This is a genomic window from Micromonospora sp. NPDC049801 (assembly GCF_040656575.1).
GTDB lineage: Bacteria > Actinomycetota > Actinomycetes > Mycobacteriales > Micromonosporaceae > Micromonospora.
The window spans coordinates 1-112,546 of record NZ_JBFAMS010000012.1 but is presented as its reverse complement, the minus strand read 5'-3'; the positions used below and the strand labels follow the sequence as shown (position 1 = coordinate 112,546).

Sequence of the window (112,546 nt, the reverse complement as noted above, 5' to 3'; positions counted from 1 at the left end):
GGCCGGGAGCTGGAGGTCATCGACCTCCGCACGCTGTCCCCGCTGGACCTGGGCGCGGTCTACGAGTCGGTGAAGCGCACCGGCCGCGCGGTCGTGGTGCACGAGGCGCCGTCCAACATCGGGCTGGGCGCCGAACTGGCCGCCCGCATCACCGAGGAGTGCTTCTACTCCCTGGAGTCGCCCGTGCTGCGGGTGACCGGCTTCGACACCCCCTACCCGGCGGCCCGGGTGGAGGAGGAGTACCTGCCCGACCTCGACCGGGTGCTCGACGCCGTCGACCGCACCTTCGGCTGGTGAGCGACATGTCCCGGATCAAGACGTTCAACCTGCCCGACCTGGGCGAAGGGCTGACCGAGGGCGAGATCCTGGCCTGGCTGGTCAAGGTCGGCGACACCATCGAGCTGAACCAACCGATCGTCGAGGTCGAGACGGCCAAGGCGGCGGTGGAGATCCCGGCGAAGTGGGCCGGACAGGTGCAGGCCATCCACCACCCCGAGGGCACCACGGTCGAGGTCGGTACGCCGATCATCGCGATCGACACCGACCCGGGAGCGGGTCCACTGGACGTCCCGTCCACCACGGCCACGCCCACCGGTGACCTGCCCACTCCGTCGGCGGCGTCGCTGGCGGCCGTGGAGGTGGCCCCCGCCGAGGGCATGGTCGAGCCCGGCCTCATCGGCGGCGCCGCCCCGGGCGGCCGCACGGCGGTCCTGGTCGGCTACGGCCCCCGTACGACCAGCGCGAAGCGTCGCCCCCGCAAGAACGGCGTCCCAGCGCAGGCCGCGACCCCCGCGACCCCCGCTGGGGTCGATCATGGAATTGTGGTGGGTGACAAAGCCATCCCAACTCCCGCAAGTACGACACCACGAGTCCATGATCGACGCGACGGGGCGGGGTCCGGCGGGGCGGGCGTTTTGGCGAAGCCGCCGGTTCGGAAGCTTGCCAAGGATCTTGGGGTTGATCTGCGGGCGGTGGTCGGGTCCGGGCCGTTGGGCTCGATCACGCGGGAGGACGTACAGCAGGCGTCTCGCGGGGCCGTGGCGGCCGAGTCGGTCGCGACCACCTCGACCACGACGAGCGCCGCGAGCTTCGGCGCGGATCGTGAGCAGCGCATCCCGGTCAAGGGGGTCCGCAAGCTCACCGCCGAGAACATGTCCCGCTCGGCGTTCACCGCCCCGCACGTGACGGAGTTCCTGACCGTCGACGTGACGCGGGCGATGCGGGCGCTGGAGCGCCTGCGGGGCCGGCGCGAGTGGCGCGACGTACGGGTCTCGCCTCTGCTGCTGGTGGCGAAGGCCGTGCTGCTGGCCGTCAAGCGTCACCCCATGGTCAATTCGACCTGGGCGGGTGACGAGATCGTGGTCAAGGAGTACGTCAACCTCGGTATCGCGGCGGCCACCGAACGCGGCCTGATCGTGCCCAACGTCAAGGACGCCGGTCGGCTCTCGCTGCGCGAGTTGGCGGACGCGCTGAACGGCCTGGTGCAGACGGCGAAGTCCGGCCGCACCTCACCCGCCGACATGTCCGGCGGCACCCTGACCATCACCAACGTCGGGGTGTTCGGCGTGGACACCGGAACGCCGATCCTGCCGCCGGGTGAGTCGGCGATCCTCGCCTTCGGCGCGGTGCGGGAGATGCCCTGGGTGCACAAGGGCAAAGTCAAGGTTCGCCAGGTGACCACCCTGGGGTTGAGCTTCGACCACCGGATCATCGACGGTGAGCTGGGCTCGAAGTTCCTGCGCGACATCGGCGACTTCCTCGCCGACCCTGAGGCGGCGCTGCTCGCCTGGACCTGACGGTTCGAGACGCCAGCCACGGCCGGTGTGCCACGGGTTAACGCCCGGCACACCGGCCGTGTCCGTTGGGCGAAGGAACCGTCGGCGGCGAGCCCTGTTGACCTTTGATTGTTAGGCAGGTGTCTCAGCTCACCTAATAATCGATGGAAGTTGGCCGGCTTCTGCGGTTGAATAGACACATCAGGGGCCGACAACCGAATAGCCAGGGGGACCCAGCAATGAGCAGCATGATCGAGCGAATCCGCAACCACCGCGACGCCAACCGCCGCGCCCGTGCCATCGAGCACGCGTTGCGCTCGGCGAACTCGCCGGCCGTTCGCGAGGAGCTTCTCGTCATCGCCCAGCGTCACATGAGCTGACGCTCCACAACTTTCCTCACCTCCTCCAGATCGATGGCCCACCCGGCCCACCGGGTGGGCCATCGGCGTTCCGCAGGTGCGTCACACCGGGACGCCCGCACGTGACACCGGGATTCCGCACCGCCGCAGCGCCCGGTACGGTGGGCTTCGGTCGCCGCCCGCCGGCCCGGCCGACGCCGAGCCGATAGAAGCTGCTCGACACCACCCGGCGACGGGCAGTGACGACCGGTGCTCCTTTGGACGCCCCAAGGGGCCACCGGATACGGTGCGGGGAGCCGGCACGGCGGTACGCCGGTGACGCCGGCAGCCATGCCGAGGAGACCGATCGGCACCGGCGGCCGACATGTGATGGAGGAGGCGCACCCATGACGTCCGAGGGCCCGCACCGTCCCGGCCAGGAGCCGGACGAGGTGTCACCGGGCGCCGGCGGACCGGCGCCGTACGGCGACCGCCCGGCGCAGCCGGACAACGGCAGCAACGCCGCCGGCCCCGACCTGGGCTGGGCACCACCCCCGCCGCCCGCGCGACCGAACCCGTCCTGGGCGACCCAGGTGGAGCAGCAACCGAACCCCGCATGGGGCGCTGCCGCCGCGCCGCAGCCCAGCGATCCGGCACAGCCCGCCTGGGCCGCCGGAGGCCCTCCGGAGCCGGCCCCGACCGCCCAGTGGACTCCCGCGCAGCAGGCCTGGACGCCACCCGAGCAGCCGGCCCCCGCCTGGCCCGCCGCCTCGGCCGAGCAGCAGCCCGACTGGGCGCAGACCCAACCGGCCGCGCGTGGCGCCGCCCAGGTGCCTCCGGCCACCGCCGCCTGGCCCGCCCAGGACGACCCGTCCCGCTCCGGCGGATGGGCCGGCGGGGCGGCCCCGGTCAGCCCGTCAGCCCCCCAGTGGCACGCCGAGCCGGCGCAGCACGCCGGCCGCGCTGGCGTACCCGCGCAGCAGGACGACCCGTCGGGATCGGGCGGATGGCCCGTCGGGGCCGCCGCCGCCCGGGAAGACCAGCCCGTGTGGACGCCGGCCGAGCAGCCGCCCCAGACCTGGGGCCAACCGGCCGGGCAGGCCGAAGAGGCATCCCCTGGTTGGGCGCCGGCCGGAGCGCGCGGCGCGGCCCAGGTCCCGGCCGGTACCTGGCCCGCGCAGGACGACGCCCCGCAGCCCACCGCCTGGGGTGCGGCAGAGAGCCGTCCGCAGCAGCCGGACTGGGTGCTTCCGTCCCAGGACCAGCCCGTCGAGCATCCGGAACCGACCGCATGGCCCCAAGCCGAGCAGGCCGGCCCCGCGTCCGCCCGGGCCAGCGTCAGCGTGCCCGGCAACGACGCGACGCCCGGCTGGGCCGCCGCCGGCCCGGACAACCAGGCGCCGGCCGCTCCCGGCGTCGCCCAGGCCGAGCCGTGGTCAGCGGGCGAGGTGTGGGGCCGCGCCGAGGCGGAGGCCTCCGCACAGGCCCGCGGCGGTTGGGACGCCGACCGGGGCGACGAGCCGCCGGTGTACCAGCCCGCGCCCGCACCCGGCATCTCACCCGCCAACGCCGTGCCGCTGCCACCGCAGGAGCAGCGCGTACCGGGTGCGAGCCTCGCCGCCGCCCCACCGGCCGACTACGTGCCCCCGACGCCGTTCGCCGCGCTCCCCGAGCAGCCGGCGTACCCCGAGCGGGACACCCCGGACGTGCAGCACGACGCCGAGCCGGTCGGTTGGGGCCGGGGCGAGGAGGCCTCGCCGGGTGCCGCCCTCGTGCCCGCTCCGCGTACGTCGCCGGAGTCCGGGGCGGGCCGCGCGGTCGTACCGGCGGCGGACGCCGAACCGGCCGCGGGCGCGGCGGGCCGTGCCTCGGCGAGCGCCTCGGTGCCGCTGGCCAGCCGCGTGATGCCCCCGGCCGACCAGGCGATGCGGCCGGCCAGCGCGGCCGCGCCCCAACCCCGGGTGTACGGCCGTCCGTCCCGGCCCGAGGAGGACGAGCCGCAGCAGGCGGGTCCCGAGGCGTTCCAGGCCAACCCGAGCCCCGAGCACCCGGGCACGCCCGAATGGCAGCAGGACGCCGACCGCCCCAGCGCCCCCGACTGGCAGCAGGCACCCGAGCGTCCGGCCGTACCGGACTGGCAGCAGGACGCCGGCCGTCCCAGCGTGCCCGACTGGCCGCAGGCGCCCGAGCGCCAGAGCCCGCCGGACTGGCAGAACGGGCCGGAACGGCAGGGCTTCCCCGGATGGGGCGAGGAAGCGCCGTCCGCGCCGAACGGTTTCGGTGAGCCGCCCGCGGCGGCCGCAGCCGCGCCGCCGGCCTTCCCGCCCGGTGTGCCGTCCTTCGTCGACACGCCGGGCAACAACCGGCCGATGAACGGGGTACGGCCGCAGTCCGGCGGCGAGCGTCCGGACGACCGATTCGGACCGGGCGCGCCGGCCGCCGGCACCGCCACGGTGAACGGCGCTGCGGGCTTCGGACCAGCCGTCGAGCAGCCGCCGGGGGCGCAGTTCCCGGCCTTCCCGCCGCCGCAGCCCACACCGTCCTGGGGCCAGGAGGCCAGCCAATCGGACCAGGGCCGGTTCGACTCGTTCAAGCCGGACGCGGACGAGCCCAAGGTGGAACCGCCCACGCCGAAGGTGCGCAACGGGCGGGTCCTGGCCGCGGTGCTGATCGCCGCCGTGCTCATCCTGGCGGTGCCGCTCGGCCTGCTCATGTTGCTCGGCAAGTTCGGTGGCGGGAACGACACGCCAGCCTTCGACCCGGCGGTCGGCACCTGCGTCAAGCAGGTCGGCCAGGGCGCCTCCGAGGTGAACTGCGCCGAGGCGGGCGCGTTCACGATCGTCTCCAAGGTGGATGCGAAGGACAAGTGCGCCGACCCGGCGCAGCCCCACGTGGTGCTACCCGGCGAGGGCACCAACCGGGTGCTCTGCCTCAAGCCGGCCACCAAGTAGGACCGACGACGGCGGGGCCACGGGCGACCGTGGCCCCGCCGCTTCGCGTCCGGGTGGTCCCGGCGCGTGATGTCGTCCGGGTCACGACGGCCGCACCGATGCCGCGTGGCAGGCTGGCAGGCATGGGAACGACAGCGCGCGTACGGGCCCCCGAGCTTCGGGGCCGGCAGTGGCTCAACACCGGCGGCAAGGATCTGACTCTCCAGGACCTGCGTGGCAAGATCGTTCTTGCCGACTTCTGGACCTTCTGCTGCATCAACTGCCTGCACGTGCTGGACGAGCTTCGGCCGCTTGAGGAGAAGTACGGCGACGTGCTCGTCGTGATCGGCGTGCACTCGCCGAAGTTCGAGCACGAGAAGGACGCCGACGCGCTGGTCGCCGCCGTCGAACGGTACGGGGTGCACCACCCCGTACTCGATGATCCTGAGCTGGACATGTGGCAGCAGTACGCGGCCCGCGCCTGGCCGACCCTGTCGGTGATCGACCCCGAGGGGTACGTGGTGGCCACCATGGCCGGCGAGGGTCACGCCGAAGGGCTGGCCCGGCTGATCGATGAGCTGATCGCCACCCACGAGGCGAAGGGCACCCTGCACCGGGGCGACGGGCCGTACGTTCCTCCGCCGGCGCCGGAGACGGCGCTGCGCTTCCCGGGCAAGGCGGTGCTGCTGCCGGACGGCAACCTGCTGGTCTCCGACTCGGCGCGGCACTCGCTGGTCGAGGTGGCCCCGGACGGCGAGACGCCGGTACGCCGGATCGGCTCGGGCGAGCGGGGTCGGGCCGACGGGCCGGTCGGCTCGGCGACCTTCTCCGAGCCGCAGGGCCTGTGCCTGCTGCCCACGCACGTCGCCGAGGTGGCCGGTTACGACCTGGTGGTCGCCGACACCGTCAACCACCTCCTGCGCGGCGTACGGCTGGAGTCCGGCGAGGTGGTCACCGTCGCCGGCAGCGGCCGGCAGTGGCGTGCCGCGGTCGACGACCACGCCCACGACGCGCTCGCCGTGGACCTCTCCTCCCCGTGGGACCTGGCCTGGTACGACGACAAGCTGATCATCGCGATGGCGGGTATCCACCAGCTCTGGTGGTTCGACCCGATCAAGCGGACCGCCGGCATGTACGCGGGCACCACCGTGGAGGCGCTGCGGGACGGGCCGCTGCCCGAGGCGTGGATGGCGCAGCCGTCGGGGCTGTCCGTCTCGGCCGACGGCGTCCGGCTCTGGGTGGCCGACAGCGAGACCAGCGCCGTCCGGTACGTCGAGAACGGGGTGCTGGGCACCGCCGTCGGCCAGGGTCTGTTCGACTTCGGGCACGTGGACGGGCCGGCCGAGTCGGCGCTGCTGCAACACCCGCTGGGCGTGTGCGCGTTGCCGGACGGCTCGGTGCTGATCGCGGACACCTACAACGGCGCGGTGCGCCGCTTCGACCCGGCCAGCAACCAGGTCTCCACGGTGGCGGACGGGTTGGCCGAGCCGAGCGACCTGGTGCTCACCCCGTCCGGTGAGGTGCTGGTGGTGGAGTCCGCCGCGCACCGACTGACCCGGCTCGCTCCGGGCGCCCTGTCGGCGGCGGGCGCGAGCACGGTGGACGGCCCTCGGCACCGCACCGAGCGCAAGCCGACCGACGTGGCGGCCGGCGAGGTCACCCTGGACATCGTCTTCACCCCCGCCCCGGGCCAGAAGCTGGACGAGACGTACGGGCCGTCCACCCGTCTGGTCGTCTCGGCGTCCCCGCCGGAGCTGCTGCTCGACGGCGGCGGTACGGGCACCGAACTGTCCCGCCGGCTGGTGCTCAACGGCGAGGTCACCGGCGGGGTGCTCCAGGTGACCGCGCAGGCGGCGACCTGCGACGCGGACGTCGAGCACGCGGCCTGCCACCTGACCCGGCAGGACTGGGGGGTCCCGGTCCGCGTGGTCGACGGCGCCGCGACCCGGCTGCCCCTGGTGCTGCGCGGCCTCGACGCGTAAGTGAAAGGAAGGGCCCCTTGTTATACAAAATCCGATAACAAGGGGCCCTTCCTTTCACGCGAACGGGGTGAGTGTCACGCCGGCGTCGATCAGGCTGGCGCGTACGAGCTCGGTGGCGGACACCGCGCCCGGAGTGTCGCCGTGGACGCAGATCGACTCGACCGGGCAGGGGATCACGGTGCCGTCCACCGCCACGACGGTCCGTTCGGTGGCCATCCGTACCGCCCGGGTGGCCACCTCCTCCGGGTCGCTGATCAGCGCGCCGGGCGCGCCGCGCGGCACCAGCGACCCGTTGGGCAGGTAGCCGCGGTCGGCGAAGGCTTCGGCGACCACCGGTAGGCCCGCGCCGACGGCGAGTTGGGCGAGCGTGGAGCCGGGCAGACAGAGCACGGGCAGGTCGGGGTTGTGGTCGCTGACGGCGGCGACCACGGCCGCCGCCTGGGACTCGTCGGTGGCGGCGGCGTGGTACAGCGCGCCGTGTGGCTTGAGGTAGCGCACCCGGGTCCGGAAGATCCGGCAGAACGCGTCCAGCGCCCCCAACTGGTAGGTGATCTCGTCGCGCAGCTCGGCGAAGTCGTACGCGATCCGTCGCCGACCGAAGCCGGCCAGGTCGCGGTAGCCGACCTGCGCGCCCACCGCTACCCCGTGCCGTACCGCGCCCTCGCAGACCCGTCGCATCGTGGACGGGTCGCCACCGTGGAAGCCGCAGGCCACGTTGGCGCTGGTCACCAGGGCCAGCAGGGCGTCGTCGTCGCCGAGCCGCCAGATGCCGAATCCTTCGCCCAGGTCAGCGTTGAGGTCCATGAAATCTGACGGTAGTACCTGGGCGGGCCTGCGCGAGCGGGGTCACGTCGGTGACCACCCCGATGACCGGATAACCGCCGGTGGTCGGATGGTCCGCGAGGAAGATCAGGGGTTGGCCGTCCGCTGGCACCTGCACCGCGCCGAGCACGATGCCCTCGCTGGGCAGTTCGCCGGCCACCGCGCGGGGCAGCGGCGCGCCGGCGAGCCGCGCGCCGACCCGGTTGCTGACCGGGCTCACGGTGTACGCGCTGCCGAACAGCCGGTCGAGCGCGGTCGGGGTGAACCAGTCGTCACGGGGGCCGAGGCGTACGCCCAGGCGCAGTTCCGGCGCGGGAGTCGCACCGATGGTCACGTCCACCGGTGCGGGCTCGCCGGTCGGTACGCCGAGCGGCAGCCGGTCACCGTCGCGCAGTGGGGCCGGGCCGAGCCCGGCGAGGGTGTCGGTGGCGCGGCTGCCCAGCACCGCCGGCACGTCGATGCCCCCGGCCACGGCCAGCCAGCTCCGTACGCCCTGACGGGCCGGGCCGACGCGCAGCACCGTACCGGCGGGCAGGCTGAGCGGGCGTCCGGTGTCGCCCGCCCGGTCCCCGGCCTGGACGGTCACCTGCGCGCCGGTGATGGCCACGGTGGTGGCGCGGGTCAGCCGCAGCGCGCAGCCGGTCAGGGTGATCTCCAGGCCGGCGGCCTCCTCGGCGTTGCCGACCAGCCGGTTGGCGAGCCGCAGCGCGGCCGGGTCGAGAGCGCCGGAGCGGGGTACGCCGAGGTGCGCCCAGCCGGGCCGGCCGAGGTCCTGCACGGTGGTGAGCGCCCCGGCGCGCAGCACCTCGATCTCGGCGGGACCTGTCACGCCGTCACCATCCGTACGCGGGTGCCGGGACCAAGCCGGGCGGGCGGGTCGCTGTCGACGTCGAAGAGGGTCAGGTCGGTCCGGCCGACCAGCAGCCAACCGCCGGGGGACGCGCTGGGATAGATCCCGGCGTACGGGCCGGCCAGGGCGACCGAGCCGGCCGGTACCCGTGGGCGTGGGGTGGGCAGCCGGGGCAACGCCAGCTCGGCGGGGAGCCCGGTCAGGTAGGGAAAGCCGGGGGCGAACCCGCAGAAGGCCACCCGAAACGGCGTGCCGGTGAGGCGACGCCGCACCGCTGGCACGTCGACGCCCCAGTGCTCGGCGACGACCGACAGGTCCGGCCCGTCGAACAGGACCGGAACGACGACCTCCGCGCCTGTCCCGTGCGTCGATCTTGCAGTTTCTGCTGTCGACATGACCCGATCAGGCCGTTCTGTCGGGACAGAAAGTGCAAGATCGGCGGGGTGGGCGCGGGCGGCTTCGCGCGCTGCCGTGGTGACTTCGGGTGCCCAGCGGGACAGCAGGGTGGCGGTCGCGGTGGGGTTTGGTAGCCCGTCCAGTAGGACCGTGGTGGCCGCGGGAACGATCTCCACTGCGGCCAGGTCCCCGCGTTCGCGGCGCTGCCACAACTCGGCCCGCCACGCCTCGACCAGGTGAGCCGCAGGCAGGCCGGCAAGTGCGCCGAACTCGATCAGAAGGGCGTGCGCCCCGACGGGCCGAATCCGCATCGCCCCATCTTCACCGACAGGTGTCGTTTCCATCCCTCGCGATCTTGCACTTTCTGTGGCGACAAATGGAGCTGCCCACTCATTTCAACCACCGAAACCGCAAGATCGGCGCGTGCCACGCGTCACCGGTTGGACTACTTGAAAGTAACCTACGGTGCCGTAACCTGAGGGCGTGAGCACCTCCGCCCCGCTTCGCCTGAAGCCGGTCGACATCGGTAAGCCCCGGATGCGCGGCTGGCTACACACGTACGCGTTCTTCGTCGCGCTGGTCGCCGGCATCGTGCTCTGCTCGATCGCCGCCAGCCGCCCGGGCTGGGCGCCCCTCGTGAGCTGCGCCATCTACAGCCTGACGGTCTGCGGGCTGTTCGGCACCAGCGCCCTCTACCACCGTCGAGTGTGGTCGGAGCGCGGCTACCAGGTGATGCGCCGGATGGACCACTGCATGATCTTCGTGTTCATCGCCGGCACGTACACCCCGCTCTGCACCATGCTGCTCTCGACCCGGCAGGCCACCATCATGCTGGCCCTGGTCTGGGGTGGGGCTCTCGGCGGCGTGGCGCTGAAGCTCGTCTGGCCGCACGCGCCGCGCTGGGTGTCCGCGCCGCTCTACCTGGCGCTCGGCTGGGTCGCGGTCGCCATGCTGCCGGACATCCTGCACGGCGGCGGTGTCACGGCGTTGGTGCTGCTGATCGTCGGTGGTGCCATCTACAGCGTCGGCGCGGTGTTCTACGCGTTGCGCCGGCCCAACCCGTGGCCGACGGTCTTCGGCCACCACGAGTTCTTCCACGCGTGCACGCTGGTGGCCGCGCTGTGCCACCACGTCGCGATCTACTTCGCGCTGTTCGCCTGAGCTACCGCAGCCGCAGACGCGAGCCGGGGCCCCGCCACGCTGCGGGGCCCCGGCTGACGCGGTTGCGGGTCAGACCGGACGGCCCGGCCGACGAACCTCGCGGTACTCCCGCATGACCTGGTCGTCCTGGACCGGCACCACCCGGTCGACCACCACGTCCTCGCGGACCGGCGCGGCGACCACGGTACGACGGCGGCCGTTCCAGAAGTAGAGGGTGACGAGCAGGCCGGCGACACCGGCGAGCATCAACACCCAGCCGACCACGGACAGGTTCAGCCACCCGAGGTCGGCCTCCACGGCGAATGCGAAGATCGCGCCCAGCGCGATCAGGAAGATGCTGCCACCAATGCCCATGTCTCGCTCCTCGGCTCTAACCTGGCGTACGACCCGCCGCGGCCGTTGGTAGGGGGTGCGGCATCCGTGGACTTACCCCGGCAGGGAGATCGCCAATCGGGCAAGCTGGGGGCATGACGGACAGCCCCGCCGAGGCGCGGACACTGGTGTTGCTCCGGCACGCGAAGGCCGAGCCGGGCAGCGAGGGTACGGACGACGCCCAGCGCCCGTTGAGCGCCCGCGGGGAGGCCGACGCGGCGGCGGCCGGCGCGTGGTTGGCCCACCACGACCTGCTGCCCGACGTGGTGATCTGCTCGACCGCCCTGCGGACCCGGCAGACCTGGCACGGCGTGGCCATGGGAATGACGGGTTCGCCCCCGGAGGGCGGGCCGGCCGGTCCCCGCCCGAGCGTGCGTTACGAGCCCGGCGCGTACGACGCCCACCCCGAGGAGCTGTTGTCGCTGGCCCGGACGGCCGATCCGGCGGCTCGGGTGGTGCTGTTGATCGCCCACGATCCGGGCGTCTCGCTGCTCTCCGCGTTTCTCGACCCGGAGACGGCGGACGAGGAGGGGCTGCGGACCGCCGAACTGGCAGTGCACCGCAGCGCGGCCACCTGGACCCAGTGGGACCGGGGTGGAGCGCCGATCGCCCAGCGGCACACGGCACGCGGCTGAGCCACCCGCCGTTCGGCGGATGGCTCAGGCGTACGCGCTCAGGGGGTCAGGACGGTGGCGCGGTCGGCGGCGGCGGGTCCGGCGGCGGAGGCATCATCGCCGTGGGATGGGACAGCCGGTTCTCCTCCACGATGAGGGTCCGGGCCCGTTTGCGCCGGTCCTGCCAGAACCAGAGGGTGGTCAGGAGCACGGCGAGCCCGGCCAGGATGAACACCCAGCCGACCGCGCGCAGGTCGATCCACCAGACGTTGGCCCGGATCGCGAAGGTCATGATCGCGCCGAGCGCGATGAGAAAGATGCCGCTTCCTACACCCATGTGCGCTGCACTCCCCCGTGCGGTGGCTCTGGGCGTTCCCGTGGTCGAGGCGGGTTACCCGCCACGGCAGCGGCATACCCGACCGCGCCCGGCCAACACGCGCCGCGCGTCGTACCGCTCGGCTGGTGGCCCTCGGAGACGGCGACGGCCGGCGGGGCGCGTGGGCCCCACCGGCCGTCACCGAGGGTGCCGGGTGGTGCGACCCGGAACCGCTCACGCGTGCCGTGGCGCGGTCAGAAGGCCTCCTCCGGGAGGTCCATGATGTCGAGGTCGGTGCCCTCGATGATGCGCCGGTCGGCGCCGATTCGCGGCAGCACCTCCCGGGCGAAGAACCGGGCGGCGGCCACCTTGCCGGTGTAGAACGCCTTGTCGGTGGCGGACACCTCGCCGGCGAGGGCCTTGAGCGCGACGTCGGCCTGCTTCTGCAGCAGCCAACCGACGACCAGGTCACCGATCGCCAGCAGGAACCGCCGGCTGCTCAGGCCGACCTTGTAGAGCGCGCGGGGGTCGCCAGCCTGCGCCTCACCCAGCCAGCCGGTCAGCACACCGAGGATGTTCTGGATCTCGGCGAGCGCCTTGCCGAGCGCCTGCCGCTCCTCCTTGAGCTGGCCGTTGCCCGCCTCGGTGGAGATGAACTCCTGGATCTCGCCGGACACCGCCAGCAGCGCCTTGCCGTTGTCCCGGACGATCTTGCGGAAAATCAGGTCGAGGCTCTGGATGGCGGTGGTGCCCTCGTACAGGGTGTCGATCTTGGCGTCCCGGACGTACTGCTCCAGCGGATAGTCCGCAAGGAAGCCGGAGCCACCGAAGGTCTGCAGGGACTCGTGGCCGAGCAACTCGTACGCCCGCTCCGAACCGACGCCCTTCACCAGCGGCAGCAGCAGGTCGTTGACCCGCTTGGCCAGCTTGGTGGCCTTCTCGTCGCCGGCCGCCTCGGCGAGCGCGACCTTGTCCTGCCAGGTGGCGGTGTAGAGGACCAGGGCCCGCAGACCCTCGGCGTACGACTTCTGCAGCAGCAGCGAGCGCCGCACGTCCGGGTGGTGGGTGATGGTGACCCGAGGGGCGGTCTTGTCGGCCTGCTGGACCAGGTCGGCGCCCTGCACCCGGTTCTTCGCGTACTCCAGGGCGTTCAGGTAGCCCGTGGAGAGCGTGGCGATCGCCTTGGTGCCGACCATCATCCGGGCGTACTCGATGATCATGAACATCTGCCGGATGCCGTCGTGCTTGTCGCCCAGCAGCCAGCCCTTGGCCGGGACGCCGTGCTCGCCGAAGGTCATCTCGCAGGTGTTGGAGACCTTCAGACCCATCTTGTGCTCGACGTTCGTGGCGTAGACGCCGTTGCGCTCGCCCAGCTCGCCGGTGGTCTCGTCGAAGTGGAACTTGGGCACGACGAACAGGGACAGGCCCTTGGTGCCGGGGCCGCCGACGCCCTCCACACCGACCGGGCGGGCCAGCACGTAGTGCACGATGTTGTCGCTCAGGTCGTGCTCGCCCGAGGTGATGAAACGCTTCACGCCCTCGATGTGCCAGCTGCCGTCGGGCTGCTGGATCGCCCGCGTACGACCCGCGCCCACGTCCGAGCCGGCGTCCGGCTCGGTGAGCACCATCGTGGAGCCCCACTGCTTGTCGATGAAGAGCTTGGCCCAGCCCTTCTGCCGCTCGGTCCCCTCGACGTGCAGCACGTGCGCGAAGGAGGGGCCGGAGGAGTACATCCAGACCGGCGCGTTCGCTCCGAGCACCAGCTCGGCGAGGGCCCACCAGAGGGCACGCGGGGCGTTGGTGCCACCCAGCGCCGGCGGCAGGTCCAGCCGCCAGAACTCCGAGTCCATGAACGCCTGGTACGACTTCTTGAACGACTCCGGCAGCGGCGCGGTGTGCGTGGCCGGGTCGAAGACCGGTGGGTTGCGGTCGCTGTCCGGGTAGCTGGCGGCCAGGTCCTCGCGGGCCAGGCGGTCCACCTCGGCGAGGAAGCTCCGGGCCGTGTCGGTGTCCAGTTCCGAGTACGGCTCCTGGCCGAACGACCGGTCCGCCCCGAAGACCTCGAACAGGTTGAACTCGAGGTCCCGAAGGTTGCTCTTGTAGTGGGTCATGCTCGCTGGCCCCGCTTCCGGACAGGTGTTACCGATCAGTAACCCCGACTGTATTACTCGTGGGTAGGCAGCGACAACCCGATCAGTAGAGTGACGGCGATTACACAGTCGCCGCGCTCAGCTCTCGGCGGCGCCGACTTCCCAGCTCGGCACGGCCGACGTGACCCCGGTGCGGGAACCGACGTACTCCATGAGGACCAGCGCGATGTCGTCGTCCAGGCGGCCGTGCACCCACTCGACGAGGGCGGTCTCGAGCGACGCGAGCCCGTCGGCGACCGTGCCGTGTCCGAGCAACCGCCACGCCCGGTCGGCGGTGGGGAAGAACTCGCCGTCCCGCCGGGCCTCACCGAGACCGTCGGTGAACAACAACAGCCGGTCGCCCGGCTCCAGACGCTCCACCCGGGGCCGGACCGCCGGCATGAACCCGAGCGGCGGCGCGGGCGCCGGCGGCTCCAACGGGATCACCGCGCCCCGGCGCAGCAGCAGCGGAGAGGGGTGGCCGCAGTTGACGATCGTCAGCGTCCCGCCCCGCTCCTCGACCAGCGCGGCCGTCACGAAATCCTCGTCGCCGACGTTGCGGGCCACCGCGCGGTCCAGGTCGGCGACCACGGCACGCAGGTCGGCCCGCTCGTAGGCCACGTGCCGGTACGAACCCAGGACGATGCTGGCCAGGCGGACCGCGTCCAGACCCTTGCCACGTACGTCACCGATGATCATGCGGACCCCGTACGGGGTGTCGATCGCCTCGTACAGGTCCCCGCCGATCTCGGCGGTGGCGGTGGAGGAGATGTAGCGGCCGGCCACCGAGAGCATGCCGACCTGCGGTCCGAGTGGCCGCAGCACGGCCTGCTGGGCCACCGACGCGAGCTTGGTCAGCTCGGCGATCTGCTCCGCCTGGCGCTGTCGTACCCAGGCCACCGCCACGGCCAGCCCGCTCGCGATCCCGACCGCCACCATGTTGACCGAGGTCACCAACATCATCCTCGGGTCGGTCGCCGCGAAGGCGATCCCGATCACGGTCGCCACGGCGCCCACGCCCAGCACCACCCGCCAGGCCGCCAGCGCGGCGGCCAGGATCGGGGCGGCGGCCAGGAGCGCGACATAGTGGGCCCGGCGGCCGTCGGCCAGTTCCAGCACCGAGACGATCGCGAGCAGGACGACGGCCGCGCCGATGCCGGCGCGGGATCCGGGGCTCAGCGGGCTACGGCCCGACTGGAGGAGTCGCGTGGGTACGAGGGACAGCATGCCTGATCGACGTGAACCGGTGAATGAACCTGGCCCGTCGTCCGAGGATGTTCTGTCCGCCCGGCCCACGCTGGCGGCCGGATCGGCGTTCTCGAATACGCTCAGCCGAGAACCTCGTAGCGAACGGTGAGCGCTCCGACGTCGACCGAGGCGATGGTCGCGAAGGCGGCCAGGGACAGGTCGAGGCAGCGACCGTCGATGAACGGCCCACGGTCGTTGATCCGCACGACGACGGACTTGCCGTTGCTCGGGTTGGTCACCCGGACCTTGGTGTTGAACGGCAGGGTCTTGTGCGCCGCGGTCAACTCGTTCGGGTTGAACGACTCACCGTTGGCCGTCAGCTGCCCGTCGGAGTAGAAGGACGCGCCACACGATCCGCTCTCCAGGACCTTCGCCGCCGCCGTGGTCTTCTTGGCCTTGGGGCTCGGCTTCGGCGACGCGGTGCGGGCCTTGCCCCGGGAGGCGGCCTGCGGCGATCGGCTGGCGGACGGGCTCGCCGTCACGCTGGGTGTCGCGGTGGCACTGGCGCTCGGCGAGACGCTCGGGGAGGCGGGGGTGAGACTGGCGGCGGTGGTGGGGGTGAAGTCCAGCGCCGCCTGCCCCGACTGGCCGGAGCCCGACGTGAGCTGGACGGCGCCGACGGTACCGCCGACGGCCAGGGCGACGCCGACCGCCGCGGTGGCCGCGATGCCCGCCGGGGAGGAGAAGATGCGGGTACGGGAGTGCCTACCTGCCACCGGCCCGGTCCTTTCGTCGATTGAACAAACCGGGTCGGACCGTAACGAGAGAAGCACTTCCGAAGTCAACGTGATCATGGTGGTATGCCAGTATTTGCCCCAGTAGCTATAGCCGATCATCCGAGGCGGGGTGGGTCGAGCGGCCCAGGTGCGGACGCGCCGAGCGCCCGTGCCGCACGATGGACGGATGCCCACCGAGCTGACCGGACGTCTGGCCGACCTGTTCCGCTGGATCGACCCCGGCCCGGACGTCAGCCACCTGGTCAGCGACATCTCCGGCTGGTGGCGCGACCCGACGGTCCTGGCCGAGCTGGGCCCCGCCCTGGTCGCCCCGTACCGGAAGGCCCGACCGACGGTGGTGCTCGCCCCGGCGGTCACCGGCCTGTTGCTCGGACCGCTGGCCGCGACCGCCCTCGGGGTCGGCTTCGTGGCCGCGCACAAACCCGGCGACGGCAGGTTGCCGGCCGGCCCGCTCACCTGGGCGCAGAGCCCGCCCGACTACCGGGGCCGGCAGGTCGACCTGGCCGTCCGGGAGCGACACCTCGGCCCCGAAGACCGGGTGCTCGTGGTGGACGACTGGGTACGCACCGGCGCCCAGATCCGCGCCCTCTACGACATCTGCGCCTTGCGCGGCGCACAGGTCCTCGGGGCGGCCGTGGTGGCCGTGGACTGCCCGCCGGAGACCGCCGCCGCGCTGCGGATCACCGGCCTGATCAGCGGTGAAGAGTTGCCGGGTTGACCTGAAGCGCACTTCACCTTCGACGATCGACGCATGAGCGACGGAATCCTCGACGAGGCGTACGAACGGCTGCACCACACCGGTCCCGAGTTCGAGGGCTGGCTCTCCAACCACGGCCCGATGGCCGTCGAGGCGCTGGCCCGGCACGGACACGAGCGACAGGTGCACCGCTGGCTGGACGACTACCTCACCCGACTGGACGAGCTGCCGCGCGGGCTGCGTCCGATCGACGACTGGCGGGCGGCGCTGGGCGACGCGAAGCGGACCGGCGACTGGCTGGCGTACTTCGACCGGCAGTTGCGCGAGGCGCCGTGGCGGGACGTGCTCGGCACCTGGTGGCCCCGACTGCTGCCCGGCATCGCCGCGGGCGCCACCCACGGGGTGATCCGGGTCGGGCACGCGGTACGCGCCCTGCACCTGTACGGGGCGAACCCGCCCCGGCTCACCGAACTGGGCCAGGCCCTCGGCTACTGGGCGGCCCGTTGGCAGCAGGTGCCCGGCGCCGACCGGCTGCTCAGCTCGGTCCCGTCGGGCCACCCGGGCACCGCTGAGCCGGACGTGGTCGCCGCGCTGGCCGGGCTGCCCCGCATCGACGACCGGACCGGGGGCATCCGCGAGCGGTTGGGGCGGCTGGTGAGCGTACCCCGGTGGGAACCGGCGCTCACGGCGCTGCGCCCCGCGCGGACGCCGGCTGAGGCGGAGCGCGGGCTCCACACGCTCGTGTACCGCGCCGGTCTCGACTACCTGCGCTTCGGGCACGCCGAGCCGGTCATGCTGGTGCACGCCGTGACGGCGCCGACCGCCGTGCTGCGTACCCTGCCGGCACTCGACCGGGGGCTCTGGGCGCCGAGCTTCGCCGCGGCCTGGGCCGCGACGGCGGCCGTGACCTCGGTGTACGCCTCGAGCGACGCGGTGAAGCCGCCGTCGGTGACCGCCGGGACCCCGGAGGAGGTCTTCGCCCGGGCGGTCCGGCACGGCGACGAGCACGTGGTCAAGCTGGCCGACGCGGTCCTCGATGCCCACGCGGCCACCGGTGACCAGCGGTTGCTCGACGCCGCCGGCTACGCCGTGCAGTTGATCTGAGCCGCGCGGGGCGGATTACGGCGGCGCGTCCGGCCGCGCTGGCCTAGCCTCGGCAGGATGTGGCCTCGGATCGGTGACCTACGCACGCTCGCCCTCGGCACGCCGGGCGAGCTGCGGACGACCCTGAACACGTTGGTGCTGGCCGGAGTGAAGACCGCGACCGCCGGACGGCTGGCCGAGTACGCGCAGGAGGGCGAGGAGCTGGAGCAGGTCGGCGAACGGTTGGCGCTCGTCGACGACGACGACGCGTTGGCCGGCATGGTCGAGATCACCGGTGTCGACGTGGTCCGCTTCGGCGACGTGCCCTGGGAGTTCGCCCGCGCCGAGGGCGAGGGCGACCGCTCGATCGAGGAGTGGCGGACGGGGCACGCCGCCTACTGGGCGCGGCTCGGCACCCCCGTCGACGACGACACCCCGATCGTCTGCCTGCGCCTGCGGCTGGTCTCCGGCGGCGAGGGCGGCGTAGCCACCGGAGACCTGGGCACCTGAGCCGGCGCTATCCGCGCAGCTCGGGCAGCAGTCGGGTCGCCACGTCGACCAGGACGGCCTCGTCGCCGGCGTACCAACTGCTGGCGCGCGGCCAGTGCGTCACCACGTCGGTGAAGCCCAGCTCCGCGGCCCGACCGACCTGGTCGGCGAAGAACTGCGCGCTGGTCAGCGAGAACACCGGCGCGGAGTCCAGCAGGAGGTAACGGTCCAGCGTCACCGGGTCGCGGCCGGCCTCGGTGAGCGTCCGGTCCATCCGCTCGGACAGCGTCGAGACGCTGGTCCACCAGCTCGCCAGGTCGTTGTCGTCGCCGGTGCCGGTGGTCACCCACCCCTGCCCGAAGCGGGCCACCAGCCGCATCGAGCGCGGCCCGTTGGCGGCCACCACGAACGGCACCCGGGGCTGCTGCACGCAGCCGGGGTTGTTGCGGGCGTCCACCGCGGCGAACCAGTCACCCCGCCAGGTGGTGCCGTCCTCGCGCAGGATCAGGTCGAGTAGTTCGGTGAACTCGGCGAACCGGTCGACCCGCTGGCGCGGCGGCAGCGTCTCGCCACCCAGCACCACCGAGTCGAACCCGATCCCGCCCGCACCGAGACCGAGCAGCAGTCGACCGCCCGACACGTCGTCCACCGTGGTGATCTGACGGACGAACGCGGCCGGATGGCGGAAGTTCGGCGACGCCACGAGCGTGCCCAGTCGAATCCGGGACGTCACGGTGGCGGCGGCGGTCAGCGTGCTCATGGAGTCGAACCACGGGCCGTCGACCAGGTCCCGCCAGCCCAGGTGGTCGTACGTCCACGCGTGGTCGAAGCCCCACTCTTCGGCCTGCCGCCAGCGGTGCTGCGCCTGGCTCCAGCGCTGGTCCGGCAGGATCACGATGCCAATCCGCATGATCGCCAGCCTACCGGGACTCTAATGTGATCCAGGTCACAGGTAACCCCCGTAGGGGCGTCCTGCTCGGCTCCGACCTCGTTGCGAGCAGGCACCCGAGGGGTGCCGCCCGAGCAGAGGAACGAACGCATGACGAAGGTGACCGCACAGTTGTCCGTCTCGGTCGACGGGTTCTACGCCGGCCCGCAGTTCGACGGCGACGGCGACTGGATCGACTCGGCCGAGGCCGCCGGCTTCTTCCGGATCACCCGCTGGGCCACCGAAGCGGCGGCCTGGCGCGAACGACAGGGCTTCGCCGGCGGCGAGCGGGACGCCAACTCCGACGTGATGGCCGAGACGTTCGAGGCGGCCGGCGCGTACGTCATGGGTCGGCGGATGGCCGACGGCGGCGAGGTGCCGTGGGGCGAGGAGCCGCCGTTCCGCGCACCGGTCTTCGTCGTCACCCACCGACCCCGCGAAACCCTGCTGCGCGGCGGTGGCACGAGCTTCACCTACGTGACCGACGGAGTGGCCAGCGCGGTCGAGCAGGCGCGCGCCGTGGCCGGCGGCAAGAACGTCGCCGTGGCCGGCGGCGGCGGCCTCGTACGACAGGTACTCAAGGCCGGCCTGCTCGACGAGTTGGAGCTGCACGTCGTACCGGTCGTGCTCGGCACCGGCCTGCGGCTCCTCGACGCCGACCTCGACCTCGGTGACAAGGAGGCGATCGAGCTGACGCCCACCCGGGTCATCCACACGCCGCAGGTCACCCACATCCGGTACGTCGTGGACGGTCGCGCCCCGCTCGTGCTCGACGACCGGGGTCGCGGCGGCGGACCGACGGCGACCACCAACTGACATCGGGGAGTTCCCATGCCACAGCTACTGCGGGTGCAGTGCTTCAACGTCTCACGTGACGGGTTCGGCACCGGGGAGGGGCAGAGCCTGGAACGGCCCTTCGGCCACGCCGACCCCACCGCGCTGTTCTCCTGGCGTGCCGCCACCGCCAGCTTCGTCTACCGCACCGAGCCCGGCGGAACCCGCGGCCTGGACGACTACCTGACCCGCGACGCCGAGCACAACATCGGCGCGGAGATCATGGGCCGCAACAAGTTCGGCCCCCAGCGTGGGCCCTGGGAGAACCACGAGTGGCAGGGTTGGTGGGGAGACAACCCGCCGTTCCACACGCCGGTCTTCGTGCTCACCCACCACGTACGGCCGTCGTTCACCCTCGCCGACACCACGTTCCACTTCCTCGACGCCAGCCCGGCCGAGGCGCTGGCCCGAGCGAAAGAAGCGGCCGACGGTCGGGACGTACGCCTCGGCGGCGGGGTGGCGACCATCCGCGCGTTCCTCGACGCCGACCTGGTCGACACGATGCACATCGCCGTCGCCCCCGTCGACCTGCACCGGGGCGAACGGCTGTGGGACAGCCACACCGACCTGCTCGACCGCTTCCACCTGGACACGGTGCCCAGCCCCAGCGGCGTCACCCACCTGCTGTTCTGGCGGCGGTGACGCAGCGCGAACTTCTCGAACCCGGCGAGCCAGCGGAAGGTGAAGAGGCTCAGCATGCCTTCCCCAAGGCGCACGCCGGCAACGTCACGAACGAGGGTTCGAGATGCCTTTGCCGGACGGGGTCGATCGGTCTCGTCGTACCGACAGTTCCCCGTCGAGGGCTGACGGTGTCCTCGACTCCTGTCGAGCTGCCCCAGATGTGGGGCTGAGCCAGGGCGGGCCAGGCCAGGCCGGGGCGGGCCAGGCCAGGCCGGGGCGGGCCAGGCCAGGCCGGGGCGGGCCAGGCCAGGCCAGGGCGGGCCAGGCCAGGCCAGGGCAGGGCAGGGCAGGGCAGGGCAGGGCATGGTGGAGACGACCGCCGATCCGGTAAATTGACATACATTGATTGATACGGTCCGCTGACGGCGCCCGTATCCCCCGGCTCACCCAGGAGGACCCTCTTGCGTACGCTCCTGACCCTCGCCGCGGCCGCCGTCTGCGCCGCCGGTGCACTGGCCGTCCCCGCAGCGGCGGCGCAGGCCGATCCGGCCGGCACCGCCCCGGCCGGCGCGACCGTCCCGGCCGACGGCTGCGCCGGTACCGTCCAGCTCCAGTCGCTCACCTTCGACCCGCCGCGGGGGGCTCCGGGCCAGGCCATCACCGCCACGGCCCTCGGGCAGAACTGCACCGCCCAACAGAAACAGTTCTCCACGGTGATCTACGCCCGGTTCGTCGGCTCCACCCCCGGCCTCCCCACCGGCTGCCGGGCCCTCGACCCGCTGCCTGGCCGGGCGGTCACCGTCGATCCGGGCGCGACCTTCAGCTGGAGCATGGGTTACCTGGTGTCCCCCGGCTGTACGGCCACCGGCCTGGAGGTCACGGCCCGGGTCGGGGACGACGCCACCGGCACCCTGCTCACCCGGACCGACACGGTGCCGATCGGCCCGCCGCAGGCGGCGCCCTGCACCGTGAGCTACCGCACCGGGAGCGAGTGGCCGGGAGGCTTCACCGCCCAGATCACCATCATGAACACCAGCACCGCGCCGATCAACGGTTGGACGCTCAGCTTCACCTTCCGCGGTGACCAGCACATCGCCCAGTCCTGGTCCGCCACCGCCCAGCAGAGCGGTGCCACCGTCACGGCCCGGAACCTCAGCTACAACCCCCTGGTGACGCCGGGCGCCTCGGTGGTCTTCGGCGTCCTGGGCACCTGGCAGGCCAGCGACGCGGTGCCGATCGCGTTCACGCTCAACAACGTCAACTGCGCCACCGGGTAGCCCGCGCACCGGACCGCGGGGCATCTGGGCGCCCAGGTGCCCCGGGGGTCACCTGCGGCATACCGGCAACACGCTCGCGTCGCGGGCACCCGGGGCGAGCCTGCGCGACGTCATGGCGCGGATGGGGCACGACAGCCCGCGTGCCGCGCTGATGGCCCATCCCTGTTTCAGCATGACCTAGAACCACGGAAGCCCTGGCGGGACATCTGTCCTGACCAGGGCTTCCGTACGTGGAGCGGGTGACGGGAATCGAACCCGCACTGTCAGCTTGGGAAGCTGATGTTCTGCCATTGAACTACACCCGCGGGCGGCACCACTGTACCCGAGTCGTCGCAGCCATGCACCCAACCACCCCCACGCGCCGACCGCCCCCGCTCCTGCCCGAAGAAGTTTCCAGACGGCAACATATGACCGTTCTCAAATGCATCGATGAGTTGTAACGTCGGCCACACGTTCCCAGCCACGGCGTGACACACCCCCTGCCGCGCCGCCAGAAAGAGGTGGGCCCATGGGACTCCGTCCCAACCTGCTGACCCGGCGTGTCGCCGGTGTCGCGTCGACAACTCTCGCGCTGCTGCTCAGCACCGCTGCGGTGGGCGTCGTTCCGGCCGCTTCGGCCTTCTCCTCAGCACCGGGTGGCGCCTGCGCGCAGCCGGTCGACAGCCACGCCAACGCCCGGGCGAAGCCCGGCGCGGGGGCCCTGCACGAGCCGAACGAGCTGACCGCCAAGCAGGTCCGCGAGCGGGACGCCGACCTCGCGGCGGCGCTGCGCGAGCGGGCCAACTACCGGGCCGGCGCCGGCGCCACGACGCTGGCCGCTACGGTCACCATCCCGGTGGTGGTGCACGTGATCCAGGAAAACAGCACTCGGGCCGGCGGAAACATCCCCGACTCGATGATCACCTCGCAGATCAGCGTGCTGAACCAGGCCTACGCGGGTGGGACCGGCGGCGCGGCCACCGCGTTCGCCTTCCGACTCGACTCGATCAACCGGGTGACGAACCCGTCCTGGTATCCCATCGTCGACGGCTCGTCGGCGGAGCGGTCGATGAAGTCGTCGCTGCGGGTGGGCGGCAAGAACACGCTCAACATCTACCTCGGCGAGTTGAGCGACGACCTGTTGGGCTGGGCGACCTTCCCGCAGCGCAGGCTCAGCAGCATGGATGGCGTGGTCGTGCTGAACGAGTCGCTGCCGGGCGGCACCGCCACCAACTACAACCAGGGCGACACCGGCACCCACGAGGTCGGCCACTGGCTGAACCTCTACCACACCTTCCAGGGTGGCTGCGGCGGCTCAGGTGACGGCGTCAGCGACACCCCGGCCGAGGCGTCGCCCGCGTACGAGTGCCCGACCGGCCGGAACACCTGCTCGGCGGCCGGCCTGGACCCGATCACCAACTTCATGGACTACACCTACGACTCGTGCATGTACCAGTTCACCGCGGGTCAGGCGAGCCGCATGCTGACCGCGTGGAACGCGTACCGCGCGGCCTAGCTCCACGCGTACACCAGGTGCCGGCTCCGTCACGACGGAGCCGGCACCGGCGTATCTGCCCCCAGGGCCGTGGTCAGGCGGCCGTGCACTGGACGTCGCGGCTGCGGCGGGTCGGGCGCGTCTGCGGTACGGCCGCGGGCGCGGCCGCCGCGGGCGGGGTCTGCGGATCGAGCCAGACCTGGACGGCCGGACGCCCCACGGCGATGCCCAGGCCGTGCTGGTCACGACGGGTCAGCATCGCCACGTCGACGGTGAACTCGAACAGCCGCCAGTCGGCCCGCGGCTCGGCCCGAGCGCTCTGCGCCAGCCGGGCCACCCGGACCGGATCGGTGACCGGCCAGGCGTGACCCGCCACGTACGCCTCGTCGTCGCTCTCCTCCGGAGGGAACGAATGCAGCGCGTATCGGCCGTCCCGTTCGAGGTCCCGGCGCTTCGGCGAGTCGATGATGAAGCAGAACAGACCCTCGTCGGTGATGACCGGGGAGACCGGATGGACCCGGGGCCCACCGTCGGCACGGACCGTGGCCAGATAGCCGAAGCCCGGCCCGTACTGCTGCAGGAGAACGCGGATGCCGTCGGCGAGGCGGGGCTCGTCGACGGCGAAATCGGACCAGGAAGCCATGCGAGCATTCTATCGAACAAATGTACGAGGAGCGACCTCGACACGCTGGTCACCGCCCACCTCGCTATGGTGGTCCGATGCTGCTCTCCGACCGTGACCTGGTCTCCGAGATCAAGGCCGGCACGCTGGGCCTGGAGCCGTTCGAGCCCACCCTGGTCCAACCCTCCAGCATCGACGTACGACTCGACCGGCTGTTCCGGGTCTTCAACAACCATCTCTACACCCACATCGACCCGGCCATGCAGCAGGACGACCTGACCTCGGTGGTCGAGGTGCCCGACGGCGAGCCGTTCGTGCTGCACCCGGGAGAGTTCGTGCTCGCCTCGACGCTGGAGGTGATCTCGCTCGGCGACCAGCTCGCCGGCCGACTGGAGGGGAAGAGCTCGCTGGGCCGCCTCGGCCTGCTCACCCACTCAACCGCCGGGTTCATCGACCCGGGCTTCTCCGGGCACGTCACGCTGGAGCTGTCCAACGTGGCGAACCTGCCGATCACCCTCTGGCCGGGCATGAAGATTGGTCAGCTCTGCATCTTCCGACTCTCGTCGCCCGCCGAACACCCGTACGGCTCGGTGGTCTACGGCTCGCGTTACCAGGGTCAGCGAGGCCCGACGCCCAGTCGCTCCTGGCAGAACTGGCGTGCCTGGCCGACGCGCTGATCCGCCCTTGCGATGTAAGGAAGGGCCCCCTTCTATACCTGAGGCGTTAGAAGGGGGCCCTTCCTTACACCTCAGCCGGGGCGACCGTAGCTGTGGATGGGCCCGTCGTCGACCTTCTTCATCTTGACGGGCACACCGGCCTGGGAGGCGTGCACCACCCAGCCGTCGCCGACGTACATCCCGACGTGGTGGATGTCGCTGTAGTAGAAGACCAGGTCACCGGGGCGCAGGTCGCCCTTGCTGACGTTCTTGGTCACCCGGCTCTGCGCGGCGGCGTTGTGCGGCAGCGACACACCGGCCTTCGCCCAGGCGGCCAGCATCAGCCCGGAGCAGTCGTACGAGTTCGGACCCTCGGCGCCCCACACGTACGGCTTGCCGATCTGGGCGCAGGCGAACTTGACCGCGATGCCGGCACCGCCACCCGGGTAGCTGGCCGGGCAGGGCGCGGGACGCAGCGAACCGCCGCCGCCGTTGCCGTACACCTTGAGGCGCAGCTTCTGTAGCCGGTCGATCTCCTCGTTGATCTGCTTCTTCTTCGCCGCCAACTGGGCCTCGGTGCGGGTCAGCTGGACCACCATCTCGTCCAGCGGCGCCTTCTGCCGGGCCAGCTCGTTGCGCAGGTCGGCGACCTGGCGGACGTCCTCCTGCTGGTTGTGGGCGAAGCGGTCGAGCATTTCGAGCTGACCGACCATCTCACTGGGCGACCGGCTGCCGAGCATCGTGTTGACGGTCGACAGGTTTTCACCCATGTACGCGCGGACGGCCAGCGCGCTGACCTTGTCCATCGCGGCGTCGACCTGGCGCTCCAGCGGCGCGATGCGGGCGGCGAGCGTGTCGGCCTGCTTGCGCTTGAAGGCCAGGTCGGCTCGGGTGGCGTTGTGCCGCTCGATGATCGGTTCGAGCTTGTTCCAGTCGTCGTCGATCTGCCGTTCGATCTCGGCGACGGACGGGTCGGCGTGGGCCACCGTGGCGCTACCGGTCAGGACGACGGCGACGCCGACCAGGGCGGCGAGGGCGGTGGTGAAGCGGGACCAGCGTGGACGCGGCACGGTCGACGTCGGGTCGGCCGGGGCCGACCGTCCGGACGACGGCCGCGGGGCTTGGAGGGCCACCGGGTTCCGTACTCCTTCTTCCTGACCGCCTACCGGGTTAGCTGACGGGTTCGGGCGGGAAGTGGGCGCCCTACCGCAGGAACTGCGGATTCACCCCGAGGAACCTGGGTCCCCGGCTCGCTCGCGAGCGACTCGGCGGTGTCGGTCCGTTACCGCCCGGGGTGGGCAGACCTGCTACCGGGCCGACGAATGACCAGAGTAGAGACGGCCGTTACCGATCCGCAACCCGTGCGGCCGTGACACTCCGTACCGATTGCGGCGGGCCATCGAGCGGACGTGAAGATTTCCTTCCGTACGTTTCGAAACATGGAAAGGTATTGACGTGGGCTCCCGAGCAGGACGAAGGTGACGGCACCGACACCAGTTCACATGTAGGGGGTTCGATGAAACGTCCGACCCTGCTCGCCGTCGCGCTCGTCACCGCCACGGCGGCCGTGCCGCTGTCCGCCGGCCCGGCCACCGCGGCCCCCGCCGCCGACCGCCAGCAGCAGTACGCCGCCGCGGCGACCGAGTACGGCGTACCCATCGACGTACTACTCGGCGTCTCCTACCTGGAGTCCCGCTGGGACAGCAATGCCGGCACGCCGAGCACCAGCGGCGGCTACGGCCCGATGCACCTGACCGACGCCCGGCACGTGACCGCCCTGCCCCGGGGCGGTCACCACGACGCCCCGGGAGAGGATCCGCGCGGCGACGAGTCCCGTCGTCCTCTCGCACCGGCGCCCGCCACCGGCAACGCGCCGCCCAGCGCCGCGCTGCAGACCGTGGACGCCGCCGCCGCGCTCACCGGCGCCACCGCCGAGGCGCTGCGCACCGACCCGACGACGAACCTCCGGGGTGGGGCGGCGCTGCTGGCCGCGTACCAACGGGAGGTCGGCGCCCCGGTCGGAGTCGGCACCGACCCGGGCACCTGGTACGGCGCGGTGGCCCGCTATGCCGGCGCGGACAGCGCCGATGCCGCGGCGGCCTTCGCCGACGAGGTCTTCACCACGATCGGCGCGGGCGAGACGCGGGTGACCGACGACGGCCAGCGGGTCACGCTGCCGGCCCGGGCGGTACGACCCGAGCGGTCCTGGCTGGACCGACTGGGGCTGCGGCGACTCGCCCGCCCGGACGGGTTGGAGTGCCCGAGCACCGTGTCCTGTGAGTGGATCCCGGCACCCTACGCGGCGTTCGGCGACGGCGACTACGGCAACCACGACCTGTCCGACCGGCCCGCCCGGCAGAAGATCGAGTACATCGTCATCCACGACACCGAGGCGAGTTGGGCGACCACCCTGCAACTCGTCCAGGACCCAACCTACGTGAGCTGGCACTACTCGCTGCGCTCGGTGGACGGGCACATCGCCCAGCACGTCCGCACCAAGGACGTCGCCTGGCACGCCGGCAACTGGTACGTCAACGCCAAGTCGATCGGGCTGGAACACGAGGGCTTCGCCGCGCAGGGCACCTGGTACACGGAGGCGATGTACCGCACGTCGGCGAAGCTCGTGCGGCACCTCGCGCTGCGGCTGGGCATCCCGCTGGACCGCCAGCACATCATCGGCCACGACAACGTGCCCGGCACCACGGCGGCGACGGTCCGCGGGATGCACTGGGACCCGGGGCCGTACTGGGACTGGACGCACTACTTCGACCTGCTGCACGCCCCTCGGCTGGACACCGGCACCCCGGCCACCGGGCTGGTCCGGATCGACCCCGACTACGCGACAAACCAGCCGGCGTTCACCGGATGCGTCACCCCGGGGGCACCGTGCGCGCCCCGCGGTTCCTCGTCGGTGGTGCTACGCACCGCGCCGGCTCCGGACGCGCCACTGGTCAACGACATCGCGCTGCGCCCCGACGGCACCCCGAACACGATGGACGTGTCGGACCACGGTGCCCGCGCGTCCGCCGGCCAGACGTACGCGCTGGCCGGTCGACAGGGCGACTGGACGGCCATCTGGTACCTCGGGCAGCGGGCGTGGTTCCACAACCCCGCGTCCGCGCCGACGGCCACCTGGACGGTCGGCATGGTGGTCACCCCGAAGCCCGGCCGGGCCACGATCCCCGTCTACGGGCGGGCGTACCCGGAGCAGGCGGCCTACCCGGCCGGCGTGCCGTACCAGGCGATCTCACCGTTGCAGTACACCCTCGCCGCCGGCCAGCGGTACGCCGTCGGCGCGGTGCTGCCCGGCGAGTACTACCGGGCCAGCACGTTCGACGGCTCCTCGCCCGGCGACTGGACGGTGATCCGGGGCCAGAACCGGTACGCGCAGATCCAGTTCGGCCACCGCGTCATGTACGTCGACCTCGCCGACGTGCAGTTGCTGCCGTCCCCGGTGGGCGCACCCCGCTGAGGAACCACGACGGCCCCCGGTCGAGGTGACCGGGGGCCGTCGTCGTGCGTGCTGGGGATCAGCCAGGTCGGCGGAACCCGGCGACCGGCATGGTGTTGATGCTGGACACCTGCACCGGTTTACCGGCGCGTGGCGCGTGCACCATCTGGTTGTTGCCCAGATACAGCCCGACATGACTCAGGCCCGAGTAGAAGAAGACCAGGTCACCGGCACGGGCGTCGGCGCGCGAGACGGCCTTGCCCTCGTTCCACTGATCACCCGTGTGGTGGGTGAGGTAGATCCCGGCCGACTTGTAGGCGTACTGGGTCAGGCCCGAGCAGTCGAACGAGTTCGGGCCGGTGGCGCCCCAGACGTACGGATCGCCGACCTGCTGGCAGGCGGTCTTGATCGCCTTCTGCGCCGCCACAGAGACCACGCCGTTGATGGTCGGGCAGCCGGCGGTCTTGACCGTGGTCTTGGGCATCGACGCTTCGAGCTTCTTGATCTCGGCGTCGATCTGCTTCTTCTTGGCCGCCAGCTCGCTCTGCTGCTTGGTCTGGGTGGCGATCAGCGCGTCCAGCTTCTGCTTCTCGCCGTCGTACTTGGCCCGGACGGCGAGCACACCCTCAACCTGCTTGCGCTCCTGGGAGGCGAGCCGGTCGAGGAGGGTGAGCTGCTCGGTGAGCGTGTCCGGCTTGGCGCTGACCAGCAGCGCGCCGATCTCCTGCGAGGGGCCCGACATGTAGTAACGGGAAGCGAGGTCGCCGACCCGGTTGAGTGCCAGCTCGCTCTGCAGGGCCAGCGGCTCGATCTTCTTCTGAAGCTCGGACGACTTCTTGCGGTTGACGGCGAGTTGCGCCCGCACCTTGTTGTACTTCTCGATCGTGGGCTCCAACTCCTCCCACTTCTTGTCGATCTGCGCCTCGATCTCGTCGACCGTCGGCTCGGCCTGCGCCGGCACGGCGATCATGCCGGCACCGACCGCGGCGGCGGCGACCAGCACGATCAGGCGACGTGCGACCCGGCGCAGACCACGCGGTCGAACGGGCGACCCTGGTGCGTGACGATGAGGGGGCATGGTTGCCACCGGCACCGACTCCTTTGCAACCGACCGCCGGGCGCCTCGCGTGAGGGAAGGGCCGAGGCAGACGACCCACAGCGGTCGGTGCACCACATTAGGGAAGCGCCGGACCGAATTCAAGGCGAGCCGAGTCACCGTCACTGTCGCGCAACCACTTGCACACCAAGGGTGTTGGTCAATTAACCAACGATTGCGGTCAATACATCATCGAGCGTCACCACACCGAGAGGTCGGCGCCCGTCACTGACCAGCACCATGTGCCGCCGTTCCCTGCGCATGGCCAGCAGCAGATCGGCGAGCGTACGGTCCGGCGGGACCACCGCCAACGGCCGGTAAACCGCCTCCGGCACGGGAGCGCGGCGGCCCTGCCCGGCGTACCCGAGCACGTCCTTGACGTGCACGAAGCCCAGCACCCGCCGGGTGGACCGCTGCACCACCGGAAACCGGGACCGGCCGGTACGGGTCGCCAGCACCTCCAGCGACGCCGGTGAGACGTCCTCGGCGACCGTCGTCACCGTCGACCACGGTTGCAGGGCGTCCGCCGCGGTACGGGTGTGCAGGGCCAGAGCGCCGGTGATGCGGGCGTGCTCCTCGGCGTCGAGCAGCCCCTCCGTACGCGCCTGCGACACCAGGCCCGCCAACTCCTCGGCCGTGAACACCGTCTTCACGGCCTCCGTCGCCTCGATCCGCCAGAGGGCCAGCACCCGGCGGGCCGCCCACTTCATCGCCAGCAGCAGCGGCTTGGTGGCCACGCAGAACGCCAGCATGGCCGGGCCCAGCCAGAGCGCGGAGACCTCCGGACCGGCCAGCGTGATGTTCTTGGGCACCATCTCGCCGACCACCGTGTGCAGGAAGACGACGACACCGAGCGCGAGCACGAACGCCACCGGATGCACCGCGCGCTCGGGCAGACCGACGGCGTGGAACGGCGACTCGAGCAGATGGGCCAACGCCGGCTCGGCGATCGCGCCGAGGCCCAGCGAACAGACCGTGATGCCGAGCTGCGCGCCGGCGATCATCAGCGGGATCTGGTTCATCGCCGACAACGCCCAGCGGGCCCGCTTCGAACCGGCTGCCAACGGCTCGATCACCGTCCGACGGGACGCGATCAGCGCGAACTCGCTACCCACGAAGAAGCCGTTGCCGAGCAGCAGCAGCACGGCCACCAGCAGCTCAGTCATCGGCGTCCGGCTCCGCCGGTCGCAGCACCCGGACCTGCTCGATCCGGTGCCGCTCCACCTCCACCACGGTGAACTCCCAGCCGTCGGCGTCGACCGTCTCGCCGGGCAGCGGAATGTGCCCGAGCCGTGCCAGCAGGAACCCGGCCAGCGTCTCGTACGGCCCCTCGGGCAGCCGGAAGCCTGTCTGCTCGACCAACTCGTCGGAGCGCAGCACCCCGTCGACCAGCACCGTGCGCTCGCCGCCCGGAACGGTCAGCTCGAACGGCTCGACATCGTCCACGCTGGCCGGGTCGAACTCGTCGGCGATCTCGCCCACCAACTCCTCGACCAGGTCCTCGATCGTCACCACGCCATCGGTGCCGCCGTACTCGTCGACGACGATCGCCAGGTCGGCCCCGGCCGCCTTCAACGCCGCCAGCACGCCGTCCAGGTCCAGGCTCTCCGGCACGTACACCGGCTCACGGGCCACCGCTGCCACCACCGTCGACGCCCGCGCGGCCAGCGGCACGCCCAGCGCGTCCGGCACGCCCGCCACGCCGGTGACGAGGTCGAGGGTCTCCTCGTACACGGGGAAGCGGGTCCGTCCCGTCCGCCGGGACTCCTCCAGCAGCTCGGCCACCGTCGCGGTGGCCCGTAGCGCGACCACGTCGACCCGCGGGGTCATCGCCTCGGCCGCCCGCTTGTCGCCGAACCGGATGGTGCGCCGCAGCAGCATCGCCGTGTCCGGCGGCAGCGCGCCCGCGCGGGCCGAGATGGCCGCCAGCAGCCCGAGTTCCTCCGGCGAGCGGGCGCTGGCCAGCTCCTCCTGCGGCTCCACGCCGAGCGCACGGACCAGCCGGTTCGCCGAACCGTTCAAGCCCCGGATCAACCAGCCGAACGTCCGGGAGAAGGTGTGCATCGGCCCGGCGGTGGCCAGCGCGGCGGGCATCGGCCGGGCCAGCGCCGCGTTCTTGGGCACCAGCTCACCGAAGAGCATGGACAGGAGCGTCGCCAGGGCCAGCGCCAGGAACGGGGTGAAGCGCTCGGTGCTCTCCCCGGCCACGGGACGCAGCAGCGGGGTGAAGATCCGGGCCAGCGCCGGTTCGGCCAGGTAGCCGGTGAGCAGGGCGGTGATGGTGATCCCGAGCTGCGCCCCGGAGAGCTGGAAGGACAGCTCGCGCAGCGCGGTGCGTACCGTCCGGGCGGCCTCGTCGCCGGCGGCGGCCCGCCGGTCGATCTCCGCGCGGTCGACCGTGACCAGGGCGAACTCGGCCGCGACGAAGAACGCGTTGCCGGCGGTCAGCGCAACGAACCCGACCAGCGGCAGCAGCGTCATCAAGAGCAGGCCGTCGATGTCCCCTCACCTCGGCGAGATTCTTGCACGGCGGCGACGGCCCCTGCGGGCCGCCGCCACCGATGTTCGGAACCGAGGGGTACGCCTCAGCCGGCGACCGGCGTCGACTCCTTGTCGCCGCCGCGCGGCTGCTCGGGCTTGACCGAGCGCAGCAGGACGCTCGCCACGTCGATGACCTCGACCTGCTCGCCGGCACCCTTGCCGTTGACGCCGTCGTTGAGCATGGTCGAGCAGAACGGGCAACCGACGGCTACCGTCTTCGCCCCGGTGGCCATGGCCTCCTCGACCCGGTCCACGTTGATCCGCTTGCCGATCTTCTCTTCCATCCACATCCGGGCGCCGCCGGCGCCGCAGCAGAAGGAGCGCTCGCTGTTGCGCGGCATCTCGGTCAGCTCGCCCTGGATCGAGTCGCCCAGCACCTCACGCGGGGCGGCGAAGACCCGGTTGTGCCGGCCCAGGTAGCAGGGGTCGTGGTAGGTGACACCGCCGTCGACGGGCTGTACGGGGGTCAGCTTGCCGGTGGAGACCAGGTGGGCCAGCAGTTGGGTGTGGTGGACCACCTCGAACTCGCCGCCGAGCTGGCCGTACTCGTTGCCGAGCGTGTTGAAGCAGTGCGGGCAGGTGGCGACGATCTTGCGCTTGGTCTTCTCGCGGCCCTCGAACGCCTCGTTCAGCGTCTCGACGTTCTGCTGGGCGAGCATCTGGAAGACGAACTCGTTGCCGATCCGGCGGGCCGGGTCGCCGGAGCACGTCTCGCCCTCGCCGAGGATCGCGAAGCTCACGCCGGCCTCGTTGAGCAGGGTGGCGACCGCGCGGGTGGTCTTCTTGGCCCGGTCCTCGAACGCGCCGGCGCAGCCGACCCAGAAGAGGTACTCGAAGTCGTCCACCTCGCCGACCCGGGGCACCTCGAAGTCGAGGCCCTTGGTCCAGTCTTCGCGGGTGTTCTGCGGCGCACCCCACGGGTTGCCCTTGTTCTCCAGGTTGCGCAGCATCACGCCGGCCTCGGAGGGGAAGCTCGACTCGATGAGCACCTGGTAGCGCCGCATGTCGACGATGTGGTCCACGTGCTCGATGTCCACCGGGCACTGCTCGACGCAGGCGCCACAGGTGGTGCAGGACCAGAGGACGTCCGGGTCGATGACCCCACCCTCCTCGGCCGTGCCGATCAGCGGCTTGTCACCCTCGGCGAGCGACAGCACGTCCAGGTGCGCGAGCTGCGCCTGGGTGGCCTTCTCCTCGCCGGTGAGGTCCTTGCCGCCGCCGGCCAGCAGGTAGGGCGCCTTCGCGTACGCGTGGTCGCGCAGGCTGAGCACGAGCAGCTTCGGCGACAGCGGCTTGCCGGTGTTCCAGGCGGGGCACTGCGACTGACAGCGGCCGCACTCCGTGCAGGTGCTGAAGTCCAGCAGGCCCTTCCAGGTGAACTGCTCGACCTGGGCGACGCCGAACTGGTCCTTCTCCGGGTCGGCCTCCTCGAAGTCGAGCGGCTTGCCCTGACTGGTCATCGGACGCAGCGGACCCAGCCCGGAGCCGGCCGGCTTCTCCGGGTCGCGCTTGAAGAAGATGTTGGGGAACGCCAGGAAGCGGTGCCAGGCGACGCCCATGGTGACGTTCAGCGAGATGACGATCAGCCAGGTCATCGAGATGACGATCTTGATGAGCGCGGCGACGCTCGCCCCGTCCGACCAGTCCGGGAGGATCGCGCCGACCGCGTGGCTGACCGGGGTCGCCCAGACCGGGTACTCGAAGTGGTCGGTGGCGACCTTGAAGCCCCGGATCACCAGGCCGAAGATCAGGACCAGCAGCACGACCCACTCGACGAAGTAGCCCTGCCACATGGTCGAGCCGGTGAAGCGGGAGCGACCGCCGGGCCGGTTCGGCCGGTTTCGCAGCCGGATCGCCATCAGCACCAGGATGCCGACCAACCCCAGCACGGTGATGATCTCGGTAGCCAGCCCGAAGACGGTCCAGTGCCCGACGATCGGCAGGCCACCGGTCGGCGTGACGACCTCGAAGTACGCCTCGAGCACCAGCAGCGACAGCACGATGAAGCCGACCATCACGAACCAGTGGGCGGCGCCCACCACACCCCACTTGAGCATCCGGGTGTGGCCGGCGGTCTCCACCAGCATCTTCCTGGTGCGGGCGCCCTTGTCGGCGAACCGCTCCGGAGCGGGTTGCCCCAGCCGGATCACGGCCGTCATCTTCATGACCGCGCGCACCGCCAGCCACACCGCCACGGCGGTGATGCCAGCCGCGAGGATCGTGGTGACGATCTGGACGCTGCCCATCGAGTTGGCCTCCCCGGTCTGCTGCTCGTCGAGCGGTTCAGCAACCGGGGCCGGGACAGGCGTAGGACAGCGTCGCGCCGCCGCCGCACCTGCGACCGGACCGGTCGATGACCTCGCTCCGCTCGGTCATGCAGTGCAGCCTACGCGCAAGGTTACCCAGCAGTAACGTGAGTCATCTCGCAGTAGGCCACGCCGCCTGCGGACACCATAGGGTGCCCGGCCCGGTCGTGCCGGGCAGGGGGATGGCGGGTGACGGAGATCCTGCGGTCCGGTGGTGGATCGCGCGGTGCGGCGGCGGCCCGACCGGGCTCAGCGCCAGCGGGAGAGCAGCACCAGCGACGCGACCATCGCGCCGAAGCCGACCGCCAGGTTCCAGTACTGCCACGAGGCGACCGGGTACTCCTGCTCGGAGAGGTAGTAGACGACAAGCCAGCCGATGCCCGCGACGATCAGAGCGACCGCGGTGATCGGCAGCCACACCGGGCTAGGCTTGCGCGACGCCGCCGTCGTCGTCGGACGGACGTCCGTCGGCGGGGTGTACACCTTCTTCTTGCGGACCTGAGACTTGGGCACGGCGCTCTCCAGAGGGGGTGACAACCTCGTCCGGCCTGACAACCGGACGCGGAGGCGACGGTTCATGGCCAATAATGTTCGACAGCTAGCGTAGTCCCGAACGGCCGCCTGGACCACGAATGGGGTCAGGCAGGTACATGGAGTGACCGAAAAGGGCGGGACTGTTCGTATCGCGGCCCAGTCGTCACGAACCGATCCCCGACACTCGGAAGGAACGCTCGGTGGAGTACACATCCGGCGCCGCCTCCTGGCAGAAGGTCCTCCGACGGGCCGTCGCCGGGCTGCTGCCCCGGCGGCCACGCCAACGGCGACCGGGCTGGTCGATCGGGGTGCCCCTGATCGCCGCCGCGGCGGGACTGCTCTTCACCACCACCGCGACCACCGCCGGCGGCACCGCCCTCCGGGAGGACCGGCGGCCCCAGCTCAACCAGCTCATCGAGGAGCGGCAGCAGCAGGTCACGGCGAGCGAGCGCCGCGCCGCCACCCTGCGCGGCGAGGTCGAGCAACGCACCAACACGCTGGCCGACTCGGACGCCCCGATCAAGGCCCAGCAGAACCGAGCCCAACGCAGCCTCGCGGCGGCCGGGTTCACTCCCGTCACGGGCACGGCCGTCACGGTCGAGCTGAACGACGCGCCCCAGCACAACGACGAGGCCCACTCCGACGCCACCAACGACGACCTGGTCGTGCACCAGGGCGACGTGCAGGCGGTGGTCAACGCGCTCTGGGCGGGTGGTGCGGAGGCCATGTCAATCATGAACGTCCGCGTGCTCGCAACCAGCGCGGTACGCTGCGTCGGTAACACCCTGCTGCTTCATGGTCGGGTGTACTCCCCACCGTTCAAGATCGTAGCAATCGGCGATCCCGCTGCCCTCCAGCAGGCCCTCGCCAGCTCTGAGGGAGTCCGGTTGTTCAAGGACGCAGTCGACGACTACCAACTCGGCTACAAGGAGTCCGTCTCCACGGTGACCGTCCCGGCCTTCGAGGACTCGACCGCCCTGCGCTCGGCGACGGTGCCCAAGTGAGCGGCCCCGACGAGCGCCGCGACGGCCGACACCGGGACCAGGCCGACGAGCCGACGGCCTTCCTGCCGAAGGTCAACCGGCCCGAGCCGGGTCGCGCCGAGCCGCCTGCGGGCCCGGTGGAATCCTCCCCGGGCCAGGCCGAGTCCACCGGAGGTCGACCCGAGTCGTCGCCGTCCCGGCCCGACCCGACTCCGGGGCGGACGCCGACCGGCAACTGGCCCGATCCCGTGCTGCCCAGCCGGTCACGGCCGACGGGCCCACCCGCCGCCTTCGAGGCACCGAGCGCCGGACGGCCTGACCCGCAGGGCAGCCCCGACCGCCCGACGCCGACCGCGCCGCCGCGCTGGCCGGGTAACGCGGCACCGCGCGCCGAGTCCGGGCCTCCCCTCGCCGCCACTCCCAGCCAACCGAGCGCACCGGCCCCACCGGGGCCGGTCCGGCCGACAGCCCAGGGCACCGACCCCACACACGCGCCGACCCCGCCCGGTAACGCCCCGGGTGTCTCCACACCCCCGAGCACGCCCACACCACCGAGCGCCTCCCCGCCCCCCGGTGTCCCTTCAGCAGGCGGCAATGCGCCGACCGCGTTCATTCCGAAGGTCACCCCCGGGTCCACGCGGACGGCAAGCGCCTCGGGCGCCCCGGTTTCCCCGGCCGCCCCCGGCGGCACCGCCGACCCGAACGCCACCGCGCTCATCCCCACCGTGACCGCCAGGCCGACACCCCGGCCTCCGTCCATCGACACGACGGCGCTGATGGGTGCGGTTCCCCGTACGCCGGCTCCGGAGGGGTCGGCCGGCGAGGGCGACAGCGCCGCCGAGCCGCCGCGGCCGCGTCGGGGGGAGCGGGTCGTCCAACTCCGGCCGCACCAGACCGGCGAGGGCTACAAGAGCGTCTACTCGGAGCTGACCCGTCCGTCCATCGCCTCCCGGCTCCGGACCGGCATCCGGGCCACCGGCGAAGTCCTGATCACCTTCGGCCTGGTGGTGCTCCTCTTCGCCGGCTACGAGGTGTGGGGCAAGTCCGCCGTCGTGGACGCCCACCAGAACGACCTCAGCAGCCAACTCGCACGAGAGTGGGGCCCGACCGACGACCCGACGGTCGTCCCGTCGAAGGCCCCGAGCGCCAAGCCGTCCCCGCCGGTGCGGGGCAAGCCGATCGCCGGCCTCTACATCCCCAAGCTCGACAAGAACTGGGTGGTGGTCGAGGGCGTCACCCAGGACGACATCCGCTACGCGCCGGGCCACTACCCGACCAGCGCGCTGCCCGGCCAGGTCGGCAACTTCTCCGTCGCCGGCCACCGGAACCGGGCCACCTTCTGGCGGCTGGACGAGTTGCACGACGGCGACGCGATCGTGGTCGAGAGCAAGACCGACTGGTACGTCTACCGGGTGGCACAGACCCGCATCGTCAAGCCGACGCAGGTCGAGGTGGTGGCGCCCGTGCCCGGCGAGCCGAACAAGAAGCCGACCAAGCGGATGCTCACCCTGACCACCTGCAACCCCAAGTGGGACAACTACCAGCGCCTGATCATCCACGCGGAGTTGGACCGGACCCAGCCCAAGTCGGCGGGTCGCCCGACCGAGCTGGGAGGCTGACCCGGTGTACGCGTTCATCTGGCGCAAGCTCCCGTTCGGGCTGGCCGGCAAGCTCGTCGGTTCGGTGCTGCTCGCGACCGCCACGGTGGCCCTGCTCTGGTATGTGGCCTTCCCGTGGGCCGAGCCCCTGCTGCCCTTCGACGACGTCCAGGTCACCCAGGACTCCGGCGTTCCCGGCGAGCCGAGCGACGGCGATGCGGTGACCGGCGACACGCCGACCGACGACGAGCACGACCTGCCGTACGACACGGAACGGAACAACCCCGAGCCGACCCCTTCGAGCAGGTGACGATGCGCGTCCTGGTGATCGACAACTACGACTCGTTCGTCTTCAACCTCGTGCAGTACCTGGGCCAGCTGGGCGTGGACTGCGACGTGCGCCGCAACGACGAGATCGACGTCGCCGACGTCGGCCGGCTGGGCGCGGCGGGCGTCCTGCTCTCACCCGGTCCGGGCAGTCCGGACCGCGCCGGCATCTGCCTGGACGTCATCCGGGAGTACGCGGGCAAGCTGCCGATCTTCGGCGTCTGCCTCGGTCACCAGGCCATCGGAGAGGCCTTCGGAGCGACCGTCACCCGGGCCCCCGAACTGCTGCACGGCAAGACCTCCGAGGTACGCCACCACTCCGTCGGCGTACTCGCCGGCCTGCCCGACCCGTTCACCGCCACCCGCTACCACTCGCTGGCCGTCCTGCCCGAGACGCTGCCGGACGAGCTGGAGGTCACCGGCTGGACCGGGTCCGGAGTGGTGATGGCGATGCGGCACCGGACGCTGCCCATCGAGGGTGTGCAGTTCCACCCGGAGTCGGTGCTCACCGAGGGCGGCCACCTGATGCTCGCCAACTGGCTGGCGAGCTGCGGTCACACCGAGGCGCTGGAGCGCGCGCCGGCGCTGGCCGCCGAGGTGGACGCCCGGCGGCTCGCCGCCTTCGCCACCACCTGAAAACGCCCGGTCAGCTCCGGAGGGCGTCCCGCACGGCCGGGCTCGCGGGTGACCGGACGGCGGGTGGCCGCTCCCGGAACGCGTCCCAGGCCGCCTTGCCGCTGGCCAGGTAGTCCCGGACCGCCTTACCGGCGAGCATCACGGAACCGCACCCGTCGCAGCGGGCGGCCACCCCGTCGACGTCGAGTCCGAGGTGCCGGCAGAGCGTCACCGCCCGGGACAGATGGTAGGACTGCGTCACGATCAGCGCGCGCTCGACGCCGTACACGTCCCGGGCGCGGACGCAGCTGTCGTACGTGTCCAGGCCGAACGGGTCCGCCACCACCCGTGCCGGGTCGACGCCGAGCCGCTCGGTCAGGTACGCGGTCATCACCGTCGGCTCATCGCCGGAGGTGCCGCCCCCGTCCCCGGACACCAACACCGCCCGCGCCCGACCGGTACGCACCAGCTCGGCGGCGGTCTCCAGACGGCCGGCGAGCCGGTCACCCGGTTGCCGTCCGTCCGCTGCCGCCGCCGTGCCGAGGACGATCACGACGTCGGCGGCGGGCGCCCCCGCCTCGTCGTGGGTGTGCCCGTGCGCGCCGATCGTCGTCCAGAGCCACGGGACGCTGCTCAGCGCCAGCACGACCACGCCCAGGACCGCCACGCGTCGCAGCCGCCGTCGCCAGCGACCCGCCGCCGGTGGGCGGTCGTCGACGGGTGTCCACAGGCCCGGCACCCGGATGCGGACGGCTATTCCCCGTCCATCCGGAACGGCGGGAAGATCGGCTGGCCCGTGCCGCCACCGCTGCCGGGCGTCGGCGTGCCGCTCGGCGTCGGCGTCGGCGACCCCGGGGGCGTGGGCGTCTCCTCGACCGGCTCCGGGATGCCGACCTCGATGGTCACCGTCTTGCCCTGGGCCAGCTCGGTGCCGCCCTTCGGGTTCTGCTTCTGAACCCGGCCGGCCTCGGCGGCCGGCACCTCGTCGCCTTCGCGGAAGCTGACCACGTAACCCGCCGCGCGGAGCTCGGCGGCGGCGTCGTCCTTCGTGGAGTTGACGACGTTCGGCACCTTGCTCACATTGCCGCGTGAGACCTCGACGGTCACCTTGGTGTCCTGGGCGACGGTGGACCCAGATGGCGGATTGACCTTGACGACAATGCCCTTCTGCGCGGGATTGTCGACGGCCTTCTCCTCCACGACCAAGCCCAACCTTTCGAGCTGGGGCTTCACGTTCTCGAACTGCGAGTTGACCAGGCCCGGGGGAATCGTGACGTCGGGTTTGCCGTCGCAGATCTGGACGGTCACCGTGCTCGCCTGCTTCAGCCGGGCGCCCGCCGCCGGGTCCTGCTTGGCGACGGTGCCCTTCGTGCAGTCGTTGGCCAGGACGGGATCGCCGACCACCGGGTTGAAGCCCGCGTTGCGGATCTCGGTGACCGCCACGTCGCGTGTCTTGCCGGCGAGCGTCGGCACCGCCTTCAGGTCCTTGTCCTGCTGCTGACTCCACAGCAGCGCGGCGACCAGGGCGATCACCGCGAGCACGCCGACCGCGCTGAACAGGGCGATCAGCCAGGAGGACGCCTTACGCTGACGCGGGTCGCCGACCCGGGCCGGGATCTGCCGGGTCTGCTGCCCGGTGGCGGCCGGCGGGTAGCCGGCGGCACCGCCGCCGGCCGGGGCCATCGCCACCGTCTCCGCCTCGCGCAGCACCGGAGTGGCCAGCACCGGTCGGCCGGCGGCGGCACGCAGCAGGTCGGCGCGCATCTCACCGGCACTCTGGTAGCGGTTCAGCGGGTTCTTCGACAGCGCCTTGAGCACGATCGCGTCGACCGCCGGAGTGACGTCCGGGTTGATGTCGCTCGGGGTCGGCGGAGTCTCCCGGACGTGCTGGTACGCGACGCTGACCGGGCTGTCACCCACGAACGGCGGGTGACCACAGACCAGCTCGAAGAGGACGCAGCCGGCCGCGTACACGTCGGAGCGGGCGTCCACGGCCTCACCGCGCGCCTGCTCCGGCGACAGGTACTGAGCCGTGCCGATGACCGCGCTGGTCTGCGTCATGGTGGTCGCGCCGCTGGCCAGTGCCCGGGCGATACCGAAGTCCATCACCTTGACCTGGCCGGTCTGGGTGAGCATGACGTTGCCCGGCTTGATGTCCCGGTGGATGATCCCGTGCCGGTGGCTGAACTCCAAGGCCGCGCACATGTCGGCGCAGATCTCCAGCGCACGGCGGGGCTGCAACCGGCCCTCGACGCCGAGGACCTCCTTCAACGTCCGTCCGTTGACGAACTCCATGACGATGAAGGGCAACGTCTCGCCGGTCGGGGCGGTCTCCTCGCCGGTGTCGTAGACCGCCACGATCGCCGGGTGGTTGAGCGACGCCGCGTTCTGCGCCTCCCGGCGGAAGCGCATCTGGAACGTCGCGTCCCGGGCGAGGTCGGTACGGAGCATCTTGATCGCGACGTCCCGACCGAGCCGGAGGTCGCGACCGCGATGCACCTCGGCCATGCCGCCGTAGCCGAGCAGCTCGCCGACCTGGTACCTGCCACCGAGCAGGCGGGCCTGCGCTGTCATCGCGTCTGTCGTCCTTCGCTCGTCGTCGTCCCGCCGTCACCCGGCCGGAGTCGTACCTCACGACGGTACGACGTCCGGGTCGCATCGTCGCGTCCGTCGAGCCGCAGCGCGCCGGACGTCACGGTTTGTGAAGTCGTCGCCCCGGACGTACCCGTCTGCGACGCCTTCCGCAGTTTGTAGGAAATCACGCCGGAGCAGAGCAGGACCAGTAAGGCCAGCAGGATGGCGACGAGCACCATCCCGGGTCGGGACCGGCTGGGCTCGGACGCCGCACCGGCCGGCCGGGCGTACGCCGGAGGGTGTTCCTGCCGGGTCTGTGCCGGCGGCACCGCCGCGGCGCCGCGCGGATAGCCGGCCTGGGCGACCGGCGGCCGGGCGTGCGGTACGGCCGGCGCGACCGCGGTCGGACGGGGTTGTTGGGCCGGCGTGACCGCGGTCGGTCGCTGCCCGACGGACGGCTGCCGGTGTGGCGCGCCCGGCGGGCGGAACTGCTGCGCCTGCGGCACCTGCGCCCGCCCGGGGGCGGCGGGCGAGGACGGCGCCCCGGAGATCGGCGCGGAGTGACCACCGGACCGGGCCTGCTGGGACAGCGCGGCCTTGAGCTGCCGGGCGACCGAGGCGAGGGCGGCGGCACTCGGCCAGCGGGCGGCCGGGTCCTTGGCCAACGCCCGCTCGACGACCGCCCGGACCTGCGGCGGGATGTCGTTGGGCAGTGGGCGGGGCGTCTCCCGGACGTGCCGCATGGCGATGTCGAGCGGGTTGTCCCCCTCGAACGGTCGCCGGCCGGCGAGGCACTGGTAGGCGACCACGCCGAGCGCGTACACGTCGGACGCCGGGGTGGCCACCTGCCCGGTGGCCTGCTCCGGCGAGATGTACGAGGCGGTGCCGAGCACCGAGCCGGCGGCGGTGAGCTGGCCGACGATGTCCGAGCGGGCGATGCCGAAGTCGGTCAGCACGAGCGTGCCGTTCGGCCGGACCAGCAGGTTGCCCGGCTTCACGTCGCGGTGCACGATGCCCTTCTCGTGCGCGGCGTGCAGGGCGTCCGCGGCCTGCGCGACGAGCGCCATGGTGCGGGCCGGGGTGAGCCGGCCGACCCGGCTGAGCGTGGAGGACAGGGCGTCGCCCTCGACGTACTCCATGACCAGGAACGCGATCTGCTGATCGTTGCCGAAGTCGTAGACGTCGACGACTCCGGGGTGGTTGATCGTGGCCATCGTCCGGGCCTCGCCCCGGAACCGCTCGGCGAAGTCCGGGTCGTCGAGCAACGCCGGGAGCAAGCTCTTCACCGCGACCGTCCGGCCGAGCACCTGGTCGGTGCCGCGCCAGACGTCGCCCATGCCGCCGCTTGCGATCCGCTCGTCGAGGCGGTAGCGGTTGCCGAGCTGGACGCCGGGGCTGAGCATGTCAGCGGCCCCCCGGGTCGGCGATGGCGGCCCGCATGATCTGGCCACCGATCCGGGCCGCCTCTGCGCTGCCACCGCTGCCGGCCTGCTCCAGTACGACACACACGGCCGAGACCGGGTTGCCGTTCTTGTCCAGGGCGAAGCCGATGAACCAGCCGTGGTCGGGGCGGTCCGGCGCCGACTGCGCCGTACCGGTCTTGCCGCCAACCGTGTAACCGCTGATCGCCGCCTTCTGGCCGGTGCCCTTCTGCACCACGCTGACCATCATGTCGCGCAGGTCGGCGGCGACCTGCGGCTCGACGGGCTGGCGCAGCTCCCGTGCCTTCGCGGTGTAGTAGCTGGTGGTCCGGTCCGGGGCCAGGAGCTGCCGGACCAGGTACGGCCGCATCTGGCTGCCGCCGTTGGCGACCGCCCCGGCGATCATCGCGCCCTGCAACGGGGTCATCCGGACGTTGTTCTGACCGATCGAGGACTGGGCCAGCGCGGCCGGGTCGGTGCTGCCGTCCGGGTTCTGCATGTCGCCGGTCCGGCTGGCCGCCGTCCGCAGGCCGCCCTCGCCGAGCTGGCCGACGGTGAGGTCCTCCTGCTCGAAGCCGAACTGACGGGCCTTCTCCTTGACCTTGTCCGCGCCGAGCCGCACGCCGAGCTGCGCGAAGCCCGTGTTGCAGGATTCGGTGACCGCCTCCTGGAGGGTGACCTGCGGCTCGGGGCAGATCGACGCTGCGGCGTTACGGATCGGGCTGCCCGAGGTGGGCGGTGTGTAGCTGGACCCGGCCGGGATCGGGGTCGACTTGGTGACGCCGTTCTCCAACGCCGCCGCGGCAACCACGATCTTGAAGGTGGAGCCCGGGGGCAGCGTCTCGGAGAGGGCGCGGTTCTTCAGCGGACCGTCCGGGTTCTGCTCCAGCTTGTTGATCTCCGCAGCCGCCGCGGTCGTGTCGTGGCTGACGAGCGGGTTCGGGTCGAAGCTGGGCATCGACACCAGGGCCTGCACCGCACCGGTACGCGGGTCGATGGCGATCGCCGCGCCCCTCTTCGCCTCCACCTGGTTGTTGCGCATCTGGTCGTACGCCACGTCCTGCGCCCGCTTCGAGAGCGTGAGCAGCACGTTGCCGCCGGCGGTCTCGTCGCCGGTGAACATGTCCTTGAACCGGTCGCCGATCAACTGGTCGCTGGTGCCGGCCAGGAAGTCGTTCTCCAACTGCTCGATGCCGGTGTCGGCCAGGTTGACCGGCTTGTAGCCGAGCACATGGGCGTACTTGGCGCCGCCCGGGTAGGTGCGCTGGAACTTCAGCTTGCCGGTGGTCTCCTTGCTGGTGGCCAACGCGGTGCCGCCGGCCTCGATGTTGCCGCGCTTGCGCTTGTAGTCGGCGACCTGGACCCGACCGTTGTAGTCACTGGTGCGGTACTCGTCGGCCTTGTACGCCTGAATCCAGTTCAGGTTCGCGAAGAGCAGACCGAACAGGACCATGACGACGACACCGACACGACGCAGGGGTGCGTTCACGGCTTGATCACCTCCGTGGGAGCACCGTGCAACTGCTCGGGCGGACCACCCGCCGGTCGGGCCGCCTTGCCGGCGCCACCGGTCACCGGCCGCCGGGCCCCGTCGGAGACCCGCAGCAGGACCGCGATGAGCAGCCAGTTCGCCATCAACGACGAGCCACCGGCGGACAGGAACGGCGTGGTCTGGCCGGTCAGCGGGATCAGCTTGCTGATGCCGCCGACGATCACGAAGACCTGGAGGCCCAGGGTGAAGGCGAGACCGCCGGCGAGCAGCTTGCCGAACGAGTCACGGACCGCCAGCGCGGCGCGCAGACCCCGCTCCACGATCAGCAGGTAGACCACCAGCAGCGCGGAGAGACCGAAGAGGCCGATCTCCTCACCGATGCCGGCGAAGATGAAGTCGTTCTGCACCTCGGGCAGGATGTCCGGCTGACCGCCGCCCGGTCCCGCGCCGAAGAGCCCGCCCGTGCCGAGGGCGAGCAGGCCCTGGACGAGCTGATAGCCCTTGTCGGTCGGGTCGGCGAACGGGTCCAGCCAGATCTCGGCGCGCACGTAGAAGTTGGCGAACGGCCCGCCGACCGTCGAACCGAGGACGTACGCGAGGTAGGCCCCGCCGAAGAAGAGGAGTAGACCGATCAGCAGCCAACTGACCCGTTCGGTGGCGATGTAGAGGGTCACCACGAACATGCCGAAGTACAGCAAGGAGGTGCCGAGGTCCTTCTCGAAGACCAGCACCAGGAGGCTGATCAACCAGACCACGACCACCGGACCGAGGTCCCGACCGCGCGGGAAGTCGATACCGAGGAACCGCCGGCTCGCCAGCGAGAGCACCTCGCGTTTGCGCACCAGGTAGTACGCGAAGAAGACCAGCAGCGCCAGCTTGGCAAACTCACCCGGCTGGATCGAGAACCCGCCGAGGCGGATCCACAGCTTGGCGCCGTTGATCTCGGACATGCTGCGCGGCAGCACCGCCGGGAGCATCACCAGCACGATGCCGGCGAGTCCCAGGGTGTACGCGTACCGGGACACCGAACGGTGGTCGCGCATGATCGCGAGCAGGCCCGCGGCGAGGATCACCGAGGCGAGCGTCCAGGCGAGCTGCCGGCCGCCGATGCCGGCGAACGTGGCCAGGTCCTCCCGGTCCACCGGCGCGGCCTCACCCAGGTCGATCCGGCGCAGGAAGCCCACGCCGAGACCGTTGAGTAGGGCCACCGCCGGCAGCAGAGCCGGATCGGCGAACGGGGCGAGGAACCGGATGACCAGGTGCAGGCCGAGGAAGACCGCCCCGAGCGCGGCGGCGGGCATCCAGAAGTCCGGAGTGACCGTGTCCAGGAGGTTCGCCTCGACGGTCGCCATGTACGCGGCCACCAGCACCATGGCCAGCAGCAACAGGGACAGCTCGGCGTTGCGCCGGGACCGGGCCAGGCGTACGCCGGACTCCCCGCCCGTGGTGGCGGGCGAGGATGCCGGTGTGGCCGCTACGGTCACGGGTGGAGTCCTTGGGATCTCAGTCGACGCTCACTCAGGAGACCGGCAGCCGGCCGGGTCGAGCGCCGGCGGTGCCGAGTCGGAGGGCGTGGCGTCGGGTGCGGTGGTCGGATCGGTCCCGCCGGCGGTGGCCGCCGTGGTCGGGCTCGCGCTGAGGACCCCGTTCACCGACGCGCTGGGGCTGGTGGCCGGCGTCGGGGACGTCGCGGGCGGGGTCGGGGATGGAGTGGGCGTCGGCGAGCCGGTCACCGCGCCCGTATCGGGCAGGCAGAGCGGCTTCAGGTTCGGGTTGGTCGGCGTGTCGCTGGTCAGCTCCGCGAGCTGCCGCTCGGCGTCCGGCTCGCTCTTGGCGCGGATGCCCACCTTGACCGTGTCCTGGGCGGCGACGGTGAGGTCGTCCAACCGGGTGCCGCTGGTGCGGTGCACGGTGGACAGGTCCATCCCGGCGATCTGCCCCTGGATGCCGCGGAAGACGGCGACCTGGCCCTCGTCGGTGGCGCCCACGTAGTACTGGCGCTGGGTGTACGTCCAGCCGGCGAAGAGTCCGCCGCCGAGGATCACCAGGAGGGCCACGGCCATGGCGGTGGCGCGTACCGGCCGGCGCTTGCGCGGTTCCGGCTCGTCGTCCGCGGCGGCGGGCTCCTCGGGCGCGGCGGGGCGCGGCGCGGAGAGCGCCGAGGCCCGGGCGGCCGGGGTCGAGTCGTCGGCGGAGGTGGCCATGCCCCGGTCCCGGGCGGCGGCACCGCCGACGATCGGGGTCGCCTCGACGATGTCGTGATCGGTGGCATCGGCGATGATCACCGTGATGTTGTCCGGGCCGCCGCCGCGCAGCGCGAGCTGCACCAGCCGCTCGACGCACTGCTGCGGGTCGGTGTACTCGCGCAGGGTCTCGCCGATGGTCTCGGCGCTCACCACCCCGGAGAGGCCGTCGCTGCAGATCAGGTAGCGGTCACCGGGGAGCACCTGGCGCACCGAGTACTCCGGGTCGATGTCCCGGCCGTCCAGCGCGCGGGTCAGCAGCGACCGCTGTGGGTGGCTGCTGGCCTCCTCGGCGCTGATCCGGCCCTCGTCGACGAGCATCTGGACGTACGTGTCGTCCTTGGTGATCTGCGCGAACTCACCGTTGCGCAGCAGATAGGCCCGCGAGTCACCGATGTGGACCATCCCCAGCTTGCTGCCGGAGAAGAGGGTCGCCGTCAGTGTGGTGCCCATCCCCTCCAACTGCGGGTTGGCGTCCACCGTGTCGCGGAGCTGTTGGTTGGCGGTGCCCACGGCCGAACGCAGCGCGTCGACGAGGGCGTCCCCGGGGACATCCTCGTCGAGCGGCGCCATGGCACCGATGACGATGTTGCTGGCGACGTCACCGGCGGCCATGCCGCCCATGCCGTCGGCAACGGCGAGTAGCCGCGGCCCGGCGTAGACGGAGTCTTGATTGCCGTCACGGATCAGACCGCGGTCGCTGTGGGCCGCATAGCGCAGGGTCAGAGTCATGGCCGTAATTCGAGGGAAGTGCGGCCGATCCGGATCGGCACGCCGAGGGGTACGGGGGTTGGTCCGGTGACCTTAGCGCGATCCAGGTACGTGCCGTTAGTCGAGCCGAGATCCTCGACGAACCACTGACCCTCGCGCGGTAGGAGTCTCGCGTGCCGCGCGGAGGCGTAGTCGTCGGTGATGACCAGGGTGGAGTCCTCGGCCCGACCGATGGTGATCTGCGCTTCACCGAGGGTGATGCGGGTGCCGGCCAACTGACCGGCGGTGACCACCAGCTGGTGGGCCGCCCTACCCCGCTTCGCCTTCGCCGGTTTGGCCGCCTGCCCCGTCGAGGCGCCAACCGCGCGCGGTGCCGCCACCAGGCGACCGGATCGGGCTCCCGCGAAGAGATCTCGGCGGATCACGCCGACCACCGTGAACACGAAGATCCACAGCAGGATCAGGAACCCGAACCGGGCAACGGTGATGACCAGTGCCGGCAAGGCGGCTCAGCCGTCCACGCGGAAGGTCAGCGTCGTGGTGCCGAGCTGGACCATGTCACCCGGGTTCAGCGCGACGGCGGAGACCCGCTGCCCGTTGACCATGGTGCCGTTGGTGGAACCCAGATCGGTCAGCACAACCTGGCCGCCGTCGAAATCCAGTCGGGCGTGTCGCCGGGAGATACCGACGTCGGGCAGGCGCAGGTTCGCCTGGTCGCCGCGACCGATCACCGTCGACCCCATCTGGAGGGGGTAGGTGCGTCCGTCACCGGAGACCAGCCGCACGTTGCGACCGCCACCGTGCCCAGGCGGCGGGCCGTAGCCGCCACCCTGGTCGTACGCGGGGTAGGCGGGCGGACCGGCGTCGTAGCCGGGCGCCGACACCGGGGCGACCTCGCCGCCGGTGTATACCTCGGCGGTGACGCGGAACATTCCCGTGTCCAGGCCCTCGCCCCGCTCGATCTCCACGATCACGTCGCCGTAGACCGTCCAGGCCTGCTCGCCGATGAACTCCGCCTGCGACTGGGCCAACTCCTGGGCCAGCGCGGCGGCGTACGGCGCCAGACGACTGTGGTCGAACGGCGAGAGATCGATCACGTAGCGGTTGGGCACCAACGTGCGCCCACCGGCCAGGATCGCCTTGTGCGCCTCGGCCTCCCGCTGCATGGCGTTGAGGATCTCCACGGGGTGGACCACCCCTTTGAAGACCTTGGCGAAAGCCCCTTCGACCAGGCCTTCCAGACGCTTCTCGAAGCGTTGCAGCACGCTCACCGGCTCCTCCTCGGGTCCCGAGGACATGATGGTATCCGGCCGGCGCGCGCGCAGCTCACACGCCGCTCGGCCGCCTGCTCCCGACCCGTTCGGAAGGACCGGGACCACCGTGCTAATCTTTCGTCCGCCACGAACGGTAACCGCTCGTGGCGAGCGTCTGGGACAGCGTAGTATTCCCGGGGCCTGTTGGAGACAGCGGGTTCGGGGCGGCTATAGTGTCCCGGGTCGTGCCACGGGGATGTGGCGGAATGGCAGACGCGCACGGTTCAGGTCCGTGTGCCCGAAAGGGCGTGGGGGTTCAACTCCCCCCATCCCCACCAAAAGGCGAGGGCTCCGCTTGATGCGGGGCCCTTCCGTCATATCGGGGCGTGCCGGGCGTCACGCTATGCTCCGATGGTTTCTGCCTCCGATGGACCAGGAGTGGCGTGTGAGTGTCGCGTTGGTGACCGGGTCGGGCGGTCTGATCGGCTCCGAGGCGGTCCGGCACTTCGCCGGCCTCGGTCTGGACGTCGTCGGCATCGACAACGACATGCGCCGGTACTTCTTCGGAGAGGACGGCTCCACCTCGTGGAGCCTGGAGCGGCTCGGCCGCGACCTCGGTAACTCCTACACCCACTACCCCGTGGACATCCGGGACCGGGACGGCCTGGAGCAGGTGTTCAAGAAGTACGGCTCGGACATCGCCGTGGTGATCCACAGCGCTGCCCAGCCCAGCCACGACTGGGCGGCCAAGGAGCCGTACACGGACTTCGACGTGAACGCCGGTGGCACGCTCAACATGCTGGAGAACACCCGCCAGCACGCGATCGAGGCGGCGTTCATCCACTGCTCGACCAACAAGGTCTACGGCGACCGGCCCAACAGCCTGCCGCTGGTCGAGCTGGAAACCCGGTACGAGCTGCCCGAGGACCACCGCTGGTACGAGGGCATCACCGAGGAGATGTCGATCGACCACTCGTTGCACTCGGTCTTCGGCGCCTCGAAGGTGGCCGCGGACGTGATGGTGCAGGAGTACGGCCGCTACTTCGACATGAGGACCGCCTGTTTCCGGGGCGGCACCCTGACCGGCCCGGCCCACTCGGCCGCCGAGCTGCACGGATTCCTGGCGTACCTGATGCGCTGCGTCATGGAGGGCCGGACGTACAACCTGTTCGGCTACAAGGGCAAGATGGTCCGCGACGCGATCCACTCGCACGACGTGCTGACCGCGTTCGAGGCGTTCTTCCGGGCCCCCCGCTCGGCCGAGGTCTACAACCTCGGTGGCGGCCGGCACTCCAACACCTCCCACATCGAGGCGTTCGCGATCGCCCAGGAGATCACCGGCCGTGAGGCGCGGATCAACTACGTCGAGCAGAACCGCACCGGCGACCACCAGTGGTACGTGAGCAGCATGGCCCGCTTCGAGGCGCAGTACCCGGACTGGAAGATCACGTACGACGTGCCGATGATCCTCCGGGAGATCTACGAGGCGAACGTGGACAAGTGGGTGCCGCAGCCATGACTCCGCAGACCAAGCGCAACGTGCTCGGCGTCCTCGTGGACGCCACCGACTACGCCTCGGCGACCGACGCGGTGGTGACCGCGGCGCACGAGCGGCGGCCCCTGGCGCTGACGGCGCTGGCCGTGCATGGCGTGATGACCGGGGTGCTCGATCCGGCGCACAACGCCCGATTGAACTCCTTCGACGTGGTCACCCCCGACGGGCAGCCGGTGCGCTGGGCGCTCAACCTGCTGCACGGCGCCGGGCTCACCGACCGGGTCTACGGGCCGACGTTGACGCTGCACGTGCTCTCCCGGTTCGCCGACGAGGGGCTGCCCGTCTACCTGTACGGCTCGACCGAGGAGACGCTGGCGAAGCTGATCCCGGCGTTGGAGCGGATGTTCCCGGCCCTGAAGATCGCCGGGGTGGAGCCGTCGAAGTTCCGCGCGGTCCAGCCGGGCGAGGACGCCGAGATCGCCGACCGGATCCGGTCCAGCGGCGCCCGGCTCGTCCTGGTCGGGCTCGGCTGCCCGCGCCAGGAGGTCTTCACGTACGCCATGCGCCCGCTGCTGGACATGCCGATGATGGCGGTCGGCGCCGCGTTCGACTACCACGCCGGGCTGCTGCGCCAACCTCCGCCGTGGATGCAGCGCGCCGGCCTGGAGTGGTTCTGGCGGCTCGGGCTGGAGCCGAAGCGGCTCTGGCGTCGCTACGTGATCCTCAACCCGGCCTACCTGGCTCGGCTCGCCGGCCAGAAGACCGGCCTGTGGAAGGCCCGCCCGCCGGCCCCGGCGACCGAGCGGCCGGCCACCTTCGCGGTCTAGGACGACACGAGGCCCCACCGGGATCGTCCGGATGGGGCCTCGTCCCTGGGGAACAGGTCAGACGGTCAGGGTCCAGCTATTGATGTAGCCGGTGTCCGCCGAGTAGGTGTCGCGCACCTGGAGCCGCCAGGTGCCGTCCGCCGCCTCGCCGGAGAGGTTGACCGAGTACGTGGCGTTCACGTTGTCGGCGCTGTCCGAGGTGCTGCTGTTCTTCAGCCGGTACGAGCTGCCGTCCGGGGCGAGCAGGTCGATCACCAGGTCACCGCGGTAGGTGTGCACGATGTTCACCGCCACCGTGGCGGCCGAGGAGGCGTTGCGGCCACAGCCGGAGATGGTGACCGAGCTGGTCACCGCCGCGCCCGCGTCCGGGATCGAGACGTCGGTGCCGTTGGTGCCGGTGCAGCCGGTGGGCGGCGGGGTGGTGCCGCCGCTGCCCACGTAGAGCAGCAGGTTCGGTGAGCCCGAGCCGGCATTGCTGACCACGTTCGGGGTGGCGTTGGACACCAACTGGTCGCGTACCTGAGCCGGGGTCCAGCTCGGGTTGGCGCTGGCCACCAGGGCCGCCGCCCCGACCACGTGCGGCGTGGCCATCGAGGTGCCGCTGATCGTGTTGGTCGCGGTGTTGCTGGTGTACCAGGCCGAGGTGATCGACGAGCCGGGCGCGAAGATGTCCAGGCAGGTGCCGATGTTGGAGAACGACGAGCGGGCGTCCGAGCTGGTCGTCGAGCCGACCGTGATCGCCTCCGTGGTCCGCGCCGGCGAGGTGTTGCAGGCGTTCGCGCCGTTGTCGTTGCCGGCCGCGAGGCCGTACGTGACGCCGGAGGCGATCGAGTTGCGTACGGCGGTGTCCAGCGAGCTGTTCGCCCCGCCGCCGAGGCTCATGTTCGCCACGGCCGGCTTGATCGCGTTCTGGGTGACCCAGTCGACGCCGGCGATCACACCGGCGTTGGTGCCGCTGCCGGAGCAGTTCAGCACGCGTACGCCGACCAACTGGACGCCCTTCGCGACCCCGTACGTCGAGCCGCCGACAGTGCCGGCGACGTGCGTGCCGTGCCCGTTGCAGTCGTCGGCCGACCCGCCGTCCACGGCGTCGTAGCCGGAGGTGGCCCGGCCGCCGAAGTCGTTGTGGGAGAAGCGGATGCCGGTGTCGATGATGTAGGCGTGCACGTTGCTCGCCGTGTTCGGGTACGTGTAGGAGCTGTCCAGCGGCAGGTTGCGCTGGTCGATGCGGTCGAGGCCCCAGGACGGCGGGTTGGCCTGCGTTCCGGAGATGGACACGGTGTGGTTCTGCTCGACGTACGCGACAGCCGGGTCGGCGGCGATCCGTGCCGCTGCCGCCGCGCTGACGGTGACCTCGAAGCCCCGCAGTGCGGTGCCGTAGGTGCGGGCGACCTTCCCGCCGTGCCGGCCGGTCAGCCGTTGCGCGGTGTCGCCGACCTGGTGGGGCGCCACGGTGCCGTCCTTGAGGACGACGATGTAGCTGTCGGGCACGGCGGTGGCTCCGCCAGCCTCCCGTACGACGCCCACCGGCTCGGCGGCCAGAGCCGGGGCACCGACGGCCAGCACGGTCGCGGTGGCCACCCCGACCAGTGCGAACCTGCGTGGAAGACCCATCTCCCTACCTCCCTCCGACCGGCGGCGAAGCGCGACCACCGGCACCTTCGATCGACAACTGCCGATCTCGCTGAGAGTAGGTCCGCCGGTGCGACAGATAAACATGTCGAAACGTCCATCACCCGGATGGGATGCCCCTACGGGCCCGACCTCCGGGGCCAACGGGGGTCCGGCCCCGATTCACCGCACCGAAGAACGGGAAAGACTCTCCGACATGGAGAGTCAGCTCACCATCCTGTTGCCGGTCGCCGCCGTCTGGCTGGCCGCCGGGGTCCTGGCCGACCGACTGCCCCGGCTGCGCGACGCGCGTGCGCTCCGTCGGCGTACCGGATGGTTGCTGGCGCTCGCGCTGGTCGGCCTCGCGCTGATCGCGGCGGTGGCCGTCGGCGGCCTGACGAGCGCCGGGGCCGCGCCGATCGATCGTGCCGGCGCCGGGCTCACCCTCGCCACCGGCCCGGCGCTCGTGGTGGCCGTCTGCTCGATACGGCGAATCCGCCGGCTGCGGGCCGGGGCCGGAGCGTTCGACAGCGCACCCGGCACACCCGCCCCGCACGGGCTGCGGGCCGCCGCGGCCCACCCGCTCGTCGGCGTGCCGTTGCAGGTCACCGCCCTGGCGATACTTCCGGCGGTGATCGCGGCGGCCGGCACGGACCTCGGCGCCGAGCCCGGGATCACCGGCCCGGCGATCACCGTCGGCGCACTGGCGGTGGCGGCCATCGGGGTCCGGCACGCGCTGCGACACAGCCGGCTCATCGAGCGGGCGCAGCCCACCGCCGCCGCCACGCGGTCAGCGCGAGCGGCCGATCCCCTGCACGTATAGAAGCTCCAGGATCGCCCGGGTCGCCTCGAACCAGCGGTCCAGCCAGCCGGGCGGCGGCACGCTGCCCTTCGGCGGCAGCTCCAGCAGCAGGCCCCGCAGCAGCGGGTGGTCCGCGAGCGAACCGGTGGGCTCCATCGGCCAGCCGGTCGGCGGGAACGACGGTTCGACCAGCGGGTTCGGGTCCAGCGACGGCAGTGAGAGCGGCGCGTCCCCGGCGTCCGGGGCCGACACGTCCCGCCCGTTCAACTCCTGGTCGGTCGAGACCACCTCGGTCAGTACGGTGTCCCGACGCGCCCCGCGGTACTTGCCACCGAACCGCTCCGGCTTGCCCGGACCGTTGGTGAGGTTCTCTGAACCGATCGTCATCCGTCTCGCCTACCTCGCTCGGTTGCGGTCGGTACGGCGGGGGCCATCGACCAACGCCGTACCGACGGGTTCAACGAGGCGGGCCCGCTGTGGCGACGGGAATCCCGGCGGAACCTCGCCGTGCCGGCCGCGAGGAGCGCGGACACGGAACGTCCCCGCCCGGTCGAGGACCGGACGGGGACGTTCATCGACCACTCGGTCAGGCCGAGCCCAACACACCACCCCTGGCTCCGGCAACGAAGGCACGCCAGTCGCCGGGAGCGAAGACCAGGGCCGGACCGGCCTTGTCCTTCGAATCCCGGACGCCGACCGCACCGGTCACGTACGCCACTTCCACGCAGTTGTCGCAGTTGGGCCCACTCTTCGAGCTCTTGAACCACGTCGCCTGCGTCAGGTCCACGGGGAACCTCTTGGTCGCCATTTCGGCTCCTCTGCCAGTTTTGCGATGTGTGCGACGGACTCCTCCGGACGAATGGCCGCAGCGCGGATGTGATCGAAGATGAAGCTGTACTTCTGCAGTTCGTCGCTTTTCTCGAGGAAAAGCCCACCCGTGGCGTTCTCCGCGTACACAACATCCGGATCACCGGGCTCAGGGAAGCTGAGGATCGTGAAGGTGCCGTCCATGCCGGCGTGCGCACCCACCTCGAAGGGGAGGATCTGGAGCGTCACGTTCGGCAACTCGGCCACCTCGACCAACCGCCTGAGTTGGCCGCGCATCACCTCGTCCCCGCCCACCGGCCGACTTACCACCGCCTCATCGAGCACCACCCACAGATCGACCGGATCGTCCTGGGTCAACAACGACTGACGGCCCAGACGGACACGCACCCTTTGATGTACCTGATCGGCCGTGAAGTCCGGACGGGCGGCGCGGATCATCGCCCCGGCGTACTCCTCGGTCTCCAACAGGCCGGGGACGACCTGCTGTTCGTACGCCCGGATGGAGCTGGCTGCCGCCTCCAGGCCGACGTACGCCCCGACCAGCACCGTGCTGTACGGGTGCCACCAGCCCTTCTGCCGCGCCTCGCGGGCGATCTGCACGAGCTCGTCGCTCTCGGCGCCCACGACGCCGTAGATCCGCAGCATGTCCCGCACGTCGCGCGGGGTGGCCGTGGTGTGGCCCGTCTCGATGCGGGAGACCTTGGACGCCGAGCACTCCAACTGCTCGGCCACCACCTCTATGGTGATCCCGGCCGACTCCCGCTGCCGGCGCAACTCCGCGCCGAGCCGTCGCCGTCGGATCGTCGGGCTGCGCCGTTCACTCATCGCGCGGCCTCGACACTTCTGTTTCTTGCCGCTGGTTGCTCGACCCCACTCTCGGGCTACCTCCGGTCGCCGCGCCACTGGTTGTCGCCTGCCGGGGGCGCGACCGTCGCCCGGCGAGCGTTCGCGACGAGGGATGGTGCCGGTCATCGGCCGGCCGCGACGGGCGAAACCGGCCCTCAGTGTGCCGCCCACACGCGGATCGCTTCAAGCGCCGCTTTGCGTGGCGAACTCACGTATCGGCAAAAGTCGGCGTGCAACTTGCATGAAGCACGTCGCTGATGCACTCTGTCCGTATGGCTCGGATCACTCAGCGTTCCGGTCCGCTCTCCGGGAGTGGTGAACCCACCGACCCCGGGCAGCCGGACCGAACGCAGGCCCGGCCAGCGACACCCGGACCTGCGCCGGGGTAATGACCCCACCGCTGCAAGCCAGCTGACTGCGGCGGTGGGCGCGGTTCCCGGCAGCAGTCAGGTGATGGTCGGGTGGCGGCACGCCACCAGCGGGTACGGCCCGACCACCACCAGCACCAGACGGTCCACGAGGCGCGATCCCGCAACCGGGCCGAGACATCCCAGACCAGTCACCGCCGGCATGCCGCCGGCTTACCCTCCCCAGGAGCCCATGTGCTTCCCCGCTCCGGTGACGTTCTGCACGTGACTCGCGCGGCGAGTGTCCAGTTCCTCAGGCCGATCATGTTCCGGGTGATCCGGGTGCTCGACTGGCCGACCTACGACGGTTGGCTCTGGCTCGACGGCTACGAGCTCAACGCCGCCGGCGACGCCGTCAACCGCCGGTCGATCTTCGTACAGCGGGAAGGGCTGCAACAGGTGCAGGCCGCGCCGGTGCCCCGCCCGCACACCGTACGGACCCGGCGACCGGTTACCCGTACGCCGGTCAGAGTCGGCTGACCAGCGCGATCCGCCGCGGGTAGGCGTGCCGTCGCCATAGAATCGGTACGCCCACCCCGGCACCGTTCCACCCGCACGTCCAGGACCCTGAGCCTGGGATGGTCATGGTCAATCAGCCCGCCGTGCGGCGGCACCACCGCTGGAGTATCACCTACGCTCTCGGACTGCTCGCCCTCCTCGGGGCCCTGACCACCGTCGTGGTCCTGGTCCACGATCCGGCGTCGTCGTCCACCCGGCTGGCCGTTCCGGTACCGGCGCCGGAGATCACCGTGGCCGGCTCCGAGCCTCCCGAGGACGAGTACGGCTGGATCGGCGCCGACACCCCCGACGGGTACGCCGGGGCGGCGGCCGACGCGACCGGCCCGGCCACCGGTTCCGGCGCCGGCGGTCAGGCCGACGGTCAGCAGGCACTCGCCGGGACGACGTCGGGCGGCCACCACGGCACCGACGTACGCCGGTCGCTCTTCTGGTCCGGGATCTTCGGCCTCACCATCTCGCTCGCCGGCCTCGGCCTCGTCGGCACCCGCCGCCGTAGGTGGTGAGAACCGGTCACGGCGTGGCCGTCGCCGTCGGGCTCGGGCTGGTCGAGCTGCCGCCCGGCGACGGCCGGGCCTGGGAGATCACCACCAGCACCTCCTGGTCGGTCGGCACCAGGGTGCCGGCCTCCGGATCGGTCCGCACCACCGTGCCCGGCGGCAGCTCGGACGGGCGGTACACCACCCGGTAGCTCAGGCCCAGTCGCTCCAGCAGTCCTTCGGCGGTGGACTGCCCGAGGCCGGTCAGCGGCGGCACCGGTAGCTGCGCCCCCTCGGTGGTGGCCGCCGGGCTGCTCGGCGTCGCGCTGGTGGGCGCCGCCGACGTCGGGGCGCTGCTGGTCGGCGCGGCGGTGACGCTGGTCGGCGGGACGGACGGCGTGGCCGGGTCGTCGGGGTCGTCCTCCCGCGCGCTCAACACCACCCACAGGGCCGCGCCGAGAAGGGCGGCGAACAACAACGCGAGTACGCCCCAGAGGATCGGCAGCCACCACCGACGGCCGCCCTGCTCCTCCACGTACCAGTCCGCGGACGGCTCGGCCGGTCGAGGTGCCCGTACCTCGGCCCGCCCCGACCACGACGGTGGCGTCGACCGCTCGGCCGGCATCCGCGCCGTCCGATCCGCCGAAGACGCAGACGCGGCCCGGTCGATGGGCATCGTCTCGTCCGGCGACGCGCCACCGCCGGACGCGGCCCGGTCGATAGGCATCGTCTCGTCGGTCGACGCGGGCGGTTGCGGGCGGTCGCCGCCGGTGGGCGGCAGAGGGCGCGTGCGGTCGTCGTCCGGTGTCCCGGCGGGGGGCTCCTGGCGGTCGTCGCTCATCGCACGTCCCTTCCCGAACCGGGCGGGCGCCCTGGCCCTCGACGTCAACCTAACCGCCCAGGTCGACATCGGCCGGTATCGGTGGCACGAACCGCGTGCCGCCGGCGGGTCGGGGCCGCTCGGGTCAGGGGGTGGGCTTCGCGGTCGGCTGGCTCGGTGGGGCAGCCGCGCCGCACCAGATGCTGACCTCGTCGTTCCAGCGTGCCGGACCGTCCTCGGCCGGTTCCTGCCGACTGACCTTCCCACTGCGCCCGCTGCGGTAACTCGGGTAGAGCCCCTCCTCGACCAACTCTTCCGCTGCCTTGGCGCAGTCGTCGCCGACCACGTCCGGCACTTCGGCGGCCGGCGGTGGCCCGGCGATCTGCAGTTGAACCGTGGTACCCCGGGTCACCGGGGTGCCCACCGCCGGCGAGGCGCTCTCCACCCTGCGTCCGGTGCCGACGCCGAAGACCAGCCGCCAACCCAACCGCTGTTCGCGCAGCATCTCGCGCGCCTGGAGGAAGTCGGTCCCGACCACCGGGGGCACGGTCAGCCCGGTCCCCTTCGTCGCGGAGGCGGTCGTGCGGGGAGCGGACGGGGTGGTCCGGCCGGTGGTCGGTCGAGACGAGGTGGCCTCCTCGGTCGGTGTACCTGCCGTGGTGGCGACCGCCTGCGGGGTCCCCGGAGACTCGTCGTCCTCGCCGGCCAGCAGCCAACCGCCGGTCGCGCCGACCACGGCGAGGAGCACCGCGACCAGTCCGCCACCGAGCAACACGCCAGCTCGGCGGCCGTCACCGCCGTCCCGGCCACCGGAGGATTCCTGCCGACCCGTGTTCGCGTCCGTCATACCGTCCACCGCCTCATCACCGGCGACCGTACCGTTCGCCGCCCACCACGTTGTGCCGACGGTCCGTACCGGCGGGTCGCCGCGACTCGCCGCACCGACGACGGGACGTTACGCTGCCCGGCATGGCCAGACGGGGCTGGGGAGTATCGATCGCGACGGCGGTCGGGGTCGCTGCCGGCGCGGGCGCCGCGCAACTGGGCTTCGGCTACGGGCTCGGCGTCATCACCTGGACGCCCACCGAGGCCGGGGCCAACGGCACGGCCTGGGCCGACGGCCTCGCCTGGGCCACCTGGCTCGCCGCCAGCTCCACTGTGCTGGGAGCTGTCTGCGCGCAGCGACTGCACCAGCGTGCGACGCCCACGCCGACGACCGGCGCCGCAGCGGCGGACGAGGCTGACCTGCCGCAGTCGCCGGCGCTCACGCCGGGCCAACCGACCCGGGCCGAGGGCGCCGACGTGCCGCAGGATCGGCCGGTCATCGATCCGCAGGATCGGCCGGTCATCGATCGGGCCGAACCGGTGGCCGTCGAGCACCCCGGTCTGCTCCGCCGGCTGTCCCTGGCGCTCGGTGCCGGGCTCGGTGGACTGGTCACCGTACTGCTGGTCGCCGTACCGGCGCGGGTCGCCGCGGGCGCCGACACCGGCGCGCCGCAGCGGGTCGCGGCCCTGCACGCGGCGCTGGGAATCCTGATCGGCGTCCTCGTCGCGCTCTGGGCGCTGCGCTCCCGCACGGTCGCGGTGAACATCACCGCGACGGCCGCCTGGCTGTGGCTGCTCGCCGTGGTCTCGGTCATCGACGGTGTACGCGTCGGACGCGGGCTGACCGGCGCCCAACTCGGCACCTGGCAGCTCGACCCGGACCACGGGCGGTACTGGATCGGGGGCCAGATCTACTGGCCGGGCGCGCTGCTGGCACTCGTACCCGCGCTTCTGATCGGTGCCCTCGCCGCCCGCGGCGCCGCGCGTCCGGGCGGACACCGGGTGGGCGCGGCGGCCTCCGGTGCGGCCGGCCCGCTGCTCGTCGCGCTCGCCTACCTGACCACCGTGCCGAGGTGGGCGACCCCCGGCCCGGCACAGTTCTCGACCCAGCTCATCGCCCCGTACGCGGTGATCGCCGGGGTCGGCGGCTCGATACTGGTCGCCCGGCTCGCCGAGAGGGCCGGCCACCGACGGGCCGCCGACCGCCGTCCGACCGCCCCGGCCGCCGGTCCGGACGCCGCCTCGACGGGTGGGTCGGCGAACCCCAAGCTGACATCGGGCGACGTGTCCGACCCGACGTCGACCGCTCCGACCGGCCAACGCGAACCGGCGTCGGCCCCTCCGGCCGGCTCACCCGGCTCGACGTCGGCCCCTCCGGCGGACTTCACCCGGGCCGGAGGGCTCCCGACCGATCGGACGACGCCCACGAGAGAGGGCGTGGCGGACGCCGGGCGACCCGGACGCCGCGCCCGCTCGGTGACCGACGCCGCAGCCGGCACGGCAACCCGACGCGGCAGGACGCCGTCGGCACCGACAAGCCCGCGCGGGGACCAGCCCGCCGACGCGACCACCACCGCACCCCGCGTCCCGGCCCCACGCCCCGACCCCGACGCCGCGCCCCCAACCGACGCCCCAACCGCGCCCCGAGCCCGCCCACCCCGACGCCCCACCACCTGACCCCACCGCCATCCACCTGTTGATCAAGAGGTTTGCGTCATCAGCGGCGCGATTTCTGACGCGAACCTCTTGATCAACCAGGCCCGGGGTGGGGTGGGGTGGTTACTGGACGGGCCAGGTGTGGACTGGTTCGTTGGTGCGTTGGAGTTCCGCGTAGCGCTTGACCATGTGGTGCAGGGCTGCCGGGCGGTCCATGCCGTGGTGGTGCTCCGCCGCCCAGACCGCCTCGGTCTGCCAGACGGAGCCGTTGCGACCGGTACGGCAGCGCTGCTCGATGATGCCGAGCAGCCGGTCCCGTTGCGCCGGCGCGACGCCGAAGCCGTCCAGTCCGGTCGCGGCGACGGGCAGCAACTGATCGAGTACGAGCTTGGTGACCGGCACGTCACCGACCCCGGGCCAGTGCAGCACGGCGTCCAGACCACGGCGGGCCGCCGAGTGGAAGTTCTCCTCGGCTGAGGAGAAGGTGAGCTGACTCCAGATCGGCCGGTCGGCCTCGGCCAGACCACGGACCAGTCCGAAGTAGAAGGCCGCGTTGGCCAGCATGTCCACCACGGTGGGACCGGCGGGCAGCACCCGGTTCTCCACCCGCAGGTGCGGGCGGCCGTTCATGATGTCGTAGACCGGGCGGTTCCAGCGGTAGACCGTGCCGTTGTGCAGCCGCAGCTCGCTGAGTTGGGGCACCCCGCCGGCGTGCAGCACCTCCACGGGGTCCTCGTCCTCGCAGATCGGCAGCAGTGGTGGGAAGTACCGGACGTTCTCCTCGAACAAGTCGAAGATCGAGGTGATCCACCGCTCGCCGAACCAGACCCGGGGGCGTACGCCCTGGGCCTTGAGTTCCTCCGGACGAGTGTCGGTGGCCTGCTTGAACAGGGCGATCCGGGTCTCGGCCCAGAGTTGGCGGCCGTAGAGGAAGGGCGAGTTCGCCCCGACCGCCACCTGCACTCCGGCGATGGCCTGGGACGCGTTCCAGTAGTCGGCGAAGCTGTCCGGCGCGACCTGGAGGTGGAACTGGAGACTCGTGCAGGCCGCCTCGGGGGCGATCGAGTCGGTGTGCGTCCGCAACTGCTCGACGCCACGGATGTCGAGTTCGATGGCCTCGCCCCGGGCGCCGACGATCTGGTCGTTGAGGACCCGGTAGCGCTCGTTGGTGGAGAGGTTGTCCTCGACCAGGTGCCCCTCGGTGAGGGTGGGCAGGATGCCGACCAGGACGATCTTCGCGTCGGACCTGGCGGCGCGCTCGTCGGCCCGGGAGAGGCTGCTACGCAGGTCGTGCTCGTAGTCGGCGAAACCGGCGCCCTCGATCAGCCGGGGCTCGGCGTTCAACTCCAGGTTGAACTGCCCCAGCTCGGTCTGGAAGAGCGGATCGGCGATCTCGGCGAGGATCTCCTCGTTGCGCATCGCCGGCTCGGCCGCCGAGTCGACCAGATTCAGCTCGATCTCGAGGCCGGTCATCGGCCGGTCGGCGTCGAACCCGAAGTCGTCGAGCATCAGGGCGAAGACGTCGAGGCACCGCCGGACCTTCTGCCGGTAGCGGACGCGGTCCTCCCGGGTGAAGGCGCCCTGCGAGACGTCCCTGCCCATGTGTCCTCCCGACAACCCGCGCGGTCGGGATTCTGCCGTCCCGGAAGCGCATTGTGAACCATCAACGGTAAGAGCGCTCGCCTGGCCGGGGCCAGAGGCCGACGACGGTGATCCGACGACGGCCGAGTGGATTCGCTCGTGGCGCCATCTCTACCCCGTCGCCAGCATGCCGGACCTCGCGGGGGCAAGAACAAGTCGTGACAATTCACACGCGCCCGGCACGGACGACACCGGGCCCGCGCCGACGTGCGGCGCGGGCCCGGTGTACGGGTGATCCGTGGGATCAGGCCTGGCGGACGGCCTCGCCCTCGATCTCGATCTTGATCTTCTTGCCGACCAGCACGCCGCCGGTCTCCAGGGCGACGTTCCAGGTCAGACCGAACTCCTCGCGGTCGATCTCGGTGCTCGCGGAGAAGCCAAAGATGTCCTGGCCAAACGGGCTGCGACCCACGCCCTCGAACTCGACCTCCAGCTCGACCGGACGGGTGACGCCCTTGACGGTCAGCTCACCGTCGAGCACGAACTCGTTGCCCTTGCGGGACTTGACGCCGGTGCTGCGGAACTCCAGGGTCGGGTACTGCTCCGCGTCGAGGAACTCGGGGCTGCGCAGGTGCGCGTCCCGGTCGTCCTGGGTGGTGTCGATGCTGGCGGCCTGGATGGTCGCGACGACCGAGGACTGCAGCGGGTCCTCGCTGACGGTGATGGTGGCGGTCGCCTCGTTGAACTCACCGCGGACCTTGCTCACCATCATGTGCCGGGCGACGAAGCCGACCCGCTTGTGCGCCGCGTCCAGCACGTAGGTGCCGGCCGCCGGGATGGTGAGACCGTCCCAGTCGCGGGTAACCGCGTCGATGCTGCTGGTCATGACTGGTGTCCTCCAGAGGATTGTTTAGTAGCCCAACGACTGCTTCAGCAAATATAACCGCAACAACATTCCCCGTGTCAAGGACTGGTAGGATTAACGAGTGACCAACGTGTTCGACGACCCCCGGATCACCGCGGTTGGCCTCCTGTACGAGGCCCACGCCGGGCTCTCAGCCCGGTTCGCCGCCCAACTCGAGGAGCACGGCCTCTCCCAGGTCGAGTTCGAGGTGATCACCCGACTGGCCCGCTCGCCCGGCAACCAGCTACGGATGACCGACCTCGCCGCACAGACCTCACTGTCCACCAGCGGCGTGACCCGGGTGGTGGACCGGATGGAACGCGACGGACTGCTCACCCGTCGAGCATGCCCGAACGACCGCCGTAGCTCGTATGCGGTGGTCACCGCGTCCGGAATGCAGCGGCTCGACGAGACACTGCCCGGGCACCTGCGGATCATCGAACAGTGGTTCACCGGCCAACTCGAACCCGAGGCCCTGGCGGCACTGCTCGACGGCCTGCGGCGGGTGCGGGACGCGGTCCATCCTGGCGCGACCGCCGGCAGTACCGAGCAGGAGACGGCCGACGACTGCGACCCGACCTGACCGTCGGCCCGCAAGATGGGCCTCCGGGCGGTACCGGCAGAAGGACCGGCAGAACTGACCCCAAAGACCGGACAAACCTCTTGAAAAACACCTTCTTCCCCGGCAACGGTGGCAGGCTTTCGCCCACCGGGGAATCACCGGGGGGTGACGGCGCGGGCGAACAGCGAGGGGTAGCACCAAGGGGGCTCTTCGCCCGCGCCACTCTCCATCCGGCGGTCCATCGACGCCGACCGGCCACCGCTCACCGTTCGGTGGCTCCACCCCGGGCGGCGATCAGCGCGTAGAGCAGCCCGGACTCCTGCGGCAGCAGTCGGATCCCGGTTTCCTCGCAGACCTGGTCCAGACGATCGAGGACCGTCGGATCTCCGGTGCTCGCGGCGAGGCCCACCAGCGCCTCCACGACGTCCCGGCGATCGTGACCGGCCTCGACGGCGGCCGCGAACCACTCGGCCGCCAACTCCCGATCACCCCGGTGCAGCGCCAGGTTCCCCTCGATCAGCGCGCAGATCCCCGCCTCCGGTCCGCTCCACGACAACACGCTGTCGTCCGACCGTGGTCGCGGCAGTCCGACCCGCTCCAACCACTGCCGCCCCGGCACGGCGACGGTCGCCTCGGCACCGCCGGCGCGCAGCTCGGTGAGCACCTCGGTCGCCTCGGCGGCACGGCCGTCCTGAGCCAGCGCCAGACCGACCGTGCCGAGCACCCGACGGCGATGTCCCGGGTCGCCCAGCTCGAACAACGCCGCCACCGCACGCCGCCCCTGGTCGACGGCGTCGGCGTACCGGCCCTCGAGGCGGGACACCTCGGCCCGGTTGGCCCAGGCCAGCACGCGCAACCGCTGCTCACCCCCCTCGGCCGCGAGCCGGTCCACGGCGGCCAGCCGCCGGCGTGCCGCCGCCAGGTCGCCGACGCGGATCTCGTGCCAGGCAAGGCTGTTCTGCGCCACCGCCAGATCACGCGTACGACCGTTGCGGGCGGCGAGCCGGAGCACCGCCTCGGCCTGATCCCGCGCCTCGTCGTGCCCGCCGACGGTGGTCAGCAGAGCACCGAGCACCCCGCGCGCCTCCAACTCGCCGGTCACGTCGCCCGAGTGTCGGAAGATCTCCAACGCGGCGCGTGCCGTGGGTAACTCTTCTGCCTCGGCACCGTGTTCGGCCGCGAGCCGTGCCATCCCGAGGCTGGCCCAGCCGCGCAGGATCGGGTCCGCGTCGGCGGTTCGCGGGTCGGCCAGCAGACGTCGCAGCCACTGCCGCCCGGCGACGTCCCGGCCCCGGAACCGCCACCAGCGGGGGAGGCAGGCGGCGAGCCGGAGCGCGGTCAGGGGGTCATCGGTGGCCGCGTGGGCGAGCGCGGAGCTGATATCGCTGCTCAGCTGGTCGAGCCGGTGCACCGCGTCGAGCATCCGTGGGCCGGCCAGGTCGGCGGCGGTCCGCGCCACGAGGCGGGCGGTCACCTCCGCGTGCCGACGCCGTACGCAGGTCAGCTCACCACCGCCGACCGCCTGCTCCACGGCGAAGTCACGGACCGCGTCGAGCAGGCGGAACCGGAACGGCCCGGTGCCGCGAACGCTCAGCAGGCCCAGCTCGACCAGGCGGTCCAGCACCGGGACCGGATCGATGGCGACGGTTCCGTCCCGGTCGGCCTCGTCGGCGAGCATCTCCTCGGCCATCTCCACCGACCACCGGTTGCCAAACATGGCGAGTCGCCGCAGCGCGTCGCGCTCGTGCGGCGCGAGCAGGCGGTAGCTGGTCGCCACCGCGTCCCGCAGGGTCACCGCCACCGCCGCCCGGGTGGCATCGGTGGCGTACGGACGGCGGGCGGCCGACTCCGGCCCGTCCCACCGGGCACGGGTCTCCTCGGTCGAGGTGGTCAGGTCGAGGACCCGGTCGCCGTACCGGTCGAGCAGTTCGGTGAGGTCGAGCAGCCGCCCCCGGGCGGCCATCAGCTCGATGGCCAGTGGCAGGCCACCCAGCCGGCGGACCAGGGCGGCCAGTGCTGGTAGCTCGTCGGGGCCGGGCGGTTCCCGACGGACCTGGGCGAGCCGTGCGATGAACAGCGCGACCGCTGGCCACGAGACGAGCGTGGCCGGACCGGATTGTTCGCCGTCCGGCGGTGGCACCTCGAGCGGGGCGACCGGCCAGACCCGTTCGCCGGGTAGCCCCACCGGATGCCGGCCGGTTACCAGCACCCGCAGCGACGGCAGTACGGTGCCCAACCGGTGCAGTGTCTCGGCCACCGGGCCGGGGGCGCGCTCGACGGCGTCCATGACCAGCAGCGCCCGCCGGCCGGCGAGGCGGGCGACCAGTTCCGGTAACCGGGCGGCGCCGAGGACGGTCATCGAGGCCGCGAGGACGTCCGGCCCGTCCGAACCCTCGCCGACCAGCACGCCGGCCACACCGCCCGGATGCGCCCGTGCCGCCGCGTGGGCCACGGCGAGCGCGAGCGCGGTCTTGCCGACCCCGGCCAGGCCGACGAGGCTGATCAGCCGTGGTCCGTGTTCCGCGGTCAGCATCGCGGCCAACTCGGTGACATCGCGATCGCGTCCGATCAGGGCGACCGGCGGCGGAAGGGCGACCGGCGCGTCGACTCGGGTGGCTTGCGCCGACGCGACGCCGACCGCGCCCGGGCCGACATCCGACGGCGGCTCGCCGCCGACAGGGCCGCGGGCCGTGGCCAGGAATGCCGCCCGGACGGCACCGGTCAACCCCAACGCCGTGGCGAGCAGATCGACGGTGGTGCGCTGTGGCCGGACCGACCGGCCACGCTCCAGGTCCCGCACCGTCCGCACACCGACTCGGGCACGGGACGCCAGTTCCGCCTGGGTCAGACCGGCGGCGCGCCGGTGCGCACGGAGCAGCTCCGGCAGCCCGGTACGACCGGCCGGGCTCCGCGACCACCCATGATCCGGAGTCATGGGCACGAAGAGTACGGTTCGCCTCCGACCATCGGCAGTCGAACGTCGTCCTGCCGACGTCCGCTCGCCGATAATCCGACAGCCGAGGGGTCGATCGACGGGGAGTGGTTGGTAACCCCCGAGATCGCCCGAGGGGTGGGATCAGAGGCCCAGATCGCGGGCGATGATCATGCGTTGCACCTCGCTGGTGCCCTCGCCGATCTCCAGGATCTTGGAGTCCCGCCAGAACCGGGCGACCGGGTACTCGTTCATGAATCCGTAGCCGCCGTGGATCTGGGTGGCCTCCCGGGCGTTGTCCACCGCGATCGTGCTCGCGTGCAGCTTCGCGATGGCGGCCTGCCGCTTGAACGGCTCGCCGGCAAGCATCCGGGCGGCGGCGTCGTAGTAGGCCAGGCGGGCGGTGTGCGCCTTCAGCTCCATGTCCGCGATCTTGAACTGGATGGCCTGGTTGTCACCGATCGGCCGGCCGAAGGCGTGCCGCTCCTTGGCGTACTTGATGGACTCGTCGACGCAGCCCTGGGCGAGGCCGACAGCCAACGCGGCGATCGCGATCCGGCCCTCGTCGAGGATCCGCAGAAACTGTGCGAAGCCCCGTCCGCGCGCACCGAGCAGGTTGGCCGCCGGCACCCGGCAGTCGTCGAAGGTCAGCTCGTGGGTGTCCGAGGCGGTCCAACCGACCTTGGAGTAACCCGGAGCCACCGTGAATCCGGGCGTGCCGGTGGGCACGATGATCGTCGACAGCTCCTTGGAGCCGTCCGGCTTGGTGCCGGTCACCGCCGTGACGGTCACCATGGCCGTGATGTCGGTGCCCGAGTTGGTGATGAACGCCTTCGCGCCGTTGATCACCCACTCGTCGCCGTCCAGCACGGCCCGCGTCTGGGTGCCGCCGGCGTCGGAACCGGTGCCCGGCTCGGTGAGGCCGAAGCCGGCCAGGGCCTCCCCGCTGAGCAGCCGGGGCAGCCAGGTCGCCTTCTGCTCCTCGGTGCCGAAGCGGTAGATCGGCATCGCGCCGAGCGAGACGGCCGCCTCCAACGTGATAGCCACGCTGGAGTCGACCCGGGCCAACTCCTCCAGGGCCAGGCACAGCGCGAAGTAGTCGCCGCCCATCCCGCCGTGCTCCTCGTCGAAGGGCAGGCCGAACAGGCCCATCTTGCCCATCTGCCGGATCACCTCGTACGGGAAGGTGTGCCGCTCGTAGTGCTCGGCGATCACCGGGGCAACCACCTCGCGGGCGAAGTCCCGCACGATCTCCCGCAGCGCCGCTTGTTCGTCGGTGAGCCGGAAGTCCATCTCGATCCTCCTACTGGGCGGGCCGCCCGGCGCTCGTGACGCGGAAGCGGCTGAAGCGTTAGGAAGGGCCCCCTCCTATACCCCAGGCGTTAAGTAGGGGCCCTTCCTTGCGGGTCAGACGGGGGTGACGCCGTGGCGGCGTCGGGAGAAGGTGCGGTCCTTGGTGCGGGCCGCCGCGAACCGGCGGACCAGCTCGTCGCGCAGGTCGTGCGGCTCGACGATGGCGTCCACCACCAGCTCGCTGGCGAGCCGGACGACGTCGATGTCCTGCTCGTACTCGGCCCGTTTGGCGGCCACGAAGGCGGCCCGCTCGTCCGCGTCCTCGATCGCCGCGATCTTGTTGGCGTAGACGGCGTTCACGGCGGCCTCGGCGCCCATCACCGCGATCTTGGCGCTGGGCAGCGCGATCGTCGCGTCCGGCTCGAAGCCGGGGCCGGCCATCGCGTACAGGCCCGCGCCGTACGCCTTGCGGACGACCACGCAGATCTTCGGCACGGTCGCCTCGGAGATCGCGGTGATCATCTTGGCGCCGTGCCGGATGATGCCCTGCTTCTCCACCGCGCTGCCGACCATGAAGCCGGGCACGTCACTGAGGAACAGCAGCGGCACGTTGAACGCGTCGCAGAGCTGCACGAACCGGGTGGCTTTGTCGGCCGAGTCGACGAAGAGCACGCCGCCCTTGAACATCGAGTTGTTGCCGAGCACGCCGACGACCTGGCCGTCGAGGCGGCCGAAGCCGATGGTCAGCTCCTTGGCCCACAGTGCCTGGATCTCGAAGAAGGAACCCTCGTCGAGCAGGCCCTTGACGTACCGTCGCATGTCGAACGCCTGCCGCTCGCTGGCCGGCACCAGCGCGGCCAGGTCGGCCTTCGCGGGCGCGGCGACCGCCGGCGCGGCCGGCGGCGCCTGGGTCCAGTTCGCCGGCAGGTACGACAGGTAGGTCTTCACCACGTCGAGCGCGTCGGCCTCGGTCTTGCAGAGGAAGTGCCCGACGCCGGACTCGGCGGTGTGCACCTTGGCCCCGCCCATCGCTTCCAGGGTGGTCTTCTCCCCGGTGACCATCTCGACCATCCGGTCGGACCCGAGATACATGCTGGCGTTGCCGTCGACCATCGCCACCACGTCGCAGAACGCCGGGATGTATGCCCCTCCGGCGGCGCTCGGGCCGAACAGTGCGCAGACCTGCGGGATCGAGCCGGAGGCGCGGACCTGGTTCCAGAAGATCTTGCCGGCCCCACGGCGGCCGGGGAAGAGGTCGACCTGGTCGGTGATCCGGGCGCCGGCCGAGTCGACCAGGTAGACCATCGGGACGCCGGCCCCGTAGGCCCGCTCGATGATCCGGATGATCTTCTCGACGGTACGGGCGCCCCAACTGCCGGCCTTCACGGTGGAGTCGTTGGCCATCAGGCAGACCTGCCGGCCGTCGATCGTGGCGGTGCCGGTGACCACGCCGTCGGCCGGCAGGCCGTCGGCGAGCGCGTTGGCGTAGAGGCCGTCCTCGACGAAGGAGCCCTCGTCGACGAGGAGCGCGACGCGTTCGCGGGCGAAGAGCTTGCCCTTGGCCTCGTTGGCCGCGTGGTACTTGTCCGCGCCGCCGGACCGGGCCCGCTTGCGCAGTTGTTCCAGCGCCTCACCGTCGAGCGTCACGCCGACTCCCTCGCCCGTGCTGACCTGAACGATCGTTAGGCTATCGCATCCGCGCACCCTCCGGCGACCCATGCCGCACCGACGCTCCTTCGAACGAAACATTGAAATCTATTAATCTCTGTGGATAGGCTCCTGGCACCCCCTCCCGGATAAGGAGTCAGCGATGACCTCACGACTCAGTCGGCTCGCCGTCGCGTTGGTCGCGACGGCAGGTGCCACGCTCGGCGTCACGGTCGCCAACCCCGCGCCCGCGTCCGCCGCGATGACCATCTGCTACAACACCAGCCAGGCAGGCGCCTACGCGGGCACCGCCAACCAGGCCGCCTCGATCTGGAACAACGCCACCGTCAACCTGACGCTCTCCGCGAACTGCGGCTCCAACCTGCGGATCTACCAGATCACCGGCGGCGGCTCGTACGCCGTGCGGACCAGCCTCGGCAACGGCCGGGTCTACATCGACACCCAGCAGGCGGCGCAGTACAGCCCGCTGCGGATCATGACCCACGAGATCGGGCACATCCTCGGTCTGCCGGACAACTACAACGGCAACTGCGCGATCCTGATGTCCGGCGGCAGCGCCGGCACCAGCTGCACCAACCCGTACCCGAGCAGCGCCGAGGCGAACCGGGTGAGCAACCTGTTCGCCGGTACGTTCAGCGCGACCGACCGCAGCGCGGACATCTTCCGCGACAGCTGGCCGTCGGCGCTCACCACGGTGGGCTGACCGAACCGCGCACCACGAAGGGGCCGGCAGTGCGCCGGCCCCTTCCGCGCGTTCTCAGCTCGGCATCGGCGTCAGTCGCGTACGCGGGCCGGCCCGCAGCACACCGGACGGCAGCGTCTTGCCGAGCAGTTCCTCGGCCAACTCGGCCACCTCGATCAGGGCGTCCAGGTCGATGCCGGTGTCGATGCCCATGTCGTGCAGCATGTGCACCGCCTCCTCCGTCGCCAGGTTGCCACTCGCACCCGGCGCATACGGGCAGCCACCGAGACCGCCGACGCTCGCGTCGAACTCGGTCACCCCCAGCTCCAGCGCGGTCAGCAGGTTGGCCAGCGCCGTACCCCGGGTGTTGTGGAAGTGCAGCAGCACCGGCACGTGCGCGTTGCGGTCGCGTACCGCGGTCAGCAGCTCACGGACCCGACGCGGCGTGCCCATGCCGGTCGTGTCGCCGAAGGCCACCCGGTCCGCGCCGTCGCGGACGACCCGGTCGACGATGCCGGCGACACGGCGCGGGTCGACGTCCCCCTCGTACGGGCACCCGAAGCTGGTCGCCACGATCACCTCGACCCGCGCGGAGGCCCCGTGCAGAAGGTCGATCAGCTCGGCGATGTCGTCCAGCGACTCGTCGGTCGAGCGGTTGACGTTGCGGCGGTTGTGCGTGTCGCTGGCCGACACCACCACCTCGATCTCGGTGAAGCCGGCGGCCAGGGCCCGCTGAGCGCCCCGGGTGTTCGGCACCAGCGCCGAATACCGCACCCCGTCGACCTTCGCCGCCCGCCGCCACACCTCGTCGGCGTCGGCCATCTGCGGAATCGCCCTGGGGTGCACGAACGACACCGCCTCGATCCGGCGTACGCCGGTGGCGGAGAGCGCGTCGAGCAGTCGCACCTTGGCGTCGGCGGGGATGGGCTCTTCGTTCTGCAATCCGTCCCGCGGCCCAACCTCACGGATCGACACGGAGTTTGGCAGTTCCGCCATGGGGTCACCTCACTGTCTGCCCTGGTGGGGCAACGGTAGCGACATCGGCCCGGATAACCGCCAGCGCCGAGGACGGTACGGACACGGTGTGCGATGGCTCTCCGCCGAGGTGGGCCGTCCAGCCAGCACCGGACCACCCTTCGGCGGATGAATCAGGCCAGAAGGATGCCATCACCGGCGGCGGCATGGAACTGCGGGCGGTCGGGTGGCTACGTTGGTGCCGGCGGGACGGCGGGGCCAGCCATCGGCTCGACCCCACCGTCTGGACGCCTCCGGTGGTCAGCGCTGCGACGGTCCTTCCAAGAGCTCCGCAGCGCATCGGAGTGCGGTCGAGAGGGCGCCGGCGCACGCGCGCCCGGCACTTCCGGGCCAGCGGCCCGGTACCGGGCAACCACCGTGCACCGAGGCTGGACACCGGCGGTCCCGGCCTCCCCGGCCAGAGCCGAGGCGAGCCACCCCGCCTGGCCAACCAACCCTGGCACAAGACCGACAACCCCGACAACCTCCCCAGGTGCCGCTGACAGGCCCTCGCCAGCCGCGTCGATCAAGAGGTTTGCGTCAAAATTCCGGCCACGGATGACGCAACCCTCTTGATCAACTACAGGTAGGGGATCGGAACAGGTCAGCGCATGCGGGGGACGATTCCTGTGTCGTAGGCGCCGGAGCGGAACTCCTCGTTGCCCAGCAGCTCGGCGAAGAACGGGACGTTGTTCTTCGGGCCCTCGATCTGGAAGGCGGCCACCGCTTCCTGCGCGCGTTCTAGCACCTCGTCGCGGGTCGCGCCGGTGACGATCAGCTTGGCCAGCAGGCTGTCGTAGAACGGCGTGACCGTGTTGCCCCCGGTGTAGCCGGAGTCCACCCGGACACCCTCGCCGGTCGGTTCCACCCACGTCCGGATCACGCCGGGGCCGGGCAGGAACCGCTTCGGGTCCTCGGCGTTGATCCGCATCTCGATGGCGTGCCCGCTCGGCGCGAGCGCGTCCGGGTCGAACGTCGGCGCCAGCCCGGACGCCACCCGCAACTGCTCCTCGACCAGGTCGATCCCGTAGACGTACTCGGTCACCGGGTGTTCCACCTGAAGGCGCGTGTTCATCTCGAGGAAGAAAAACTCCCCGGAAGTGGGGTCCAACAGGCATTCCACCGTGCCCGCGTTGCGGTAACCCACGGCCTCGCCGGCCCGTACCGCCGCCGCCAGGAGGCGCGCTCGCAGTTCCGGCGAGACGGCCGGCGACGGGGATTCCTCGACGAGCTTCTGGTTGCGTCGCTGCACCGAGCACTCCCGCTCGCCGAGCGCCACCACCCGACCGTCGGCCAGGCCGAGGATCTGCACCTCGACGTGCCGCACCCGGGGGAAGTACCGCTCGATCAGCACCGATCCGTCACCGAACATCCGCTCGGCGAAGGCGCGCACCTTGTCGTACTCGGTGCGCAACGCGGCCTCGTCGACGGCCACGCCCATGCCCATGCCGCCGCCACCGGCGGCGGCCTTGACCATCACCGGGTAGCCGATCTCGGCGGCGGCCGTCACGGCCGCGTCCAGGTCAGCGGCCGGATCGGTGGTGCCGGGCGCGACCGGCACGCCGGCCGCCGCCATCAGGTTCCGCGCATTGATCTTGTCGCCCATCGCGCTGATCGCGTCCGCGCCGGGTCCGACCCAGACCAGCCCGCTGGCCTCGACGGTACGAGCGAACTCCGCGTTCTCCGACAGGAAGCCGTAGCCGGGGTGGATGGCCTGCGCGCCGGTCGACTTGGCGGCGGCGAGGATCGCCTCGACGTTGCGGTAGCTCTGCGCCGGATTCGGCGGGCCGATGAGGACCGCCTCGTCCGCCTCGGTGACGAACGGCAGGTCGGCGTCCGCCTCCGAGTACACCGCGATCGCGCGGATGCCGAGCCGCTTGGCGGTCCGGATGACCCGGCGGGCGATCTCGCCCCGATTGGCGACCAGCAGTGACTCGATCATGTTTCCTCCCGGCGTCCGGATGTTGGGACGATGTCAGGGAATCATGACCGGCGTACTTCTGACGAGTCGGCTCAGGCGAGCAGCGCGGCCAGGGTCGCTCCACGCAACAGCTCGGCCCGACGTCGGCGGTCCACCTCGCCGCCGAGGAACGGAGTCGAGTTCATCAGGCCGAACGCCGCGTGCGCGAGCACCCGAGCCTCGCCGTCGGGCATGCCCGGGTGCAGCGCCGTGAGCACCGTCACCCACTCCTCGACGTACATCCGTTGCAGCCGGCGGATCCGTCGCCGCGGCTCCTCCGGCAGGCGGTCCAACTCGTGCAGGTGCAGCGCGATCACGGCCGGGTTGGCCAGCGCGAACTCGACGTGGAAGTCGATCAGGGACTCCAGCACGCCGCGCGGGTCGTCCGGGTGCCCGGCGGCGCGTTCCCGCCCGCCGGCCAGCAGCCCCTCGCTGACCGGAATCAGCGCCGCGGCCAGCATCGCCTCCTTGCCGGCGAAGTGGTGATAGAGCGCCGGACCGGTCACCCCGGCTGCCGCGCCGATGTCGTCCATCGACACGCCGTGGTAGCCGCGGGCGGCGAACAGACCGACCGCGATCTCCAGGATCTCGTCCTTGCGGGACCGGCGCCGGCCCGTACCCGCCGCCCCCCGTGCCTGCTGCTCCACCGTCACCGGGCAAGCGTAGACCGCGAGCCGGACACCGTGGGGCGACGGATACCGGTCGGCGGCCCGCAGCGGTCAGTCGTCCGGGTCGAGGTCGTGCTCCTGTCGCAGGGCGGCCGCCTCGGCGGGCCGGTCGAGCAGGTCCAACGCGCGGGCCAGCAACCACGCGGTCTGGCGGACCGGCCGCGATCCGGCCGGCAACCCACCGAGTACGCGCCGCAACAGCGGCTCCGCCTCGACCGGCCGGTCCAGTCGGAGCAGCAGCTCACCCACGAGGACCTCCACCTGGGCCGCCTCACCGAACGCCTCGATCGACCGCAGTCGGTCGGGCACCCCGGCGAGCCGTGCCAGCGCCTCGTCCGCCCGGCCCTCCCCGGTCAGCACCCGCGCGCCCGTCTCGGCCATCATCGCCAGCTCGTACGTCACCGGTGGCGGCGGCTCCGGCTGCCCGGCCAACACCGCCGCCAACCCGTCCGCCAGTTCGACGACACGGACCGCCTCCGGCAGGTTGTCGGACCAGAACCAGGCGTACGCCTCCCGGCGACGGGCGCGCAGCTCGTCCAACGGCAGATCGGCGAGCCGGTACGCCGTGGCGGCGGCGGCGAACCGCTCGGCGGCCGCGGCGTCCCGGTCGGCGTCGTACAGGATCCCGCCGGCCTCCTCCAGCACCTGGGCCCGGATGGGCAGGTTGTCCGGGCCGTCCAGGTTGACGGACAACTGCTCCAGCAGAGCCAACGCGGGGTCGATCTCGCCGAGCCCGCCGTACACCCCGGCCAGCAGGTGCCGGCAGCGGTCGGCCTCCGCCTGGGCGCCCAGGCGGTCCAGGCCGAGCACGGCCTCCTCGGCGACCTCGGCCGCCTCGGCGAGCCGACCCACCACCCGGTACGCGTTCGCCAGCTCCCAGCGCAGGAACGCGTCCCCCTCGGCGTCACGCTCCACGCAGAGCGTCACCGCCTCGACGAAGTCGTCCACCGCGTCGGCGGCCCGGCCGGCGGAGAGCAGTGCCCGCGCGCGGGCGACCCGGACGGGCAGCTCCGCGTCCCCCGGCGCCACCCGCAGCGCCTCGTCGCAGGCGGCCACCGCCTCCGCCGGATCGTCGACGGTCCGGGCGCAGGCCAGGCAGGCGGCCGTGATCAGCTCGTCGACGCCCAGCTCACGGGCCATCCGGCGGGCCTGGACGGCGGCGGCAAGGGCCTCGTCGACGCGGTCGGACCCCTCCAGCAGATGTGCCCGGTGCAGCGCGATCCGGGCCGCCAGGTGCTCATCGCCACCGGCGTCGGCAGGTATCCGGGAAAGGGCCGCCAGGGCGTCCGCCCAGCGTTGCCGGTGCAGCAGCGCCAACGCCAGCCGGTCGTAACCGGCGGCGCGCTGCCGGGGGTCACCGAGTCGATCCAGCGCCTCGGCGGCCTCCCGGGCCAACGTCAGCCCCTCCTCGGCGTGCTCGTCGGCGCGGGTCAGCAGCACACCCAGCCGCCCCGCGACCACCTGGGCGGGCAGCTCCTCACCCGCCGAGCGGTACAGGTCCAACGCCGCCCGGTTCAGCTCGACCGCACCCTCGACGTCGTCCTCGTCGCCCCGCTCGGCCGCCCGCAGCGCCAGTCGGTGCGCGACCGTACGCGGTGGCAGGTCGGCGGCGTCGAACCGGTCGTCGTACGCGGCCAGCGCCGCCCGGAAGGTGGCCCGGTCGTGCTGGCCCCAGCTCTTCTCGGCGACGGTCAGCAGCTCGTCGGCGTCGGCGGGTAGAGCCACGGTGGACACCTCGACGGGAGCCCGGCCGGGCCGTTCGGACGCGGGCGTCGCACCGCCGGCCAGCGCGTCCCCACCGGTTCGGGCCGAACGGCGACGAACGCTCGCGGACAGCGGCAGGTGCTCACCACCGGGTCGTACGGCGAGCCGACGGGCGATCCACTCCGACTGGTGGGTGGTGCCGTTGCGGGCGTCGAAGCGGGCGGCCAGCTCGGTCGCCCTGTCGGCCAGCTCGGCGGCCAGCGCCGACGCCGGCACCTCGGCCGCCGGCCGCCCCTCGGCGGCCCGCCGGTACACGGTGGCGAGACCGGCCTGGCGCAGCGCGGCGGCGGCGGTCGCCGCGAAGTGCATGGCGGCGGCCGGCGACGGCGGTCGGTCCAGCCAGTCCAGGTGCCGCTCGACCAGCTCGACCGCCCGCGCCTCGTTGCCGGTGAGCGTGCAGAACTCGACGTGGTCGCCGATGTCCCACAGGTCCGCGAGGCTGCCGCGCAGCTTGCGGTACGCCTCACGGTGCGCGTCGCGCGCCGACTCACCCCGACCGGTGCGCAGGTACGGCAGCAGAAGCGCCGTGAGGATCGCCTGCGGCTGCTCGGTGCACGTGAGCCGGCCGGCGAGCACCGGCTCGGCGAGGGCCACCGCCTCGGCGTCCCGACCGGTGGCGGCGAGGTAGCCCACCTGGCTCGTCGGGTCACAACCCGCACAGTCGGACAGTTCGTCACGGGGCGTCGTCTGCCACAGCCGGTACCAGTGCGCGGCCGCCTCGGCGTCACCCACGTGGTCGGCGACCCGGAACCGGTGCTTGTGGACGGTCTGCAGGCTGTGCCCGCCGGCCCGGTAGTGCCGCTCCATGTCGTCGAGCACGGCGTACGTGCGGTCCAGTGGCACCTCGGGGAACTCCAGCAGACCCGACACCATGTACTTGAAGTGCCACAGCATCTGGTGCAGGTGCTGCTGGTGGTAGGGCTGCGGGTCTCGGTCGAACTCGGACAGGCACCAGGAGAACGTGACGAACGACTTCGCCGGCTCGCCTCCGTAGACGTACCCGGTCGTCGCCTGCATCCGGGTCACATAGGCGAGGTGCCGGTCGTCGGTGACGTCCACCCGGCGCAGCAACTGCTCCAGCGCGGCAATCTGCCCCGCCCCGTACGGCATGTCGGCGATGCCGCGCAGCACCCGCCACAGGTCCTCGTCGCTCATGCCTGCTCCCGTCCCGGTACGGCCCGGCCGAGCAGGCCGAGGAAGGCGTCGTTCAGCAGCGCGGCGTCGGCCGCGCGGACCGGGTGGTGCCCGAGCAGCAGCGCCTGCCCGTACAGCGCCTCGACGGCGAGCCCGACCAGCTCCGGGTCGCCCAGCATCGTGACCCGCCGCACCAGCGGGTTGCGGTGGTTGAGCACCAGTTGCGGGCGGTCCGGTGGGGCGGTGGCGGCGAGCGCGTCGAGCACCCCACCCCACAGCTCGTCGGCCCGGTCGCGGCTGGCGGCGAGCTGGTCGTTGAATGCAGCCGACCGGCTCACCAGGTAGAGCGCGGGCAGCGAGACCGGGTCGTACGCCCGGATGACCACCTCGCAGCCGGAACGCTCGACGGCCCGCTGCGCGGCGGTGAGGAACGGCCGCAGCGCCAGTTCCACGGAGGGGTCGAGGGCCTCGAACCGGGTGGTGAGGTCACTCGGCTCGAGCCGTTCGATCAGCACCGAGCGGTCCACCGCCGGCAGCCGCTCGATCAGCTCGGTGTCGTACGTGTAACCGGCGTTGACGACGGCCAGGTCCTGCGCGGCGGCCACCGCGGCGAGCTGGCGGAACTCGTCGAGGCTGGCCGCGTAGCGGACCACCCCGTGGCGTTCCCGGAACTCGGCGAGGGTGAGCGTGCCGACGTTGGTGTCCATCGGCCACCACCTGTCGACCAGCCGGAGCATGTCGTCGTCGTGCAGGGCCAGCGCCTTCACGCCGAGGTGGTGCACCTGGAGGAACTGGGCCAACCGGTGCGGGTCGTGTCGCGACAGCCGGACCAGCCAGCCACGTACCTGGTCGCCGAGCGCCTCCCGGGTCGCGGTCAGCAGGGTGTCCTCGTACAGGGCCTCCCGGCTGGCCGTCGGACGCAACTCGGTCGCGTCGACGACGCAGTGCGCGAAGAACGCCCAGTCCGGCAGCAGGCCGTCGGCGTTCTCGGTGAGCAGCATCCGCTTGAGGTAGACGCGGTGCCCGGCACGGGCCGCCGGGTTCACCGGGGTCGGCAGGATGACGGCGACACCGGTCAGCCCGGCCTCGGGGACGCTCAGCGGCAGCACGTCGAACGGGTCCACCCCGAGCGTGTCGCGGGCGTACGCGATCAGCGCCGCCCGGTCGACCGGCGTGCCCGGCGTCGTCGGCCAGGGCGGTTCACCGACGGTGGTGACCACGTCGCCGACCCGGACGGTGACCGGCAGCAACGCGCCGAAGAGCCGCGCCAGGTCGACGACGGTCGGGGTGCTGAACCACTGGTCGGCATCACGGCGGGGCACCAGCGTCACGGTGGTGCCCACGTCGGCGCGGGCCTCCTCCGGCGGCGCGACCGTCACCGCGTACCGGCCGTCGGCGTATCCGGTCCACCGGACGGTGGGATCGTCGCCGTGGCGGGTGAGCACCTGGATCTCGTCGGCCACCAGGAAGCAGGAGAGCAGGCCGATGCCGAACTGGCCGAGGAACTCGTGCCGGGAGAAGCCCAACTCGTCACGCTTGGAGCTGCGGCCGATGGTCGCCAGCAGCTCGTGTACCTGCGCCTCGGTCAGGCCCACGCCGGTGTCGTGCACGCGGAGGGTGCCGTCTCCGGTGATCTCCGGGGGTTCGATCCGGACCAGCGCCGGCGCGTCCGGCTCGGTGGCACGCCGGGCGGTGATCGCGTCCACGGCGTTCTGGAGCAGCTCTCGGACGTAGACCCGAGGGCTGCCGTAGAGGTGATGGCTGAGCAGGTCGACCACGCCACGCAGGTCGACCTGGAAGGTGTGGTCCACGCCTGTGCTCTCCCCGGTCCCGATGCCGGCGCTCACCGTACCCAAGATCACCGGCGGCCCGCGTCCCCCTTTCGCCCGGCGGCTTGACCCTCGACCCGGTCGAACCGGCACGGTCGGCGGCATGACCTCCTCCGTTCTGGGCCGGGACTTCCGGCTGCTCTGGTCCGCCGCCGTGGCGTCCCGCTTCGGGGACACGCTGCGGACGCCGGCGCTGGCGCTCCTGGCGGCCACGCTGACCCGCGACCCCCGGGTCATCGCCGCGGTCACCGTGGCCGCGCAGGTACCGCCGCTGCTCTTCGGCCTGCTCGGCGGGGTGTACGCGGACCGCTGGGACCGCCGCCGGACGATGGCCGGCATCGACGGGGCACGCGCCGCAGTGGTGGCGGCGGTGGCCGTGGCGGTGGCCGTCGACCGGGCCGGCATCGGGCTCCTGCTGGTGGCGGCGTTCCTGCTCGCCGCGCTGGGAACGCTCTTCGACGCCGCCTCTTTCGCGGTGCTCCCGGCCCTGGTGCCGCCGGCCGCGCTGCCCCGGGCGAACGGTCGCCTCCAGGCGGGTTCGGCGGTGGCGGGGGGTTTCCTCGGCGCTCCCGCCGCCGGTGTCCTGTTCGCCGCCGCTCCCGCCCTCCCGTTCGCTCTCGACGCCGTCACCTTCGCGGTGGCCGCCCTGCTCGTGCTCGCCCTCACCGCTCCGGCCGCCGTACCCGCCACGCCGGCGACCGGGCGCGCGTCGGTGTGGGGCGACGTCGTCGAGGGAGTGCGGTGGCTGCGCGCGCACCGGACCATGTGGCGGGTCACCCTGCTCGCCGCGGCGAGCAACCTGGCGATCTCCGGCCTGATGGCGGTGCTGGTGCTCTACGCGCTGGACGTGCTGCGGATACCGCCGGCCGGGTACGGGCTGTTCGCCGCGTCGGTGATCCTCGGCGGGGTCGCCGGGGCGCTGGCATCGGACCGGCTCGCCGCCCGGCTCGGCACCGTACCCGCGCTGGGTGCGGTTCTCGCCACGCAGACCGTGGCGCTGACCGGTTTCGCGCTGGCCCGGCATCCGGTGCCGGGCGGGTTCGCGCTTGCCGTCTTCGCCGCCGGGACGGTGGTGTGGAACAGCCTGTGGGCGTCGTACGGTCAGCGGGAGGTGCCGTCGAGGCTGCTCGGTCGGGTCGGCGCCGCCCAGCGGATGATCGGTCTGCTCACCGCGCCGGTCGGCGCGGGGCTGGCCGGGCTGGTCGCCGCCGCCCATGGGACGGTCCCGGTGGTGGGCGCGGCGGCGGGCGTCTTCGCGCTGGTGACGGTGGTGGCGTGGCGGATCCTGCGACCGGCCGGAAAATCGGTCCAACCTTTTCCGCCCTCCCGTGCGTCTGTCGGGTGACGCGCACCGCGGGCGGCCGGAAGGGGTGCGGATGGGATCGACGGCGGACGACGGCCGCGACGGCTACCTCGCGTTCGTGGAAGGCAACCAGCACCGGCTCCTGCGCGCGGCCTTCCTGATCTGTGGCAACCGGCACCAGGCCGAGGACCTTCTCCAGGACGCCCTGCTGAAGCTGGCGCTGCGCTGGACCTCGGTCCGCGACGGCGATCCCGCCGCGTACGTGCGGGCCATCCTCTACCGCGACGCGGTGTCCTGGTGGCGACGTCGTCGCCGGGAGTGGCTCAGCGCCACGCCGCCGGAGCGGGCCGCGCCGGACCGGGACGGCGCGCTGCGGCTGACCCTGCACGACGCGCTGGGGACGCTGCCGCCGCGGCAGCGGGCCGTGCTGGTGCTGCGTTACTACGAGGACCTGACCGAGGTCGCCACGGCCGAGGCGCTCGGGGTGACCGTCGGCACCGTGAAGAGCCAGTGCCACCTGGCGCTGCGGCGGCTCCGGGAGGTTGCTCCCGCCCTCACCGGGGACGACCGACCGGGTCGGGGCGCCAACGGTGTGGAGGTGAACCAGTGAACGAGCAAGACCTGCGCGACCTGTTCACCGTCACCGTGCAGGACGTGCTGCCCAGCGCACCGGCGTCGGACGGCTGGGATCGGGCGCGACGCACCCGACGTACCCGACGGGCCGTCGGCGCGGTCGTCGTGGCCGTGGCGTTGGCCGGCGGCGCGGCGGTCGCCCTGCGACCGTCCCCCGATCCACGCCTGGCCCATCCGGTGGCGCCGACCGTCGCGCCCACCCACGCCGATCCCGTGCAGCGCCCGCCCGCCAAGCTGACCTACCCACCCGATCCGCTGAGCCGGATCAGCGGCCCGCCGACCGTGGCGCTGTCCGCCCGACCGGTCCAGCGGGCGCTGGCGCTGTTCCAGCCGCTGAGCGAGGAGGGTCAACCGGACGGTGTGATCCGGATCCTCGGCGACGACGGCGTGGTCCGCAGTCTGGACGTGGTGACGCCGGCACCCACCTGGGATGAGAGCGGCAACGAGGCGACAGCGGTCAAGCCGGGAGTCCTGTCGCCGGACGGTCGGTGGGCAGCTTTCGCGCAGACCAACGAGCTGATCATGGTCGACCTCACCACGGCGGGCGTACGTCGCATCCCACTCGAGGGCTACCTGGAGTTGGTGGTGTGGGCGCACGACCGGGTGCTGGTCGGCGGCGACGACCGGACGTACGTGGTGCAGCGGGACACCGAGGCGGCCAGCACCACCGACCTGTCGGCCTGGCATGTGGTCACGCCCGATCCGGAGGCCGGTCGCGGGGCGGCTCTGCTCGAGCTGGTCGGCGAGCGCGGTGGCCTGAAGCTGCAGAGCCGGACGGCCCTCGACGGCCCGGTCCGCTCCGAACAGCCGATCACCGTGGACTCGCTTCCGCCGCCCTATCAGGTGAACGAGTTCTACGGCCGGGGTTGGCTGCACGGGGGCCGGTTGGCCAGCGCCGCGTGGATCGTCAACGCCCACATCAGCGGCGCGGAGGGGGTGGCCGTGCTGGACTCGCGCACCGGCTCGGTGACCCACCTGCTCGACCTCGGGCGGGACCGCGCCAAGGGCTGCTGCCCGGTGTTGGGCTGGGACAACAAGGGCGCGGTGCTGCTGCGCCTGGAACCGGCCGCCCTGGCGCGCTGGGACCCGGAGACCGGCGAGATCACCGGGATCATCGCCGAGCTGCGCGGCGTGCTGGCGCTGGCCGGCTGAGCAGCGGAGTGCTGGCGCTGGCCGGCGGAAGAGCGGGCGTGCTGGTACTGGCCGGCTGAGCAGCGTGGCGTGCTCAGCCGGCCGAGCTTGCGTCTCAGGCGGCGATGCCGCCGGGCTGGTCGCCCTTCACCACCGGCGCCCGGACCAGGTTGCCCCACTCCGTCCACGAGCCGTCGTAGTTGCGCACCTGCGGGTAGCCGAGCAGGTGCCGCAGCACGAACCAGGTGTGGCTGGACCGCTCGCCGATCCGGCAGTACGCGATCACGTCGTCGTCCGGGCTGAGCCCGAGCTGGTCGGCGTAGATCGCCTTCAGCTCGTCGGCGGACTTGAACGTCCCGTCCTCGTTCGCGGCGGACTTCCACGGCTTGTTGACCGCGCCCGGGATGTGCCCACCCCGCAGCGCGCCCTCCTGCGGGTAGTCCGGCATGTGCAGCATCTCGCCGGTGTACTCGCCCGGGGACCGGACGTCGACCAGCGGCCGGCCCACCGCGATGTGGGCCATCACCTGCTCGCGGAACGCGCGCAGCGGCGCGTCGTCCCGCAGCGGCACCGGGTAGTCGGCGCGGGGCCGGGCCGGCTTGTCGCGGGTCAGCTCTCGCCCCTCGGCGACCCACTTCTGCCGGCCGCCGTCGAGCAGCCGCACGTCGGCGTGGCCGAAGAGCGAGAAGACCCAGAGGGCGTACGCGGCCCACCAGTTGAAGTTGTCGCCGTAGAAGACGACGGTGTCGCCCCGACCGATGCCCTTCGCGGCGCACATCTCGGCGAAGCTGGTCGCGTCGAGATAGTCCCGGGTGACCTGGTCGTTCAGGTCGAGGTGCCAGTCGACCTTGACGGCGCCGGGGAGGTGACCGGATTCGTAGAGCAGGACGTCCTCGTCGGACTCGACCACGACGAGGCCCTCGTCGCCCAGGTGCTCGGCCAACCAGTCGGTGGTGACCAGCCGCCGCGGGTCGGCGTACGACTGGAGGCGGGGATCAGGATCGTTCGGCACAGACATGAGCCCCAAGGTACGCCGCGACACCGCCGGGCGGTCCGCCATCGGGGATCGGGGGGGTCAGGGGTGTCGCAGCTAACGCCGCGCGTTCAGGCGCGTCGGTGCACGATCCGGCCGGCGACCACGGTCGCGAGGCAGGTTCCGTCGACGTCGTGCACCGACAGGTCCGCCCGACCACCGGTCACCAGGGTCGGTGCCACTGGTCCGGCCAGCACCAGCAGGTCGCTGCGGTCGACGGCGCCCCGTAGTGCCGGATCGGCCAGACGGTCGGCCAGTACCGCCGTCACTCCGGTACGCAGCAGCGCGTGCACCCGCTCGCGCGGGGTGGGCGCTGCCGGCAAGGGCTCGGCCCACAGCCGGCCCGGCCCCAGCGTGCCGGGCCAGCGACGGACCCGTACCTCCGGGTGGGCCTCGGTCAACTCGGCCAGCGAGCCGACCGCCTCGATACGGTCGCCGCTGACCAGCACGCCGTGCTCCGGCACCGGCTCGCCGTCCCGTTCGAGGCGCAGCAGCGGCGCGGTGTGCAACGTGCGCACGTTTCAGTCGGCGATCGGCCCGAGCAGCGGGCGCTTCGCGGTCACCGTGTCGCCGGACGACCGGCCGGTGAGCCGCCGCTTGATCCACGGGGCCAGGTACTGCCCGGCCCAGCGCAGGTCGGACGCACGCGCGGCGAGCCACGGCGACGGCGCCGGGTGCGGCGGGACCAGCAGCCACTCCTCGTCACAGCCCACGCCGAGCGCGTTCAACACCTGCCCGGCGACCCGTCGGTGACCGGCCGGGGAGAGGTGCAGCCGGTCGGTGCTCCACAGCATCGGGTTGAGGAACGTGTCGTCGGCGTACAGGTCGACCAGGATCGCGCCGTGCCGCGCGGCGGTCTCGCCGACCGCCTGGTTGAGCAGTTGCACCCGGGGAGCGACGAGACGCTGGCCGGGCAGGCGTGCCATCACGTCCGCGAATCGGAAGAGCAGCACGTCCGCGCCGCCCGAGCGGAGCTGCCGGACGACATCGTCGAAGCGGGAGACCAGCGTCTCCGGATCGAAGGTGCGGCGCAGCACGTCGTTGCCGCCGGCCGCGAAGCTGATCAGGTCGGGCCTCATCGCCACCGCGGAGGGCACCTGCTCGGCGACCACGCTCGGGAAGAGCCGACCCCGGATGGCCAGGTTCGCGTACCGGAAGTCGGGGCCCGCCTCGGCGGCGAGCCGGGTCGCGACCAGGTCGGCCCAACCCCGGAAGGTGCCATCCGGGTACGCGTCGTCCATACCCTCGGTGAAGCTGTCCCCGACCGCGACAAAACTGCGCCAGCGCACCCGCGCCCCCTCACGCCACCCGTTGCCTGCGGCGACAGTCTTTCACCGCAGGCGCGTCGGCCGGTGCCCCGACCGGCCGACGTGGCGGAGGTCATGCGCGCGCCTCGATCGAGGGCCGTGCTCGAGCCCAGCGCCGGGCTCGACCGCCTTGATCGACACGAGGTCGCTGATTTGGGGGTATCGGAGTCGAGTTGATACCCCGACTTCGGCGAACTCGTGTCGATCAACCGCAACTGCGGCCCGGGACGGTGTCGCCAATCCGGCGGATGTCGGGGTGCCCTCGCTCGCCAGCAGGCCCCACAATGGAGGGCCGGTCACCGGGCCGGGTAGCGGGGAGGGCCTAGTTGAGTCAGGCAAGCGAGCCGAGCCCCGCCGGGCCGGCACCGGCGGCGGACACACCGTCGCGCACCACGCGGACCCGTCAGATCCGACTCGTGGGGCTCGTCGTCGCGCTGGCCGTGCTGGCCGCCGCCCTGGTCCCGATCGTCCTCGCCATGGGTCCGCCGACCCGGGACGAGTTGCTGGAGGACGCTCACCTCAAGGGCAAGCAGCAGCTCATCATCGGAGTGAAGGACGACCAGCCGGGCATCTCACAGCGCCTTCCGAACAACGTCTGGAAGGGCTTCGACGTCGACATCGCGTACATGATCGCGAGCTATCTCGGCTTCGACCACTCGCAGGTGCGTTTCGTGCCGATCGAGAGCGAGGACCGGGCCCGCCGGCAGGCCCAGGACGGCGAGGGTTTCGTCACCGTCGACCTGGTCATCGCCTCGTACAGCATCAACGACAAGCGCCGGGAGGAGGGCGCGGTCTTCTCGGCCGCGTACCTGCATACCGAGCAGTCGGTGGTGACGTTGGAGGACTTCAAGGGCCAGGTGAGCAGCCTGGAGGACCTGCGCGGCCTGACCGTCTGCTCGCTGACGACCTCGACGTCCATCCAGCGCCTCGCCGAGGCCGGCGCGACGCCGGTGGGCCGGAACCGGATCAGCGAGTGCATCCAGGAGATGTACGACGGCAAGGTGCAGGCGGTCACCACCGACGCGGCGATCCTCGCCGGTTTCGTCACCGGTGACCGGCCGGGCGACGACGGCCAGCGGTTCACCGTGACCCTGAAGAACGTCAAACCGCTGCGGCACTGGGACATCGGCTCGTCGCCGCAGGAGCGGTGGGGCGTCAACACCGGCCCCAACAAGGCCCTGCTCGACCTGGTCGACCTGGCTCTCTACGAGTCGGCCAAGGACGAGGAGAACTCGGCCTGGGAGAACGCGTTCAACGCCAACCTCCGATGGCAGCAGGGATACAACCTCCCGCAGCCGGTCGCGGAGCAGCAGCAACCCGATCCGAGGAAGGTGGAGGTGCGACAGTGGCCGTGGGAGAGGATCGCCCTGCCGCCCCCGGCGCACCCCGGGTCGTCACCGGTTCACACTGGGCCGTTCGCCCGCGTCGGATGGCGGGGGCGCGGCAGGCGCAACAGTGGCTGCTGACCCTCCTACCCGCCTTCCCCGTCCTCCTGCTGGTGCTGCGGCTCTGGCAGCTCAGCCAGCAGGACATGTCCACGATGCTGCTGCTGGTCCAGTACGTCAGCCCGCTCGGCCTGCTCAGCGCCCTCCTGATCGCCCTGGTGTGGGCGTTCCCCGTCGTCGTGCTCACCTTCGGCGTCCTCGGTCGACTGCTCCGGCTCAGCGCTCCTGACCGGTTCGACCCGGAACGCTCACTGCTCGCCTCGGGGACGGCACGTACCCCCGGGTGGGTGATCAGCGCGGCGGTCGCGCTGGGGGCGCTCACCTGGCAGCTCCGCTTCCTACCGTCGCTGCTGATGCTCGGCCTCTGGCTGCTGGCGCTGCGGACCCGTTACCTGCACCCGGATCAGCCAATGCGCATCCTGTTCGTCAGCGTGGCCCTGCCGTTGGCGGCGGCGGTCCTGGCGTACAGCGTGCTCGGCCCGGCGATCTGGACGGCGTACCGGGAGGGCGAGCTGGCCACCGCCGCCCTGCTGGCGGTCCCGCCCGCCGCCACCCTGCTGCTCACCGGCCCGATCCCCGACTGGATCGCCCCGACGCTGACCCACGGCCTGGCGTTCACGGTCGCCGCCGTGCTCCCCGTGGTGATGGGCGCGGTCTTCCTCCGGGTGCCGGTGCTGCCCACCGCCGCGATCGAGGTGCTTCCGAAGCACACCACCGAGACGGCGACCCCGAGCCCGACCACGAGCCCGACGCCTGCCTCGACCTCCCCGGCGGCGAGCGCTGGCACCGCGGCCCGCGACGGTACGGCCGAGGGCGGCCGGGAGGTGGTGCTCGGGGCGCTCATCACGGTCACCGACACGTCGACGATCGTGCTGGACCGCACGGCCGCCGTGCGGTTCCTGCCCAACGACTGGGTCGAGTCGCAGGTCCTCTGCCCGCAGGCGGCGGCGGTGCCGTACAGCCTCGTATCGGTGGGCGGTTGGCCGGTGGAGGAGACCGCCCTGGACTGGATGATGCCCCGCCGGCCGGTGGTCGATCCGGACGTGCGCTGCGAGGGCCGCCTTCCCGGCACCGGATGACAGCGCGGAGAGGCAGCTCACCAGCCGTGATCAACGCCGTGACGACGACCGTCACGCGGACCTCAAAAGGGCGGGCCACCCGAGGATGACCCGCCCTTTCCCGCCCGTCGTCAGTTCACGACGGCGAGGATCCGAATGTCCTTCAGGCTGGCCGGTTCGGCGGTCTCGGCGATCTTCTTGCCGTTCTCGTCCACCAACAGCACGGCGTACCCGCTGCCGGACTGGACCCGCACGACCATCGAACCGTCAGTGCGGAAGAACACCTGCCGCGACTTTCGGCCCTCGAGTGGCAGTCGGATCTCCTCGCCCGTTCGGGTATCGCGCACCACGCCGACGTTCCCGTACTCGCTGCCGGGGTCGGGTTGGTACAGGGCGACGCGATCGCCATTCGGCGAGAGGCTGGTGACGTCCCCGTTTCGCCAGGTGCCCGTCGGGCCCAGCCCCGGCATGTCCCGCTTCCGGTTGCCGCTGCTGTCGAAGAGGGTCACACCACCATCGGTGTTGATCATCGCGATGACCTCGCCGTCAGACGACCAACGAGCACCACATCCCGTGTTCTTGTTGGCCCACCAGCGCACGGTCTTCTTGGGTGACTGCGTGTCCAGCACCCCAACCCGGCCAGGCCCAACCGTCGGATCCCACTCGCGGAACAGCAGGTACCGCCCATCCGGCGACCAGACCGGGTTGACGCAGGTCTGCTCGACCTCCTTGCGCATCTGCTGCCGGTCTGAGCCGTCGACGTTGGCCGTGTAGAGGTTGGTGTTGCCGTCGGCGTCGAGCTGCACCCAGGCAACCCGGTGCCCGTTCGGCGAGATGTTCGCGCGGATCGACGCCGCGGGGTCCGGCAGAGCCGCCAGTCGCACCACACTGTCCCCCGGGCGCCAGGACCGTAGATTCGCGTTCCTGGCGTCGACCCCCGAGGAGCGGCCGTAGAAGAGCTTCCCGAACTCTACGGCCGAGGCGTTCGTGCCGGACCCACTGCTGGGCGGCGGGCTGCCGGGGGCGTCGACGCTGACTGACGGCGTCGGGGCGGGCGACTGCCTCGGCGCTGCGGTGACCGACGGGCCGTCCGCGGGCAGCGGGTTCGGGGACTGGTCCGGCCGGATGGCGAACGCGGTGCCGGCCGCCGCCGCGATCAGCACCAGAGCAGCGGCCGAGGTGGCCACCGCGCGCTGGACGCCGAGCCGGCGGGACGTGCGCAGCGTACGGTCCCGCAGGTCGACCGAGGTGACCTCGTCGGCCAGGGCAGCCAGGTCGAGCCGGAGGCGCTCGTCGTTCATCGGTTGCTTCCTTCCAGGACGTACTGCTCGGCGAGCTCGGGTGCCACGGCGCGCAACCTGGCCAGGGACTTGGCCGTCTGGCTCTTCACGGTGCCGACCGTGACACCGAGCAGGTCGGCGGCCTCCGCCTCGGTGCGGTCCTCGAAGAACCGCAGCACCAGCACGGCACGTTGTTTCGGGGAGAGCTTCGCCAGCGCCGCCCGCAGGGTGAGTCGCAGGCTGGTCTGGTGGGCGTGGTCGGGGGTCGAGCCGCCTCCGCGTGGCTCGGGCAGGTCGCCCGGCATCGACTCGGGTATCCGACGGCGGCGCCACCAGGACACCTGCAGGTGGTACATGGTCTTGCGGGTGTACGCCTCGGCGTTGCCGCTGTGGTGCAGGCGGCTCCAGGAGCGGTGGGTCCGGGCCAACGCCGACTGGACGAGATCCTCGGCCAGGTGCTGGTCGCCGGTGAGCAGGTAGGCCGAGCGCAACAGCGCCGGGGTACGGGTACGGACGAACGAGTCGAACTCACTCAGCAGAGGGTCCACACGTGCCGATCCTTGGGGTAGTGGTGCGGGAGAGACATGATGCTTCTCCAGACGTCGCCCTGGGCAACGGTGGTTGCCGCCCGGACGGGTCAGTTTCGACGACCGCGACGAGACTGGCCGGCCGGTGGCGCGCTGGGCGAATTGGGTCGCCTGGACGATCAGCCCGGCCCTAGGCTGCGCGAATGCTGCTACGCATGTCGACCCTGTTGCTGCGGACCCTGCGCGAGGATCCGGCCGACGCGGAGGTGCCGAGCCATCGGCTGCTGCTGCGCGCCGGGTACATCCGCCGCGCCGCGCCGGGCGGCTACACGTGGCTGCCGCTGGGCAAGCTGGTGCTGGACCGGATCACCGAGGTGGTGCGCGCCGAGCTGAACGCGATCGGCGACCAGGAGGTGCACTTCCCGGCGCTGCTGCCCGCCGAGCCGTACCGCACCAGCGGCCGGTGGACGGAGTATGGCGACCTCCTCTTCACCCTCGCCGACCGGCGCGGCGCCGAGCACCTGCTGGCGCCCACCCACGAGGAGATGGCGGCGCTGCTGGTCAAGGACGTGTTCACCTCGTACCGGGACTTCCCGGTGACGCTCTACCAGGTGCAGACGAAGTTCCGCGACGAGGCGCGGCCCCGGGCCGGTGTGCTGCGCGGCCGGGAGTTCCTGATGAAGGACGCGTACTCCTTCGACCTGGACGAGGCGGGCCTGCGGGATGCGTACGCCCGGCACCGGGCGGCGTACCAGCGGATCTTCGATCGGCTGGGCCTGGACCACACGGTGGTGCACGCGATGTCCGGCGCGATGGGCGGCTCTGCGTCGGAGGAGTTCCTGGCCTCGACGCCGGTCGGCGAGGACACCTTCGTCGGCTGTACCGCCTGCGACTACGCGGCGAACACCGAGGCGGTCGTCACCCGCGCGCCCGCTGCGGGCGACCCCGACGCCAAGCCGGCGGCGCAGGTGCACGACACCCCGGAGACTCCGACGATCGCCAGCCTGGTCGAGCTGGCGAACAGCCGGCGGCTGGGTGACCGCGACGACTGGACCGCCGCCGAGACCCTGAAGAACGTCGTCCTGACCGTGCGTCAGCCCGGGGCGGACCGCGCCGAACCCCTGGTGGTCGGGCTGCCCGGGGACCGGGAGGTCGACCTGAAGCGGCTCGCCGCCGCGCTGGAGCCGGCGCAGGTGACGGTCTTCGAGGAGTGGGCCGACCATCCGGAGCTGGTACGCGGTTACCTCGGCCCGCAGGTGCTCGCCAAGCTGGGCATCCGCTACCTGGTCGATCCCCGGGTGGTGACCGGCTCGGCATGGCTGACGGGCGCGAACGAGCCGGGTCGGCACGCCACCGACGTGGTCTGCGGCCGGGACTTCACGCCCGACGGCACGATCGAGGCGGCCGAGGTACGTGCCGGCGACGCCTGCCCCGACTGCGCCGACGGCGAGCTGACCATCCGGCGGGGCATCGAGATCGGGCACATCTTCCAGCTCGGTCGCCGGTACACCGACGCGTTCGCCGTCGACGTGCTCGGGCCGGCCGGCAAGCCGGTCCGACCCACCATGGGTTGCTACGGCATCGGGATCTCCCGAGCGGTCGCGGCCATCGCCGAACAGCACCACGACGAGCATGGGCTGCGCTGGCCGGCGGCGGTCGCGCCGTGCGACGTACACCTGGTGGTGGCGGGCAAGGGCCCGCAGCTCGACGCGGCGCTGGACCTCGGCGGGCGGTTGGCCGCCGCTGGCGTGCGCGTGCTGGTCGACGACCGCACGCACGTCTCGGCCGGGGTGAAGTTCACCGACGCCGAGCTGATCGGCATCCCGCGCGCCGTCGTGGTCGGCCGCCGTCTGAGCGACGGGTACGTCGAGCTGCGCGAGCGGGCCGGTGACCGGCGGACGGAACTGCCGGTGGACGCCGTGGTGGAGCGGATCGTCGACGAGGTCGGCCGCGAGCGTGCGAACCTGGTGTAGCCGCCGCGTCACGGGGTAGTGCAGTTGGATCGGGTGAAGCGTCTTCGGAGGATCTCATGACCGGTTACCGGGTCAGCGACGTGATGACCAAGCAGGTCGTGTACCTGTCGGCGGAGACCACCCTGGACGAGGCGGCCAGGGTGATGAAGGAGGCGGACATCGGCGACGTGGTGGTCACCGACGGCGCCACCCTCGCCGGCATGCTCACCGACCGGGACATCGTGGTCCGGGCGGTCGCCGAGAACGCGTCTCCGGCGTCGACCACCATCGGCTCGATCGTCACCCGCGAGGTGGTCATGATCGAGCAGCACTGCACGGCCGGGGAGGCCGCGGCGCTCATGCGGGACCGGGGTATCCGGCGGGTGCTGGTCTGCGACAGCGACCGCAAGCTGGTGGGCATCGTCTCGCTCGGTGACCTGGCCATGCAGCTCGACCCGACCAGCGCATTGAGTGAGATCAGCGAACAGTCGCCGACCACGTGAGCCGTCGGCGCCAGCGGTAGCCTCGACTCATGGCTGACATGCCGGCCCGACTGGCCGAGATCGTCGACGAGTTCGCCGCCGCGCCGCGCGACCTGGTGTTGGAGATGCTGCTGGAGTACGCGGACGTCATTCCCCTGCTGCCGGACGACGACACCGCGCGCGAGGGCATGGAGCAGGTGCCCGAGTGCCAGACCGCGTTCTTCCTGCGCGCCACCGTGACGCCGGACGGGGTGGTCGAGACGCTCTTCGACTGCCCGCCGGAGGCGCCGACCACCCGGGCGTTCGCCGGGATCCTCGCCGAGGGGCTGGCCGGCGCGAGCGCCGAGGAGGTGCTGGCGGTTCCGGACGATCTCTACCAGCGGATGGGCCTGGCCCAGGCGATCAGTCCGCTGCGGGTACGCGGGGGCACCGCGATCCTGGGCCGGCTCAAGCGGCAGGTCCGGGAACAACTCGGCTGAGCGGGCAGTTGCCACCGATCATGGAGATCGAGATCTACGCGGACGTGGTCTGCCCGTGGTGCTACCTGGGCAAGCGTCGCCTGGACGAGGCACTTGCCCGCTACGACGGTGAGGTGACCGTCCGCTACCGGCCGTTCCAGCTCGACCCGTCGCCGGTGCCCGAACCGCTCCCGGTGGTCGACGCGCTGGCCGACAAGTTCGGCGGTCCCGACCGGGCGCGGCAGATGGTCGAGCGGGTGGTCCAGGTCGCGGCGGGCGACGGGCTCCGGCTGGACTACGACCACGCGGTGGCCGCGAACACCTTCGACGCGCACCGGCTGGTCGGCTACGCCACCGAGCGCGACCGGGCGGCCGAGATGGTGGACGCCCTGTTCCAGGCGCACTTCACGAAGGGTCTCGACATCGGCTCCCGGGAGGTGTTGGCGACGATCGCCGGCTCGATCGGCCTGGACGCCGCCGACGCCCGCCGGTTCCTCGACTCCGACGAGCGGACCGCGGAACTCGCCGCCGACCTGGCCGCCGCCCGTGACCTGGGCATCACCAGCGTGCCGACGTTCGTGCTGGCCGGAAAGTACGCGGTAAGCGGCGCCCAGGAGACGTCCACGCTGCTCGCCGCGCTGGCCGAGGTCGAACAGCGGGAGGCCGCTGCCGGTCAGGCGTGATGTTTCACGTGCAACGGTATCGATGCTGATGCCTGGTCAGGCCGGCCTGGCCAGGCCTTCCACCACCTGCGCGCCGGGCAGTGCGCCCAGCGCCGGTCCGGGCAGCGCGATCTTGCTGTGCCGTACGCCGGACCCGATGATCACGTGCGGGGTGGCGATCACCCGCGCGTCCACCAGGATCGGCCACTGCGCCGGCAGCCCGATCGGGGTGATGCCGCCGTACTCCATGCCGGTCAACTCGACCGCGTCGGTCATCGGGGCGAAGCTCGCCTTGCGGACGTCCAGCGCCCTGCGGGCCACCCCGTTCACGTCGGCCCGCGTGGTCGCCAGCACGATGCAGGCCGCGTAACGGACCACACCCTCGCGCTTGCCGGCCACCACGACGCAGTTGGCCGACACGTCCAACCCCACCTCGTACGCGGCACAGAACTCCGCCGTGTCGGCGAGGTCGGCGTCGATCGGCGCGACCAGCACGTCGTCGACGTCGACCGGCGCTTCGGCGGGCCACTGGGCGATGGCCTCCGCGACCGGCGGGGCGAGCAGATCGAGGCGGGCACGGGCCGGTTCGGTCTTCAACGTTCCCATCACGGATGCGATCCTCGCACCCGTGCCGCCGGATCGCCCGTCGACACCGGCGACGTCCCGCGACGCCACGTCCACGTCGCGGCTCAACTGCCCGCGAGGAACGCGTTGTTGCGCATGAACGAGCGGTCGCGGTCGGCCGCCAGCTCCTCTTCGCGTCGGGCCCGGGCCCGCTGAAGCTCCAGGTCCTCCAGCGCGTGCCGGACGCCCAGACGGATCACGCCGTAGAGGAACACGAAACCGAAGACGTAGAGGATCACCGTGGTGACGACAACGAACATGGCGTCACCGTAAGACGAACGTGAACCGGCGCATCTCTCATCTCCGCGCGGTTCCCCCGTACGTGTCCGGGGCACCGGGACCTCACCTCGACTTGACCAGGTCCAACACCGTGAGCAGCGCGAAGAACGCGATCACGATCTCGTTGACGATCCACGCGTGCCCCTCGGCCCAGCTCCGCATCCGGGCGAGCACCCGCGCGGCCTTCGACCCGAGCAGCACCAGCGCCAGCAGCGGCACGGCGAGCAGCAGCACGGTGAGCAGCACGAACGGCACCAGGTGCCACCACGGAAGGTCGTGCCGGGCCACGGTCGCGCCCACCGTGGCCATGGTGAGGTCGTCGGTGGGTGTCACCACGAAGAGCAGCGCGCCCGTACGCGCCGCCCAGCGCGGATCGGCGTGACTGACGCTGCCCAGCCATCGTGGCGGCCCGGAGCGGTCGCGGCGTACCCAGATCACCACGGCCATGACCACCAGCAGCGCGAGGACCACCAGGTCGATGGCCGGACCACTGTCGACCTTGCGGGCGGCCGTGCTGGCGTCGTTCGCCAGCCCGCCCAGCACCCGGGTCAGCAACCAGCTCACCGTCACGCCGGCGACCACCACCAGTCCGGCGCCGGCGAGGAAGCCGGACGACGCGGCCCGGGGCCGGTCGGACGAGGCGAGGAAGATCGCCACGACCAGTTGGGTCCCGGCGACCATCACCACGGCCAGCGGCAGGACGGTCAGGAAGCTCACCGCTGCCATCCTGACGCCCGACCGGGACCGATGCGCCGAATCGGCGGTGGATCACCCGCCCGGCCGGGTACTCCCCGGCACCACCACCCGGCCGGCCAGCAACGCGCCGAACAACGCCAGACCAGCCGCCACCACGAGCGTCACCAGATAGCTCGACGGGCCGGGCGCGCTCCCCGTAGCCAGAACGGCGCCGGTGAGCGCCAGCACGGTCGCCGCGAAGAGGGAGTCGCCCAGTTGCAGCGACGAGCTGTTGCGGCCCTGCTCACCGGGTGCGGACAGCTCCAACGTGAGCACCGACAACGACGGGTAGAGCAGCCCCATGCCGAGCCCGGCGACCGCCCAGCCCAGCACGGCGACGGCCACCGGCACCTCGGGTCGGACGGCCAGCGCCACCGTCGCCGTACCGGCCGTGATCGCGCACAGGCCGACGCGCGGCAGGCTGGCCCGGGAGGCCGGCACCGGAATTCGGCCCTGTATCCAGGAGCCCACCGACCAGGCCAGCGCGCCCACGGTGAGGACCAGCCCGGCGGCGGTCGGCGACAGTCCCCGCTCCCGGGACAGCATCAACGGGATGACCACCTCGGCGCCGACGAACGCCGCCGACGCCAGACCCCGCAGACCGACGACGGTGGGCAGCCCCCGGCCCGCCCGGAGGAACCCGGCTGGTAGCAGGCGCGGAGCGCAGATCACCAGACCGGCCAGGGCGAGCGCGATCACCGTCAGGGCCGCCACGCCGCGCTGCTGCCCCCCGATGTGCAACAGTGCGGCGCTCGCGCCCGCCCCGCAGGCCCAACCGATGCGGGCGACCGCGCCGACCGGCGGCCGCGTCGCCACGGTCGCGTCGAGCGACCGCAGGCCCGGCTGGATCAGCAGCACCGCCGGGACGGCCACCGCCGGAACCACGAGAAAGACCCACCGCCAGCCCAGGTACTCGACGATCAGCCCGGCCAGCGCCGGCCCGACCAGCGAGGGTACGACCCACGCCGCCGCGAACGCGGCGAAGATCCGCCGGTGCAGTTCCTCCGGGTACGCCTGCCCGACGATGACGTAGAGCGCGACCGAGAGCAGCCCGGAGCCGAAGCCCTGCACCACCCGGCCGACCACCAGTGCCGCCATCGCCTGCGCCGTACCGGCGATCAGCAGTCCCACCACGAACCAGGCGACGCCGTGCCACATCGGCCCCCGGGGTCCCCGCGCGTCGCACCAGATGCCGGAGACGACCATCGCCAGCACACCGGCGGCGAACGGGCCGCCGAACGCGATGCCGTACAACGCCAGGCCGTCCAGACTGCGCGCCACGGTCGGCATGGCCGTGCCCACCGCCAGCGCCTCGAAGGCGAGCAGCGACACCAGCGCCACGCTGCCGACCGTCATCGCCCGCAGCCGAGACGTGAACAGCCCGACGGGCGCTGGGGCGAGGGTGGTGGTTCGGCTCGACATGCACCGAGCCTGCGACCTCAACCCGGATTCATGTCAACCGGGGCGTGACCCGGATCTCGTCAGGCTTCCTGGATCGCCTCCCCGACGCCGCGTACCAGTCCCGAGAAGTGCTGGTCCGCGAGGAGATGCCCGGCGGTGATCACCAAGGCGAGCGGCCACTCGATCACCTGCAACGCGGCCAGGACCCCGAGCCCGGCGTAGTAGGCGACCTTGTCCGGTGGCGGTACGGCCACCTCGCCCAGTATGGGCAACTCGACCCGCCGGCTGTACATCTGGACGTTCTCGCGTGAACCGTTGAGGTGTCGCGTCAGCGTGCTCATTCCGGCCTCCCCGTGTCCGGTGCTGGTCGTCGGATTCCACCGGCCACCCTGTCCATGCGCAGCCCGCCGCGCAAAGTTCCGGTCCGCCGAGGGGCATAACGGACGCCAGGTCGGGAAGCCAGGCCGCCGGACGCGAGGGCGGCGGGAGGACGAGATGACCGACGGCACAACAATCGGCAACGGGGAGTCGGGTCGGCGTCCGTCCGGCCGTACGCCTCGATGACGGCGGCGGGTCGTGCCGCCGGCCGCCTCCTGCCGTCCATCGGCGTACCGCACCTGGTCGGTGAGGCGTCCCGGACCGTCGGGTCGGCCGCGACCCGGTTGGCCCGGACCGCCGGCCTCAGCCGACGCCGGGTCTGGTCGCGCCCGGGCCGCCACCACATCGAGGTACACGGTGTCTGCCAGGACGGCGGCGACCGGTTGGCCCGGCAGGTCGAGGCCGCGCTGGAACGGCTTCCCGGAGTCGCCTGGGCCCGGGTGAACGCACCCTCGGGTCGGGTCGTGGTGGCCGTGCAGGCCCCCGAGCCGAGGCTGCGCGACCTCATCGCCGCCATCAGCCGGGTCGAGCGGACCTGTGACCACGAGCCCGACCCGGAGATCCCACCCCCGCACCCGCCGGAAGAGGGGCCGCGTACGCCGCGCACCCTCGGCGCGCTCGCCTCGGACGCGCTGGGTCTGACCATCTCGGCGGCCACCCGCATCCTGCCTTTCACACCGTTGCCCGGTGAGGTCGCCGGCCTGCTGGCCGCCGCCGACCTGCAACCGAAACTGCACGCCTTCGTCGGTAGACGACTGCGCTCCGACCCCCGCGCCGACGTCATCTTCCCGCTGGCCGAAGCCGTCGTGCAGGGCCTGACCGGCAGGTGGACGGGGATAGTCCTCGACGGCGCCCAACGGATGGTGCAGTGGGGCGAGGCGCGGGCCCAGCTCGCCGCCTGGGAGGAGGCCGAGCCACGGCTGACCGGTGACCCGGAACGTGCCACCGCCCGGTGGCCGGCGGTAGAGCGCCCCTGCCCGAAACCGGACGGCCCGGTCGAGCGCTACATCAACCGGGTGCTCGCCGCGGGCGCGGCGGCGGCAGCCGCGGCGACGCCGCTCGCCGGACCCAAACGGGCCGCCGCGCTGGGACTCTCCGCGCTACCGAAGGCCCCGGGCAGCGGACGGGAGGGGTACGCGGCGCAGCTCGGCCGAGTCCTCGCCCGGCGCGGGGTGATCGCGATGGACCGCAGTGTGCTGCGGCAGTTGGACCGGATCGACACGCTGGTGCTGGACGCCGCAATGCTCGGGTCGGAGCGGGGCGTACTCGCCGATCTGGCCCCGGCGGCCGACGCGGACGTCGACGAGGTGGCGGAGCGGGCGTTCGAGCTGTTCGACCCCGCCGACCCGACCACCGCGCGGGAGTCCGATGGTTGGCGGCTCGCACCCCTGGACCGGCTGCCCGAGGACGCCCGCGGCGACGTACCGGACGGCGAGCGGCTGCGTACGGCGGGCGGGCAGTTGCTCGGGCTGACCAACGCGGGACGACTGGCGGCGCTGCTGCGGGTCGAACCGGAGCCCGCGCCCGGAGTCGACGGTCTACCCGCCGCCGCGCGGCACGCCGGACTGAGGCTGGTCGTGGCCGGGGGCGACGAGCAGCGGTACGACTTCGCCGACACGCTGCTGCCCGGTGGAGACCGGTTGGCCGACTCCGTACGCGCGCTCCAGCGCGACGGCGCGGTGGTCATGCTGGTCTCCGGCGACCGGGCGGCGCTCGGCGCGTCCGACTGCGGGCTCGGCATGTCGGCCGCCGAGGAGTTGCCCCCGTGGGGAGCGCACCTGCTGGTCGGCGCCGACCTTCGGGTGGTGGCACTGTTGGTCGAGGCGACCGGGGCAGCCCGGCGGATGACCCAGCAGAACATCCGGCTCGCCATGGCGGGCACCGGACTGGGTGCGCTGGGCGCGTTCACCGCGCCGCCGGCCCAACTGCCACATCGGGCCCTCGTGGCGGTCAACGGCGCGGCCGCGCTGGCGTTCGCGAACGGGGTCTGGCGGGCCCACCGGCTACCCGACCGGTCGGACGCGCCGGCGCCGGTGGCGACCGCCTGGCACCTGATGCCGGTACGGACCGTGCTGGACCACCTGGACACCACACCCGACGGGTTGACCAGCGCGGAGGCGCACCGCCGGCATGACGACAACGGCACGGGCGGCGGCACGCCCAGCGGTGGTGGGCTGCTGCGGGCGTTCCTGGACGAGCTGTCCAACCCACTCACACCCGTGCTGGCGGCCGGGGCGGTGCTGTCCGCGTCGTTCGGCTCGCTCGTCGACGCCGCGCTGGTCGGCAGCGTCGTCGGCGGGTCGGCACTGGTCGGCGCCGTGCACGAGCGCAACACCGAACGTTCGCTGGCGGAGCTGCTGTCGCGCTCGGCGGTGACCGCCCGGGTCCGCCGGGACGGAGCCGAGCAGGTCGTCGCGGCCGAGGACCTGGTGCTCGGCGACGTCATCACCCTCGAACCGGGTGACTCGGTACCGGCCGACTGCCGGGTGCTCGAATCGGTGGGATTGGAGGCGGACGAGTCGTCGCTGACCGGCGAGTCGCTGCCGGTCGCCAAGAGCAACCGGGCGGTCGTCGCCGCGGCCATCGCCGACCGCCACTCGATGCTGTACGAGGGCACCACCGTCGCCGCCGGCCACGGCACCGCCGTCGTGGTGGCGACCGGGGCCGACACCGAGTCCGGCCGCAGTCTGGCGCTGGTCCGCCAGGCGCCCCCGACGAGCGGGGTGGAGGCTCGACTCGGCTCGTTGACCAGCGCCGCCATCCCGTTGGCCGCCGGTTCGGCGATCGCCGTCGCCGGGGCGGGACTGCTCCGGGGCGTACCCCTGGCCGAAACGGCGGCGACCGCCGCGAACCTGGCCGTGGCGTCGGTGCCGGAGGGGCTGCCGTTCCTGGTCAGCGCCGCGCAACTGGCGGCGGCCCGACGCCTCGCCGAGCACGGCGCGTTGGTCCGCAATCCGCGCACCATCGAGGCGTTGGGCCGGGTGGATGTGCTCTGCTTCGACAAGACCGGCACCCTCACCGAGGGCAAATTGCTCCTCGCGGGGGTCGGCGACGGGGTCGGCGACCGGTACGCGCCGGTGGACCGGCTCGATGACCGCCTACGGTCGACCCTCGCCACCGCGCTGCGGGCCACCCCGGCGGCGGCCGATCCGGAAGAATTGGCGTTGCAGACCGACCGGGCGGTTCGGCGGGGCGCCGACACGGCTCAGGTTGTCGAGCAGACCGGGGCGACCGGCTGGCGCGCGGTCGGCGGGCTGCCGTTCGAGCCGTCCCGCGGCTACCACGCCACCGTCGGCGAGACCGACGGACGCCTGCTGTTGAGCATCAAGGGCGCCCCCGAGACGGTGCTGCCCCGGTGCGTGAACCGGCGTACCGACGGCCGACGGGAGCCGCTGGACGACGCCGGCCGCGCGGAACTTCAGCGCGTGTTGGCCGACCGGGCGGGTGCCGGGCACCGGATCCTCGCTGTCGCCGAGTGCCAGGTGGACGCCGCGCAGATCATCGACGCCGAGGTCCAGGGGCTGACCTTCGTGGGGTTCCTGGCGCTCGCGGACGGGGTCCGGGAGAGCGCCGCCCCGGCGGTACGCCGCATCCGGCAGGCGGGCGTGCACACCATCATGATCACCGGTGACCACCCGGCCACCGCCGAGGCCATCGCGGCCACCATCAGCGAGCACGACGAGCAGCGGGTGGTCACGGCCGCCGAACTCGACCAACTGGACGACGAGGCGCTCGCCGAACGGCTCGCCACCACCGACGTGGTGGCCCGCTGCACCCCGACGCACAAGGTACGGATCATCCAGGCGTTGCAGAAGTGCGGGCGGACCGTGGCGATGACCGGCGACGGCGCCAACGACGCCCCGGCGATCCGGCTGGCCGACGTCGGCATCGCCCTCGGCCAACGTGGCACACCGGCGGCCCGGGCGGCCGCCGACCTGGTGGTCACCGACGACCGCTTGGAGACCATCATCGCCACCCTGGTCGAGGGGCGTGCCATGTGGTCCTCGGTCCGGCACGCGCTGAGCATCCTCGTCGGCGGCAACCTCGGCGAAATCGCGTTCAGCGTGCTCAGCGCCGCGGCGACCGGCCGCTCGGCCCTCACCGGCCGGCAACTGCTGCTGGTCAACCTGCTCACCGACCTGGCCCCGGCGCTGGCCATCGCGGTCCGGCCACCCGCCTCGGACCGCACCGACGGACTGCTTCGGGAGGGCCCGGACGCGTCCCTCGGTGAGACCCTCAGCAGGGAGATCGGCCTGCGCGCGGCGTCCACCACGCTGGGCGCGACGGTCGGCTGGACGTTGGCCCGGTACACCGGGCGGCAGCGCCGGGCCGGCACCGTCGCTCTCGTCTCCCTGGTCGGCACCCAACTCGGCCAGACCATCCTGGCCGGCGGCACCAGCCCGGCGGTGCTGGCGTCCACGGCGGCGTCGCTGGGAGTGCTCGTCGTGGTGGTGCAGACGCCGGGTGTGAGTCAGTTCTTCGGCTGCACCCCGCTCGGGCCGGTGGGCTGGACCATCGGCGCCGGATCGGCGCTCGGCGCCACCCTCGCCAACGGCGCGCTCACCAGGCTGGTCGCGCATCTCCCGGCAGCCCGACCCGACCTCGCCCAGCCCGTCGACGGCGACTGACGGCAGCGCTGACCGGTGGCTCGGGCATCATTGATCTCGCTGACTAGCCTGGCGGCATGCCGTCGTTCCTGGCCAACGGAACTCGTCCGAAAGCCTGGCCAAGTCTTCCGCTTGCGCTGCTGCTGCCCTGCGGCCTGCTGATACTGCTGGGTGTCACCGACGACCGCGAGCCGCCCCCACCCGACGGCGTGCTGACGCCGGCGACGGTGATCGCGGTGGAACCGGCCCGGACCACCGACGGCCCCTACGTCCTGCTGCGGGTAGACGCCGTCGACGGGCCCGCCACCTGCGGCATCTACGAACGGTCGTTTCCCGACCGGCGGCTACCGCCGCTGCACCAGCAGCTCACCATCGACTACACCCCGTCCCGGTGCATGCCGGAACCGGTCAACACCGAACTGCCCCGAGGGGTCATCGTCGCCATGGGAGCCATCGGATTGGCGGTGTCGCTCCTGTGGCTCCGGGCAGGTCCGCGCTTCCAACGGCTGACGCGCGCGCGGCGCTCCCGCTCCTGACAAGGACGACCCCCGGGCCGACACGTCGTTACCGGAGCGGTCCGGGGAGCGGCACCTCGCCCCGCATCGCCTTCCCGGCCAACTCGATGCGTTCCGGATGAAGTCTGTCGTCGCCAAGGGGGTGACCGGGCGAATTGATGCAGCGCTGCCCCGACGCGGCGCTGCACACCGGACACGCGAGAAAGAATCCGGAGGATGGCACGAGTTCGACGCCCTGGGCCAGCGCGGCTCTGCCAATCTTGACGACCGCTGCGAGCAGGTCGTCGTCCTGGTGCCGGGTAGCGGCAGCGGCCACCTCCCGCATCCCTTCCCAGAAATTCTCGGCCGAGTTCGGTTCGTTCACGTCGATGCGCACGATCGCGGATCCCCGCCTCCCGTCCCGGTAAACGCGGGGCCATGCGCTACGCCCGTGGGCGGTAGTATCCGCAGGCTTTGATCTACAACGGGGAGGACGATCCACATGCGAGGCAAGATCCCGGCCGGCATCGCGATAGCGCTGGCCTTCATGGTTCCGGCCGCGCCGGCGATGGCACAGAGCGCGTCGCCCGGGCTCGACCAGAACTGCCAGACGGTCGAGCGCAAGACGTTCACGGACATCCGTGAGCTGTTCACCTTCGACCTGGACACCGCCAATGTCAGCCAGCTACGGCTGCTGGCCAACCGGATCCTGTTCGCCGCAAACAACGAAGCCCTGCCCACCCTGCCCGACGTCATTCAGAAGCGGCTGGACGGCACCTCGGCGGATCTGCGCGCCTGGCTCAAGAACGACGCACAGGCCGTCTGGACGATCGATCTGCGGATCAAGGTTGGCCAGACGATGACCGGCGCCGGCCCCAAGGTGAAGGAGGCCGCGCAGAAGACGCTCGACGCCGAAACAGTCGACCCTTACCTGGCCTACCTGAACGAGGGCCTGTACGCCGCCCGTGCGCTCGACTGCGCGGCGCAGCCCACCCCGACGCCGACGACGTCGCCGACGACGCAGCCCACCCCCACGGCGAGCGCGACGTCGACCGTCGCGCCGACTGCGGCCACCTCCACCAGCCCGGTCGCCGCCGGCGGTGATGGTGGCGGACTGCCCGTGACCGGCGCCGACACCGCGACAGTGGCCGGCATCGGCGGCGCGCTCCTGCTCGTCGGCGGCGCGAGCTTCGTGATCGCACGCCGTCGCCGTTCCCGCTTCGTCGCGTAGCTCGATCCGGACGCGCCCGGCCCGACACATCGTCGGGCCGGGCGCTTCTTTGCGCAGGTCAGCGACCCGTTGCGGCCACCGGAGTCGTCGTCAGCGGCCAAATTGGCGGTAGGCCCGAAGAGTTCGTCGAGGCGCCCAGGCGAGGATCCACTGTGGGAACGGCCCTCGCCGACGGCGGCGATTATCCTGCGGGTCGCCCATACGGCAGGCGGGACCCGCCTCCGGACGTCCAGAGGTGAGTCCCGCCTGCCGTGAACCGCGCACCGGATGACCATCGGCGGCGAGGTGCGGGCCCGCTGTCTAGCCCGCGAAGCCGCCCTTGGGCTCGATGATCTCCAGGTTCGTGCCGTCCGGATCGGAGAAGTAGGCGACCTTGGTGCCGAGCGCCGCCTCAGGGGTGACCTCGCCCGCGATGAACGTGTAGTCGTCGCCGAGGAAGTCGTAGCCGGCTTCCTTCATCCGCTGGTACACGGCGTCGAAGTCGTCGACCCGAAAGCAGAGATGCATGGAGCCGGGGCGGTTCGCCATGCCGTTCGTGCGTTCCCCGACCGGCTCCTGGAACTCGATCAGGTCGATGCCGAGACCGTCCAGGTTGATCGTCGCGTATCGCAGCTTCGCGGTAGGCAGCCCTTGCGTAATGCCGAACCGCACGCTGCCCATGGTCCCCTCCGCCACAGGTTCCCGCCCGGTGAGAGCGGAATAGAACGCGATCGAGGCGTCCAGATCCGAGACTGAGATCCCGACGTGGGCGGCCCGGGTGAGGTTCATCGGAGTGCCGGAGACGGTCATGACGCACCTTTCGCTGTGGCCCGGCACCTCAACGGGTACGCCCAGGTTCGGGCGGCTCCACGAGGAACCAGGCTGATCGGTTCGGCGGCCGGGTGGAGAATCCAGCGACGGCCACCAAACTTGCTTGCAAGGGCCTGATGTAGGCGCTAGCTGACATTCCCGGAACAGGCTTACCCTGAAACTCCCGCCCCAAAGGAAGACCCGGACCATGACCGCCACGGATCCCGCGCTAACCGCCCTCGCCAGCGGATGGGCAGCCCTCTCCCTCCTCTACGGCAGGATCGAGGCACACCTTGAGCGCGCTCTGCAGTCCGCGCACGACCTCAGCGTGCGGGAGTACTCGTTGCTCGACGTGCTCAGCCGCCAGCACGACCGCGCAGGCGGCCATCTGCAGATGAAGCAGGTCGCCGACGCCGTGGTGCTGAGCCAGAGCGCCACCACCCGCCTGGTCGCCCGTCTGGAGGACCGTGGCCTGCTCTCCCGCTACCTGTGCCCGACCGACCGCCGCGGCATCTACACCGACGTCACCGACGCCGGCCTGAAGCTCCTGCGGGAGGCCCGGCCGACCAACGACACCGCCCTGCGGAAAGCGCTGGACGACGCCGCCAAGAACCCCGAGTTGGCGCCACTGGTAACGGCAGTCGAGGCAATGGACCTCACACGTCGACCCATGACCACTCACGGTGAGACGTCGAAGGGTTCGACTGCCTGAGGCGGCGTGGCGGTGGGCGGCGCTTCCCGCCGGGCGCAGCCGGGGAGTCGTGGTAGGGCCCGCGACGCGACCCGTCGGTCTGCTTCCGGGAAGCGGCTAGGCCGTATCCCAGTCGGAGGAGGCCGAGACCTCGTAGGGGATCGTCGCCAACAGCTCGGCAGGCCCTTCCAACTTCCAGGCCCGGACGCAGCAGCCGCAGCCGCCATCCTCTTCGGCGTGGGTGAGAGCGTCTCGGTTGGCGTTCAACCAGGCCTCAGCCGCCTCGACCTCGCTCGGCTTGTCTACGGAGGCCGCCATGGTTTGCCGGATCACAGCGAGCACCGTAGCGCAGACCGGTTGGCTGTACCGAGGGCCGAGATCAGCCGAAGAAAGCGCTGGTGGAGCCCAGGGGACTCGAACCCCTAACCCCTGCCTTGCAAAGGCAGTGCTCTGCCAGTTGAGCTAGGGCCCCGCAACGACGGCGACCAAATCGCCGCCATCTTGATATCAGCGCAGGTCGGGCGCGGTGGTCGCCTCGTGCCAGAGGGCGCGCTCGTCGTTGGCGGCCTTGACCTTGTTGAAGACGACGGCAGCCACGCCGACGACGCCGGCCAGGATCAGCAGCTTCTTGAACATGGGGCAACCCCTTGCGCTCGACTACCGTCGGACGATGTGCGGTGGGGCTAGATGGAATCGAACCATCGACCTCAGAGTTATCAGCTCTGCGCTCTAACCGACTGAGCTATAGCCCCGCGTAGCGACGAGCAAGATTAACCCATCCGCCGCGCCGGCCCCAAATCGGGGTCCGACTGCGCGATCCGGGTCGTCGCCGCCCGCAAAACCTACCTGAGTACGGGGCGTCGGAGCGACCGCATTCCGCGGAGGCCCCGACGCCCCGGTCACACTCAGTCCCGCTCGGCGAGCGTCAGCTCGATCCCGCCGACCAGGTCGGCGCAGACGTTGTAGACGAACGCGCCCAGCGTGGCCAGCGCGGTGAACAGCACCACGTTGACCAGGCCGATCAGCGCCGAGCTGAGGATCACGCCCTTGGCGGTGATCTGGAACCCGCTGGTGCTCTGCCCACCACCCGCGTTGACCAGGTCGCTGAGGCTGTCGTTGACGCTCTGGAACACGCCCATCGCGTCCAGCGCCAGGTAGAGCACCGACGTGGCGACCACCACGACGATGAACAGCACCACCGAGACGGCGAACGCGAACTTCATCACGGACCAGGGGTCGATCCGCTTGAGGTTCAGCCGGGCCCGGCGCGGCCCACGGGACGCCGCGGAGCTGACCGAGCTCCGCGCGGCGCGGACCGCCTCGCCGACCCGGGCAGCCCCGACGGCCGACGGGTTGCCGATCCCCGGCGGCAGACCGCCACCGCTCACGGGGCGACCACCGGTGGACGTACGCCCCGGATCCGGCGGCGTCATGCCCGGTGTGATCCGGGGCTGCGTGCCAGTAGCCCCGGTCGATGTCGCCTGACCGGGTCGGGTGCTGATCGGCTGCGTGGTCGTCGGCCGCGCCGGGTTCGGGGCGGCCGCCGTGGGGGCCGCCCCGGTGGACGTCGCTGCCTCACCGGCCGACTTCTCGGCCTTGGTGTCACCCGATCCCGCGTCCTCGCCGGGCTGCTCCGGCGGGGGTGTCATGCCGGGAGCCCGGGTGAATTTCGGGGCAGGCGCGTCGGCGGGAACCGTGGCCCGGCCCACGGCCGCGCGGCCGGTCGCTGGTGTGCCGCCCTTGGCGGCCTCCTCGTCGACCGGGTTGGCCGAGGTCCCCGTGTTCCCCGACTTCGCCTGTGTCTCCGTCATTCAACTAGTCCTGTTCGTCAGGCTCGTCGGCATTGCGAGCAATCGCCACGATAGTCACGCCGTCCGGGAGGTCCATCAGCTTGACCCCCATTGTGTTCCGGTCACGCGTACGGCGTACAGGCTTCACCGGAGTCCGGATGACACCACCGTTGCTGGTGATCGCGAACAACTCGTCGTCCGGGTCGATCACCACCGCACCGACCAGACCACCGCGCCGTTCGGTGATCTTCGCAGTCAGCACGCCCTTACCTCCCCGGCCCTGCACCGGGTATTCCTCGATCGGGGTACGTTTCGCGTATCCCCCGTTCGTGGCCACCAGGACGTCCAGACCGTCCCGGACGACCTCCATGGCGAGTAGGACATCGTCGTCCGTGAAGCGCATGCCGATCACGCCCGAGGTGGCCCGACCCATCGGCCGCAGCGCCTCGTCCGAGGCGTTGAACCGGATCGCCTGCGCCTTCTTCGAGACCAGCAGCAGGTCGTTCTCCGGCGCCACCAGAGCAGCACCGACCAGCTCGTCCTCATCGCGCAGGTTGATCGCGATGATGCCGCCGGAACGGTTGGAGTCGAACTCCTCGAGCCGCGTCTTCTTCACCAGGCCGTTCTTCGTGGCCAGTACCAGATAGGGGGCTACCTGGTAGTCCGGGATTTCGATGATCTGCGCGATCTGCTCATCCGGTTGGAAGGCGAGCAGATTGGCCACGTGTTGGCCCTTGGCTACCCTACTGGCTTCCGGCAACTCGTACGCCTTGGCCCGGTACACCCGGCCCTTGTTCGTGAAGAACAGGATCCAGTCGTGCGTGGAGCATACGAAGAAGTGGCTGACGATGTCGTCCTGCCGCAGCGTGGCGCCACTGACGCCCTTGCCGCCCCGCCGCTGCGAGCGGTACAGGTCGACCTTCGTCCGCTTGGCGTACCCCGTCCGGGTGATCGTGACGACCACGTCCTCCCGGGCGATGAGGTCCTCCATCGAGACCTCGCCGTCGAACGGAATGATCTGCGTACGCCGGTCGTCGCCCCACTTGGCGACGATCTCGCCCAGCTCCTCTGAGACGATCTTCCGCTGCCGCTCGGGCTTGGCGAGGATGTCCTTGAGGTCGGCGATCTCGATCTCAAGCTTCGCCAGGTCGTCGATGATCCGCTGCCGCTCCAGGGCGGCGAGCCGGCGCAGCTGCATGTCCAGGATCGCGGTCGCCTGGATCTCGTCGATCTCCAGCAGCCGGATCAGGCCCTGCCGGGCGTCGTCCACCGTCGGCGACCGCCGGATCAGGGCGATCACCTCGTCCAGGGCGTCCAGCGCCTTGCCCAGGCCGCGCAGGATGTGTGCCCGCTCCTCGGCCTTGCGCAGCCGGTACGCGGTCCGCCGACGGATCACGTCGATCTGGTGCTCGACGTAGTACCTGATGAACTGTGCCAGGTTGAGCGTGCGCGGCACCCCGTCGACGAGCGCCAGCATGTTGGCGCCGAACGTCTCCTGAAGCTGCGTGTGCTTGTAGAGGTTGTTCAACACCACCTTGGCGACCGCGTCGCGCTTGAGCACCAGCACGATCCGCATACCGGTACGACCGGAGGACTCGTCGCGGATGTCGGCGATCCCCGCGAGCTTGCCCTCCTTGATCAGCTCGGCGATCCGCTCGGCGAGGTTGTCCGGGTTCACCTGGTAGGGCAGCTCGCTGACGACCAGGCAGGGACGACCCCGCTTGTCCTCCTCGACCTCCACCACGGCCCGCATCCGGATCGAACCACGACCCGTGCGGTACGCGTCCTGGATCGCCGTCGTGCCGACGATCAGACCGTGGGTCGGGAAGTCCGGGCCCTTGACGATGCCGAGCAGCGCCTCGAGGGTGGTCTCCTCGTCCTCCTCCGGGTGCTCCAGGCACCACTGCACCGCCGCGCCGATCTCGCGCAGGTTGTGCGGCGGGATCTTGGTGGCCATGCCGACCGCGATGCCCTCGGAGCCGTTCACCAGCAGGTTGGGGATCCGGGACGGCAGGATGGTGGGCTCCTTGGCCCGGCCGTCGTAGTTGTCCTGCAGGTCGACGGTGTCCTCGTCGATGTCCCGCAGCATCTCCATCGCGAGGGGGTCGAGCTTGCACTCGGTATATCTCATGGCGGCAGCCGGATCGTTACCCGGCGAGCCGAAGTTGCCGTTGCCGTCGACCAGCGGGTAGCGCAGCGACCACGGCTGCGCCATCCGGACCAGCGCGTCGTAGATCGCCGAGTCGCCGTGCGGGTGGAACTGGCCCATCACGTCGCCGACGACGCGGGAGCACTTCACGTAGCCGCGGTCCGGCCGGTAGCCGGAGTCGAACATGGCGTAGAGGATCTTGCGGTGGACCGGCTTGAGCCCGTCCCGGACGTCCGGCAGCGCGCGCCCGACGATGACGCTCATCGCGTAGTCGAGGTAGGAGCGCTGCATCTCCACCTCGAGCCCGACCGGTTCGATCCGGTCGTGCGCGACCACCGCGGCGATGGCCTCGGTGGGGACCTCGGGCTCGTTCGGTGTGGACTCGGGGGAATCGGTCACTGTATACCCTTATCAGACTCAGAGTCGTTTTCGTGCTGTGGATAACGGCTGTGGATAGCCGTCAAGCTGTGGATAACTCTGTGGACCGGCGGGCCAGCCAGGTGCTGCCCGGCTGGCCCGTCGACGTCCGTCAGATGTCCAGGAACCGCACATCCTTGGCGTTGCGCTGGATGAACGACCGGCGGGCTTCGACGTCCTCACCCATCAGGACGCTGAACAACTCGTCTGCGGTTGCAGCGTCGTCGAGCGTGACCTGACGCAGGGTGCGGGTCGCCGGGTTCATCGTGGTCTCCCACAGCTCGGGATAGTTCATCTCGCCGAGGCCCTTGAACCGCTGGATGTCGTCCGGCTTGGCGTTCGGCTTCTTCTGCTGGCGCAGCGCGATGAGCCCGTCCCGCTCCCGGTCCGAGTAGGCGTACTGAGCGTCGTCGCCCTTCTTGTTCCACTTGATCTTGTAGAGCGGCGGGGCGGCCAGGTAGACGTGCCCCAGCTCGACCAGCGGACGCATGAAGCGGAACAGCAGGGTGAGCAGCAGGGTCTGGATGTGCTGGCCGTCGACGTCCGCGTCGGCCATCAGCACCACCTTGTGGTACCGCAGCTTCTCCATGTCGAAGTCGTCGTGGATGCCGGTGCCGAGCGCGGTGATCAGCGCCTGGACCTCGTTGTTCTTGAGGACCCGGTCGATCCGCGCCTTCTCCACGTTGAGGATCTTGCCGCGGATCGGCAGGATCGCCTGGGTGCGCGGGTCGCGACCCTGCTTGGCCGAACCACCGGCCGAGTCGCCCTCGACGATGAAGACCTCGGACTCGCGCGGGTCGGTGGACTGGCAGTCGGCCAGCTTGCCCGGCATCGAGCCGGACTCCAGCAGCGACTTGCGTCGGGCCAGCTTGCGGGCCTGCTGCGCGGCGATCCGGGCGCGGGCGGCCTGGGAGGCCTTCTGAATGATCGTCTTGGCCTCGGCCGGGTTGCGGTCGAACCAGTCGACCAGCCGGTCGTTGCAGACCCGCTGCACGAAGCTCTTCACCGGGGTGTTGCCCAGCTTGGTCTTGGTCTGGCCCTCGAACTGCGGGTTCGTCAGCTTGACCGAGATGATCGCGGCCAAGCCCTCTCGGATGTCCTCGCCGGAGAGCTTCTCGTCGCCCTTGAGCAGCTTCTTATCGGTGCCGTACCGGTTGACCACGCTGGTCAGCGCGGACCGGAAGCCCTCCTCGTGGGTGCCGCCCTCGTGCGTGTTGATGTTGTTGGCGAAGGTGTAGACCGACTCGCCGTACGACTCGTTCCACTGCATGGCGATCTCGAGGGACATGCCCTCTTCCTCGGCCTCGAACTCGACCACCGTCTTGTGCATCGGGTTCTTGGAGGCGTTGAGGTGTCGGACGAAGTCGGCGATACCGCCGTCGTAGCGGAAGGTGACCTCGCGGGTCTTGCCGTCCTCGTCCTCCGGGACCCGCTCGTCGAGCAGGTGGATGGTGATGCCCCGGTTGAGGAAGGCCATCTCCTGCAGGCGTCGGTAGATGGTCTGGAAGTCGAAGTCGATCGTCTCGAAGACGTCCGCGTCGGGCCAGAAGGAAACCGCAGAGCCGGTGCGGTCGGTGGTCTCGCCCTTCTCCAGCGCGGATGGCTTGGAGTTGGTGTACTGCTGCCGCCAGACGAAGCCGGACTTGTGGATCACCACTGCCATCTTCGTCGACAGCGCGTTCACCACGGAGACGCCGACGCCGTGCAGGCCGCCGGAGACCGCGTACGCCTTGCCGTCGAACTTGCCACCCGCGTGCAGCACGGTCAGTGCGACCTCGACGCCCGGCTTCTTGAGCTTCGGGTGGAGGTCGACCGGGAAGCCACGGCCGTTGTCGGTGACCTGGACCCCACCATCGGCGAGCAGCACCACGTCGATGGTGTCGCAGTAGCCGGCCATCGCCTCGTCGACCGCGTTATCGACGACCTCCCAGACGAGGTGGTGCAGACCGCGCTCGCCGGTGGACCCGATGTACATACCGGGCCGCTTGCGGACCGCCTCCAGCCCCTCGAGAACGGTGATCGACTCTGCGCCGTACTCCTGCTTGTCCTGCGCTGCCACCCTCGGCCACTTTCTCGCGTCGTCGGCGCCGGTGGGGCGCGTCGGGCGCGGGTTCGGCGGGACATGACGCGACGTCGGCGCGCGGACCGGTGCCGGAGATCTCCGGACAGCGGGTCGAACGCGCCGGTCGCCGCGGTCGCCCGCGGATCGCGATCGGCTCGACCCGGGGTGGAGAATGACTTGGGGCCACCGGCCCCGTCGCTCGCCCGCACCGGGTCTTCGTCTCGCTGTCAATCCTACTGTGCGCGGGGGACAGAACCACCACTCGGCACCCTCAACGAGGCGGCTGAGATGTCCGTAGCCGGCAGAACCCCGTTACCCTCGACTCCCCCCACACGCCACGCCCTGTTCGGACGCGCCGCCCCCAGACAGGTTGACCCGCGCTCGGGCGGGTCGGGGGTCGCGGTCGGATCGTCCGTGCCGTACGTTTGCGGCGCCCCGGAAGCGGCCTTGATCTTTACCGGCCGGAACCGGGACGATCGACCCGATCGACCCGACACGTGCTCTCTAAGAGGTGACAGATGGGGCTGGACAACGTCGCGGTGCAGTGGCCGCGGACCGGCCGCTTCTACGATCCGGTGGCGCCGGCCGAGTTCGTCGACTTCGGCGAGATCGTCGACCTGCCACGGATCTCCGCGCCGACGGCGGCGCTGGCCGAGCTGATCGCGAAGACCGGCACCGTCCGGGCGACCGCGTACACCGAGCTGGTGGATCTCCTGCTCGGCCTCGAAGGTGTGTTGTACGCCACAGACGCCGCGGCCGAGGACGAGGACCCGGTGATCGACCCGGACGGCTGCGCCTGGATCGCCGGTGGCATCGAACGGTTCGTGGCCGGGCACCGGGAGTACGGCGAGACGGTCACCTTCGACTCGGTGAGTACGGTGCTGCGGTCGCTGCTCGGCGACGGTCGGCTGGCGGAGCAGCAGCTGCGCTGGCTGGACACCCGGCTCGACGCGTTGCGCGACGAGAGCGGTGATCCGCCGCAGTGGAACTTCACCTGTGCGGAGCTGGGCGTGCTGGCGGCGTTCTACCGGCGGTGCGCCGAGCGCGGCTTCGCCGTCTACGCCGACGCCTGAACCTCCGGGCCGGCGGGGCGGTTGGCGGCGGCGATCACCTGAGTGAGCGCCGCGTGCAGGTGTTGCAGGTCCTCTACGGGCAGTCCGAGGCGCTGGACGATCGCGGCCGGGATCCGCTCGGCCTGGGCGCGCAGGGCCATGCCGCTGGCGGTGAGGGTGACGGCGAGGCTGCGCTCGTCGGCGGCGTCCCGTTCCCGGCGCAGGTAGCCGGCCGCTTCGAGCCGCTTGAGCAGGGGTGACAGGGTGCCCGGGTCGAGCTGCAACAGGCGGCTGAGGTCACGGCCGGACAGCGGGGCGTGCTGCCAGAGCGCCAGCATCACCAGGTACTGCGGGTGGGTCAGGCCCATCGGCTCCAACAGGGGCCGGTAGACGGCCACCACGCTGCGGGCCGCAACCGACAGGGCGAAGCAGACCTGCTGCTCCAGCGCCAGCGGATCGGTGCCCTGCGGTTGGTCGCTCATCGGTTGCTCTCCTCGCGCACGGCAACTATCGTACCGATCGTTGGTACACCAACCATTGGTGCGGCAACCTTAGAGCGACGGCACGTGGGAGGGGCGGCAGATGAGCGAGGACGGCGCTACCACCAGAGCACCCGGCGAGGGCGGTCGACTCCTGAGCTGGGCCTTCCGGCACCTCGCCGGGCCGGCCGACGGCGTGCAGGGCGCGGTGCAGGGCGGTTCGACGGCCGCCCGCGAGGCGTGGAAACGTGACCTGGCCGAGCGCAAGCGCTACACGCAGGAGCAGCGCGAGCGAAAGCGTGCGGCCCGGGAGGCGCAGCGGCGGCGCTGAGCAGGCCGGCTCAGCCGTACGTGTCGCGCGGTCCCCGCCCGCGTACCCGCCGTGGACCCTTCTGCCAGGACGGCGCGGCCGGCCCGTGGATGTGCAGCTTGCGCACCACGTTGTGGCCGACCTCCTGGGCGATCTGCTTGAGCAACGAGCCGGCCAGCAGCCGCAACTGGGTGGCCCAGGCCGTCGAGCGCGCCTCCACGGTCAACTCGCCGTTCTCCAGCTTGACCGGCCGGCTGTGCTGGGCGACCTCCGCGCCGACCACCCGCTCCCACGCGCCGAACACGGTGGCCTCCGCCGCGGGCTGCTGCCAGCCCCGCGCCTTCACCAGCCGGTTCAGCACCGCGCTCAGGGGCTGCGGGTCGCGCGGGTCAGGCCCCGGGCCCGAGTAGCCACGCAGCCGCCGTCCCGAGCCGCCAGCGCCGTCGGCGCCAGCGCCACCGCCGGAGGTACGCCGGGTGCGCGCCGCCGCCTGGCGGCGGGACAGCGCGGCGTCGAGCACCGCCCGCGCCAACTCCGGGCCGCTGGGCCCCTCCGGCTGCCCGTCGGTCGCCCCGGCAGGTGGAGTACGCCCGCCGGCGGCATCCCCGGCCTGCCGGCCGCTGCCGGTGGACGTGCCGCGCGCCGGCCGGGTCTCTGGCTCATCCGACATGTCGTACCGTCCCCTCGCCGACCTGGTAACGGGTGCCCCGCAACGCGGCCGGAACGTCGTCGTCCACGGCACAGGTGACCAGCAGTTGACTCGCCCCGCCCACCAGTTCCGCCAGCCGTTCCCGACGACCGGCGTCCAACTCGGCGAAGACGTCGTCGAGCACCAGGACCGGTTCGATGCCGTCGGCGCGCAGCAGGTCGTACCCGGCCAGTCGCAGCGCGAGCGCGAACGACCAGGATTCGCCGTGACTCGCGTACCCCTTGGCCGGCAGCGGGCCGAGCGACAGGGCCAGCTCGTCCCGGTGTGGCCCGACGAGCGTGGTGCCCCGTTCGATCTCGGCGGACCGCGAGGCGGCGAGCGCGGCGGTCAGCGCCTCGGCGAGCGTGGCCCGGTCGGTGGTCGGTTCGGCCAGTTCGACCGTCGGCCGGTAGGCGATGCCGGCCGCGCCCCGGCCGGCGGCCACCGCGTCGTACGCCTTGGCGACGTGCGGGGTGAGCGCGGCGACCAGTTCCAGCCGGCCGGCGAGCAGCTCCGCGCCGTGCTGGGCCAGATGGGTGTCCCACACCGCGAGGGTGGCCAGGTCGCCGCCGCGGGAGCCGCCGGTCTTGCGGGCGAGGTACGCCGTGCGCAGCAGGGCGTTGCGCTGTTTGACCACCCGGTCGTAGTCGGCGCGTACGCCCGCGTAGCGGGGTTGCCGGTTGACCAGGAGGTCGTCGAGGTAGCGGCGACGCTCGGCCGGATCGCCCCGGACCAGTTCCAGGTCCTCCGGGGCGAACAGCACCAGCCGCAGCGCCCCGAGCACGTCGCGCGCCCGTCGCGCGGGCGATCGGCCCAGTCGGGCGCGGTTGGCCCGCCCCGGCACGATCTCCAGCTCGACCAGGAGTTCCCGCCCGTCGTGTACGACCGCGCAGCGGATCACCGCCGAGGAGGCGCCCATCCGGACCAGCGGCGCGTCCGTGGCGACCCGGTGCGAGTCCAGGGTCGCCACGTAACCGAGCGCCTCGACGAGGTTGGTCTTGCCGACACCGTTGGCGCCGATCAGGACGTTCGCCCCCGGCTGGAGGTCGACGGCGACCCGCTCGTACGAGCGGAAGTCGACAAGTTCCAGCCGGCGGACATACACAGGTTGTGGATACCGCTCAGCGCTTGTGGACGGCGTGGCCGCCGAACTGCTGGCGCAGCGCGGAGACGGCCTTCATGGCGGGCGAGTCGTCCTGTCGCGACTGGAACCGGGCGAACAGGGAGGCGGTGATGACGTTCAGCGGTACGGCGAGCCGGACCGCCTCGTCGACCGTCCAGCGCCCCTCGCCGGTGTCCTCGGTGTAGCCGCTCAGGTCGGCCAGCTCCGGGTCCTCGTCGAGAGCGCGGTCCAGCAGGTCGAGCAGCCAGGAGCGGACGACCGTGCCCTCGCGCCACGACTTGAACACGCCGGGCACGTTGGTCACCAGCTCGGAGGCGGTCAGCAGCTCGTAGCCCTCGGCGTAGGCGTGCATGAGGCCGTACTCGATGCCGTTGTGCACCATCTTGGAGTAGTGGCCGGCGCCCACGGGGCCGGCGTGCACGAAGCCGAACTCGCCCTCGGGCTTGAGCGCCTGGAAGATCGGCATGAGCCGGTCGACGTGCTCCTGGGCGCCGCCGACCATCAGGCCGTAGCCGTTCTGCCGGCCCCAGACGCCTCCGGAGACGCCGACGTCCACGTAGCCGATACCGCGCGCGTTCAGCCGCTCGGCACGGGGAGCGTCGTCGCTGAAGCGGGAGTTCCCGCCGTCGATGATGATGTCGCCGTCCCCGAGCACCTCGGCGAGTTCGTCGATCGTGGCATCGGTGACGCCGGCGGGCACCATGACCCATACGGCACGCGGCGATTCGAGCTTCTGTGCCAGCTCGGCGAGGTTAGCCGCGTCGCTCAGCTGCGGGTTGTGATCGAATCCGACCACTTCGTGGCCGGCAGCCCGCAACCGCTCGCGCATGTTGCCGCCCATCCGGCCGAGTCCTACCAGGCCGAGCTGCATTTGTTCCTACCTCCGTGGATCTGGTGTTGCTGGGCCGATCAGCGAGAGACGCGGATCGGCATGATGAGGTACCGATACCCCGGAATGACCTCACCATCCTCGCCAGCGGGTGAGATCACCGCCGGCTTGAAAGCGTCGACGAACGAGAGCATGGCGGTCTGCGCGCCCAGGTTTGCCAGGCCGTCGATGAGGTACTGGGGGTTGAAGCCGATGGTGAGCGCGTCACCGGTGAAGGTGGCCTCCATCGCCTCGCTCGCCCGTGCCTCCTCGGAGCCGCCGGCCTCGACCACCAGGCCGTCGGCGCTGAAGCTGAGCAGCACCGGCGTGGTGCGCTCGGCCACCAGGGCGACCCGCTTGACCACCTCGATCAGCGTGCTCACCGACACCCGCGCCTCGGCGTTGTGGGTGGCGGGGAAGAGCGAGCGCACCGGCGGGTAGTTGGCGCCGTCGAGCAACCGGCTCGTGGTGCGACGGGTGCCACCGGCGAGGCCGACCATGCCCTCACC

Annotated in this window: 105 protein-coding genes, 4 tRNA genes, 1 pseudogene and 1 riboswitch (1 of these 111 cut by a window edge); of the genes and pseudogenes, 45 read left to right on the top strand and 65 right to left on the bottom strand. The window is 71.6% G+C overall.

Features of this window, described 5'->3' with window-relative positions:
• The 5 genes from AB0I89_RS21740 to AB0I89_RS21720 form a co-directional block, all read left to right on the top strand.
• Window positions 1-297, top strand: partial view of an alpha-ketoacid dehydrogenase subunit beta gene (locus tag AB0I89_RS21740; RefSeq protein ID WP_357129543.1) — the final stretch only. It extends 693 nt beyond the left edge of the window; 297 of the gene's 990 nt are visible here — the last part of the coding sequence; the start codon falls outside the window, past its left edge; the stop codon is at window positions 295-297.
• The gene (locus AB0I89_RS21735) at window positions 294-1,796 is read left to right on the top strand and encodes a dihydrolipoamide acetyltransferase family protein (RefSeq protein ID WP_357129541.1); all 1,503 of its coding nucleotides are present in this window, start codon (window positions 294-296) and stop codon (window positions 1,794-1,796) included. Before AB0I89_RS21740 ends, AB0I89_RS21735 begins: the two co-directional genes overlap by 4 nt.
• A gap of 218 nt (window positions 1,797-2,014) precedes the next feature.
• Window positions 2,015-2,155 carry a hypothetical protein gene (locus AB0I89_RS21730; protein WP_357129538.1) on the top strand — a complete coding sequence of 47 codons (141 nt, stop codon included), beginning with the start codon at window positions 2,015-2,017 and terminating at the stop codon, window positions 2,153-2,155.
• A gap of 365 nt (window positions 2,156-2,520) precedes the next feature.
• Complete coding sequence (locus AB0I89_RS21725) at window positions 2,521-5,064, top strand: hypothetical protein (RefSeq protein ID WP_357129535.1); 2,544 nt, start codon at window positions 2,521-2,523, stop codon at window positions 5,062-5,064.
• Between the two features lie 122 nt (window positions 5,065-5,186).
• Window positions 5,187-7,025, top strand: a complete 1,839-nt coding sequence (locus tag AB0I89_RS21720) for an NHL domain-containing thioredoxin family protein (RefSeq protein WP_357129532.1) — start codon at window positions 5,187-5,189, stop codon at window positions 7,023-7,025.
• A 54-nt stretch (window positions 7,026-7,079) separates the two neighbouring features.
• Here the strand turns inward: AB0I89_RS21720 and AB0I89_RS21715 are convergent, their stop codons facing one another.
• The 3 genes from AB0I89_RS21715 to AB0I89_RS21705 are packed head-to-tail and all read right to left on the bottom strand — an operon-like array spanning window position 7,080 to window position 9,404.
• Complete coding sequence (locus AB0I89_RS21715) at window positions 7,080-7,829, bottom strand: 5-oxoprolinase subunit PxpA (protein WP_357129529.1); 750 nt, start codon at window positions 7,827-7,829, stop codon at window positions 7,080-7,082.
• Complete coding sequence (locus AB0I89_RS21710; RefSeq protein WP_357129526.1) at window positions 7,813-8,676, bottom strand: biotin-dependent carboxyltransferase family protein; 864 nt, start codon at window positions 8,674-8,676, stop codon at window positions 7,813-7,815. Before AB0I89_RS21710 ends, AB0I89_RS21715 begins: the two co-directional genes overlap by 17 nt.
• Window positions 8,673-9,404 (bottom strand): allophanate hydrolase subunit 1, encoded by a 732-nt coding sequence (locus AB0I89_RS21705; RefSeq protein WP_357129523.1) that lies wholly within the window; start codon window positions 9,402-9,404, stop codon window positions 8,673-8,675. Before AB0I89_RS21705 ends, AB0I89_RS21710 begins: the two co-directional genes overlap by 4 nt.
• 172 nt (window positions 9,405-9,576) lie before the next feature.
• Here AB0I89_RS21705 and AB0I89_RS21700 point away from each other — a divergent pair, with 172 nt between their 5' ends.
• Window positions 9,577-10,254, top strand: a complete 678-nt coding sequence (locus AB0I89_RS21700; RefSeq protein WP_357129520.1) for a hemolysin III family protein — start codon at window positions 9,577-9,579, stop codon at window positions 10,252-10,254.
• 69 nt (window positions 10,255-10,323) lie between these two features.
• Here AB0I89_RS21700 and AB0I89_RS21695 read toward each other — a convergent pair whose 3' ends face one another.
• A complete protein-coding gene (locus tag AB0I89_RS21695) occupies window positions 10,324-10,608 on the bottom strand; it encodes a DUF6458 family protein (RefSeq protein ID WP_357129517.1) in 285 nt (94 codons plus the stop codon).
• A 113-nt stretch (window positions 10,609-10,721) separates the two neighbouring features.
• On the opposite strand from AB0I89_RS21695, the gene AB0I89_RS21690 reads away from it, so the two are divergent.
• A complete protein-coding gene (locus AB0I89_RS21690) occupies window positions 10,722-11,261 on the top strand; it encodes a histidine phosphatase family protein (protein ID WP_357129514.1) in 540 nt (179 codons plus the stop codon).
• A gap of 46 nt (window positions 11,262-11,307) precedes the next feature.
• On the opposite strand, the gene AB0I89_RS21685 is transcribed toward AB0I89_RS21690, so the two are convergent.
• The 4 genes from AB0I89_RS21685 to AB0I89_RS21670 form a co-directional block, all read right to left on the bottom strand.
• Entirely contained in the window at window positions 11,308-11,577 is a 270-nt protein-coding gene (locus tag AB0I89_RS21685; protein ID WP_007454197.1) for a DUF6458 family protein, read from the bottom strand.
• A 233-nt stretch (window positions 11,578-11,810) separates the two neighbouring features.
• Window positions 11,811-13,667, bottom strand: a complete 1,857-nt coding sequence (locus AB0I89_RS21680; protein ID WP_357129511.1) for an acyl-CoA dehydrogenase — start codon at window positions 13,665-13,667, stop codon at window positions 11,811-11,813.
• A gap of 117 nt (window positions 13,668-13,784) precedes the next feature.
• Window positions 13,785-14,912, bottom strand: coding sequence for a PP2C family protein-serine/threonine phosphatase (locus AB0I89_RS21675; RefSeq protein WP_357129508.1), 1,128 nt, complete (start codon window positions 14,910-14,912; stop codon window positions 13,785-13,787).
• A gap of 101 nt (window positions 14,913-15,013) precedes the next feature.
• Complete coding sequence (locus AB0I89_RS21670) at window positions 15,014-15,649, bottom strand: septal ring lytic transglycosylase RlpA family protein (protein WP_357129505.1); 636 nt, start codon at window positions 15,647-15,649, stop codon at window positions 15,014-15,016.
• Window positions 15,650-15,836: 187 nt separating this feature from the next.
• Here AB0I89_RS21670 and AB0I89_RS21665 point away from each other — a divergent pair, with 187 nt between their 5' ends.
• Genes AB0I89_RS21665 through AB0I89_RS21655 form a run of 3 tightly spaced genes read left to right on the top strand, consistent with a single transcriptional unit; the run spans window position 15,837 to window position 17,960 of the window.
• Window positions 15,837-16,388 (top strand): phosphoribosyltransferase, encoded by a 552-nt coding sequence (locus AB0I89_RS21665; RefSeq protein WP_357129502.1) that lies wholly within the window; start codon window positions 15,837-15,839, stop codon window positions 16,386-16,388.
• A gap of 33 nt (window positions 16,389-16,421) precedes the next feature.
• Entirely contained in the window at window positions 16,422-17,471 is a 1,050-nt protein-coding gene (locus tag AB0I89_RS21660; protein WP_357129499.1) for a questin oxidase family protein, read from the top strand.
• A gap of 57 nt (window positions 17,472-17,528) precedes the next feature.
• Window positions 17,529-17,960, top strand: a complete 432-nt coding sequence (locus AB0I89_RS21655) for an ASCH domain-containing protein (protein WP_357129497.1) — start codon at window positions 17,529-17,531, stop codon at window positions 17,958-17,960.
• 7 nt (window positions 17,961-17,967) lie between these two features.
• Here AB0I89_RS21655 and AB0I89_RS21650 read toward each other — a convergent pair whose 3' ends face one another.
• Window positions 17,968-18,849 (bottom strand): LLM class flavin-dependent oxidoreductase, encoded by an 882-nt coding sequence (locus AB0I89_RS21650; RefSeq protein ID WP_357129493.1) that lies wholly within the window; start codon window positions 18,847-18,849, stop codon window positions 17,968-17,970.
• 129 nt (window positions 18,850-18,978) lie between these two features.
• On the opposite strand from AB0I89_RS21650, the gene AB0I89_RS21645 reads away from it, so the two are divergent.
• The 4 genes and pseudogenes from AB0I89_RS21645 to AB0I89_RS21630 form a co-directional block, all read left to right on the top strand.
• On the top strand, window positions 18,979-19,683 hold the full coding sequence (locus tag AB0I89_RS21645; RefSeq protein ID WP_357129490.1) for a dihydrofolate reductase family protein: 705 nt from the start codon (window positions 18,979-18,981) through the stop codon (window positions 19,681-19,683).
• A gap of 15 nt (window positions 19,684-19,698) precedes the next feature.
• Window positions 19,699-20,343, top strand: coding sequence for a dihydrofolate reductase family protein (locus AB0I89_RS21640; protein ID WP_357129487.1), 645 nt, complete (start codon window positions 19,699-19,701; stop codon window positions 20,341-20,343).
• Between the two features lie 440 nt (window positions 20,344-20,783).
• Entirely contained in the window at window positions 20,784-21,599 is an 816-nt protein-coding gene (locus AB0I89_RS21635; RefSeq protein WP_357129484.1) for a cellulose-binding domain-containing protein, read from the top strand.
• Between the two features lie 52 nt (window positions 21,600-21,651).
• Window positions 21,652-21,753 (top strand): annotated as a pseudogene (locus AB0I89_RS21630) (site-specific integrase); the annotation flags it as partial.
• Window positions 21,754-21,830: 77 nt separating this feature from the next.
• Here the strand turns inward: AB0I89_RS21630 and AB0I89_RS21625 are convergent.
• A tRNA-Gly gene (locus tag AB0I89_RS21625) sits at window positions 21,831-21,904 on the bottom strand.
• A gap of 203 nt (window positions 21,905-22,107) precedes the next feature.
• Between AB0I89_RS21625 and AB0I89_RS21620 the strand changes: the two genes are divergently transcribed.
• Window positions 22,108-23,094, top strand: coding sequence for a zinc metalloprotease (locus AB0I89_RS21620; RefSeq protein WP_357129481.1), 987 nt, complete (start codon window positions 22,108-22,110; stop codon window positions 23,092-23,094).
• 73 nt (window positions 23,095-23,167) lie between these two features.
• On the opposite strand, the gene AB0I89_RS21615 is transcribed toward AB0I89_RS21620, so the two are convergent.
• On the bottom strand, window positions 23,168-23,716 hold the full coding sequence (locus AB0I89_RS21615) for a pyridoxamine 5'-phosphate oxidase family protein (RefSeq protein ID WP_357129478.1): 549 nt from the start codon (window positions 23,714-23,716) through the stop codon (window positions 23,168-23,170).
• A gap of 77 nt (window positions 23,717-23,793) precedes the next feature.
• Here AB0I89_RS21615 and dcd point away from each other — a divergent pair, with 77 nt between their 5' ends.
• Window positions 23,794-24,372 (top strand): dCTP deaminase, encoded by a 579-nt coding sequence (gene dcd, locus AB0I89_RS21610; RefSeq protein WP_266247661.1) that lies wholly within the window; start codon window positions 23,794-23,796, stop codon window positions 24,370-24,372.
• A 71-nt stretch (window positions 24,373-24,443) separates the two neighbouring features.
• On the opposite strand, the gene AB0I89_RS21605 is transcribed toward dcd, so the two are convergent.
• A complete protein-coding gene (locus tag AB0I89_RS21605) occupies window positions 24,444-25,484 on the bottom strand; it encodes an NlpC/P60 family protein (RefSeq protein WP_357129473.1) in 1,041 nt (346 codons plus the stop codon).
• A 12-nt stretch (window positions 25,485-25,496) separates the two neighbouring features.
• Window positions 25,497-25,632: riboswitch (cyclic di-AMP (ydaO/yuaA leader) on the bottom strand.
• A gap of 235 nt (window positions 25,633-25,867) precedes the next feature.
• On the opposite strand from AB0I89_RS21605, the gene AB0I89_RS21600 reads away from it, so the two are divergent.
• On the top strand, window positions 25,868-27,823 hold the full coding sequence (locus AB0I89_RS21600; protein ID WP_357129470.1) for a peptidoglycan recognition family protein: 1,956 nt from the start codon (window positions 25,868-25,870) through the stop codon (window positions 27,821-27,823).
• Window positions 27,824-27,881: 58 nt separating this feature from the next.
• Here AB0I89_RS21600 and AB0I89_RS21595 read toward each other — a convergent pair whose 3' ends face one another.
• The 5 genes from AB0I89_RS21595 to AB0I89_RS21575 form a co-directional block, all read right to left on the bottom strand.
• Complete coding sequence (locus AB0I89_RS21595) at window positions 27,882-28,895, bottom strand: NlpC/P60 family protein (protein ID WP_355048503.1); 1,014 nt, start codon at window positions 28,893-28,895, stop codon at window positions 27,882-27,884.
• A 167-nt stretch (window positions 28,896-29,062) separates the two neighbouring features.
• Window positions 29,063-30,064 carry a hemolysin family protein gene (locus tag AB0I89_RS21590; RefSeq protein WP_357129467.1) on the bottom strand — a complete coding sequence of 334 codons (1,002 nt, stop codon included), beginning with the start codon at window positions 30,062-30,064 and terminating at the stop codon, window positions 29,063-29,065.
• Window positions 30,057-31,379: a hemolysin family protein gene (locus AB0I89_RS21585; RefSeq protein WP_357129464.1), complete on the bottom strand. Its 1,323-nt coding sequence runs from the start codon at window positions 31,377-31,379 to the stop codon at window positions 30,057-30,059. Before AB0I89_RS21585 ends, AB0I89_RS21590 begins: the two co-directional genes overlap by 8 nt.
• A gap of 104 nt (window positions 31,380-31,483) precedes the next feature.
• Window positions 31,484-33,685, bottom strand: a complete 2,202-nt coding sequence (locus AB0I89_RS21580; RefSeq protein WP_357129461.1) for a (Fe-S)-binding protein — start codon at window positions 33,683-33,685, stop codon at window positions 31,484-31,486.
• Window positions 33,686-33,994: 309 nt separating this feature from the next.
• The gene (locus AB0I89_RS21575) at window positions 33,995-34,258 is read right to left on the bottom strand and encodes a cell division protein CrgA (protein ID WP_007454145.1); all 264 of its coding nucleotides are present in this window, start codon (window positions 34,256-34,258) and stop codon (window positions 33,995-33,997) included.
• A gap of 221 nt (window positions 34,259-34,479) precedes the next feature.
• Here AB0I89_RS21575 and AB0I89_RS21570 point away from each other — a divergent pair, with 221 nt between their 5' ends.
• The 4 genes from AB0I89_RS21570 to AB0I89_RS21555 are packed head-to-tail and all read left to right on the top strand — an operon-like array spanning window position 34,480 to window position 37,823.
• Window positions 34,480-35,283: a DUF881 domain-containing protein gene (locus AB0I89_RS21570; RefSeq protein WP_355048507.1), complete on the top strand. Its 804-nt coding sequence runs from the start codon at window positions 34,480-34,482 to the stop codon at window positions 35,281-35,283.
• The gene (locus tag AB0I89_RS21565; RefSeq protein ID WP_357129457.1) at window positions 35,280-36,881 is read left to right on the top strand and encodes a class E sortase; all 1,602 of its coding nucleotides are present in this window, start codon (window positions 35,280-35,282) and stop codon (window positions 36,879-36,881) included. Before AB0I89_RS21570 ends, AB0I89_RS21565 begins: the two co-directional genes overlap by 4 nt.
• 4 nt (window positions 36,882-36,885) lie before the next feature.
• Window positions 36,886-37,170, top strand: coding sequence for a hypothetical protein (locus AB0I89_RS21560; protein WP_357129454.1), 285 nt, complete (start codon window positions 36,886-36,888; stop codon window positions 37,168-37,170).
• A gap of 2 nt (window positions 37,171-37,172) precedes the next feature.
• Entirely contained in the window at window positions 37,173-37,823 is a 651-nt protein-coding gene (locus AB0I89_RS21555; RefSeq protein WP_357129451.1) for an aminodeoxychorismate/anthranilate synthase component II, read from the top strand.
• Between the two features lie 10 nt (window positions 37,824-37,833).
• Here AB0I89_RS21555 and AB0I89_RS21550 read toward each other — a convergent pair whose 3' ends face one another.
• From AB0I89_RS21550 to AB0I89_RS21515, 8 genes are all read right to left on the bottom strand, one after another.
• Window positions 37,834-38,469 (bottom strand): ElyC/SanA/YdcF family protein, encoded by a 636-nt coding sequence (locus AB0I89_RS21550; protein WP_357129448.1) that lies wholly within the window; start codon window positions 38,467-38,469, stop codon window positions 37,834-37,836.
• An 86-nt stretch (window positions 38,470-38,555) separates the two neighbouring features.
• Window positions 38,556-40,376 carry a Stk1 family PASTA domain-containing Ser/Thr kinase gene (gene pknB, locus AB0I89_RS21545; protein WP_357129445.1) on the bottom strand — a complete coding sequence of 607 codons (1,821 nt, stop codon included), beginning with the start codon at window positions 40,374-40,376 and terminating at the stop codon, window positions 38,556-38,558.
• Window positions 40,373-41,779, bottom strand: a complete 1,407-nt coding sequence (locus AB0I89_RS21540) for a protein kinase (protein ID WP_357129442.1) — start codon at window positions 41,777-41,779, stop codon at window positions 40,373-40,375. Before AB0I89_RS21540 ends, pknB begins: the two co-directional genes overlap by 4 nt.
• A gap of 1 nt (window position 41,780) precedes the next feature.
• Window positions 41,781-43,286, bottom strand: coding sequence for a penicillin-binding transpeptidase domain-containing protein (locus AB0I89_RS21535; protein WP_357129439.1), 1,506 nt, complete (start codon window positions 43,284-43,286; stop codon window positions 41,781-41,783).
• Entirely contained in the window at window positions 43,283-44,773 is a 1,491-nt protein-coding gene (locus AB0I89_RS21530; RefSeq protein ID WP_355048515.1) for an FtsW/RodA/SpoVE family cell cycle protein, read from the bottom strand. The genes AB0I89_RS21535 and AB0I89_RS21530 overlap by 4 nt, the downstream gene beginning before the upstream one ends.
• 30 nt (window positions 44,774-44,803) lie before the next feature.
• A complete protein-coding gene (locus AB0I89_RS21525; RefSeq protein WP_357129436.1) occupies window positions 44,804-46,264 on the bottom strand; it encodes a PP2C family serine/threonine-protein phosphatase in 1,461 nt (486 codons plus the stop codon).
• Window positions 46,261-46,746: an FHA domain-containing protein gene (locus AB0I89_RS21520; protein WP_355048517.1), complete on the bottom strand. Its 486-nt coding sequence runs from the start codon at window positions 46,744-46,746 to the stop codon at window positions 46,261-46,263. Before AB0I89_RS21520 ends, AB0I89_RS21525 begins: the two co-directional genes overlap by 4 nt.
• Before the next feature lie 6 nt (window positions 46,747-46,752).
• Complete coding sequence (locus tag AB0I89_RS21515; RefSeq protein WP_007454122.1) at window positions 46,753-47,541, bottom strand: DUF3662 and FHA domain-containing protein; 789 nt, start codon at window positions 47,539-47,541, stop codon at window positions 46,753-46,755.
• Between the two features lie 207 nt (window positions 47,542-47,748).
• Between AB0I89_RS21515 and AB0I89_RS21510 the strand changes: the two genes are divergently transcribed.
• From AB0I89_RS21510 to AB0I89_RS21500, 3 genes are all read left to right on the top strand, one after another.
• Window positions 47,749-47,834, top strand: a tRNA-Leu gene (locus AB0I89_RS21510).
• 65 nt (window positions 47,835-47,899) lie between these two features.
• Window positions 47,900-49,015, top strand: coding sequence for an NAD-dependent epimerase/dehydratase family protein (locus AB0I89_RS21505; RefSeq protein ID WP_357129432.1), 1,116 nt, complete (start codon window positions 47,900-47,902; stop codon window positions 49,013-49,015).
• Window positions 49,012-49,818 (top strand): WecB/TagA/CpsF family glycosyltransferase, encoded by an 807-nt coding sequence (locus AB0I89_RS21500; protein WP_355048519.1) that lies wholly within the window; start codon window positions 49,012-49,014, stop codon window positions 49,816-49,818. Before AB0I89_RS21505 ends, AB0I89_RS21500 begins: the two co-directional genes overlap by 4 nt.
• A gap of 57 nt (window positions 49,819-49,875) precedes the next feature.
• Here the strand turns inward: AB0I89_RS21500 and AB0I89_RS21495 are convergent, their stop codons facing one another.
• Window positions 49,876-51,432, bottom strand: a complete 1,557-nt coding sequence (locus tag AB0I89_RS21495; protein WP_357129429.1) for a S8 family serine peptidase — start codon at window positions 51,430-51,432, stop codon at window positions 49,876-49,878.
• A gap of 214 nt (window positions 51,433-51,646) precedes the next feature.
• Here AB0I89_RS21495 and AB0I89_RS21490 point away from each other — a divergent pair, with 214 nt between their 5' ends.
• Entirely contained in the window at window positions 51,647-52,252 is a 606-nt protein-coding gene (locus AB0I89_RS21490) for a hypothetical protein (RefSeq protein ID WP_357129426.1), read from the top strand.
• Here the strand turns inward: AB0I89_RS21490 and AB0I89_RS21485 are convergent.
• The 3 genes from AB0I89_RS21485 to AB0I89_RS21475 form a co-directional block, all read right to left on the bottom strand.
• Entirely contained in the window at window positions 52,220-52,618 is a 399-nt protein-coding gene (locus AB0I89_RS21485; RefSeq protein ID WP_357129423.1) for a hypothetical protein, read from the bottom strand. The two genes, AB0I89_RS21490 and AB0I89_RS21485, sit on opposite strands and share 33 nt — an antisense overlap.
• Before the next feature lie 199 nt (window positions 52,619-52,817).
• Window positions 52,818-53,039 (bottom strand): DUF397 domain-containing protein, encoded by a 222-nt coding sequence (locus tag AB0I89_RS21480; RefSeq protein WP_355048523.1) that lies wholly within the window; start codon window positions 53,037-53,039, stop codon window positions 52,818-52,820.
• Window positions 53,009-53,884 carry a helix-turn-helix transcriptional regulator gene (locus AB0I89_RS21475; protein WP_234584497.1) on the bottom strand — a complete coding sequence of 292 codons (876 nt, stop codon included), beginning with the start codon at window positions 53,882-53,884 and terminating at the stop codon, window positions 53,009-53,011. The genes AB0I89_RS21480 and AB0I89_RS21475 overlap by 31 nt, the downstream gene beginning before the upstream one ends.
• A 623-nt stretch (window positions 53,885-54,507) precedes the next feature.
• Between AB0I89_RS21475 and AB0I89_RS21470 the strand changes: the two genes are divergently transcribed.
• Both AB0I89_RS21470 and AB0I89_RS21465 read left to right on the top strand, forming a co-directional pair.
• A complete protein-coding gene (locus AB0I89_RS21470) occupies window positions 54,508-54,792 on the top strand; it encodes a hypothetical protein (RefSeq protein ID WP_355048524.1) in 285 nt (94 codons plus the stop codon).
• 98 nt (window positions 54,793-54,890) lie between these two features.
• Entirely contained in the window at window positions 54,891-55,334 is a 444-nt protein-coding gene (locus tag AB0I89_RS21465; RefSeq protein WP_357129418.1) for a hypothetical protein, read from the top strand.
• A 7-nt stretch (window positions 55,335-55,341) separates the two neighbouring features.
• Here AB0I89_RS21465 and AB0I89_RS21460 read toward each other — a convergent pair whose 3' ends face one another.
• Window positions 55,342-56,148 carry a PASTA domain-containing protein gene (locus tag AB0I89_RS21460; protein WP_357129415.1) on the bottom strand — a complete coding sequence of 269 codons (807 nt, stop codon included), beginning with the start codon at window positions 56,146-56,148 and terminating at the stop codon, window positions 55,342-55,344.
• 124 nt (window positions 56,149-56,272) lie between these two features.
• A complete protein-coding gene (locus tag AB0I89_RS21455) occupies window positions 56,273-56,974 on the bottom strand; it encodes a PASTA domain-containing protein (RefSeq protein ID WP_357129411.1) in 702 nt (233 codons plus the stop codon).
• Window positions 56,975-57,096: 122 nt separating this feature from the next.
• On the opposite strand from AB0I89_RS21455, the gene AB0I89_RS21450 reads away from it, so the two are divergent.
• A complete protein-coding gene (locus tag AB0I89_RS21450; RefSeq protein ID WP_357129408.1) occupies window positions 57,097-58,629 on the top strand; it encodes a hypothetical protein in 1,533 nt (510 codons plus the stop codon).
• A gap of 102 nt (window positions 58,630-58,731) precedes the next feature.
• Here AB0I89_RS21450 and AB0I89_RS21445 read toward each other — a convergent pair whose 3' ends face one another.
• Both AB0I89_RS21445 and AB0I89_RS21440 read right to left on the bottom strand, forming a co-directional pair.
• A complete protein-coding gene (locus tag AB0I89_RS21445) occupies window positions 58,732-60,210 on the bottom strand; it encodes a glutamate--cysteine ligase (RefSeq protein WP_357129405.1) in 1,479 nt (492 codons plus the stop codon).
• Window positions 60,211-60,493: 283 nt separating this feature from the next.
• Window positions 60,494-61,075 carry a YceI family protein gene (locus AB0I89_RS21440; protein WP_357129402.1) on the bottom strand — a complete coding sequence of 194 codons (582 nt, stop codon included), beginning with the start codon at window positions 61,073-61,075 and terminating at the stop codon, window positions 60,494-60,496.
• Between the two features lie 100 nt (window positions 61,076-61,175).
• Here AB0I89_RS21440 and AB0I89_RS21435 point away from each other — a divergent pair, with 100 nt between their 5' ends.
• A complete protein-coding gene (locus AB0I89_RS21435) occupies window positions 61,176-61,676 on the top strand; it encodes a MarR family transcriptional regulator (protein WP_355048531.1) in 501 nt (166 codons plus the stop codon).
• Window positions 61,677-61,917: 241 nt separating this feature from the next.
• Here AB0I89_RS21435 and AB0I89_RS21430 read toward each other — a convergent pair whose 3' ends face one another.
• The 3 genes from AB0I89_RS21430 to AB0I89_RS21420 all read right to left on the bottom strand — a co-directional run bounded on the left by AB0I89_RS21430 (window position 61,918) and on the right by AB0I89_RS21420 (window position 67,527).
• On the bottom strand, window positions 61,918-64,590 hold the full coding sequence (locus AB0I89_RS21430) for a helix-turn-helix domain-containing protein (RefSeq protein ID WP_357129398.1): 2,673 nt from the start codon (window positions 64,588-64,590) through the stop codon (window positions 61,918-61,920).
• Window positions 64,591-64,731: 141 nt separating this feature from the next.
• Window positions 64,732-65,880, bottom strand: coding sequence for an acyl-CoA dehydrogenase family protein (locus tag AB0I89_RS21425; protein WP_357129395.1), 1,149 nt, complete (start codon window positions 65,878-65,880; stop codon window positions 64,732-64,734).
• Window positions 65,881-65,994: 114 nt separating this feature from the next.
• Window positions 65,995-67,527, bottom strand: a complete 1,533-nt coding sequence (locus AB0I89_RS21420; protein WP_357129390.1) for an acyl-CoA carboxylase subunit beta — start codon at window positions 67,525-67,527, stop codon at window positions 65,995-65,997.
• A gap of 163 nt (window positions 67,528-67,690) precedes the next feature.
• Here AB0I89_RS21420 and AB0I89_RS21415 point away from each other — a divergent pair, with 163 nt between their 5' ends.
• Entirely contained in the window at window positions 67,691-68,251 is a 561-nt protein-coding gene (locus AB0I89_RS21415; RefSeq protein WP_357129387.1) for a snapalysin family zinc-dependent metalloprotease, read from the top strand.
• Window positions 68,252-68,305: 54 nt separating this feature from the next.
• On the opposite strand, the gene AB0I89_RS21410 is transcribed toward AB0I89_RS21415, so the two are convergent.
• The 5 genes from AB0I89_RS21410 to AB0I89_RS21390 form a co-directional block, all read right to left on the bottom strand.
• Window positions 68,306-69,226, bottom strand: a complete 921-nt coding sequence (locus AB0I89_RS21410) for a hydroxymethylglutaryl-CoA lyase (RefSeq protein WP_357129384.1) — start codon at window positions 69,224-69,226, stop codon at window positions 68,306-68,308.
• Window positions 69,227-69,848: 622 nt separating this feature from the next.
• A complete protein-coding gene (locus AB0I89_RS21405) occupies window positions 69,849-71,186 on the bottom strand; it encodes a biotin carboxylase N-terminal domain-containing protein (RefSeq protein WP_357129381.1) in 1,338 nt (445 codons plus the stop codon).
• A gap of 71 nt (window positions 71,187-71,257) precedes the next feature.
• Window positions 71,258-71,857 (bottom strand): TetR/AcrR family transcriptional regulator, encoded by a 600-nt coding sequence (locus AB0I89_RS21400; RefSeq protein WP_355048539.1) that lies wholly within the window; start codon window positions 71,855-71,857, stop codon window positions 71,258-71,260.
• 66 nt (window positions 71,858-71,923) lie between these two features.
• Complete coding sequence (locus AB0I89_RS21395) at window positions 71,924-74,791, bottom strand: hypothetical protein (RefSeq protein WP_357129378.1); 2,868 nt, start codon at window positions 74,789-74,791, stop codon at window positions 71,924-71,926.
• Window positions 74,788-76,581, bottom strand: a complete 1,794-nt coding sequence (locus tag AB0I89_RS21390) for an HSP90 family protein (protein ID WP_357129857.1) — start codon at window positions 76,579-76,581, stop codon at window positions 74,788-74,790. Before AB0I89_RS21390 ends, AB0I89_RS21395 begins: the two co-directional genes overlap by 4 nt.
• A gap of 121 nt (window positions 76,582-76,702) precedes the next feature.
• On the opposite strand from AB0I89_RS21390, the gene AB0I89_RS21385 reads away from it, so the two are divergent.
• The 3 genes from AB0I89_RS21385 to AB0I89_RS21375 are packed head-to-tail and all read left to right on the top strand — an operon-like array spanning window position 76,703 to window position 79,687.
• Window positions 76,703-77,944: an MFS transporter gene (locus AB0I89_RS21385; RefSeq protein ID WP_357129375.1), complete on the top strand. Its 1,242-nt coding sequence runs from the start codon at window positions 76,703-76,705 to the stop codon at window positions 77,942-77,944.
• A 31-nt stretch (window positions 77,945-77,975) separates the two neighbouring features.
• A complete protein-coding gene (locus AB0I89_RS21380; RefSeq protein WP_357129372.1) occupies window positions 77,976-78,512 on the top strand; it encodes a SigE family RNA polymerase sigma factor in 537 nt (178 codons plus the stop codon).
• Window positions 78,509-79,687: a hypothetical protein gene (locus tag AB0I89_RS21375; protein ID WP_357129369.1), complete on the top strand. Its 1,179-nt coding sequence runs from the start codon at window positions 78,509-78,511 to the stop codon at window positions 79,685-79,687. Before AB0I89_RS21380 ends, AB0I89_RS21375 begins: the two co-directional genes overlap by 4 nt.
• 94 nt (window positions 79,688-79,781) lie before the next feature.
• Here AB0I89_RS21375 and AB0I89_RS21370 read toward each other — a convergent pair whose 3' ends face one another.
• The 3 genes from AB0I89_RS21370 to AB0I89_RS21360 form a co-directional block, all read right to left on the bottom strand.
• The gene (locus AB0I89_RS21370) at window positions 79,782-80,684 is read right to left on the bottom strand and encodes a sulfurtransferase (protein WP_357129366.1); all 903 of its coding nucleotides are present in this window, start codon (window positions 80,682-80,684) and stop codon (window positions 79,782-79,784) included.
• A gap of 86 nt (window positions 80,685-80,770) precedes the next feature.
• Window positions 80,771-81,217, bottom strand: coding sequence for a hypothetical protein (locus AB0I89_RS21365; protein ID WP_357129363.1), 447 nt, complete (start codon window positions 81,215-81,217; stop codon window positions 80,771-80,773).
• A gap of 3 nt (window positions 81,218-81,220) precedes the next feature.
• Window positions 81,221-81,988: an SGNH/GDSL hydrolase family protein gene (locus AB0I89_RS21360; RefSeq protein WP_357129360.1), complete on the bottom strand. Its 768-nt coding sequence runs from the start codon at window positions 81,986-81,988 to the stop codon at window positions 81,221-81,223.
• A 344-nt stretch (window positions 81,989-82,332) separates the two neighbouring features.
• On the opposite strand from AB0I89_RS21360, the gene AB0I89_RS21355 reads away from it, so the two are divergent.
• Together AB0I89_RS21355 and AB0I89_RS21350 are read left to right on the top strand one after the other, a co-directional pair.
• Window positions 82,333-83,472 (top strand): transporter substrate-binding domain-containing protein, encoded by a 1,140-nt coding sequence (locus AB0I89_RS21355; RefSeq protein ID WP_357129357.1) that lies wholly within the window; start codon window positions 82,333-82,335, stop codon window positions 83,470-83,472.
• The gene (locus AB0I89_RS21350; protein WP_357129354.1) at window positions 83,436-84,530 is read left to right on the top strand and encodes a hypothetical protein; all 1,095 of its coding nucleotides are present in this window, start codon (window positions 83,436-83,438) and stop codon (window positions 84,528-84,530) included. Before AB0I89_RS21355 ends, AB0I89_RS21350 begins: the two co-directional genes overlap by 37 nt.
• A 110-nt stretch (window positions 84,531-84,640) precedes the next feature.
• On the opposite strand, the gene AB0I89_RS21345 is transcribed toward AB0I89_RS21350, so the two are convergent.
• Window positions 84,641-85,810, bottom strand: coding sequence for a hypothetical protein (locus AB0I89_RS21345; RefSeq protein WP_357129351.1), 1,170 nt, complete (start codon window positions 85,808-85,810; stop codon window positions 84,641-84,643).
• Window positions 85,807-86,337 (bottom strand): SigE family RNA polymerase sigma factor, encoded by a 531-nt coding sequence (locus tag AB0I89_RS21340; RefSeq protein ID WP_357129348.1) that lies wholly within the window; start codon window positions 86,335-86,337, stop codon window positions 85,807-85,809. The genes AB0I89_RS21345 and AB0I89_RS21340 overlap by 4 nt, the downstream gene beginning before the upstream one ends.
• Window positions 86,338-86,519: 182 nt before the next feature.
• Here AB0I89_RS21340 and AB0I89_RS21335 point away from each other — a divergent pair, with 182 nt between their 5' ends.
• From AB0I89_RS21335 to AB0I89_RS21320, 4 genes are read left to right on the top strand one after another with little or no spacing between them, the layout of a single operon-like run.
• Window positions 86,520-88,289: a proline--tRNA ligase gene (locus tag AB0I89_RS21335; RefSeq protein WP_357129345.1), complete on the top strand. Its 1,770-nt coding sequence runs from the start codon at window positions 86,520-86,522 to the stop codon at window positions 88,287-88,289.
• A gap of 56 nt (window positions 88,290-88,345) precedes the next feature.
• Window positions 88,346-88,771, top strand: a complete 426-nt coding sequence (locus AB0I89_RS21330; RefSeq protein ID WP_357129342.1) for a CBS domain-containing protein — start codon at window positions 88,346-88,348, stop codon at window positions 88,769-88,771.
• Between the two features lie 29 nt (window positions 88,772-88,800).
• Window positions 88,801-89,229, top strand: a complete 429-nt coding sequence (locus AB0I89_RS21325) for a SufE family protein (RefSeq protein ID WP_357129339.1) — start codon at window positions 88,801-88,803, stop codon at window positions 89,227-89,229.
• Window positions 89,230-89,249: 20 nt separating this feature from the next.
• On the top strand, window positions 89,250-89,891 hold the full coding sequence (locus AB0I89_RS21320) for a DsbA family oxidoreductase (RefSeq protein ID WP_357129336.1): 642 nt from the start codon (window positions 89,250-89,252) through the stop codon (window positions 89,889-89,891).
• A 36-nt stretch (window positions 89,892-89,927) separates the two neighbouring features.
• Here AB0I89_RS21320 and AB0I89_RS21315 read toward each other — a convergent pair whose 3' ends face one another.
• The 5 genes from AB0I89_RS21315 to AB0I89_RS21295 form a co-directional block, all read right to left on the bottom strand.
• Complete coding sequence (locus AB0I89_RS21315; RefSeq protein ID WP_357129854.1) at window positions 89,928-90,476, bottom strand: YbaK/EbsC family protein; 549 nt, start codon at window positions 90,474-90,476, stop codon at window positions 89,928-89,930.
• A gap of 83 nt (window positions 90,477-90,559) precedes the next feature.
• A complete protein-coding gene (locus AB0I89_RS21310) occupies window positions 90,560-90,754 on the bottom strand; it encodes a hypothetical protein (protein ID WP_357129333.1) in 195 nt (64 codons plus the stop codon).
• A gap of 82 nt (window positions 90,755-90,836) precedes the next feature.
• Window positions 90,837-91,490 (bottom strand): GAP family protein, encoded by a 654-nt coding sequence (locus AB0I89_RS21305; RefSeq protein ID WP_357129331.1) that lies wholly within the window; start codon window positions 91,488-91,490, stop codon window positions 90,837-90,839.
• Window positions 91,491-91,541: 51 nt separating this feature from the next.
• The gene (locus tag AB0I89_RS21300) at window positions 91,542-92,930 is read right to left on the bottom strand and encodes an MFS transporter (RefSeq protein ID WP_357129328.1); all 1,389 of its coding nucleotides are present in this window, start codon (window positions 92,928-92,930) and stop codon (window positions 91,542-91,544) included.
• Window positions 92,931-92,989: 59 nt separating this feature from the next.
• Window positions 92,990-93,250, bottom strand: a complete 261-nt coding sequence (locus AB0I89_RS21295; RefSeq protein WP_357129325.1) for a hypothetical protein — start codon at window positions 93,248-93,250, stop codon at window positions 92,990-92,992.
• A 219-nt stretch (window positions 93,251-93,469) separates the two neighbouring features.
• On the opposite strand from AB0I89_RS21295, the gene AB0I89_RS21290 reads away from it, so the two are divergent.
• Both AB0I89_RS21290 and AB0I89_RS21285 read left to right on the top strand, forming a co-directional pair.
• The gene (locus AB0I89_RS21290) at window positions 93,470-97,915 is read left to right on the top strand and encodes an HAD-IC family P-type ATPase (protein ID WP_357129322.1); all 4,446 of its coding nucleotides are present in this window, start codon (window positions 93,470-93,472) and stop codon (window positions 97,913-97,915) included.
• Between the two features lie 56 nt (window positions 97,916-97,971).
• Entirely contained in the window at window positions 97,972-98,430 is a 459-nt protein-coding gene (locus AB0I89_RS21285) for a hypothetical protein (RefSeq protein ID WP_357129319.1), read from the top strand.
• 28 nt (window positions 98,431-98,458) lie between these two features.
• Here AB0I89_RS21285 and AB0I89_RS21280 read toward each other — a convergent pair whose 3' ends face one another.
• Window positions 98,459-98,785, bottom strand: a complete 327-nt coding sequence (locus tag AB0I89_RS21280) for a hypothetical protein (RefSeq protein ID WP_357129316.1) — start codon at window positions 98,783-98,785, stop codon at window positions 98,459-98,461.
• A 105-nt stretch (window positions 98,786-98,890) separates the two neighbouring features.
• Between AB0I89_RS21280 and AB0I89_RS21275 the strand changes: the two genes are divergently transcribed.
• Window positions 98,891-99,619 carry an LPXTG cell wall anchor domain-containing protein gene (locus AB0I89_RS21275; RefSeq protein WP_357129313.1) on the top strand — a complete coding sequence of 243 codons (729 nt, stop codon included), beginning with the start codon at window positions 98,891-98,893 and terminating at the stop codon, window positions 99,617-99,619.
• A 300-nt stretch (window positions 99,620-99,919) separates the two neighbouring features.
• Here the strand turns inward: AB0I89_RS21275 and AB0I89_RS21270 are convergent, their stop codons facing one another.
• Window positions 99,920-100,408, bottom strand: a complete 489-nt coding sequence (locus AB0I89_RS21270) for a VOC family protein (RefSeq protein WP_357129310.1) — start codon at window positions 100,406-100,408, stop codon at window positions 99,920-99,922.
• A gap of 208 nt (window positions 100,409-100,616) precedes the next feature.
• Between AB0I89_RS21270 and AB0I89_RS21265 the strand changes: the two genes are divergently transcribed.
• A complete protein-coding gene (locus AB0I89_RS21265) occupies window positions 100,617-101,120 on the top strand; it encodes a MarR family transcriptional regulator (RefSeq protein ID WP_357129307.1) in 504 nt (167 codons plus the stop codon).
• Between the two features lie 96 nt (window positions 101,121-101,216).
• Here AB0I89_RS21265 and AB0I89_RS21260 read toward each other — a convergent pair whose 3' ends face one another.
• The 7 genes from AB0I89_RS21260 to gyrB form a co-directional block, all read right to left on the bottom strand.
• Window positions 101,217-101,417, bottom strand: a complete 201-nt coding sequence (locus AB0I89_RS21260) for a hypothetical protein (protein ID WP_357129304.1) — start codon at window positions 101,415-101,417, stop codon at window positions 101,217-101,219.
• Window positions 101,418-101,495: 78 nt separating this feature from the next.
• A tRNA-Ala gene (locus AB0I89_RS21255) sits at window positions 101,496-101,571 on the bottom strand.
• Window positions 101,572-101,606: 35 nt separating this feature from the next.
• On the bottom strand, window positions 101,607-101,735 hold the full coding sequence (locus AB0I89_RS21250) for a DLW-39 family protein (protein WP_007453934.1): 129 nt from the start codon (window positions 101,733-101,735) through the stop codon (window positions 101,607-101,609).
• A 42-nt stretch (window positions 101,736-101,777) separates the two neighbouring features.
• Window positions 101,778-101,851 (bottom strand) — tRNA-Ile (locus AB0I89_RS21245).
• 153 nt (window positions 101,852-102,004) lie between these two features.
• A complete protein-coding gene (locus tag AB0I89_RS21240) occupies window positions 102,005-102,910 on the bottom strand; it encodes a DUF3566 domain-containing protein (RefSeq protein ID WP_357129300.1) in 906 nt (301 codons plus the stop codon).
• 4 nt (window positions 102,911-102,914) lie between these two features.
• On the bottom strand, window positions 102,915-105,437 hold the full coding sequence (gene gyrA / locus AB0I89_RS21235; protein ID WP_357129297.1) for a DNA gyrase subunit A: 2,523 nt from the start codon (window positions 105,435-105,437) through the stop codon (window positions 102,915-102,917).
• A gap of 130 nt (window positions 105,438-105,567) precedes the next feature.
• The gene (gene gyrB, locus AB0I89_RS21230) at window positions 105,568-107,514 is read right to left on the bottom strand and encodes a DNA topoisomerase (ATP-hydrolyzing) subunit B (protein WP_357129293.1); all 1,947 of its coding nucleotides are present in this window, start codon (window positions 107,512-107,514) and stop codon (window positions 105,568-105,570) included.
• A 521-nt stretch (window positions 107,515-108,035) separates the two neighbouring features.
• Here gyrB and AB0I89_RS21225 point away from each other — a divergent pair.
• Window positions 108,036-108,590, top strand: a complete 555-nt coding sequence (locus tag AB0I89_RS21225; RefSeq protein ID WP_357129290.1) for a hypothetical protein — start codon at window positions 108,036-108,038, stop codon at window positions 108,588-108,590.
• On the opposite strand, the gene AB0I89_RS21220 is transcribed toward AB0I89_RS21225, so the two are convergent.
• Window positions 108,575-109,051 (bottom strand): MarR family transcriptional regulator, encoded by a 477-nt coding sequence (locus tag AB0I89_RS21220; RefSeq protein ID WP_357129287.1) that lies wholly within the window; start codon window positions 109,049-109,051, stop codon window positions 108,575-108,577. The two genes, AB0I89_RS21225 and AB0I89_RS21220, sit on opposite strands and share 16 nt — an antisense overlap.
• Before the next feature lie 100 nt (window positions 109,052-109,151).
• Here AB0I89_RS21220 and AB0I89_RS21215 point away from each other — a divergent pair, with 100 nt between their 5' ends.
• Window positions 109,152-109,379: a hypothetical protein gene (locus AB0I89_RS21215; protein WP_357129284.1), complete on the top strand. Its 228-nt coding sequence runs from the start codon at window positions 109,152-109,154 to the stop codon at window positions 109,377-109,379.
• A gap of 10 nt (window positions 109,380-109,389) precedes the next feature.
• Here the strand turns inward: AB0I89_RS21215 and AB0I89_RS21210 are convergent, their stop codons facing one another.
• From AB0I89_RS21210 to AB0I89_RS21195, 4 genes are all read right to left on the bottom strand, one after another.
• Window positions 109,390-110,028 carry a DciA family protein gene (locus tag AB0I89_RS21210; protein WP_357129281.1) on the bottom strand — a complete coding sequence of 213 codons (639 nt, stop codon included), beginning with the start codon at window positions 110,026-110,028 and terminating at the stop codon, window positions 109,390-109,392.
• On the bottom strand, window positions 110,018-111,151 hold the full coding sequence (recF, locus tag AB0I89_RS21205; RefSeq protein ID WP_357129278.1) for a DNA replication/repair protein RecF: 1,134 nt from the start codon (window positions 111,149-111,151) through the stop codon (window positions 110,018-110,020). The genes AB0I89_RS21210 and recF overlap by 11 nt, the downstream gene beginning before the upstream one ends.
• A 16-nt stretch (window positions 111,152-111,167) precedes the next feature.
• Window positions 111,168-112,040 (bottom strand): phosphogluconate dehydrogenase (NAD(+)-dependent, decarboxylating), encoded by an 873-nt coding sequence (gnd, locus tag AB0I89_RS21200; RefSeq protein WP_357129275.1) that lies wholly within the window; start codon window positions 112,038-112,040, stop codon window positions 111,168-111,170.
• A 38-nt stretch (window positions 112,041-112,078) separates the two neighbouring features.
• On the bottom strand, window positions 112,079-112,546 hold a 468-nt coding region (locus tag AB0I89_RS21195; RefSeq protein WP_357129272.1), incomplete at its 5' end, for a DNA polymerase III subunit beta.

Bases quoted from the DNA above. Each gene is read 5' to 3' on its own strand.
- AB0I89_RS21440 (WP_357129402.1), bottom strand. From the start codon at position 61,075: ATGACCAGCAGCATCGACGCGGTTACCCGCGACTGGGACGGTCTCACC.
- AB0I89_RS21500 (WP_355048519.1), top strand. From the start codon at position 49,012: ATGACTCCGCAGACCAAGCGCAACGTGCTCGGCGTCCTCGTGGACGCC.
- AB0I89_RS21640 (WP_357129487.1), top strand. From the start codon at position 19,699: ATGCCACAGCTACTGCGGGTGCAGTGCTTCAACGTCTCACGTGACGGG.
- AB0I89_RS21315 (WP_357129854.1), bottom strand. From the start codon at position 90,476: ATGGGAACGTTGAAGACCGAACCGGCCCGTGCCCGCCTCGATCTGCTC.
- AB0I89_RS21370 (WP_357129366.1), bottom strand. From the start codon at position 80,684: ATGTCTGTGCCGAACGATCCTGATCCCCGCCTCCAGTCGTACGCCGAC.
- AB0I89_RS21695 (WP_357129517.1), bottom strand. From the start codon at position 10,608: ATGGGCATTGGTGGCAGCATCTTCCTGATCGCGCTGGGCGCGATCTTC.
- AB0I89_RS21290 (WP_357129322.1), top strand. From the start codon at position 93,470: ATGACGGCGGCGGGTCGTGCCGCCGGCCGCCTCCTGCCGTCCATCGGC.
- AB0I89_RS21250 (WP_007453934.1), bottom strand. From the start codon at position 101,735: ATGTTCAAGAAGCTGCTGATCCTGGCCGGCGTCGTCGGCGTGGCTGCC.
- AB0I89_RS21585 (WP_357129464.1), bottom strand. From the start codon at position 31,379: ATGACGCTGCTGCCGCTGGTCGGGTTCGTTGCGCTGACCGCCGGCAAC.
- AB0I89_RS21240 (WP_357129300.1), bottom strand. From the start codon at position 102,910: ATGACGGAGACACAGGCGAAGTCGGGGAACACGGGGACCTCGGCCAAC.
- AB0I89_RS21405 (WP_357129381.1), bottom strand. From the start codon at position 71,186: ATGATCGAGTCACTGCTGGTCGCCAATCGGGGCGAGATCGCCCGCCGG.
- AB0I89_RS21415 (WP_357129387.1), top strand. From the start codon at position 67,691: ATGACCTCACGACTCAGTCGGCTCGCCGTCGCGTTGGTCGCGACGGCA.
- AB0I89_RS21465 (WP_357129418.1), top strand. From the start codon at position 54,891: ATGGTCATGGTCAATCAGCCCGCCGTGCGGCGGCACCACCGCTGGAGT.
- AB0I89_RS21425 (WP_357129395.1), bottom strand. From the start codon at position 65,880: ATGGACTTCCGGCTCACCGACGAACAAGCGGCGCTGCGGGAGATCGTG.
- AB0I89_RS21220 (WP_357129287.1), bottom strand. From the start codon at position 109,051: ATGAGCGACCAACCGCAGGGCACCGATCCGCTGGCGCTGGAGCAGCAG.
- AB0I89_RS21325 (WP_357129339.1), top strand. From the start codon at position 88,801: ATGGCTGACATGCCGGCCCGACTGGCCGAGATCGTCGACGAGTTCGCC.
- AB0I89_RS21540 (WP_357129442.1), bottom strand. From the start codon at position 41,779: ATGCTCAGCCCCGGCGTCCAGCTCGGCAACCGCTACCGCCTCGACGAG.
- AB0I89_RS21460 (WP_357129415.1), bottom strand. From the start codon at position 56,148: ATGAGCGACGACCGCCAGGAGCCCCCCGCCGGGACACCGGACGACGAC.
- dcd (WP_266247661.1), top strand. From the start codon at position 23,794: ATGCTGCTCTCCGACCGTGACCTGGTCTCCGAGATCAAGGCCGGCACG.
- AB0I89_RS21260 (WP_357129304.1), bottom strand. From the start codon at position 101,417: ATGGCGGCCTCCGTAGACAAGCCGAGCGAGGTCGAGGCGGCTGAGGCC.
- AB0I89_RS21380 (WP_357129372.1), top strand. From the start codon at position 77,976: ATGGGATCGACGGCGGACGACGGCCGCGACGGCTACCTCGCGTTCGTG.
- AB0I89_RS21615 (WP_357129478.1), bottom strand. From the start codon at position 23,716: ATGGCTTCCTGGTCCGATTTCGCCGTCGACGAGCCCCGCCTCGCCGAC.
- AB0I89_RS21385 (WP_357129375.1), top strand. From the start codon at position 76,703: ATGACCTCCTCCGTTCTGGGCCGGGACTTCCGGCTGCTCTGGTCCGCC.
- AB0I89_RS21675 (WP_357129508.1), bottom strand. From the start codon at position 14,912: ATGCTGTCCCTCGTACCCACGCGACTCCTCCAGTCGGGCCGTAGCCCG.
- AB0I89_RS21410 (WP_357129384.1), bottom strand. From the start codon at position 69,226: ATGGCGGAACTGCCAAACTCCGTGTCGATCCGTGAGGTTGGGCCGCGG.
- AB0I89_RS21210 (WP_357129281.1), bottom strand. From the start codon at position 110,028: ATGTCGGATGAGCCAGAGACCCGGCCGGCGCGCGGCACGTCCACCGGC.
- AB0I89_RS21300 (WP_357129328.1), bottom strand. From the start codon at position 92,930: ATGTCGAGCCGAACCACCACCCTCGCCCCAGCGCCCGTCGGGCTGTTC.
- AB0I89_RS21685 (WP_007454197.1), bottom strand. From the start codon at position 11,577: ATGGGTGTAGGAAGCGGCATCTTTCTCATCGCGCTCGGCGCGATCATG.
- AB0I89_RS21270 (WP_357129310.1), bottom strand. From the start codon at position 100,408: ATGACCGTCTCCGGCACTCCGATGAACCTCACCCGGGCCGCCCACGTC.
- AB0I89_RS21335 (WP_357129345.1), top strand. From the start codon at position 86,520: ATGCTGCTACGCATGTCGACCCTGTTGCTGCGGACCCTGCGCGAGGAT.
- AB0I89_RS21515 (WP_007454122.1), bottom strand. From the start codon at position 47,541: ATGTCCTCGGGACCCGAGGAGGAGCCGGTGAGCGTGCTGCAACGCTTC.
- pknB (WP_357129445.1), bottom strand. From the start codon at position 40,376: ATGACAGCGCAGGCCCGCCTGCTCGGTGGCAGGTACCAGGTCGGCGAG.
- AB0I89_RS21730 (WP_357129538.1), top strand. From the start codon at position 2,015: ATGAGCAGCATGATCGAGCGAATCCGCAACCACCGCGACGCCAACCGC.
- AB0I89_RS21345 (WP_357129351.1), bottom strand. From the start codon at position 85,810: ATGAACGACGAGCGCCTCCGGCTCGACCTGGCTGCCCTGGCCGACGAG.
- gnd (WP_357129275.1), bottom strand. From the start codon at position 112,040: ATGCAGCTCGGCCTGGTAGGACTCGGCCGGATGGGCGGCAACATGCGC.
- AB0I89_RS21590 (WP_357129467.1), bottom strand. From the start codon at position 30,064: ATGACTGAGCTGCTGGTGGCCGTGCTGCTGCTGCTCGGCAACGGCTTC.
- AB0I89_RS21505 (WP_357129432.1), top strand. From the start codon at position 47,900: ATGCTCCGATGGTTTCTGCCTCCGATGGACCAGGAGTGGCGTGTGAGT.
- AB0I89_RS21705 (WP_357129523.1), bottom strand. From the start codon at position 9,404: ATGCGGATTCGGCCCGTCGGGGCGCACGCCCTTCTGATCGAGTTCGGC.
- AB0I89_RS21215 (WP_357129284.1), top strand. From the start codon at position 109,152: ATGAGCGAGGACGGCGCTACCACCAGAGCACCCGGCGAGGGCGGTCGA.
- AB0I89_RS21295 (WP_357129325.1), bottom strand. From the start codon at position 93,250: ATGAGCACGCTGACGCGACACCTCAACGGTTCACGCGAGAACGTCCAG.
- AB0I89_RS21580 (WP_357129461.1), bottom strand. From the start codon at position 33,685: ATGGGCAGCGTCCAGATCGTCACCACGATCCTCGCGGCTGGCATCACC.
- AB0I89_RS21555 (WP_357129451.1), top strand. From the start codon at position 37,173: ATGCGCGTCCTGGTGATCGACAACTACGACTCGTTCGTCTTCAACCTC.
- AB0I89_RS21600 (WP_357129470.1), top strand. From the start codon at position 25,868: ATGAAACGTCCGACCCTGCTCGCCGTCGCGCTCGTCACCGCCACGGCG.
- AB0I89_RS21445 (WP_357129405.1), bottom strand. From the start codon at position 60,210: ATGGGCAGGGACGTCTCGCAGGGCGCCTTCACCCGGGAGGACCGCGTC.
- AB0I89_RS21485 (WP_357129423.1), bottom strand. From the start codon at position 52,618: ATGACGATCGGTTCAGAGAACCTCACCAACGGTCCGGGCAAGCCGGAG.
- AB0I89_RS21310 (WP_357129333.1), bottom strand. From the start codon at position 90,754: ATGTTCGTTGTCGTCACCACGGTGATCCTCTACGTCTTCGGTTTCGTG.
- AB0I89_RS21350 (WP_357129354.1), top strand. From the start codon at position 83,436: ATGGCGGGGGCGCGGCAGGCGCAACAGTGGCTGCTGACCCTCCTACCC.
- AB0I89_RS21680 (WP_357129511.1), bottom strand. From the start codon at position 13,667: ATGACCCACTACAAGAGCAACCTTCGGGACCTCGAGTTCAACCTGTTC.
- AB0I89_RS21455 (WP_357129411.1), bottom strand. From the start codon at position 56,974: ATGACGGACGCGAACACGGGTCGGCAGGAATCCTCCGGTGGCCGGGAC.
- AB0I89_RS21660 (WP_357129499.1), top strand. From the start codon at position 16,422: ATGAGCGACGGAATCCTCGACGAGGCGTACGAACGGCTGCACCACACC.
- AB0I89_RS21725 (WP_357129535.1), top strand. From the start codon at position 2,521: ATGACGTCCGAGGGCCCGCACCGTCCCGGCCAGGAGCCGGACGAGGTG.
- AB0I89_RS21490 (WP_357129426.1), top strand. From the start codon at position 51,647: ATGGAGAGTCAGCTCACCATCCTGTTGCCGGTCGCCGCCGTCTGGCTG.
- AB0I89_RS21665 (WP_357129502.1), top strand. From the start codon at position 15,837: ATGCCCACCGAGCTGACCGGACGTCTGGCCGACCTGTTCCGCTGGATC.
- AB0I89_RS21395 (WP_357129378.1), bottom strand. From the start codon at position 74,791: ATGAGCGACGAGGACCTGTGGCGGGTGCTGCGCGGCATCGCCGACATG.
- AB0I89_RS21720 (WP_357129532.1), top strand. From the start codon at position 5,187: ATGGGAACGACAGCGCGCGTACGGGCCCCCGAGCTTCGGGGCCGGCAG.
- AB0I89_RS21495 (WP_357129429.1), bottom strand. From the start codon at position 51,432: ATGGGTCTTCCACGCAGGTTCGCACTGGTCGGGGTGGCCACCGCGACC.
- AB0I89_RS21275 (WP_357129313.1), top strand. From the start codon at position 98,891: ATGCGAGGCAAGATCCCGGCCGGCATCGCGATAGCGCTGGCCTTCATG.
- AB0I89_RS21330 (WP_357129342.1), top strand. From the start codon at position 88,346: ATGACCGGTTACCGGGTCAGCGACGTGATGACCAAGCAGGTCGTGTAC.
- AB0I89_RS21225 (WP_357129290.1), top strand. From the start codon at position 108,036: ATGGGGCTGGACAACGTCGCGGTGCAGTGGCCGCGGACCGGCCGCTTC.
- AB0I89_RS21655 (WP_357129497.1), top strand. From the start codon at position 17,529: ATGTGGCCTCGGATCGGTGACCTACGCACGCTCGCCCTCGGCACGCCG.
- AB0I89_RS21645 (WP_357129490.1), top strand. From the start codon at position 18,979: ATGACGAAGGTGACCGCACAGTTGTCCGTCTCGGTCGACGGGTTCTAC.
- AB0I89_RS21430 (WP_357129398.1), bottom strand. From the start codon at position 64,590: ATGACTCCGGATCATGGGTGGTCGCGGAGCCCGGCCGGTCGTACCGGG.
- AB0I89_RS21715 (WP_357129529.1), bottom strand. From the start codon at position 7,829: ATGGACCTCAACGCTGACCTGGGCGAAGGATTCGGCATCTGGCGGCTC.
- AB0I89_RS21265 (WP_357129307.1), top strand. From the start codon at position 100,617: ATGACCGCCACGGATCCCGCGCTAACCGCCCTCGCCAGCGGATGGGCA.
- AB0I89_RS21620 (WP_357129481.1), top strand. From the start codon at position 22,108: ATGGGACTCCGTCCCAACCTGCTGACCCGGCGTGTCGCCGGTGTCGCG.
- AB0I89_RS21650 (WP_357129493.1), bottom strand. From the start codon at position 18,849: ATGCGGATTGGCATCGTGATCCTGCCGGACCAGCGCTGGAGCCAGGCG.
- AB0I89_RS21475 (WP_234584497.1), bottom strand. From the start codon at position 53,884: ATGAGTGAACGGCGCAGCCCGACGATCCGACGGCGACGGCTCGGCGCG.
- AB0I89_RS21285 (WP_357129319.1), top strand. From the start codon at position 97,972: ATGCCGTCGTTCCTGGCCAACGGAACTCGTCCGAAAGCCTGGCCAAGT.
- AB0I89_RS21450 (WP_357129408.1), top strand. From the start codon at position 57,097: ATGGCCAGACGGGGCTGGGGAGTATCGATCGCGACGGCGGTCGGGGTC.
- AB0I89_RS21320 (WP_357129336.1), top strand. From the start codon at position 89,250: ATGGAGATCGAGATCTACGCGGACGTGGTCTGCCCGTGGTGCTACCTG.
- AB0I89_RS21690 (WP_357129514.1), top strand. From the start codon at position 10,722: ATGACGGACAGCCCCGCCGAGGCGCGGACACTGGTGTTGCTCCGGCAC.
- AB0I89_RS21480 (WP_355048523.1), bottom strand. From the start codon at position 53,039: ATGGCGACCAAGAGGTTCCCCGTGGACCTGACGCAGGCGACGTGGTTC.
- AB0I89_RS21525 (WP_357129436.1), bottom strand. From the start codon at position 46,264: ATGACTCTGACCCTGCGCTATGCGGCCCACAGCGACCGCGGTCTGATC.